The following is a 108086-nucleotide window of genomic DNA, read 5'->3' as shown; positions in this document are numbered from 1 at the left end:
AGGGCGTCTTCGGAAGATTGCGCTATCGCTTGCGGTCTTGGGGGCCTTGGCGGCTCCGTTCGCGTTCGGCACGTACAAGGCGCGCCCGACATATTCGGTGTGGGTACCGTTGACCGCGCAGCAGAAAGAAAACCTCGCGGATCGTTTTGAAGGAAGCGACCCCTGTCGTAGGGAAATTGACGCTCTCAACAAAATTGTTTGCAACCGTTTGAGGGAGCAATATCAGCAGGGCGGAGACTATGAATATTATCCGGACTTGCCCAAATACTTGGCGCTCAATGGAGGAATGGCAGCCGCAGCCTTCGCGGGAGTATTCGTGCTTAGCCTCCTATTTCCGATGGTGATCCGCGGCTTCGCCTTCTCGTTCCGACGCTATTGGAAATGGCTCAACGCTTAGTGTCCCGTATTCTGGAATTTCCTATGTCGTGGCGGAGGTACCTATGCCCAAGCCGCGCGAGCGAATTTTGGGGCCTTAACCCCTCATAGGCGCGCTACTCCACGATTGCATCGATCTTGGCCTTGGCTCAACCCGCAGCCGCCTCGATCGCTCGTAGGCTAAAATAGTTCTCTGCCGTGTAGGCTCGGCCATCCTTGAGGCAGCGTGCGATCCAGTCGAACATGTCGGAGAACTCTCCGCTTTGCGTCTTTAAATCCTTTATGTGTTCCCAATCGAGTTGGGGCCTTAATCTGCTGGATGTGATTGTCGCTTCGCGTTGTTCAGCAGCCAGCCGTTCGAACTCATCGTCAGGCATTGAAGCAATCTTCGATGCTGCAGGAAGGTCGTCCAAACGCTCTGGCGTAAAATCAAAGGCAGAGATGCCTACGCCGTAAGATGAGCTAAGTCGCCGAAGCTCTTTCGCCAACAGCGCATCAAGAATGGGGCATGCAATCACGAGGGCCGAAGAATGTGCCCACATTGAATTGCTTACACACTGGAAGAAGTACTCCCTGAAGGTGGAGAGAGAAAGCTCGACCTTGAGCTCTACACTGGTAAGTCGAAACGGTTGCTCGCCTAGGCCTCGTCGAACCTCCAGAGCTGCCTGATCGAGAGCAAAGCCCGTATCTGCACTTTCGCCCACGTCCCAAGTCAGCACGACAGCATCTGGAAACTTCCACCTGTTTACGCCAGCCTGTTGGCGCAGTGCAGTTACATGATCTATGCGGACTGGAAAGAGATTGTCCAGCCTCACGCGCCGAAGATAGAATGCCCGAAATTTTTCCTCGCGCTGATTCTCTCTTCCTATGGTGCGGTCTGATTCGGGGGGACTGCCGTCCGGCTCCCCTTGAGCTTCGGCTACCTCAACGCGCTGATTAGTAGGTCTTCGATAATATCCATACCCACGTTCAGCCCGCGCGACTGGTGAGGTTGGATCGGCAGCCAAAACAGACAGCGTCTGCCGAATTGAATTGTCGCTGTATTTCTCGGTTAGCTTTGGACGAACAACGTCTAAAAGTTCCGTAGCCGTCTTCGCCACATCCGCGTCGTCGGGCAATATCCCCTCGCTCTTCAATATTTCACGAAGCTGATCAGTGAGGTTCATCGTGTCCCCGGTGTCGTGTAGAGATTAGTTGACGATGGCGGTCAGCAACTCCATAGCGACAGATTGCGACGGCCGTGAATTTCGCAAAATTCGCACGTCGTACCACAAGGGGCAATGGTGAAAGTCGCGCGCGAAGATTTTGGGGCTACCCCGGGGCGGCACCATAGGCGGAGCGGCGATTGGCGCGTGAACCGTAGCGCGTCGGCATTCGTGCGCGTGGCACCAAGGCGCTGTCTTTCTTTCGCTTGCACGAAAGTTAGGACTTACGCACGATCTCGTTGAGGTTGATTCGTCAATGCGTTACACTGTGCGAAAGTCTTGCACGAAAGTGGAGCGCCGCGATGACGGTCTACGGGTATGCGAGGGTGAGCACTGAGGGGCAGACGCTGGCGGGGCAAGAGGCCCAGTTGGCCGAGGCCGGGGCGGTGAAGGTGTTCGCTGAGAAGATCAGCGGGGCCAGCGCGAGCAACCGGAAGGCCCTAGCGCAGGCGCTTAAGGCTCTGGGTCCGGGTGATGTGCTGGTGGTGACCCGGCTGGACCGGCTGGCCCGATCGACACGGGACCTGCTCAATGTGCTCGATGCGATCGCCAAGGCTGGCGCTGGGTTCAAGAGCCTTGCCGATACCTGGGCCGATACTACCACCCCTCACGGGCGATTGATGCTGACGGTGCTCGGTGGGTTGGCTGAGTTCGAACGCGAGTTGATCAAGGCGCGGACTGGCGAAGGGCGCGAACGAGCGAAGGCTCGCGGTGTGCATATGGGGAGGCCGGCGGCGCTCAATCGGGATCAACAGCGGGAGGCGCTGGCGCGGCGGCAGGCTGGGGAGCCGCTGACAGATATCGCTAGGACGTTCGGGGTCAGTCACACGACGATTAGTCGCTTGAGATCGTAGCCGTTAGCGCACTCTTGACCCGAAAAGTCTCAAATTATGCCATTTACAGATGAAGAACTTTACTTCCTGGCACATCATCTTATTGCGAAGGATGAAGTACACGACGGCCGCTGGCAGACAAAGAGCCGCCGAGAGTGGGAAGCAAAAGAGGCTGGCAAAGCATTCATCTTAACGAGCGCACCATGCCGAGCGCAGGGACATCGCCTCCGGACTAGGGCGGGACACTGCATCCAATGTGATCCAAAGAAGATTGCATATATACGAAGGGAAACTCAGGCTGGGTATGTTTACATCGCCGGTTCGCTTGAAGGGCGTGTAATCAAGATCGGTACGACGGAGGATATCGATCGGCGCGCGAACCGACTGATCGTTGAATCCTACGGCGGGTTCTCAGATTGGCGGGTTCTGCTCTGCGCGTGGGTGTCCAACGCGGGACGTACAGAGCGCGAGATTTTGTCACGTATCCCCGGAGAAAGAACCGCTGGCGTCTATTTCAAGGACGGTCAAGCACAAACCGCGGTCGAGATGATTCGCTGCTCTTTCAGTTCAGCGCTGGACGTATTTGCGGCGGAAACGCTTGCGATAGCTGACCTTAAAGCGATCAAAAAACAATTCGAGGAATACGAGTTCACTCAACGTTAGCGGCCTTACTTTCTTTCTCTTCTTTTCGAAATTCGAGCAACCTAGCAGACCGCTCTCGCGCGGCTTCAAGCTTCGCGGCAAAGCCTTCACCGTTCACCACGGCAGTCACTGCGAGCTTCGGATGCTCAAAGGGTAGCGCGGCGACGGCCGCACGCATCCGGCGATGCATCGGTTGGTCAGCGCAACGGTACACGGCTTGGAGGAAGTCGAGTGAGGTGTTGCCGAGCACTTCGGGTGCGGTGTCGTCCAACACCTCAACCACCGGCCGATCTAACTGGGGCTTGAACCGATATCGGTGCCCCGGATCATCATCGCCAACCATAGCTTACTTCCTTCTCTCTATTTCTCTTGAACCAACTGAACCACATGAACCATCAAAACCATGTGGTTCACCATCTTGCATTCCATATGTCTCTCTATGGAATTGATGTTGGTGAACCACGTCCTTTTGCTGGTTTCTGCGGTTCTGGTGGTTCAGCAAGGTCATGCCCTCGGGGACCATCGCGGCGATCATCACAGGGTTTCCTTCCATTCCTTGTGCGGGCGCACGCGGACCCCGGCGATGGTGCGGGTCTTACCGTGCTCGCGCGGCGCCGGGCCGATGTGTTCGAACCCGGTCACGCCCCGTAGCCGATTGATGATATTGTTGGCGCGAACCCGCGCCGCTTCATCCGGCCGACCGATCACGCCAAGCCACATATGCGCCGTGCTTACCAATGCCTCGCGAGTGGCGCGGCCATCGAAGTCCGCCACAAAGCACGCTTGCGCCATCGCGGCGAAGGGGTCGCTAGCCGTGAGAATTTCCTTTTCAAGAGCGCCGGCACTGGCGGGCTGGACGAACTGGCCCCGTGCGCAAAGATCGCCATAGGCGCGAACGCACCGGACGGCGATGCCTGATAACTCGCCCCTGAGCTTATCCTTTAGGTTCACGTCCTCCTTACCGTAGAAGCTCACCGGGAAATGCAGCTTGATAAACCGCGATGGAAGCACGCCGCTGGAATCGTTGAGGTTGGGGACTTCGTTGGAGATCAACATCAGCTTCAACCGCAATTGCCCGTGCCAAGGCGTCTTGTATTTCCGCCCAATAGTCACGGTGTCCTCACCGATCACGTTGAGCAGGAATTCCGCGCTGGTGTGGGTGATGCCGCCCGGGTCATAGTTCTGGCCGTATTGCTTCCCGGGCTTGAACCGAACATCGGCGAACACCCCCACACGTTTGCCGACTAGGCACTCTTTGGAGTTTTCGCTTTGAATCCAAGTATTGAAGCTAAGCCCCACATAGCTCGGGTCCCCAACTAGCTGCTGCAATACACGCGAGATGGTGCCTTTGCCCGACCGCTTCGGGCCGATCAGCATCGCGCCCTTCTGGAATTTGGTTTCCTCCGTCATGCAGTAACCCATGAACTCTTCGAGAAACTGCACGCTCTCTTCATCCACTCCGCCGCCAGCCTTCGGAAACACCTGGGCCAGGAACGTTTCCCACACTGGACACTCGGCATCCGCGTTCCAATCGAATCCCAGCGCCGAATGCACCCAAAGGTCCGGGGTTAGTTCTCGCGTCTCTTCGGTGATCACGTTGACCACCTGATTCTGAAACACGATCCAATCTGTCGCGCTCTTGCGTGCGTTGAGCCACATCGGAGGTTGGCACTCGATACCGAGCGCAAGCCGGCTCTTGAGCGCATCGATGACCTCGTTGACGTGGCGCGGGGTAGGTTGGAATGGGTGTAGAACCTCGCCGGCCTTTCGCATCGCTGCGTTTAGAAAGCCGTAGATTTGCCCCCGCATCAATTCGTCGGGGATTGCTTCGTACACTCGGCCGCCCCAGCGATAGAACTGCCCCTGCCAATGCCAGAGCACGCAAGCATCGCCGATCATGCAATGTCGGTGGATGTACTCGCCGGCAATCGCATATGGCGCGCTGGGATTGAGCACGGGTGCAGCATCGAGCGGGCGGGCCTTCGCCTCGGGTTTGGGCGGCGGTTCTGGCTCTGGCTTCGTCGGTTCGGGCGGTGGCGCTGGTGCGGCCTTCGGCACTAGCTTCTCAGCTGCCGCCACTCTGGCCTCAATTCCATATCGCTTCCCGAGCCGATCAAGGGCAAGCCGTTGCGCATCAGGACCCGCATCGCGCAGCGCAATCACCACGCGCTCCACATCGCCATGCCATGCCTTGGCCGCTGCGCCCTCACTCATCGTGCGGCCCCCAAATGCCAAGGTTGCACGGGTCAAGCTGGCGCCGACGTCCGCGTTCTGCGAGCCGATCCGCGCGGTTGACTTCCCATTGGCGTTGGGCAGCGCCGAGATCGATCCGGACTTCGCCCGGCCGCATCGGCGGAAGCGGAGGCTCTGCCATCGGCGCCGGCCGACGCACCACTACGCCAGTATCCCCACCCCGGCGCTCCGCATTCACATCACGGGGTGAAACCACAACATCAACGTCACGAATCACAGCGCCAGCATCAACCACCACCACCGGCTTTGGCGGCTGGGGCTTCGGCTCTGGCCCAAGGATGTCATCTAGCAGCGCCTCCACTTCGGCCTTGCGCTCCGGGGTCATCGCTTCGCCTCGCCGTTGAGCGGAAGCCGATTGATCCGGTTCTGCGATCGCTGGTACTCGGCTGAGCGCTGAGCTTTATCCTCGCGACGGGCATCGGCGGCCACATGCGGTACGTACTCCTCTCCCGGCCGTTCCTGTGCCCACCACTCGGCCAGCGTCAGCGAGGCATCGCGAAAAGCACCCCAGCCGAGGCCGTTGTTCGTTTCATGCTGCCGTCGCTCTCGCCGCTCGCGCTCTTCGGCATCGGCAGCAAGGCGGCGCTTGTCCGCGCCCGTCAGCGATTGCGTCGCCGCGCTGGCTCGCAGGTTGTCCCGCATCAGATCGCGCATACACGCGTCCGTGTCAGGGTCCGCCATTTGCTTCATCCATTCATACGGGTCATAGGTCTTGGCATTGAGGTTCATGATTCAGTTTCCTTTCTTCCAGGGCCAGCCGGCCGGGGTGGTCGTTGAGGATGCTTTGGGCGTTGCGCTCTGCGAGCCGGTCGGGTGAACTGTTCGACCGACGCCCGGGCCCCCCTTGCCGACGTTCGTTGTGAGTTCGTTTCCGAGCGGGACCGATATTGGCTGCCCGACCTTGGGCTCGCGGTATCCGCTAGTGGTCACCCGTTGCAGGCCGATGGTGCCGCACGGCGCGACGCCCTTTGCGGGCTTGCCACCGCGAACGCCGCCCGAGACATTCTTGTTCATGCTAGGGCCGCCGCCCCCGCCTCCGCTGCGCCTAGCCATTGCCGTTTCCTTTCGATTGATTGCCGTGTTGGCTCTGTGAACCACTGCGGTAGACGGTGGTAACCGTGCGTAGCGGCTGCGTGGTCACCACTGCGGCGGGCTCGCGGCCCAATGGCGCCGTGCGTAGTCGATCGTTGATCTTGGTTGCTTCGGTCTTCACTTGCTTTACGTCAGCCATTGACTGCTCCTTTCGGGTTGACGTTCGGGGAATAGTGGAAGAGGCGCAGCAGTTGATCGCTCTGGGGCTCGTACCAGCGCACCATCGCGTCAAAGGCCTCTTGGTCGAGGCACTTGGCGTTGAGCGGCATCGGCATAGGAAGGGGGACGCCGTTCCAGTTCGGGAAGATGGCTGTGGCTCCGGTGCCCGCGCCTGAGGTTTTGATCTGTGCAACCGGGCCGGCGGCGGCTGGGCGACCGATCATCTGGCCCGGGTCGCTGACCCTCCACTCGGAGACCGCGCCCTTGAAGATCGCGGCGACGATCAGCACCACCCCATTTGTAAGCGTCACCGAATCGTTGGCCGCATAATCAGCACCGCCACTGGCCACAGCGGGGGTCCCGTCAATCACAGCGTCTGCCGGGACCACGACGGCGCCGCCCTGCACGGGCCAATCACCGAGAAGTTGGAACATCATTGCAGCCGCTCCGTTTCAGCGAAGATCGGATGCATTAGTTGCACTGTGGCACGGTCGCGAAAGCGGCGATCCGGGCAGCGCTTGGCGACGCATGCCAACGTTGCGGCGAGAATTGGTGCGGCGCCTTCGTGTTCAAAGAGGTCGGCCGGTGCGTCTTGGTACAGGCGCCACTTGTCGCCGCAGATGCAGGCCGGCCACGTCGCGCACTGGTGGGGATTACGCTTCATCGCCATCGCTCGCCTCCCGTCCGCCAATGCCGCTGCAATCGGGTAGCTCGTTCACGTCCCAACCTAGCGGGGGCTCAGGCGGCAACAGCGCCGCATCCCGCGACCATGCCGGCGCAGCGAATGGCATCGGTTGGGTTGAGCCCGCTAGCGCTGCGGTGGCGTCGTCTCGCGCGGCCTCCATTTCGAAATAGCTGCTGGGGCTCTCGCTGCGATAGCGGCGAACCGCTTCGCGGCGTTCGTTGGCGAACCACGCATCGGAACACTCCCGACAACAAAAGCGCTGCTTCGCCTCGCGCGGAATGAACGGGTCGCTACATTGATCGCAATTCTTGCTCATAAACACACCTCCTTTGATTGTGCCTAGAGCAATCCGCAACTGCTGGCAGAAGTCAACGCGCTCGGCATTCCGCGCACGCGCCCGAACACGTGGCGCCAAACGAAAAGGGCGCCGGAGCGGATTGCCCCAGCGCCCTAAAATGCGTTGGAGAGAAAGTCCGCTCCAACGCCTTCACTTCGCTCTCAGATTTCAGGCCGGGGAAATTCCCAGCGCCGCAAGGATTTCCCCGCGCTTGCTGTCGGCGAATTCCTGCCGCTGCAAGGTGCTGAGCTTTGCCCAGCCTTCGCGAAACTCCTCAACTCGCTTCTTCATCTCATCGCGCACGCTCTTGACGGTCTTCTTGTCGCAACAACAGAGCTTGCCGATCTTGGTATCGCTGGCGTCCGGATGCCGATTGATCTTGCGTTCAATCAGCGCCCGCTTTGCTTTATTGTCGAGATTGCGTCGGTGGTCGTTTCGAGAAGAAACGTATTCCTCGGGATCGATGCTGCCCAGGAGGTGCTTGAAATCGCATGCGGTGAAGCGGTGCCCGGATTCTTTGGCAGCCCGGTAGCGATTGCGGCCATCAAGGATCTTGCCCGCATAGAGCATGATCGGTTCAAGGATGCCGTGCTTGCGGATGTCTTCGACAAGGCTATCGAACTCGTCGCCCTCAATCAGCGGATACTCGTTCGCAAGCTCATGAAAGTCATACTCGAAGCTTGGCATGGGCATAGGCCCAGGTTTGAGAATGCTCATTTCGCCTCCCTCCGCGCGATCATGGCAGCCAAAGCCGCCTCGCATTCACTGCGGAGCCACCGCGAGGCGTTGGGGCCGACCTTGATCGGCGCCGGGTAGCGCTTAGCGGCGATGCCGCGATAGATGGTGGAAGCATCGAGCCCACCGAAAAAGGCGCAGACGGTCTTAAGATCCAACAGGTCATCATTGCGCAAGGCAGCAACTGCCCCGCGCTGTTCAAGCGCGTGCATAAGGCACTCTCCGTTCTCGTGTGGTGAGCCCTACTTAATTCCGAAGCGTACTTCGGATGGTGGCTGCTTTTGCCTTAGGGCATCGTGGACGCAAGCTTGGCATGCGGTCGCAAGAAACGGAATGGCGAAGTCAATCCCCTCGCCAGAGCACCACTAGAGACCTCACCCGAACGTGATCGGCCAAAGGCGCGGCTAAGCGGTCGCTTCGGCCTCGCGAGTCACCCGCACCAGCCTCAGTGCCATGGGCCGCCCGCTCACGATGCGATCGACCAAGCCGGCCAGCGCCGCGAACGCCGCGCGCTTTTCATCGAGGTATTCATATCGGTCGTAGGTCTCGCGAACGCCCCCGATCACATGGCCCAAAGCCCGCTCGGCATGGTCGGCCGGGACCTTGGCGCGAGACATCAGCGAGCGGGCGGTGCGGCGCAGATCGTGTAGGGTCCATCGGGGCATTGGGTCCCTGCCCTCGCCCTTCCTGATCTTGGTAATCTCTGCATCCAGCGCTTTCTTCGCCTTCGCGAAGCCACTGAACGGCTTCTTTCCGGCGATGTTGCCCCCGGTCGCACTTGAGAAAACGAACCACGAGTTGCCTTCGAAGCCCTCGGGCTTGGCCCCGATGAGCGCCCTAGCCTGCCGGCTGAGCGGAATCACATGGTCCAGCTTGTTCTTGTACCGCTCGCCCGGGATCGTCCACAGGTCGCCATCTAGCTCGGCCGAGTTCATCCCGGCCGACTCGTTGCGGCGGGTCGCGCACAGCAAGAGCGAGCGGACGTAGGCCGGGTAGCAGGCCGGCAAGTCGGGCGCGGTGTCCAGAGCGGCCCATACGTCGCGGATTTCATCATCCGCAAGGATGCGCTTGCGCGATCGCTCTTTGGGCTTGGTACGGGCCATGCCCCGGACGATCGGGGACTTGAAGTCATCGTCCCGCGCGGCCTGCCAATTGAATGCCTTCCGAACGTGGGCCAGGACGCGATCGGCCATGACCGGGCCGGCTTCGTCCTCCACGGCGTCCAGCATCTCGACAACGTCGCGGCGCTTTAGGTCATAGATCGATTTGTCCCCCAGCCGGGGACGGACGTAGGCGTCAAAGGCTCGCGTGATTTGGTCGGCACTGCGGAGCTTGCTGACGTGACGCTTAACGAAGGCGTCCAGTACGGCATTGACGTTCCCGGCCTTGGCGGCACGGGGGTCACGGGGCGGATCGGCCTCCAGATCGGCCCGGGCCTCATCGGCGCGGGTGTGCGCACTAGCCAGCGATATGGCCGGATACGTCCCGAATGTCATCCGGACGCGCTTGCCGGACCATGTGAAAAGGTAGGTCCAAGACTTCGCGCCTGACTGGCTCACTCGCAGCGCAAGGCCGGGGTAGTCCTCATCGAAATAGTCGGTCTGCACGTCGCCTTCCGCCGCCTTGGCGTGGGCGCAAAAGCGGTCTGTCAGCGAACGTTTTGGCAAGTGCGGCCCCGTACCTTTAGCGTACCTTTTAGGTACATGTGCACGCGCTATGATGCGCTTCCCGGAGCCGAAAGGCAATTGCTCGCCACTATAATTTGTTCTTAATTCAATGACTTATAGCGATCCTCTGCGACCCGATGCGCTTGGGCGCGCTCCCCTGCAAATCGCCAGGACCATAACTTTTAATCACGGGGTCCTGGGTTCGAGCCCCAGCGCGCTCACCAAAAAGATCAGCAACCCGATCGCCGGCGCCTGCCCATTTTGCTTGCCAGCAATCGAGCTTGGGATGCGGCTGCAAGATGCGCACCGTCGAGGTCGAGAGTACCTGCACGCCTGACTTATCACCCTGGCTATTCGATAGAGAACTGACAGAGCGCTTTCATCGCCGGTCCGGTAACGAACATCGGCGTGCTTAAGCGTGTTGCCCCCGCCCCATCCTTCGCGCTCGCCGCGGCGCATAGGAATAGGAACATTTCCAAGCGCGGGGAATCTTACTGTCGCAATCGGTCCTATGCTGCTCGTGGATCGAACGATGGAAAAAGCTCTTGCCTATGCCATCTCGGCGCTCCTCGTGGGCTTCGGTGCCTGGATACTCATCGCTGGCCTTTCCTCCGGTTCACCCGTCCTCTGGACTGTCGTAGCGCTGGTCCCAATCACGATCGGACTCGTGAGCGCTTTTGGTCCGGTGTGAGTGATGGGGGAAAATCGGCGATGGGTCAGCGCGTCTGCATTTTCCGAATCGACGTTCCGTGGTCGCTCCGCTCATGCGTCGCGTTCAGGGGTGTAGGTGTGAGCCAGTTTCTATCGATGCTGCTGCTAGTGGCCGCCGTCGTTCTGACCGTCTGCTTCGGGGTGGCAGCCTGGCGCCTCTCTGACGAGAAGGATCTCGACGTCACCGGCCAAATCGCACGTCCGTCTTACGGATGGAAGGCATCTCCGACGCGGTAACCCCCGCCCTCGGCCATCCACCCGGCTGCCGAAGGTGCCTTACGTTCCGGCGCCTTTCTGTCGCTCCAGCATCGCCAGCTCGATGTGTTCCGCGAGCACAGTCAGATGATTGGCCAGCCGATCAAACAGCTCGCGCTTGGCTTTGTCGGTCGCAAGATCGCGGATCAGTGCGCACTCGGCCGCGTCCGTCCGCAACTTCTCTAGCTGAGCCTGGTAGTCTTTCATCGCCCATTGCCCAATTGCCACTTTTTCCCGAATAGTTGGATAGGGAAACTGCAGAGTCAATCCAGCTTGCGGACGAAGACCTGCTTGCGGGGGAAGACTTGGCGAAGGCCCCTCACCGCTGACGCAACTGAGCCGCAAGACGGCCCCGGCCGTGGGGGGCTAATGGGGGTAAGGCCGGGGCCGCCGGAGGCGCTCGACCTTAAGGCCGAGCAGATGCGAGCTTACTCATAGATCGAAGCGCTGCTCTGTTCGCTTCAGCACATTCGGCGATGTGTTCCGGACGGGAACATCGCGCGGCATAATGCCTGTTTTTCCCGATCAAAGGAAAAGCAGAACGAGCATACCGGATCCGGTTCAGCGGTCGAAAGTTGAAAGACAGAGGAAGCGCACCGGGCCTGAAACAGGCGAGCCCCGGGTCGTCCGGCGGCGCCGGTTTGGCGCGGGCACAGTGCCAGGCGATCCGCTTGACCCGCCTTCAGCTCTCCGGAGCCGGCGGCGCGGCCGGCACGCTCAGCGGGGCTCCTCCAACCGAAACAGGCCCTAAGGGCTTCGATTCCCGCGCCAGCCGTTTGCGCATCGCTGCAGACAGTCCATAGCGCGCATTCGCTCGACGAATGGAGGACGTCACGTCCGACATCATCACATTTTGCAGCGAGTCGACCTTCGCGATCAGCGTAGACAGCTGCGAAGATATCTTCCTCACATCGACCCGCTCGTCCGTGATGCTCTGTCTCAGGGACAGGAGCACCATTGAATCCTGCTGCAGCAAAGCTGCATTTTGCTGCAAGGCGTTGTTGCTCTCCTGCAGTGACGCCGTGTGTTGCTGCTGGGTCGACTGAATATCCTTCAACGCAGCGACGACCGGATCCGGCTTTGGCGCGGACGATTCCGGGCGTGGAAAAAGTTCGGCGAACTTGCGGACATTCAGCGACGGAAGATCGGACGGCCATGTGTAGACGGCCGCCGAACCGTTGATGGCGAGGGCACACACCGACAGGGCCAGGATCGATTTGCGGCTCGACCGCCTGGTCGGCACAGGAATTTCGGGGGCTTCGGGTTCGGGGGCTGCGGCGGCTGCAAGTGCTGCGGGGTCGAGTTGTTCGACAAGGCCCTGCGCTTCGGATGTCGTGGTCATCAGCATTGACCTCATGAGCGAGCAAAAGGAAGCCGTCGCCGGAACGTCGTCGCGACGCCTCCTTTACGCAGCACCCATACACAACTGCCTAAAATTGTGAGCTTTTCTGATTAATTCCACGTTAGCGGCCTGACCGGCCGACGGGCCCATCTACCCCGGCCGATTACGGGGTCAATGCGATGGAACCAGGAATGGGCACCTGCTTCGAGGCGCGACAAAAGCTGCAGACAACGCCCTCAGATGATGTAGGATTCAGGAAAATGGGAGGAACGGCATGTTCGAAATCAACGGTTTCGACACGGCAGGCGTCGTCAGCCTCAAGCGGCTGTCGCTCGCGGCCGCCCTGAAGAAAGCCAGGGAGCTCGTCGCGGACGGGTGCTGGGACGTCCAGATCGTTGATCCAAACGGCCGGGTCTACACCTCATTCGAGGAGCAGGCCGCCTAACCGCCCTGCCTCAGTTGCTCTGCACCAGCTATCCGCCACGGCCGACATTGGACGAGGCGTTATTCAGCCAGCGCTGCGTGGCTTCATCGCTCCAGCCCGGGACCGCGAAGCGCGCCCGGGGATGCATATCCGCGCCGGGACGGTCGGCCGCGGGATCGCGCGGAGGACGCATGCGTGAGTCACGCGCCGCTGCAGCGTCCGCAGCGGCGCACAGGACGATCAAAAGGCCCATGGCCAGTAAGGCGCGCATCGTATCGGTTCCGATCGGGCAACGGTCCGGCTTCATGTGATGCGCCAGCCATCCCGCCGCAATCTGATGCGGCGCCTATTTGAAACCGAAGGCCGGTGCCGTTTTCACGCGTCGTCCAGCGCCTCGAACAATTCCTCCACCCGTTCGAACGGCGCATCGCGCATCGCGCTGTGATAGACGACGCGATCGCCGTCGCGCTGGAGTGACTTTCCTCTCGATTTCCGCAACCGTCCGGGCAGGAACGTCGCGGCCACCGCGCCGGGGCCGACGTCGAGGCGGATGATGCCGCGTCGCTTGCATTCGATCCTGAGCTTGGCCGCGGAGAAGAAATCGCGCGCAACCTTCGGCAAGGGTCCGAAGCGGCGGGAGGTTTCCTCCTCGAGGTCGTCGAGATCGTCCTCGTTGCTGCATCGCGCGGCGCGCGCATAGAGCTCGAGCCGCACCGGCTCGGACTGCACATAGGTCTCGGGCAGCATGTCTCCGACCGGCAGGTTGAGGTCGGGCACCCACACCGCGGCACGCTCCTCGTCGACCTTCTCCGAGGCCATTTTCAGGAGGTGGCTGTAGAGCACGGGCCCGAACACCTGGACATGGCCTGATTGCTGCTCCGAAAACAGATCGCCCGCACCCCGCAGGTCCAGGTCGCGCTCGCTGATGGCAAAGCCCGCGCCCGGCCGGCTGAACTCCTCGAGCACGGCCAGCCGCTTCTCGGAATGCCCGGACGCCGTCTCGGTCAAGAGATGGGCGAAGGCGCGGATGCCGCCGCGCCCGACCCGCCCGCGCAGCTGGTGCAGCTGGGCGAGGCCGAACTTCTCGGGCCAGCACACCACGATGGTGTTGGCGCGGGGAATGTCGAGGCCGCTCTCGACGATGTTGGTCGCGAGCAGAACGTCGGCCCTGCCCTCGACGAAGCTCATCATGCGGTCGTCGATCTCGTCCGCCGCCAGTCTGCCGTGCAGGCACACGATGCGAAGGTCGCCCGCCACCGCCTGCACGCGCGCCAGCATCGGATCGAGATCCTGGATGCGCGGGCAGATCAGGAAGCTCTGGCCGTGGCGGCGCTGCTCGCGCAGCAGCGCCGAGGCAATGGCGGCATCCGACAGCGGCGCAATCCTGGTCGCGACCGGAAGCCGGTGCACCGGCGGCGAGGCGATCACGCTGAGATCGCGGAAGCCGGCAAGGCCAGCGGCAAGCGTCCGCGGGATCGGCGTCGCGCTCATCATCAGCACATGGACATTTTTGGCGAGGCCGGCGAGCTTTGCCTTCTCGGCCGCGCCAAAATGCTGCTCCTCGTCGATGATGACGAGGCCGAGATCATCGAACTTCACGTCCTTCGCCGTAAGCGCCTGCGTCCCTACCACGACCTTGATCCGGCCGCTGCGCAGGCCCTCCCTGGTCTCGCGCAGCTCCGCGCCGGAGGTAGCCCGCGACAAATTCCCGACCTCGATGCCGAACGGGGCGAAGCGCTTGCTGAACGTTGCGACATGCTGCCGGGCCAGCACCGTCGTCGGCACCGCGATCGCCACCTGCTTGCCGGACAGCACCACGGCGGCCGCCGCGCGCAGCGCCACCTCGGTCTTGCCAAATCCGACATCGCCGCAGACCACCCGGTCCATCGGGTGACCGGACGCGAGATCATCCAGCACATCGTGGATCGCCTTGGCCTGGTCTGTTGTCGTGAAATAGGGAAATCGCGCGACGAACTTCTCGTAGGCCGATCCCGGCGGCACCAGCTTTTCCGCGCGCCGCCGGCGGCGCTGGCTGATGTGCTTGGCGAGCACCTTGCCCGCGATCTGGATCTCGCGCTCGGCCTCGCTGCGCCGTGCCCACCATGTGCTGCCGTCCGCCTTGTCGAGCGCCAGCTTGCCGAGCTCGGCGGCGTAAGGCCACATCAGCGCCAGATCAGTCGGCGGCACCAGAACCGCATTGTCGCCCGCGAACTTCAGGCGGATCATCTCGCGCATTGCGCCGCCGCCGGTGTTGACCGTCTGCAAGCCGTCGAGCACGGCAAGGCCGCGCTGGAGATGAACGACCACCGTGCCCTGCTCCGGCACATCGGCATGGTCGAAGGCCGCGCTCCAGGCGCGCGCCATCGGCTGCGCATGATGCGCCCGGCTGCCGAGCACGTCGGACGCCGTCACGACGACGAGAGGCTTTCGCCCCGGCACGACGAAGCCCGCATCGAGATCGGCCAGAAGTGCCGCCTCGCCGCTTCCCCCGCGCGTCGCCTCGTCCCAATCCTCGCAGCGCTGCGCCTTGACGCCGCTCATCCGCTCCATCACGCGCAGATCGTCCTCTTGCGCGGCGACGAGGATCAATCGCGAACCGGCCCGCCGCGTCTCCTCGACGAAGGCACGCAGCGCCTTCCTTGCGGATGTCAGCTTCGAGAATTCGGGCACGGCCTGGAACGATGCGGTCCGCGGCAACACGTTCATGCCCCTGGAGAGCTGCTTCCAGTCGCGACGTCCGAGATATTCGCGCTCCCGCTCCGCCCGCGGCGCGGCCTCCTCGATCGTATCAAGCCAGCCGTCGGCATGCGCCGGTACGCCTGCATCAGCGATCCATTTGGCGCGTCCGCAATAGTCGAACAGGCGCGCGCGCTTGCCGCCCCTGCCGGCAAAGCCAAGCCGCTCCGACATCGGATCGACCACGAGCTCCTTCGTCTCGAAGATGATGTCGTGCTCCTTCGGGTCGAACGCCACGATCCGGTCGATCGCGCGATCGGAATGCTCGATGCGGAAAGGGCCGAGCGCGCCTGCGGGAAATATCTCGAAGGTCTGTCCATGAAACAGCGCCCCGCCCGGATAGTCCGGCTCGTCGTCGAGATCGTATCCGAGGGATTCGAGGCGGCTCTCGAGCTCCCGCTCGGAAAACGCGCCGCCCACTTTCAAGCTGAGGCTGAGACGCAACAGGCTCGCCGGTGGCGGCAGGCGCTCCATGACGGCTTCCGCGGTCGAGACGAGAAACAGCGGCCTCTTGGATCTTGCAAGGCGCCGCAGCACGGAGGCCCTGCGCCCTGCGAGTTCGTGCGAGGGCTCGAGCTGATCGAACGGCAAGGTGTTCAGCCGCGGAAACACCAGCACCTCGCAGGACGGATCGAGCGCATGAATGACGCTGCCCAGCCGCTCCGCCCTGCTCTCGTTCTCGGCGAGAAACACGATGCCGCTGGGTCCGGACTGCTTCCATTGCGCGAGCAGGTGAAGCGCCATCGAACCGAGGGGCGACGACGACGAGATCGCGGCGCGCTGCGCCCCCTCGCTCTTCCTTGGCGACGCCTTCGTCTTGAGCGATGCCTTGGTCTTAAGCGTCTTGGTCTTAAGCGTCCTGGCTTTGAGCGATGTCCTGGACTTGGGCGATATCGTGGTCTTTGGCGATGCCCTCTTTGGCGATGCCTTGGCCGCCCGCGCCTTCTTTGCAAGCCTCACGTGAATCCGTTTCTGGTCGTAAACCGCCGCCAACTGAACACGCGCCGCTCTCGTTTCGATTCGGCGACGCGCCGCCATCCATATGGGATTTGCCCGGCGAACGCACGCCTTGCGGCAACGTTCCGTGCATCCACGGACGGGAACCGGGCCCCGTTCCGAAGCATATAACGCGGCGCGGGATCGTGCTTCATTTGCGGGAAAGGCTGATGCGATCGAAGACCGCATCGCCAGCACGAAAAACCCCGGCGCTTGGACGCCGGGGCGTTTCGTCAAAAAATGATTTGGTCAAGCAATGTGCCTTCATAGCAGCGAACTGATCGAGCGCTTGTGAACTGGTTCACACGCACTGTCAGCGCAGCTGCGGCGGAACGGGGTACCGCGGGGGCTCCGATTTGAGCGTTGGCACGCCGCGCGCTAGGATGCTTTTTTTCGGAGGCTCATTTGAAACCATTCATTTTCATCGCTGCCATCGTGTTGCTTGCAACCACACCCGCCCGCTCACAGGCGCTGGTCGATCCCAGCAAGGTCGCGCCCGAATTTCGTGAAGCTGCCGAGAAGCGCCGTGCCGAGCAGATCCGGCAGCGCGAATGCGCGCTGAAAGCGGATCTCGAGAAGGTGCTGCCGAGAGATCGCACCGCATTTCTCAATCAGTGCCTGGAGACCATGGCGGCCAAGCAATAGCTTCGCCGCGCGCGTGACGCGAGCATCGCCGACATGCTCGCGTCCGCTGCATCGGCTTGCGGCAGGCTGGCGGTGAATCCGCAGAAGCCCTTCAGGCTTTCTTCAGACATTTGCGATCAGCATGACGATGCATTTCCATCAGTCATTGTCGATCGCGCATGGGCTCCGTCCAGATTCAGTGCACGCGCTGCAAGAACGTGTTCCGCGATCGCGCCGCGCGGTTGCAGGACGGCTATTCCAGACAATGTCCGAGCTGCGAGGTGGTGCTGTTCTTCGCCGAGGATTCCCAGCACCCCTTCGTCAAACGCGCGATGCGCAATGCGCGCAAGGTCCGCAAGGAGCAGCGCGAGGCCGAGGCCGTGAGGCGCGCCGCGCCGGAGCCGCGCCTGGCGCAGTCGAGGTCGTTCACCGGGCGGACGCAATCGGCGGAGCGAGAGGACTAGCTCAGCTCCGCCGCCGCTTCCTCGGAAACAGGCGGTCGCGGATGTAGCGCGAGGTCGGCGTCAGGCGAATGCCGCGCGGCTTTTGCCAGGCGGCACGGTCGATCTCCTTCTTGTCGCCGATCGCCAGCCTGCCCTTGGCGCCCTTGGCGATGAAGATCGCATCGCTCATCTTGCGACCGGAGCGCTTGTTCCTGGCCTTCACTTCCTTCCAGAGGCTGATCCTGCCGAGCTTCAGCTTGGGCAGCTCCTCCTTGATCTCCCGCCGCAGGCAATCCTTCTCGGACTCGCGCGCGCGCTTGCGGCCGCCCGGGAACATCCACAGGCCGTCCGACCGGCGTCTGACCAACAATACCTTGCCGCGCTTCGCGGCAACCAGCTTGGAAGACTTCGCCATTGCTGTCGCAATCGAGAATAGAATCGTCCCGATCGTAACTTGTCTAGTTGGATAGACAAGTTAGGGGCGCGTCTTGACCACAGGCTGCGGGCCGTCAGGCCGGGCCGACCGAAGAGCGCAGGATCGCGCCGCTCGGGTCGCGATATCAGCCTTCGCCAGCGCCCGCCCCTGCCTCCGCCTGATCCTCCGTCCTGATCCAGGCCATCATCATCTCCCAGGCCACCGACAGGATGATCGGCCCGATGAACAGGCCGACGATGCCGTGCGCGAGCGTGCCGCCGATCACGCCGACGAAGATCACGATGGTCGGCGTGGTCAGGCCGCGTCCCATCACCAGCGGCTTCAGCATGGTGTCGATGAAGCCGACCAGGACCAGAAACACCGTCAGCACCAGCGCCGTGGTGACGTCCTTGGCGGTCCAGATCCAGATGATGACGGGCAGCAGCACGAGGAAGGCGCCGATCTGCACGATCGAGAGCAGCAGCACGATGAAGGCGAGCAGACCCGCGCTCGGCACCGCCGCAAGCTTGAAGCCGATGCCGGCGAGCAGGGCCTGCACGATCGCGACGCCGATCACGCCTTGCGCCACGGCGCGGATGGTCGCACCCGCGAGCCCCAGGAAATGCTCGCTCTGCTCGGGCACGATGCGGAACAGGAAGCCGCGGCCGGCCGCGACCAGCCGCGGCCCATGCGGAAACAGGAAGCCGGCCACGAACACCGAGACTAGAAACTGGAGCGTACCGACGCCGGCATCGCCCGCGAGCGACAGCAGCGGCCCCGCCAACGGCTGAAGATACGGCGCCACCTCGCGCAGCACTGCGCGGATGTTGGTGTAGGCCTGGTCCCAGAGCTCATAGAGCCAGGGACCGACCAGCGGCCACGATTTGAGCTGCTCCGGCGCCGACTGCAGCGCGAGGTCGCCGGTGCCGAGCTGGTGCGCCAGCTCGCGCACACCGTCCACCGCGCTGATGCCGAGCCAGGTCGCGGGGCCGATGACGATGCCGAGCGTGATGAGGGTGAGGATTGCCGCCGCAGTCTTGGGACGTCCACCGAGGATTTTGGCGACCCAGCTGAAGGCCGGGTAGAACGCCACCGCGAGCACGCCGCTCCAGGCCAGGATCGGCACGAACGGACGGATGATCAGGAAAGTCCAGATGATCAGCAGGGCCAGCAGGCCGAGCCGGATCACGAGCTGGATGATGTCCTCACCCGTGAGGAGCTGGCGGAGGCTTTTCACGGGCACGACCTTCCTTGCGGCATCGACGCGGGTTCCGGCACTTGCACGGGCAGCCGTTATTGCCAGCCCCGGGGCGGGCGTCAAGACGACCGCCCGCGCGTTCGGGACCTGCCGGCCGTCCGTTTAGGAACGCATCGGGCCCAAAAGCATTCCGAGAAAATGCCGCGCCGCCCCCGAGAGCCCGATCAGCATGCGGGAATTCACCGCGGCATCCGCTTTTCAATCAAGCGAAACGGCGCTCCCGGTTATTGGCACTATGCCTACGCGATCGCTGACAAGGTCCGCACCGGCCGGGTGCAAGGCAGGCTACCGCAGCTCGCCATCCGGCGCGTGCAGATGCGCATCGACCGCGACATGCGGCCGGGCCGGACCGAGGGCTGATCCCGCCATGACGCCGGCGCGGTTTGGCTAACGGCGATTAACCGGATTTCCCTGGGCCGGTTTACGCCGATGCAAAGGCCCGCTCCTACCCTGCAGCGAGGTCCCAGGAAACGACGCGTGCAATGGCCAACAGCATCTGGACGATCGAAGAATTCACCTGCACCGGTTGCAGCATGAACTACACCGCGACAAGGGAAGAGCACGCTGAGGCGCATGCCGGCCATTTCAGGTGCAACATCTGCAGCAGCGTGGTGCACAGCTGGTCCGGCAAGCATCACTTCTTCGGCTGGCAGGCGGTGAAGACGAAGCCGCCGGTGTTCGGACGCCGCTGGGCGGGCGTGGAGTGGTAGGCTGAAGGCGGTCATTGCGGTCTGCACGAACGATGGCTTCTGCTCCCCTGCGGCGCGGGCTAAGCTCCCCTCCCCGCAACTGAAGCCGAAACGTGATGACCGCTCCTTTCCTTCCGCAGATCGCCGTCTACCGCAACTGGCTGGCCGAACAGCGCGGCCTCTCCTTCGCGACGTACGAGGACATGAGGCAATGGTCGGTACGCGATCTCGACGGCTTCTGGCGCAGCATCTGGGATTATTACGACCTGCAATCGCCGACGCCGTTTGCGGTCGTCATCAACGAGCGCAAGATGCCGGGCGCGGTCTGGTTTCCGGGTGCGCAGGTGAACTACGCCCGGCAGGTGTTTCGGCATGTCGAGGCAGCCGATGCCGCCGGCCTGCCCGCGATCGTCAGCAGCGGCGAGGACGGCAAGCTCAGGGAAACCAGCTGGCCGGAGCTGCGGCGCAAGGCCGCGGCGCTCGCGCTGCATCTGAAGGAGAAGGGCGTCAAGCCCGGCGACCGCGTTGCGGCCTATCTGCCCAACATCCCCGAGACCATCATCGGTTTTCTCGCCAGCGCCAGCATCGGCGCGGTCTGGAGCGTGTGCGCGCCCGACATGGCCGCGCCCGCCGTGATCGACCGTTTCAAGCAGATCGAGCCGAAAGTGCTGATCGCCTGCGACGCTGTCACCTATAGCGGCCGGCGCCATGACCGGCACGATGTGCTGGCCGAGCTCCGGCGATCGCTCCCCACCGTCGAGCACGTCATCCTGCACAGCGAGGCTGGTGCGCTGGCCGCGCCGGACGCCCTGCTGTCCGATATCCTTGCAAGGACGGATGCCGCGATCGGCGCGTTCGAGCCGATGTGGCTGCCGTTCGATCATCCGCTCTGGATCGTCTATTCCAGCGGCACCACCGGCCTGCCGAAACCGATCGTGCACGGCCATGGCGGCATCGTCATCGTGGTGCTGGCGCTGCTCGGCCTGCACAACGACATCGGCTGCTCCTATCACCCAAACTCGTTCGGCGAGCGCTATCACTGGTACTCTTCGACCGGCTGGATCATGTGGAACAGCCAGGTCGGCGGCCTGCTCAGCGGCACCACCTGCTGCATCTTCGACGGCAGCCCCGGCGGCACCAGGGACAAGCCGGACTGGACCACGCTGTGGCGCTTCGTGGCGCAGTCGAAGGCGAATTTCTTCGGCGCCGGCGCGGCGTTCTTTGCCAACTGCGCCAAGGCCGAGATCGATCTTGCCGCCGCCGGCGATCTGTCGCAGCTACGCTGCCTCGGCTCGACCGGCTCGCCGCTCAGCGCCGACACCCAAGCCTGGTTCAACGCGCGCTTCGCAGCGCTGTCGAAGACCAACGGCAGCAAGGCGCAGGCCGACATCTGGTGGGCGAACATCTCCGGCGGGACCGATTTCGCCGGCGCCTTCATCGGGGGAAATCGCGAGTTGCCGCAGACGCCGGGCGCGATGCAGTGTCGTCTGCTCGGCGCGGCCGTCGAGGCCTTCAGCGAACAGGGCCGCGCCGTGATCGACGAGGTCGGCGAGCTCGTCTGCACCGAGCCGATGCCGTCGATGCCGCTCTACTTCTGGAACGACAAGGACGGCGCGCGCTATCGCGCCAGCTATTTCGAGACCTATCCGGATAATTTCGACGGCAGCGGCCGCGGGCCGGTGTGGCGGCACGGCGACTGGCTCAAGGTCAATCCCGACGGCTCCTGCATCATCTATGGCCGCAGCGACGCCACCATCAACCGCCACGGCCTGCGCATGGGCACGAGCGAGCTCTATTCGGCGATCGAGGCGCTGCCGGAGGTGCTCGATAGCCTCGTCGTCGACCTCGAATATCTCGGCCGCGACAGCTACATGCCGCTGTTCGTGGTGCTGCGCGAGGGCGTCGCATTCGACGCCGCGATGCAGGCCAAGATCAACAAGGCGATCGAGGCCGGCCTGTCACGCCGCTTCCTGCCGAATGAAATCTTCGCAGTCGCCGATATCCCGCGCACGCTGTCCGGCAAGAAGCAGGAGCTGCCGATCAAGAAGCTGTTGCTCGGCCAGCCCGTCGAGAAGGTCATCAACAAGGAGGCGATGGCCAACCCCGCCTGCCTCGACTGGTACCTCGCCTTCGCGCGCGATTATCTGGCGCGAAGTGCCGCGTAGTTTCGATCAGCCTCCGCCGAAATTGGAGGGATCGAGATTCCTGTTCTCCGACGGCGGGATCGGCGGCCACCCGGGAAATTTGTACCAGCCGGGCGGCACCGGCGCGTCCTCGGACGGACGGGCGATAACGGGGTGGTGCGGGCGGGCGTGGTGCGCCGGCGCCGCGGCGGCAGCCGCGCATGCCGATATCAAGAGGATCACAATCGGGATAAACCGCATCGCATGGGCTCCAAACGCCCACCCGGGCTGACATGTGGTGCGGGAACCATGCTGTGCCCACGCATAGGCGACGTCACGATCGGTCACAACGGCGGCACCGCGACAGGCGGACGATCAGCCCAATTGCGCGGATGCCGTTTGGACTCCGTTCACCGATCGCCGCTAGATCGGAACGGATCCTCTGTGCCGAACAGCTGACATGGCCGACCTCAACGCCGTCCTTGCCCGTCTCAACGACCGCCTGCTCCGCCTCGAGGGCGAGCTGTTCGTGCTACGCTCGCTGGCGCGCGCGACACTGACCGCAGGCGACGACCATGCCGAGCGCATGCGCAAGCTGGTCGAGGCCGCCAAGGTCGCACTCGATGACGAGGCGCAACGCCCCCTCGACAAGCCCACGCGGAAATATGTCGAGGCCGCGAGTGCCATGGTCGAGGAACTGCTGGTCGAGCCGACCAAGGCCCGACCATTGTTCACGGTGATCGACGGCGGCAAATCCTCCTAGGGCGTCCTAGCGCCCGTACATGCCGGGCGCGCGTGCGCGATTCGGGTAGCACTGCCCGCTCGAATAATTGTAGTCGTAGCCGTCGGGACAGAGGCCGCCGCGGCGTCCGTAATAGTCAGGAGCGCCGTAGGCGCCGGGCGCCCGCGCACGGTTCGGATAGCAATTGCCGTTCGAGTAATTGTAGTCGTAACCGTCCGGACAGAGTCCGCCCCGACGGCCTTGGTAAGTCGGCTCGGGCCTGTTGTAGTAACCTGGCGCATGATAGTCGTTGGGATAGCAGCGGCCGTTCGAGTGATTGTAATCATAGCCGTGCGGACATTGCCCTCCCGGACCGCCTCGGAACTGAACTTGCTCGACCAGCGGCTCCGGCGATGCCGCCGGCACGCTCGCAAACGCAATCAGGCCGGCCAGCGCGAGTCCAATCATGACGTCTCCTCCAATGTCGGGGACAAGCCTAACAGAATTCGTGTCCCGCAAAACGACCTGCTGATTGGGGCATGGCGGGGCTGAACCTTGCATGAACCGGGATCGAACAGCGACGATGTGGAGCACCTCAGTCCGCGCAAGAGTTCACCTCGCCGAGCCGCGCTACGCTGCCGTGGAATTCGCCGCCTTCAGCCGGCTGAGACCCGCCTCGATGATCGCGATCTCCTCGTCGATCTGGCTGATCGGCAGGCTGAAATCATAGCCGGACCTGCTCTTCAGATCGACCGCGAGCCGCTGCCTGTGCATCATCAACTGGTCGAGCCCGCGACGGTTCTTCAGACGCACATAGGCGTCCACGATCTGCTCAATCGCGCTCGGCATGAAATCGGTCCCGGCGAAAAAGCCCGCGCGGCGCACCCACGCCGGCGGGACATTTTCGGTGTCGCGGTACGCAATACAAATCCGCGACGGATTCGTCGATACGACAAGCTGGTTGAGAACGTATTACCGTCAGATGATTTCGTGACGCACGGCATGAAAAAGCCGCTGGCGATTACGCCAGCGGCCATAGCCGGGTTCGAAAACGGATCCGGATTGAAATGTTACCAGCCCCGGTTGGTGCAGGTTCTAGCCGCACACAACGGATTCCTTCTGTTAAAAATGACACGGAGGATCGGGGGCCGCCATCCTTTGCTGCTGACCGTGGCTGCGCGGCAACGCTAGTCCGTGACGCAAAAATACTTGCGCGGCAGCCTGCGATAGGCGCTGTAGCGGTAATACTGCCTGTAGGCATAGCCGCGATAGATCGCCGGCGGCTCCTCGCCATAATAGGCGTCGTGGTAGAAATTGTAGGGCAGTCCTTCAGCGCAGCGATAGGCATCCCAGGTCGGGCCGATAAACGGCGCCACCCCGATCTCGGGCGGCACTGCCGGGTACGGCCCGCCTGCGTGGGCCGGCGCGGCCGCAATCAATGTCGCGAGCAGAAAAAACCACACGCTTCGCATGTCCTCGCTCCTGAGACGCCGCAAGGCGCACATGGAAGCACCGGGACGGCTGGCTGTGCAATCATGGAGTTCAGCTGCCCCGCGCCCGGCGCATTGTTGATAACCGGCGCAAACGGCCCGCGGATGGTGACACGGCGCCCGGACGTGTTATCGGGGGTATGACGCAGTTGCGAGACGGATCGGACCCCCATGCGCATTACCCTCGTCGGCTCCCGCCATTTCGGTGTGACCACCCTGAACATGCTCCGGGAGCACAGCGTCTCGATCGCAGGGGTCGTCGTGGCCGACGCCGAGGATCGCTTGGCCGCAGCGGCCAAGGCCGCCGGCATCGAGGTCGTGGTCCAGGCCAATCCGAAGCTGGTGGTGGCCTCCGAGATCGCCCCCGGCACAGATTTGATCATCACGGCCCACAGCCATGCCCGGATCGGCAAGGACGCGCTCGCCGCCGCCACGTACGGAGGGATCGGCTACCATCCCTCACTGCTGCCGCGTCACCGCGGCAAGGCCGCCGTGGAATGGACCATCAAGGAAGGCGATCCGATCGCCGGGGGCACCATCTATCAACTCGCCGACCGCATGGATGCCGGCGCCATCGCCGCGCAGGACTGGTGCTTCGTCAAGAAGGGCGAGACCGCCCGCGAGCTCTGGGAGCGCGCGCTCGCCCCGCTCGGGCTCAAATTGCTGGCCGACGTGATCGATTATATCAAGGTTCACAAGGCGCTGCCGTCCAAGGTCCAGGACGAGCAGTTCGCGACCTCGGCACCGAGTCTCTCTTGACGTTTACCCTTAACGTCAGGTCGCATTGATTCTGCTAGAAAAATCGGAGCCAAAAACGCAAATAAACCATTGTTTCCACAGGAACAATTTTCGATTTGGCAGCGCAACAAATTTCCGTCACATTTTGTCCGAATAAGCGACAGCATATCAGACATACTCAAGGACGGAATTCATGCGTTTTGCTCGCATCGCGGCGTTCTGTGCCGCTTCAGTTTTCACCGGCACCCTGGCCGCTCCCGCCTTCGCCCAGAGCCCCTATGACGGCAACTGGCAGGTCACCATCGTGACCAAGAGCGGCTCGTGCGAGCCGACCGCGAGCTCGATGCTGACCGTTGCCGACGGCAAGATCACCGCACCCGGCGCTAACGTTTCCGGCACCATCGGCAGTGGGGGACTTGTGAAAGTTTCGATCAATGGTGCATATGCCAACGGTCAACTCAACGGCAACGCCGGATCGGGGAAGTGGAATGGAGCATCTGCAGGCATACCGTGCAGCGGGCGGTGGGAAGCATCGCGCCAATAAACCAGTCGAGGCTCGCGTCCGGAACCGGCGGCTGCTGATTGCGGCCGCCGTTTTGTTTGCGGCGGGGCTCGTCAACTCTGAAGGCAAGGCCCAGTCCGGCCCGTTCGCCCCGCTGGCGGGCACCTGGAGCGGCGGCGGCACAGTTACGCTCGATGACGGCTCGACCGAGCGGATCCGCTGCCGGGCCAAATACGCCCCGATCGGACCGACCATGGAGATGTCGCTAACCTGTGCCAGCGATGCCTACAAGTTCAACCTCGGCGCCAACGTGAAGGCTGAGGGCAGCGCCATTGCGGGCAGCTGGTCCGAGGCGAGCCGCAACATCTCTGGATCGCTCCAGGGCCGTGGCGCCGGCGGCAATTACGAGCTGCTCGCCTCGACTGCCGGCTTCAACGCCAACATCTCGCTCAAGACATCGGGCAACAAGCAGAGCGTCTCGATGCGCGCGGACAGCCAGTTCCGCGGCGCGAACATCTCGCTGACGAAGTAAGACACCAGGTGACACGACCATCGACCCGGCGACCTCGCCGGGTCGATTTTTTTATGTGCCCGGGACGAACGCCGTGACCTCGATCTCGACCTTGGCCCGCTCGTCCACGAGGCCGCCGATATAGAGCAGCGTCGAAGGCGGGAAATTGCGCCCGAGCGTCTCCTTCCAGGCCGCGCCGATGCCGGCGCCCGCAGCCTCATATTCGCTCCGGCTGGTCAGGTACCAGGTCAGACGGACGATGTGCTCGGGACCCGCGCCGGCCTCGGCCAAAAGCTTGATGATCCGCTGCAGCGCGGCTCCGACCTGCGAGGCCATGTCAGGCGCGTAATTGCCCGCCTCATCGCCGCCGGTCTGGCCGGCGAGCACCACCCACCGGCCCGGCCCCTCGACCACGACGCCATGGGAAAAGCCGCGCGGTTTTTTCCATTCGGCCGGCTGCAAGATGCGCATGAGCAATATCTCCCGATTTTCTCGTTGTTCGCTGATGCCTTAACACGCCGCCCTGCATCGCTGCATCCGCAGATTTGGCCGTTGCAAACGGCGGCGATGTCGCCGATACCGGCCGTCCCTTCGAATTCCACCCTTCCCGCGTCCGCCGCAATGAGCACGACACCGTCCAAAACGATGGCTGCACTGTGGATGGCCGGCTGGCTCTCGCTCACGCTGGTCATGGCGGTGGCAGGGCGCGAGACCGCACGCGAGCTCAACGTCTTCGAGATCATGGAGATCCGGTCGCTGGCGGGCTTCGTCCTGCTGGCGCCGATCATCTATCGCGCCGGCGGCTTCAAGGTGCTCAGGACATCGCGCCTGCAACACCACGTCGCGCGCAACCTCGTGCACTATGCTGCCCAGCTCGGCTGGTTCTTTGCGCTGACACTGATCCCGATCGGCCAGGTCGTGGCGATCGAGTTCACCATGCCGATCTGGACCGCGATCCTCGCGGCGAGCTTCCTCTCCGAGCGCATGACGCCGTGGAAGATCGCCGCCATCGTGCTCGGCCTCGTCGGCGTGATCGTGATCGTGCGGCCGGCCACCGGCGAGATCAATCCGGGCCAGCTCATCGCGCTCGGGGCCGCCATGGGATTTGGCGTGTCGATGGCGCTGGTGAAATCGCTGACCCGCACCGAAAGCGCGCTGTCGATCCTGTTCTGGATGCTGGTGGTGCAGTCGGTGGCGGGCTTCGTGCCGACGCTGCTGGTCTGGACCTGGCCGTCGACCTATGCCTGGGCCTGGGTCGGCGTCATTGCCGTCTGCGGCACGTTCTCGCACTACTGCCTCGCCAGCGCGATGCGCTATGCCGATGCGACGATCGTGGTGCCCATGGATTTCCTCCGGGTTCCGCTGACCGCAACCGCAGGTTGGCTGCTGTATTCGGAGCGGCTGGACGCCTGGACCGTGCTCGGCGCGGCGCTGATCCTGTGCGGCAATCTCCTGAACTTGAAGCCGGCACCGGTTCCCGCCCGCGCGCAGTGAACCTCGCGCCGCCTCGCGCGACAAAACCAAGTGGCCGTGTGATTTGGATCACGTTGGAGAGCCTCTCCATCGTGCACATTCTGCCACACAGCAACGGGTTGAACGCGACGTACCGCCGTTTTGGTGGCGCGAAGTCGGGCACTTCGTGTAGGTTCGTTGCCAATTTGTTGCTGCCTGCAATTCGATTCTGGGGATTTCAGAATGCGCTATCTCACCCTGCTCGCCTCGCTGATGTGCGTTGCGTTGTCGGTCAGTGCCGCGAAAGCCGACCGCCGCGTCGCCTTCGTCGTCGGCAACGGCTCCTACAAGAACGTCGCGCAATTGCCGAACCCGCCGATCGACGCCAAGGCGATGGCATCCACGCTGCGCAACGTCGGCTTCGAGGTGATCGAGGGCTCCAATCTCTCCCGCGACCAGATGACGGAGAAGCTGCTCGATTTCGGCCGCAAGGCGCAGGGCTCCGATATCGCGCTGTTCTACTATGCCGGCCACGGCATTGCCGTCAGCGGCACCAACTATCTCCTGCCTGTCGATGCCGACATCAAGTCGGAGATGGACGTCAAGCTGGGCGCTGCCATCAATATCGACCTGACGCTCGAGCAGACCATGGGCGATGCCAAGGTCAAGCTCGTCTTCCTCGATGCCTGCCGTGACAATCCGTTCGCCGCCAAGATCAAGTCGAACTCGGCGACCCGCAGCGTCAACGTGCAGAGCGGCCTTGCCGAGATGAAGTCCGGCGAAGGCACGCTGATCGCGTTCGCGACCGGCCCGGGCCAGACCGCGCTCGACGGCCAGGAGGGCAACAACAGCCCGTTCACCCGCGCGCTGATCGACAACATCACCAAGCCCGGCATCGAGATCCAGCAGGCAATGACGGCGGTGCGCGCCCAGGTCAATGAAGAGACGCGCAAAGGCCAGCTGCCCTGGGGTCACACCAACCTGACGGGCTCCGTCTATCTCAATCAGGCCCCGACGACGCAGGTTGCCAACGCGGCGCCGACGGCGGCTGGCAGCGTGCCGGCCGCGACCGGGAGCTCGGACGGTGTCGAGCTCGAATACTGGCGCTCGGTGAAGGAGTCGAACAAGCCGGAAGAGCTCAACGCCTATCTCACCGCCTATCCCAACGGTCAGTTCAAGGCGCTGGCGCTGGCACGCCTCGCTGCGATCAAGAGCGGCCCCTCGACCGCTACCCGTACGCTCAACGCCGGCGTCGATCCTGCGACCTTTACCGACGAGGCCACTCAGCTCACCGAGGACCAGATCGGCCTCGACAAGAACGGACGTCGCGACGTGCAGCGCCGGCTCACCGGGCTCGGCTTCGATACCAAGCAGACCGGGGCGTTCAGCGACGAGACCCGAACGGTGATCAAACGCTGGCAGGCCGCGCGCGGCTATCCGTCGTCCGGCTATCTCAATAAGCACCAGCACAAGGCTCTGCTCTCCGAGGTCGTGGCCACTCCGCCGACCGCAAGCGATAGCAGCCAGAAGGCGGCCCGACGTGCCAGCGCCCCGGCTCCGAGCAGCGCGCCGGCACCGGCTCCCCAGCAGCGCAGCAGCCCCGGCGATGCGGCCGGTGCGGCCTTCGTTGGCGGCGTCGTCGGTGGCATGATGGGCGGCATGTTCCGCCGCTGAGACGGGACGGCAGCTGAAAAAACAAAAGCCCGGCTCACGCCGGGCTTTTTCGTTGCTAATATTCCTGGGTGAACCAGGGGACGAGCGTGCGGATGCGCGGCATCGCCTGCGTCGTAATGCTCGTTCGCGCCATCTCTGCGATGCGTGGCGCCAGCGACGAAAGATCTCCGCGGCGGGTCACCAGAAGCAGTTCACGGAAAAATCCGGGGCCCGGCAAAGGAACCGCGCTGACTTGAGCCGCGTGGGCAAGCCCCTGCAACAGACACAGCGGCGTGGTGATCGCCACGCCCATGCCGGTCGCGACCATGGCGACCAGGCTGTCCGAGGTATCAAACTCGAAGGCCCGTGGAGGACGAATGCCCAGACGGCTCAGATGGCGTTCGACCTGTGCACCGACATAAGAGCGTTCGCTATGCCGGACCAGACGATGCCGGACGAGAATCTCGCGCAAATCAAGATCGGCAAATTCAGCTTCCAATCCGCGCGGCACCACGAGCAGATATGGCTCGCGGTAGAACGGAAAACGCTCGACGTCATAGAGATCGTCCATGGCATCGCACGTGATCGCCGCGTCGATCATGCGACGAACCAGCGCCTCTGCATGAGAATGGGCAAGACCCGACCATGCCGACAGGCTCAGCGCGATCGACCCCGACATCAGCTCCTTGACGAGGTGCGCGCCGACGGTGCCTGCGTAGGAGTCGACGAGGCCGAGCCGAAGATCAATGCGCTCGGACTGTTCGGCCGCGGCCCGCAGCATGCCGAGAAGCACGTCAAGGTCGCGGTTCAGATCGAGGACGCGGTCCGCAAGGATGCGTCCCGCCCGGGTCGGCGTGAGCGGCCTGCGGGTCCGATTGAAGAATGCGACACCGACCGCGGCCTCGGCGCGCCGGACAGCCTGAGAGACGGCGGATTGCGTCATCCCGAATTGTCGCGACGCCTCCAGCATGCTGCCGGAGTCCGCGACAGCGGCGACGATCTGTAGGCTTCGCAGGTCTGGGACGGGCGGCTGCATCCCCACGACTTAAGCAAAAGTCATATGAGAATGCAAATTTGCTTCATTACATGAATTATCCTTGTAGGCGAGCTGCATCTGAAAGCAGAATTCAGACTGTCCTAATAATTGAGCAATTTTCATCGATGAGCGAACGAGCGGACATTTTGGTGATCGGCCTCGGTGCCATGGGCAGCGCGGCCCTCTATCAACTGGCCAAGCGAGGGGTGAAGGCGGTCGGCCTCGATCGCTTTGCCCCTCCCCACACGATGGGATCCAGCCACGGCGAAACCCGCATCACCCGGCAGGCGGTCGGCGAAGGCCGTGATTACGTCCCCCTGGTACTCGATACGCACCGGATCTGGCACGAGCTCGAAGCCGAGACGTCCGCCGAGCTGCTGAACCCATGCGGCCTCGTCGTCATGGCGCCCGGCGTTGGCGAGACCTCGCACCACGGCAAGCCGGATTTCGTCGCACGCTCGATTGCGGCTGCGCGTGATTTCGGCATCGTGCATGAAGTGATCGACGGGCGCGAGGTGGCTCACCGCTTCCCGCAATTCCTGAACCTCGAAGGCAACGAGAAGGCCTATTACGAGCCCGGCGGGGGCTACGTCTTTCCTGAGCGTTGCATCAAGGCGCAGCTGACGCGTGCCGAGCACCTCGGTGCCACAATACGCACGGGCGTCGAGGTCCTCTCGATCGTGCAGAGAGGCTCCGCCGTTCGGGTGGAAACGTCCTCTGGTACATTCCAAGCTGATCAGGTGGTGGTGTCGGCCGGCGGCTGGAATGCGCACCTGCTCGGCGCGCCGTTTGACCGCGTGCTCACCGTGAAGCGTCAGGTGCTGCATTGGTATGAGCTCGACGACACCAGCGCGTATCGCGCCAACGCCCCCGTGTTCATCTGGATGCACGGCGCGACCGACATCGATTACCTCTACGGCTTCCCGCCCCCGCCCGGTGACCATCGCCTCAAGGTCGCGACCGAGCAGTACGAGACCAGCACGACGGCCGACACCATCGACCGCACCGTTGATCCCAGGGAGTCGGCGGACATGTACCGGAGGCACGTCGAAGGGCGGCTCGCCGGCGCCACGCCGCGCGTCGCGCAGGCAGCCGCCTGCATCTACACGGTGACACCCGATCGGGGCTTCATCATCGACCGGCATCCCGACCAGGACAGAGTCTTCGTCGTCTCGGCGTGCTCGGGGCACGGCTTCAAGCACTCGGCAGGGATCGGCAACGCCGTGGCGGGGATGGTGACCGAGGGTCGAAGCGCAATCGACCTCAGCCCATTCTCGATGTCCCGATTTTCGTGAGATTTGGCACGAACTTTGTAGCGAAGAACGACGCGTGTCGTGATTGCAATTCTGGAGGTGTCATCCGATGAAAAATCTGCTCCATTCCACGATGACAGCTGCCACGCTGCTGCTGATGCTGGGCAGCGCCCAGGCAGCCGATGGTGTCGATGCCATCAAGCAGCGCGGCACGTTGAATGTCGGCGTCAAGGCCGACTACAAGCCCTTCGGTTTCCGCGATCCGACCGGCAATGTGGTCGGCATCGAGCCGGATCTTGCCGCTGATATCGCCAAGCGCCTTGGCGTCAAACTCGAGCTCGTTCCGGTCGCAGCCTCTAACAGGATCGAGTTTCTGCAGCAAGGCAAGGTTGACCTGCTGATCGCGACCATGTCGGACAGGCCGGAACGCCGCCGCGTCGTTCAAGCCATCGAGCCACTGTATTATTCGGACTATGTGAACATCCTTCTCAACAAGAAGGCCGGCATCAAGGACTGGGCCGACCTCAAGGGAAAGCCCGTCTGCGCCACGTCGGGAGCCTGGTACAACAAGGACGTCGCCAAATCCTATGGCCCCGAAATTGTTGCCTTTGACGGCTCGGAGAAGCCCCTGTTCGCCATGAAGCAGGGCAACTGCATCGGCTATGTCTACGATCAGACATTCCTGCAAGGCAAACTGCTCGAGGACGAGTGGAAGGCCGATTACGACCTTCCGCTCAAAGGCGTTCTGCCATCGCCATGGATGATCGCCGTCGCGCTCGAAAACAGCAGTCTTCAGAAGCTGCTCGAAGACACGACAAAGGACTGGATGAAGACCGGCTTCATCGTGGCCGCGGAAAAGAAGTGGGGCATTGCGCCGACCGAGTATTCGCTCTCCATGTACGAGCAATTCAAGGGCAAATGAGCCCGTGAGGCGGAGCGCCGGAACGGTCCTGCGCTCCGAACAGGTCGAACCAATGCACTGATACGAGGCATCGCCTCAACACTTCGGTGTCGCGCAACATGCAGGCCATCGGCGACTGGTTTCAGCACCTCTACGAGACGACGGGGCTGAATTTCTCCGTTTTCTACGACGCCTACGATTGGGGCCGCTATTTCGGCGGCCTCAAGATGTCGCTGCTGTTGAGTGTCACGACCATCCTGCTGAGCCTCGTCATCGGCGCGATCGGCGCCTTGCTGCAGGGCAGTCCGTCGATGCTGCTGCGACTGCCCGTCAACGCTTTCGTGGTGGTGTTTCGCAACACGCCGCCGCTGGTCCAGCTGTTCTTTTTCTATTTCGGCCTCGGCACCATGCTTCCGGCCGTCGAGGCGGCGGGCATGCGCGTGCCGCTGCTGAGCAACGTTCAGTGGGCGATCATTTCGCTGTCGCTGTTCGCAGGTGCCTTCAACGTGGAAATCTTCCGCTCCGGCATCGAGGCGGTGCCGAGGACGACGCTGGAAGCCGCTGAGGCGCTCGGATACACGCGCCTCAAGGCCTACATCCATATCGTGCTTCCGCTCGCCATTCGCGTCTGCCTTCCCGCGCTGAACAACAACCTCGTCAACCTGCTCAAGACCACCACCCTCGCCTACGCGATCGCCGTTCCCGAGACACTGTATGCGGTCAAGCAGATCTGGTCGGAATCGCAGAACGTGTTCGAAATGATGGTCGTATTGCTCGCAACCTACGGCATCCTTGTCGGGGTCCTCGTCTGGCTGATGCATCGCTGGGAGCGGGCGATGCACATCCCCGGATATGCGCGATGAAGACCGCCGAGCCCGGGCACAGGCTTGCCGTCCTTCTGCCGTATCGCCCCGCACCGGTCCGGATGTCCGTTCGGATTAGCCCGCTGCCTGCTGCGCTTCTCTGCTTCTGCGCCATCATGGCCGCATCCACGGCGTGGGCGCAGACCGGGCCGGCGATACTGTCGCCGCTGCAAGTCATCGTGAAATGGTCGCCGCTGCTGCTGCGCGGGTTCGCCTTCAACATCCTGATCTCCCTGCTGTCTATGCTGTTGGGGACCATCGCCGGGCTTGGCCTGGGCCTCGCTTTGCTGTCGGAGTCCCGGCTGCTCGCCGCCGTCAGCTGGCTCGTCACGCAATTCTTCCGCAACGCGCCCTGGCTGGTGCTGCTGTTCTTCGTGATGTTCCTGGTGCCCTTCCAGGTCACAATGTTCAAGACAACCATCCCGTTGCCGGACTGGATCAAGGCGACGGTCGGCTTCGCCCTGCCCGTCATGGCGAATGTCGCCGAGGTCGTGCGCGGGGCCGTCCGCTCCATTCCATCGACGCAATGGGAGGCGGCAGAGTCGCTCTCCTTCACGCGGCGCCAGACCATGTGGCTAATCATGCTGCCGCAATGCATCAAGCGCATGCTGCCACCCTGGATGAACATCTATGCGATCGTCGCGATGTCGACGGTGCTCGCATCGATCGTCGGCGTTTCGGAAATGCTCACCCTGACGGCGCAGGTGCATGCCGCCGAGGGCGGCAGGCCGGAGCTGTTCGCGCCGCTCTACGGCTTCGCGCTACTCTGCTTCTTTCTCTACTGTTATCCGATCAACATCTGGACCGCTCGTCTCGAGCGTCGTTTCCGCGTACGCTGAGGATGCTGAGCATGGCCACGAGCTGGACGCCGGATCAGCCCATCGTTCAATGCGTCGACGTCAGAAAGTCGTTCGGCGCTCTCGAGGTCCTCAAGGGCATCAGCCTGTCGGTTAGGAAGGGCGAGGTGATCTGCATCATCGGCCCGTCCGGATCGGGGAAATCCACGCTGATCCGCTGCATCAACGCGCTTCAGCCGATCACCTCCGGCAGCATTCAGATCGAGGGCATCGAGGTGTCCGATCCCAGGCTCGACAAGCTGGCACTACGCCGCAAGGTCGGGATGGTGTTTCAGCAGTACAACCTGTTCCCGCACAAGACCGCGCTCCAGAACGTGATGATGGCGCCGATCCATGTTCTCGGCCAGAAGCGGGCCGAGGTCGAAGCGCGCGCCCGGGCGCTGCTCGCCAAGGTACGGCTCGCGGGCAAGGAGGACACCTATCCCGGAGAACTCTCAGGCGGACAGCAGCAACGCGTGGCCATCGCCCGTTCACTGGCGATGCGACCGGACATCATGCTGTTCGACGAAGTCACGGCCGCCCTCGATCCGGAGACGGTCAAGGAAGTCCTCGTCACCATCCGCGAGCTCGCCGAGGATGGGATGACATGCATCCTTGTCACCCACGAAATGAACTTCGCGCGTGAGGTCGCCGATCATGTCTACTTCACCGACCGCGGTGTGATCGTCGAGCACGGGCCGCCGGAAACATTCTTTACGGCGGCCAAGGACGAACGAACGCAGCGGTTCCTGTCGCAGGTCCTCTGAATTCGCAGGTGGCGACTTGCGGCGCCCTCAACAGCTCTCTGCCTACTTCCCCGTCGCCTTTCGCAGCGCCTCGTTGATGCGGTCCTGCCAGCCGGGGCCGCCCGCCTGGAAGAACTCCAGCACGTCCTGGTCGATACGCAGCGTGACCTGCTCCTTGATGCCGGGAACGGCGTTCTGCTTCGGCGGCGCCGCGGCGACCTTGGCCGTCACCTTCTTGAACGCCGCCTCAGCTTCAGTCCTGGCATCGCCAAGCGTGCGCGGCCGCCTCGGTGGTTGATCCGCCATGTCCTAGATTCCTTCAAACAGAGCCGTCGAAAGATACCGCTCGGAGAAGGACGGCACTATCGCCAGAATGGTTTTTCCAGCGGCTTCCGGCCGCTTGCCGATCTCGATCGCCGCCGCGATCGCCGCGCCCGAGGAGATGCCGCCGGGAATGCCCTCGTGCCGCGCCAGCGCGCGCGAGGTCTCGATCGCGGTGGTCGAGTTGATCTTCACGATCTCGTCGATCACCGAGCGGTCGAGGATGTCAGGCACGAAACCGGCGCCGATGCCCTGGATCTTGTGCGGCGTGTGCTGGCCGCCTGACAGCACCGGGCTCTCCTCCGGCTCGACCGCGATCACCCGCAACGACGGCTTGCGCGGCTTGAGCACCTGGCCGACGCCGGTGATCGTGCCCCCGGTGCCGACGCCGGCGACGAAGAAGTCGATATTGCCGCCGGTGTCGTTCCAGATCTCCTCGGCGGTGGTGCGGCGGTGAACTTCCGGATTGGCGAGGTTCTTGAACTGCTGCGGCATCACGGAGTTCGGCGTCGTCTTCAAGAGCTCCTCGGCGGCAGCGATCGCGCCCTTCATGCCTTGCGCGGCCGGGGTCAGCACCAGCTCGGCGCCGAGAAAGGCCAGCATCTTGCGCCGCTCGATCGACATGGATTCCGGCATCACCAGCTTGAGCCGGTAACCGCGCGAAGCCGCCACGAAGGCGAGCGCGATGCCGGTATTGCCGGAGGTCGGCTCGATCAGCACGGTGTCAGGCTTGATGATGCCGGCCTTCTCCATCGCGATGATCATGGCCGCACCGATGCGGTCCTTCACGCTTGCGGCCGGATTGAAATATTCAAGTTTTGCCAAAATCGTCGCGTTCACCCCATGCTGGCCCGGCAGGCGTTGCAAGCGCACGATCGGCGTGTCGCCAAAAGCCTCGACGATCGAAGAGTAGATCCGGCCGCGGCCGGCTTGGTGCGCTGCACTCGTTTTGGACGATGCGTCCATCATGAACTCCCTTTGGCGACGATTTGTACCGCTGTCGCAGCCGTTCCGCAGTTACAGACAGCTTGCGGCGACACGCAAGCGGCAATCACGTGACCCGGCGGCCATTTGCAGGAGGCCCGAGTTTACCGCCCTGCCCGTTGCCGTTGTCAATCTGTTCACGATTGGCATGCTGAACTGCCGGACCAGCGTCCAGCCTTCCGACCATCGCTTGTGCCTTAGCCAAATACCCTCCCGGCAGGCGACGTCCGTTGCGGGCGGCGGGAGCGCAGAGAACGCCTGATGCATCGACGGCTCGCCTTCATCGATACCCTGCGCGGCATCGCCGTCCTGTCGGTGGTCGTTCAGCACGCGCTCGAGGTGATTGTGCGGGAACACCCGACCGGCGCATACCATTCGATCTTTCACGACGCGATCGGCTACTACATGAATTTCGGCCGGTTCGGCGTCGCGCTGTTCTTCTTCGTCAGCGGCTTCGTCATTCCCTTCAGCTTTCCCGCCAGCCCGTCTCCCGTGAATGACTTCGCGGTCAGTCGCTTCTTCCGCCTCTATCCGGCCTACTGGGCCTCGATCGCGATCGGGCTCGTCACGATGCAGGCGGTGGAATTGAGGACCTATCCCCTGTCGCAGATCGTCGCCAACGTCACGATGTTCCAGAGCGTCCTGGAGGTACGACACCTCTGGGACTTCTACTGGACGCTGACGATCGAGCTGATGTTCTACGTTGTCTGCATCATCCTCTTCACGGCAGGACTGCTGACCCGGCGGCTCACCGCCGTCGCGATCGTCGTTGCGACCGCGCTGGCCGGGACGGCCGTGGCCGTCCTGGTGGAGGAACGGGCAGCCTGGGTGATGATGGAGATCGGGCTGAACCTCTCGGCGATGTTCCTCGGCAAGATCATTCGCGACACCGTCGTCGGCGGAACACTGCGATGGCGGCATGTCGCCGTCTGCACGGCGCTTTACGCCGTCTTCGCGATCACGCTGGCCGGCAGGCGTTATGGCGGGGCGTACGAGGACAATTTCTTCTACAGCTATTCGATCGGGGCGGCCTATGTCAGCGCCGCCGTCGTTTTCATCGTGTTTGCCGCGTTCGGCGAGCGGATGGCCTGGCGTCCGCTCGCGTTCGTCGGCCTCATCAGTTACTCGGTCTACCTGATGTCGCCGTTCGCAATGGTCTGGATCCATCATTACGCCTGGCCTGGCGACGGTCCGCTGGCATGGCTCGTCTTCGTCGCCGAGGTCGTGACGTCGTCGATATTTGTCAGCTGGATGACATACTCCCTCGTCGAGAAGCCCTGGATTTCATTCGCACGCAGGCTCCGTTCGGATCGCAGCACGCCGCTCGCGCTCGAGCCAGCTCTCGGACGGCAGGGTGCGGCGCAGTAAATCGAACGTCATGACGCGCGAAGCCGCGCGGCGAATTATCGCAATGCACACGGATTGTTTGCGCTGCGACACCGAGTCCGCGAAATGGTCAGCGAACACGTCGTGGTGACGGCAATTTTATAAAAGCCAGCGCATTTGTGTTGCGACCTCGTCAAGTACTTCTGCTTATGTTAGACTTACGTCTTAAAGCAGGGAGGTCACCACGATGTCAGCAGTTGCTGAAGTGATGTCGACCGTCGCGCTGAACCGCGATCCGCGTTGCAGCGAGTTGCCCACCTGTCCCGTCTGCGCCGACTCCATGGTCGCCGCCGAAGCATCCGCCTACGTCTCTGACCACATGATCAGCTATCTCTGGACCTGCGACAATTGCGGCTATGGTTTCGTGACCAAGCACGCCGTCAAGCAGCGGATTGTCTGCAATTGACGCTGATCAGCGTGGGGCGATATCGCCCCTCGCCCAGTCCTCGCGCGTACGCTGATAGAAATCTTCGAACATTCCGTGTGCGACCGCGTCCCTGATGCCCTGCATCAGGGACTGATAGTAGGCGATATTGATCTCGGACAGCAGCATCGCCCCCAGCGTCTCGCCGGCCTTGACGAGATGATGGAGATAGGCGCGCGCGCAGTTGCGCGTCGACGGCCATGAGCTCTCTTCATCGAGCGGACGCGGATCGTCGGCGTGGCGCGCGTTACGCAGATTCACCTGACCGAAACGCGAGAAGGCCACGCCATGCCGGCCGTTGCGCGTCGGCATCACGCAGTCGAACATGTCGATGCCGCGCTTCACCGCTTCTAGGATGTCGTCGGGCGTGCCGACGCCCATGAGATAGCGCGGCCGCTCTTTCGGCAGCACCGGCGCGGTCTCGTCGATCATGGCCAGCATCACCTCCTGCGGCTCGCCGACCGCAAGACCGCCGATCGCATAGCCGTGGAATCCGATCTCGACGAGGCCTTCAGCGCTGGCATGACGAAGCTGTGGGATGTCGCCGCCCTGCACGATGCCGAACAGCATGTAGCCGTCGGGCGCGCTCTCGAAGGCGCGCTTTGAGCGCTCGGCCCAACGCAGCGACAGCCGCATCGCGCGGTCGATGTCGTCACGCTCGGCGGGCAGCCGCACGCATTCGTCCATCTGCATGGCGATGTCGGAGCCGAGGAAGCGCTGCACCTCGATCGAGCGCTCCGGTGACAGCTCGACCTTGGCGCCGTCGATATGAGAGCGGAAGGTGACGGCGTGCTCGCTGACCTTGCGCAAGTCAGCCAGCGACATCACCTGGAAGCCGCCGGAATCCGTCAGCATCGGCCCATTCCAGCCGGTGAACCGCTGCAAGCCGCCGAGCGCTGCGATCCGCTCGGCGCCCGGGCGCAGCATCAGATGATAGGTGTTGCCGAGCACGATGTCGGCGCCGGCCTCGCGCACCTCGCGCCAGTGCATGCCCTTCATGGCGCCGGCGGTGCCGACCGGCATGAAGGCCGGGGTGCGCACCACGCCATGCGGCGTAGTCAGGCGGCCGGTACGCGCGGCGCCATCGGTGGCAAGCAGCTCGAAATGATTGGGAAGATCGGTGTCGGGACGATTCATGGCCGTGCTTATTGCGTGCCGGGCGAGGCCGATCAACCCGCCCGACCCCCACGATGCCTCAGACTGGGACAGATTTGACGCGGACCTGAGGTTCCGCCCGGCTTGCCAAATAAAACGATACAGTGTAGTTTTACCGTGGGGCTGGACGGGATGCCGCGGTGAATGTGCCGGCGGCCGTATTTGCGTGATCGCCAGCCGCCGACAATGCCCTCCACTTCATCTTCGACTGAAATGTCCGGCCCTTCGCATGGCCGGATCCGGCAAACAGGCGCCCGCCTGACCGGACTCCTGGTGCTGGCCTTGGGGCTGGCGCTCGGCGCTTGCACCTCCCTGCCCCGCACGCCCTACACGGCCGCCGAAGCCCAGACCTCGCGCGTGCTCGATATCGACGGCCTCCGCCGCTACGCCGACGAGCCCGTCACGAAGTTCAGCTTCGAGAAGGACACCAGCACGGCGACGAAAACCTATTTGGCACTCTCCGGCGGCGGCGCCGACGGCGCCTACGGCGTCGGCGTGCTCAACGGCTGGACCGCCGCCAGAACCCGTCCCACCTTCTCGGTGGTCTCGGGCGTCAGCACCGGCGGCCTGATCGCGCCGTTTGCATTTCTCGGCTCCCAATATGACGACACGCTGAAGGAGGTCTACACCAGCGGCATCGCGGAGAGCCTCTTGAACGATCCCAGCATCATGCGCGTGCTGTTCGGCTCCGGCCTGTTCGGCAACACGCGCCTGCGCGAACTCGTTGCCCGCTATGTCGGGCCGGAGATCATGGCCCAGGTCGCGCATGAGAACGCCAGGGGCCGCAGGCTGCTGATCGTGACGACCGATCTCGACACCCAGCGCACCGCGATCTGGGACATGGGTAAGATCGCGGCGGTCGGCACGCCCGAGGCGCTCAAGCTGTTTCGCGACGTGATGGCGGCGTCCGCCAGCATTCCCCTGGTGTTTCCGCCCATCATGATCGACGCCGAAGGCCAGGGCCGCCGGTTTCAGGAGATGCATGTCGACGGCGGCGTGACGGCACCGGTGCTGACGCTGCCCGAAGCCTTGCTGTTCCAGGGCAGCCGCCTGCCGGGCGCAGCGAAGTTGGACATCTACATCCTCGTCAACAAGAAGATCGAGCGCAACTTCGAGCTGGTGTCCAACAGCACGATCGACGTCGCCTCGCGCAGCCTGTCGGCGATCACCCAGTCGCAGACCCGCTCGATCATCTTCTCGACCTACGATTTTGCCAAGCGCAACCGCCTTGGCTTCCATCTCTCCTATATCGCGCGCGACTATCCGGCCCCGCCCTCGGAAGGGTTCGACACCGGCTATATGAGGGAGCTCTATCAATACGGGTATGAGAAGGCCGCGGCGGGCCAGGCCTGGACTTCGACGCTGCCGTGACGCCGGTGGCGGAACGACGCGCGATCGAAACCGTTGACGATACGGCCAATTCGGCCAGATTCGCGATGACGCCCAGGCTCCTGCGCGATATAGAGCGAATGACAGGCAACGCGCAGGAATCATTGGGCATGGGATTGACTGCGACCAGGACAAGACCGGCAACGCCGCGGCGCGAGGTGCCGAAATCGCGTGGCGGCCGGCCGACCAAGACCGCCGCCATCGAGCGCGACCAGCGGCTGATCGAGGTCGCCACCCGCCTCTTCCTGGACCGCGGCTTTGACGCGACCTCGCTCGATGCGGTTGCGGAGGCGGCGCGGGTGAGCAAGCCCACCGTCTATTCCCGCTATGGCGACAAGCGCGGCCTGTTTGCGGCCGTGCTGAGACGCGAGATCGAACGCTGGCTTGCGCCGCTGTCGGCTGCCGCGGAAACGCAGCTCTCCAGCGCCGCGGACATTTCGGTGGAGCAGCGGCTGGTCGAGGTCGGGCGCGAGATGCTGAACTTTACTTGCGGGCCCGATGCCGTCGCCTTCAGCCGCATGATGACGTCGCAGGCCATCAACTTCCCCGACGTCGCCAAGCTCGGCAAGGAGGAAGGCTGGCTCAAGGCCGTCGCCACCACGGCGCGCTTTTTCGACCATCTGGTGGCGCAAGGCGCGCTGGACATCGAAGACACCACCATCGCGGCCGAGGTGTTTCTCGACGTCGTCGTCGGCCACACCCACCGCATGGCGACGTTCGGAACGGCGCTCGAGATGAAGTCAGCGGAAAAGCGGATGCGCACCGCGATCAAGCTGTTCCTGGCCGGTGCGCTGGGCCCCGCCGACCGTGTCAAGGACGCCGCCAGGGGCACGCCGCGGCGCCGCCCCGCCCGCTGACAATTCCGTGAGCCTGCGAGTTTTCCCTGCGGGGTGTCGTTGACCAAAATAAAACGATACGGTATGGTTTAGTTATAAGTTGGTACGGGCCGCTTTTTTCACCAGCCCCAAAAGAGGTCAGTACCGCTTCGATCGCCGCGGCGGGTACAGCCCGCCACGACGCTCCGCGGCCGGCCTTTGCCCAAGGTCGGCCGCGAATTCTTTACGATCATCCGGCACACTCGCTGGCCGAGGGTTTCGAGCATGAAGGCAGCACGGCAATACCCCTGGACGTTTTTCGCGGTCGCCCTGTCGGCGTTGCTCGTCGCAGCGCCGGCGCAGGCGATCGTCTCGGCCGGAAGCACACCCACCGCCCTTCACAGCGACACAGATGGTGACGCCGAGGCCGACCGCCAAGCAGTCAGCCGCGAGATCGAGCGCTTCCGCAGCTCGTCGATTTCGATCAGTCAGGCCATGGCGATTGCCGAGGCCCGCCACGCCGGCGCCACGACGGCAGATGTGAGTTTCGACGGGGCTGCCCGCGTGCCGGTCTACCGGGTGAAGACCCTGCACAACGACCGCATCTGGCGCCACACCATCAATGCGGCGACCGGCGAGCTCGTCGGCGGCGAAGCCGCCCTGCCCCTCGCCGAGCTCGACCATGAGGACCGCAGCAACCTCGCAGCGCTCGGCGCCATCAGGCACCGCCTTGCCGACGCCGTAAGCGTCGCCGAGCGCGCAGCCTCGGGCAAGGCCATCAGCGGTGGCCTCGTGCGCGAACGCGGCCGGCTCAGTTTCGCGATCGTCGTGATCAGCGGCGACGACCTCAAGGAGGTCATCCTGGAGCCGCCGGGCGCCCGGGCCAAATAGCAGCGGGTCCCTCGCGCGGCCACATTCCCGCCGAAAAGCCATTGACGGGCGCAAGACTCTCCCGCATAAGTCCCCGCCATGTTCACGACCACCAAACGCACGACCAAAACCACCACGGCCCCAGGGGCCCGGGGAGGCGTGCGCGCGTAGGTCGTCGACTTAAACGCATCAGCTCTACCGAAGCCCCGCCCTCGATGGTCCGGGGCTTTTTTGTTGTCTAAATCTCAAATGCAATGGAGGACAAAGTGAGTAACGATCCCGTCGTCGCGATTGTCGGCGTCACCGGTGCGGTGGGCGCCGAATTCATCGCCACCATGGACAAGCGCGGCTTTCGCGTCGGCAAGCTCAAGGCGCTGGCGAGCGCCCGCTCCGCCGGCAAGACGGTGTCGTTCCGCGGCCAGAACGTCGTCATCGAGGAACTGACCGAGCGCGCTTTCGAGGGCGTCGACATCGCCCTGTTCTCCGCCGGCGGCAGCATCTCCAAGAAGTTCGCGCCGATCGCGGTCAAGTCGGACGCCGTCGTGGTCGACAATTCCTCCGCTTTCCGCATGGATCCCAACGTGCCGCTGGTGATCCCCGAGATCAACGCGAACCGCATCCGCGACCACAAGGGCATCATTGCCAACCCGAACTGCGCCGCGATCACCGCGCTGGTGCCGCTCTGGCCGATCCACCAGAAGAACCGCATCAAGCGCGTCATCATCTCGACCTACCAGGCCGCCTCCGGTGCCGGTGCTGCCGCGATGGAGGAGCTCGTCGAGTCCACCCGCGCCAATCTCAACGGGCAGGTCTATACGCCGAAGGTGATGCCGCACCCCTACGCCTTCAATCTCTTCAACCACAACACTGCGGTCGATCCCGAGACCGGCTACAACGACGAAGAGACCAAGGTCATCAAGGAAACCCGCAAGATCTTCGAGGACGAGAGCATCGCGGTCGGCGTCACCTGCGTCCGCGTGCCGGTGCTGCGCGCCCATTGCGAGGCCATCACCTTCGAATGCGAGAAGCCGATCAGCGAGGACCAGGTCCGCGCCATCATGGCGCAGGCCCCCGGCGTGAAGGTCGTCGACGACCGCGTCAAGAACTACTTCCCGATGCCCATCGACGCCTCGGGCCAGGACGACGTCCTGGTCGGCCGCATCCGCAAGGACCTCAGCGACCCTAGCGGGCATTCGATCTCGATGTTCGTGGCGGCGGATCAGCTGCTCAAGGGCGCGGCGCTGAATGCGGTGCAGATCGCGGAGCTCCTGCCGCAGCGGGTAATGGCTTAACAGAGGGAGATGTAGGGTGGATTAGCCGAAGGCGTAATCCACCTCTTTACAGTCCACTCGGACAGTATCGTAGGGTGGGCAAAGGCGCGCTAGCGCCGTGCCCACCTTTCTTCTCCGTATTCGAGAAAGACGTGGGCACGCTTCGCTTTGCCCACCCTACGGCGCCGGTGCTAGTCGCCCGCTCGGAACAACAGGCACGCATCCCCATACGAATAAAACCGGTATCCGTTCGCAATCGCGTGCGCGTACGCCTGCTTCATCGTCTCGAGCCCGGAGAATGCCGACACCAGCATGAACAGCGTCGACTTCGGCAGGTGGAAATTTGTCATCAGGATATCGACGGCGCGGAAACGATAGCCGGGGGTGATGAAGATCGAGGTCTCGGCGGCGAATGGCTGGATCGTGCCGTCTTCGCTCGCCGCGCTTTCGATCAGACGCAATGACGTCGTGCCGACCGCGACGATGCGGCCACCGTTCTTCCGCGCGGAGTTGAGCCGCTCGGCCGTCTCGGCCGAGATCGTGCCCCACTCGGCATGCATCTTGTGGCCCTCGGTGTCGTCGACCTTGACCGGCAGGAAGGTCCCTGCCCCGACATGCAGCGTGACGCGGTTGATCCCGACGTCGCGTGCGCGCAGCGCCTGCTCCAGCGCGGGCGTGAAATGCAGGCCTGCGGTTGGAGCCGCAACCGCACCTTCATTCGCCGCGAACATGGTCTGGTAGTCGGCGAAATCCTGATCGTCAGGCGTGCGCTTGGAGGCGATGTAGGGTGGCAGCGGCGGGCTGCCGAGATCGGCGATGGCCTGATCCAGCGCCGGGCCGTGGAACGAGAACGACAGCGTCACCTCGCCTTCAGCGCCCTTGGCCTCGACCTCGGCGTCGAGATGGCCGAGCAGGCAGACCTTGCCCTCATTGCCGAAGCGGATGCGGTCGCCGGCTGTGAGCTTCTTGGCGGGCTTCACCAGCGCCTGCCAGCGCGAGCCGTCGAGACGCTTGATCAGCGTTGCCTCGATCTTCGGCTCGGTCTCGCGGCCAATGCGGCGGCCCTTCAATTGCGCCGCGATCACCTTGGTGTCGTTGACGACGAGCTGGTCGCCGGGCCTCAGCCATTGCGGCAGGTCGGCAATGACCTGGTCGCGCAGCGCGCCGTTCTCGACGACCAGCATCTTCGCGGAGTCGCGCGGGCTCGCCGGGCGCAAGGCGATGCGCTCGGCCGGCAGGTCGAAATCGAAGAGGTCGGTGCGCATGTCTCACTAGCACCGTCATTCCGGACGCCGCGCTTCAAGCGCGGCGATCCGGAATCCCGAGATTGTGGCGCGAGATTCCGGGTTCGCGCTGTCAGCGCAAAAACGACGCCAAGCGTCGATTTTGGCAGCGCGCCCCCGGAATGACGGGTGACTATTCCTTGTCCGCGGCCATCCGCGCCTTGACGATCTTGTCCGGGTTCTGCACCGGCTCGCCGCGCTTGATCTTGTCGACGTTCTCCATGCCCTCGGTGACCTTGCCCCACACCGTGTACTGGTTGTCGAGGAAACGGGCGTCGTCGAAGCAGATGAAGAACTGGCTGTCGCCGGAATCGGGATTGGCGGCGCGCGCCATCGAGGCGGTGCCGCGCACATGCGGCTCCTTGTTGAACTCGGCCTTCAGCTTCTTGCCCGAACCGCCGGTGCCGGTGCCGTGCGGGCAGCCGGTCTGGGCCATGAAGCCCTCGATCACGCGGTGGAACACGATGCCGTCGTAGAAGCCCTCGCGGACCAGCTCCTTGATGCGCGCGACATGGCCGGGCGCGAGGTCGGGCCGCATCTCGATGGTGACGGGGCCCTGCGTGGTCTCGAGGATCAAGGTGTTTTCGGTGACGCTCATACTCGTCTCTCTTGCGTTGGGGGTGAAGTCTTCCGGTTACGGAACTGGATCGCGAACGGACGCCCCGCAGCAGCGCCGGCCATCGCATCGGTAAATGGCATCGGCGTGCAGCGTTGCAACGCCTCCATCACCGCGATCCGGTATTGCAGCCGGTCATTGTCGGAGGCCTCCGCGGATTCATAGGTAATCCTCGGATGGCCCAGAATGTTTCCGGCCCGGTTAAAGCTCACGACGACGGTGATGTCGAGTGGGCGGGCCTTGGCGGGCGGCGGCGGCTTCCAGCAGGTGCGCAGATGCCGGAAGACATCCTGGATGGTGTTGACCTGTGCGTCCTCGGCCTTCGCGCCTGCGACACCGAGCAGCAGCACCGCGGCAGCGAGCAGAAGCCTGTTGCCGCAGCGCGCCATCGCGTTTCCCTACTTGATGTCGGAAGCGACCTGCACCTTCACCATCTTGTCGGGATCGGTGACGGTGCCGCTGGCCGAGCCAGGAGGCGCCTTCTTCAGCTTGTCGACGACGTCCATGCCCTGCACGACCTCGCCGATCACGGTGTACTGGCCATCGAGGCTGCCGCCGTCCGCGAACATGATGAAGAACTGCGAGTTGGCGGTGTCGACGCTGTCGCCGCGCCGGGCCATGCCGACGATGCCGCGGGCAAAATGCACCTTGGAGAATTCCTGCTTCAGGTTCGGATATTTCGAGCCGCCGGTGCCGTTGAATTTCTCGCCGTCGCCGGTCTGCGCCATGAAGCCGTCCATGACGCGGTGGAACGGCACGTTGTTGTAATAGCCCTCGCGCGCCAGCTGCTTGAGGCGCTCGGCGTGCTGCGGCGCCAGATCGGTCCTGAGCTTGATGACGATACGGCCCTTGGTGGTGTCGATGACCAGCGCGTTGGCCTTGTCGAGATTCGCCGGAAGCTGCTGCGCCACGGCCGGGACCGCGCTGATGAACGCGGCAAAGATCGTGGCAAGAATTGCGAGACGACGGATCATGAAAACTCCGGATCTGGTGAGATGAAGCAGCGCGCCGTTATCCGGCGAATTTGGCCTTGAGCAGGGTGGCAACGAGCGGCGGCACGAAGGTCGAGACATCTCCGCCCATCCCAGCGATCTGGCGCACCAAAGTGGCGGTGATCGGGCGGACCATGGGAGAGGCCGGCAGGAAGACCGTATGCACCTCGGGCGCCATGGCCTCGTTCATGCCGGCAAGCTGCATCTCGTAGTCGAGGTCGGTGCCGTCGCGCAGACCCCGAATCATGATGGTCGCGCCGTGCTTGCGCGCCGCGGTCACCGACAGATCGTCGAACGTCACAGCTTCGAGCACGCAGCCGGCCTGGGCCGCGATCGGACCGCAGACGTCCTGGAGCATCTGCAGGCGCTCCTCGGTCGAGAACAGCGGCTTCTTGCTGGGATGGACGCCGATCGCGACCACCAGCCTGTCGCACAGCGGAACGGCATGGCGGACCACGTCCAGATGGCCGTTGGTGATGGGGTCGAAGGAACCCGGATAGAAGGCGATGCGCGGCATGGCCCCCTCCTACCGCGCCCGGCCCGGCCCGGCAAGCCGGGCTGGTTCCTTGTCCGTTTCCTGCCCGTTTGCCGGAAAATGTCAGCTGGAGGTGTCGGCCATGGCCGGTTTGTTTCGTCCTGGGGGCGGCCACGAAACAAAACAGAGCGCGAACGAAACCATTTCCAGCCTCCGCGAAGACGTCCGGAAACTGGTCATGGTTACTACTCCGGCCAACGAATGACGGGCCGCATACTGGGCGTAGGCGGCCGCATCACAGGGGACAGTCAATGATCAAGGCTCTTTCAGCAATCGCACTCTCTGCGTGTGTTGCCGCAGCCCTCACCCTCCTGCCCGGCTTTGCGCCGACCGTCGAAGCCAGCGTGCCGCAGCCGCTCGCCAAGAGCGACCGTCTCGATATCCGCACCATCGGCCGCGACTGCTCGCAGCAGGCCTGGCCGAATTTCGAAGCATCGTGCCTGCGCCGCGCGGGCACCAAGGCCGATGTCCGCGAGGCCCGCCTCGTGACTGCCGACCGCACGCCGTAGTCGGATCTGTCAGTTTCGCGTCAGCTAAGCCCCACAAAATAAACCCCATGGATATTTGCGACGTCTCGTCGCAGACTGCGTGATGCTCGCGCCCGTCGGAATGGCCCGCCGGGCGCGATCCCATCGGGGGGTTGCCATTGTCCAGTACGCCCGCAGTCGCTTCCGGCCATCCCGATCCACTGCCGCTTGCCATGACCATGGGCGCCCTCGGGGTCGTCTATGGCGATATCGGCACCAGCCCGCTCTACGCCCTCAAGGAAGCCGCCAAGGCGGCTGCCCATGGCGGCACGTTAAGCCACGACGCTGTCCTGGGAGTTGCCTCGCTGATCCTCTGGGCGCTGCTGCTGATCATCTCGCTGAAATATGCGCTGCTGATCCTGCGCGCGGATAATCGCGGCGAGGGCGGCATTGTTGCCCTCCTGGCCCTGCTCCACGCGCGCAACGCGCAACCCGGCACCTGGCGGGCGCATCTGCTGGTGGTAGGCCTCGTCGGCGCCGCCCTGCTCTATGGCGACGGCGCGATCACGCCGGCGATCTCCGTGCTCAGCGCCATCGAGGGCCTCAAGGTCGATGCGCCCTCGCTCGCGCCGGTGGTCGTGCCCATCACCGTCACCATTCTGATCGGGTTGTTCATGATGCAGAAGCAGGGCACCGGCTTCATCGGTCGCATCTTCGGCCCGGTGATGCTGGCCTGGTTCGTCGTGCTCGCCGCGCTCGGCATCCACGGCATCGTCAAGGCGCCCGCGGTGCTGGCCGCGCTCAGCCCGTTCTATGCCTTCAACTTCCTGATCCACCAGGACTTCCACATTTCGTTCGGAATTCTCGGCGCGGCCTTCCTCGCGGTGACCGGCGGCGAAGCCATGTATGCCGACATGGGGCATTTCGGCCGCATGCCGATCCGGCTGGCTTGGTTCGCGATCTGCCTGCCCGCGCTGGTGCTGAACTATTTCGGGCAAGCCGCGCTGCTGATTACCGATCCCGCCATGATCGAGAATCCCTTCTTCCAGCTCTGCCCGGACGCCCTGCATTATCCGCTGGTCGCCTTCTCCGCGATCGCGACCGTGATCGCTTCGCAGGCGATCATCTCCGGCGTGTTCTCGCTGACCCAGCAGTCGATCCAGCTCGGCTTTTTGCCGCGCATGCAGATCCGCCACACCACCAGCGATGCGATCGGCCAGATCTACGTGCCGCTGGTGAACTGGCTGCTGGCGGCGGGAACGCTCGGCGCGGTCTTGAGCTTCGGCACCTCGGACGCGCTCGCCGGCGCCTACGGCATCGCGGTGTCGCTGCTGATGGCCATCACCACGCTGCTGGCCGCTCTCGTAGCGATCCAGTGGGGCTATTCGCCGTGGCTCGTGGCGGGCGTGAACGGCTTCTTCTTCGTGATCGACCTGATCTTCTTCTCGGCCAACTCGGTCAAGCTGTTCGAGGGCGGCTGGTTTCCGCTGCTGCTCGCGGCGCTCGTCGCCTTCATGATGCTGACCTGGCGTGCCGGCGTGAAGCTGGTCGAAGCGGCACGCGGCCGGCTGCGCCAGCCCGAGGAGGATCTGATCGAGACCGCGGTCAACAAGTGCAGCGCAAGGCTCCCCGGCACCGCCGTGTTCCTGGCCTCTGCGCCGCGTGGCGTGCCGCTCGCGCTGACCCAGTTCGTCAAGCACAACCGCGTGCTGCACGAACGCGTGCTGCTGGTCACCGTGCTGATCGAGGAATCCCCGCACATTCCCGACGAGGAACGCGCGGACGTGCATGAGATCATTCCGGGCATCACCCGCGTGATCCTGCATTACGGCTTCATGCAGAACCCGACCATCTACGAAGGGCTGACTCTCACGTGCCGGCAGGGCAAGTTGCCCGGCATCGACCTCGCCGACATCACCTATTACGTCGGCCGCGAGACCATCATCCCGCGCGAGGATGTCCCGGGCATGTGGGTCTGGCGCGAAGGCGTATTCGCCTTCCTCCAGCGCAACGCCGAACGCTCCGCCGCGTTCTTCGGCGTGCCGACCAAGCAGGTCGTGGAGTTCGGGACAGAGCTGGAGATTTAGGCAAAGTGCGTAGCCCGGATGGAGCGCAGCGCATTCCGGGTTTCTTGCCGCGCGCACAGAGTCCCGGATTACGCTTGCACTCCATCCGGGCTACGAGCCTGACCTTGAAGCCATGACAACCAGTGACGCTCCACCCTTGCAGCTAAAGCCCCGCCTGTCGGTTTCGGTCGATCAGGCGCAAGCGATCATCCGCCGGATATCGCCGCAGGCATCGCTGCTCGGCATCACCGAGCTACATGGCGGGGAGATCAGCACCGTGCTCGAGATCACGCTGGCGAATGCGCCCGCCTGCATCCTCAAGGTCTATCCGGAATCGCTGCAGTGGAAGATGGCGAAGGAGGTTTACGTCCTGGGGCTCCTGCGGGACCTCAGCACGTCCATTCCCAAAATCCTGCTTGCCGACGACACGCGAACGGCAATCGATCTGAACTATCTGCTCATGACCAGGCTCGACGGCACGGTGCTCGGCCGACGCGAGGCGACGCTGTCGGAGGCCGAGTTGTTTGCGATCTATGCCGAGATGGGCGCGGCGCTGCGCCGGATCAACGACGTCGTCCTCGACAGCTTTGGCTATATCGGCCCCAACGGCGTCTGGACGGTGCATCCGAGCAACCATGCCTACATGTCCGCGCAGTTCGAGAGGAAGCTGACGGAGTTCTGCACACGCGGCGGTGATCCCACGCTGGCCGCGCGCCTGCGGGACAGTGTTGCAGCTCGGCAGCATCTGTTCGAGGCAGCCGTCACCCCTCGCCTGTGCCACTACGATTTCCACGCCGGCAACGTGCTGGTGACGCGGGAGGGCGAACCGCATCTGACGGGCATCGTCGATTTCGAGAATGCGACATCTGGCGATCCGCTGATGGATATCGCGAAAGCGCTGTACTATTTCACGCCGAAGGATGCGCCCAAGCGCGACGGATTACTCGCCGGCTATGGCACGATCGCGCGCCCCGACTGGGAGCAGACGCTCGCGCTCTACCACATGTATTGCACGTTGGAGCTCTGGTGCTGGATGGCCCAGATCGGCAAGCGAGAGGTGCTTGCCGATCTTACCAAGGAGCTTGCAAATGCCGCATAGAACGGGGCGTCACGCTCCATTCCCGTTCTCGCCGTTCCCGCTCTCGGCCTCTTCGGTGATGTGCTCCACCGACACTACGTGCTCGTCCTCGGCGGTGTCGAACACGATCACGCCCTGGGTCGAGCGGCCGGCGATGCGGATGCCTTCGACCGGGCAGCGGATCAGCTGGCCCTTGTCGGTGACCAGCATGATCTGATCGGCCTCCTCCACGGGGAAGGACGCCACGAGGTTGCCGTTGCGGTTGTTGACGCTCATGGCCACGATGCCTTTGCCGCCGCGGCCCGTGGTGCGGTACTCGTAGGACGAGGTCCGCTTGCCATAGCCGTTGACGGAGACGGTCAGCACGACCTGCTCCTGCGCGGACATCTCGACATAGCGCTCCTGCGGGAGCTGGAAGCTGCCGGAGGTCTCCTCGGCCTCGGCATCGGCCGGAGCCTCGTCCGTAGCGGCCTCGCCCGCGACCGCGCGGCGCATCTTCAAATACGCCGAGCGCTCGTCCGAGGCGGTCTCGACATGGCGCAGGATCGCCAGCGAGATCACCTTGTCGCCCTCGCCGAGCGCAATGCCGCGCACGCCCATCGAGGTGCGCCCGGTGAACACGCGCACGTCGGTGACGGGGAAGCGGATGCACTGGCCGCCGGCAGCCGTCAGCAGCACGTCGTCGCGCTCGGTGCAGATCTGCACGTCGACGATCGCCTCGTTGTCGTCGAGCTTCATCGCGATGATGCCGGAGCGGCGGACGTCGACGAAGTCGGACAGCTTGTTGCGACGGACGTTGCCGCCCGTGGTGGCGAACATCACGTCGAGCTGGCCCCAGGTCGATTCATCCTCCGGCAGCGGCATGATGGTGGTGATGCGCTCGCCCTGCTCCAGCGGCAGGATGTTGATCATGGCCTTGCCGCGCGCGTTCGGCGCGGCCATCGGCAGCCGCCAGACCTTTTCCTTGTAGACCTGGCCGCGCGAGGAGAAGAACAGCACCGGCGTGTGCGTGGAGGCCACGAACAGGCGGCTGACGAAATCCTCGTCGCGGGTCTGCATGCCGGAGCGGCCCTTGCCGCCGCGGCGCTGAGCCCGGTAGGCCGACAGCGGCACGCGCTTGACGTAGCCGGCGTGCGAGACGGTGACGACCATGTCCTCGCGCTGGATCAGGTCCTCGTCCTCGACCTCGCCTTCCTGCTCCATGATCACGGTGCGGCGTGGCGTGGCGAATTCCGTCTTCACCTCGGTCAGCTCGGTCTTGATGATGTCGAGAATCCGGGCGCGCGAGCGCAGGATCTCGAGATAGTCGCCGATCTCGCCGGCGAGTTTTCCGAGTTCTTCGCCGATTTCGTCGCGGCCGAGCGCGGTGAGGCGCGCCAGACGCAGCTCCAGGATGGCTTTCGCCTGATCCAGCGACAGGCGGATCGTGCCGTCCTCGTTGATGCGATGGCGGGGATCGTCGATCAGCGTGATGATGTCCTCGACGTCCCGCGCCGGCCAGTCGCGCGTCATCAGGGTGTCGCGCGCAGCCGCCGGTGTCGGCGAGGTCCGGATCACGCGGATGATCTCGTCGATATTGGCGACCGCGATGGCGAGGCCGACCTGCTCATGCGCGCGCTCGCGCGCCTTGCGCAGCTTGTATTTGGTGCGGCGGGTGACGACCTGCTCGCGGAAGCCGACGAAGATCGTCAGCAGGTCCTTCAGGTTCATCGTCTGCGGACGGCCGCTATCGAGCGCGACGGCGTTGACGCCGAAAGAGGTCTGGAGCGGCGTGAACTTGTAGAGCTGGTTCAGCACGACGTCGGGCACGGCGTCGCGCTTGAGCTCGACGACGACGCGGTAGCCGTCGCGGTCGGACTCGTCGCGCAGATCCGAGATGCCCTCGATCTTCTTTTCCTTGTAGAGCTCGGCGATGCGCTCGACCATCGTCGCCTTGTTCACCTGATACGGGATCTCGGTGATGACGATCGCCTCGCGCTCTTTGCGGATCGTCTCGAACGTGACCTTGCCGCGCATCACGATGGAGCCACGGCCGAGATGATAGGCGCTGCGGATGCCCTGGCGCCCGAGGATGATGCCGCCGGTCGGGAAATCCGGGCCCGGGATGATGTTGTTGAGCTCGTCGATGGTCAGCGACGGATTGTCGATCAATGCCAGGCAGGCGTCGATGACTTCGCCGAGATTGTGCGGCGGGATATTGGTGGCCATGCCGACCGCGATGCCGCCGGCGCCGTTGACGAGCAGATTCGGGAAACGCGCCGGCAGGACCACCGGCTCCTTCTCGGAACCGTCGTAATTGTCCTGGAAGTCGACCGTCTCGTTGTCGATGTCGTCGAGCAGCTTGAGCGCGATCTTGGTGAGGCGCGACTCGGTGTAGCGCATGGCCGCTGGCGGATCGCCGTCAACCGAGCCGAAATTGCCCTGCCCGTCCACCAGCAGCTCACGCAGCGAGAAGTCCTGCGCCATGCGCACCAGCGCGTCGTAGATCGCCTGGTCGCCGTGCGGGTGATATTTACCCATGACGTCGCCGACGATACCGGCGGACTTCTTGTGCTTCTTGTCGGGCGTGAATCCCTGCTCGTTCATCGAGAACAGGATGCGGCGATGCACCGGCTTCAGACCGTCGCGCGCATCGGGCAGCGCACGCGATACGATCACGCTCATGGCGTAATCGAGATAGGACTTTTTCATCTCGTCGAGGATGGAGACGGGGCGAATGTCCGAGGGTTGCGCCGGCTGGTCGCCGGGCTTGTTGTCGTCGTCAGCCAAGGGGGAATCCGGTGAGTTTTTGTCTGGGAATCATATAGCGCATCACACCCCTGATAACCACCCTTGCCGGGCTTCGGGAAGCGCTTTTTCCGACTGTTTTTCCAGAGACTTACGCCCTTCCCGGCATCGCCCAGGACAGGGTCGGAACGGACCGGATGGAACCGGCTCTCACGCCCCGAAAATCACCCGGTGCATGATGCGCCCCGGCACCAGCGTGAACAGGCCCGCCACCACCAGCGCGCCGGCGAAGATGAGGATCATCATCCGCCGGTGGTCGGCGACGCGATGGGTGTGCGCCCGCCAGACTGCCAGCGGCAGAACCACCAGGGTGAAGATCGACAGGAGATGAATCGGGCTGAACGGCCCGAACAGGCGGATCTGGTGGATCCAGAACGACGACGCCGCCACGACCACCATCAGGACGACCCAGATCCAGCCGATTGTCCGGTGCGGCAGCGTGCCCTTGGGGGCGGAGAACTGAACGAGGCCGAGCACGAACGCTCCCATTGCGGCAAAGGCATGCAGCGGGACGGCGGGAGCGGCCTCAAGCAGCGGCGCAAAACTCATGCGGGACTTCCTCGGGTCGAGGCGGCGACCGATGTGAATACGATTAACATGAAGTTAATACCATTCACATCTCATCCCGTCAAAGACTTGAGACAGCACATGAGGCAAGGGCGAAAAACCCGAGCCCTACCCGATAATTGGTAAGAAATCCTGTCGCTTCACGTGAGTGGACAGTTCCGACCTCGCGTCAGATCGGAATGTCGTCGATTCCATCGACCAATGAACGGCATTTATGTAGCAGGAACTCTGGGAAGCCTGCCCGCAAGGCACCGAGCAATCTTCTCGCGGACACCTGATCAGTCACATCGAGAAGCGGTAAAGTGACCAATGTTCTTTTTGTCTGCAGCGCCAATCGCCTCCGCAGCCCGACCGCCGAGCAGGTGTTTTCGACTTGGCCGGGAATCGAGACCGACTCGGCCGGCATTTCGAACGACGCGGACGTCTTGCTGTCCACCGAACAGATCGAATGGGCCGACATCATCTTCGTCATGGAGAAGGCCCACCGGAACAAGCTGAACCGGAAATTCCGATCCAGCTTGAACAACAAGCGGGTCATCTGCCTCGACATTCCGGACGACTACGAATTCATGGACCCTGTCCTTGTCCGGATCCTTGAAAACCGGGCTGGCCGTTATCTGCGCCAGGCCGAGCCGCCCCTTTCCAAGCCCTAGAACGGGATGTCGTCGTCCATGTCGTTGTTGCGGCCGCCGCCGGCGGCAACGGGACGGCGCGGCGCACTGCTGACCGGACTGGAGGAGCCGAAATCGCCGCCCGGCTCGTCGCCGAAGCTGCCGCCTCCGCCGCCGCCACCGCGGCCATCGAGCATCGTCAGCGTCGAGTTGAAGCCCTGGAGCACGACCTCGGTCGAGTACTTCTCGACGCCGCTCTGGTCGGTCCATTTGCGGGTCTGGAGCGCGCCCTCGATGTAAACCTTCGCGCCCTTCTTCAGATACTGCTCGGCGACCTTGCAGAGCCCCTCATTGAAGATGACGACGCGGTGCCACTCGGTCTTTTCCTTGCGCTCACCGCTGTTCTTGTCGCGCCAGGTTTCCGAGGTCGCGATGCTCAGATTCGCGATCGGCCGCCCGTCCTGGGTGCGGCGGATTTCAGGATCCTTGCCGAGATTTCCAACCAGAATGACCTTGTTGACGCTTCCCGCCATCGCCGCTCTCCACTCCAAATGCCACTGAATTCGTAAGGCCGCATTCGCAAGGCCGCGCCGCGCGCCCGCGGTCCCCTGCAACCTGATTGAGGCGACCCTATACGCTTGCGCGGACCGATCAGCCCATCAGCCCGCGGGTTATCCCCACATATAGCATCACCCGCCACTCCGTTCCAGATTTGTTCTTTCCAGGCGGGTGCGGAATTTCCGGCTCGGACGGTGCCTCCATGCCGCTCAAATGGTCCGCGTTAAATGGAACTTTTTCAGGTTCCCGCAATCGGCAAAAAGCACTTAACATTCATAAAGTTACACGCCGCACACTTGTCCCGCGAGTGTTGCATTTCGGAGACGGACTCTGCCTCCTGCTTAGGCTACGGTTGCCTCGGAATTAAGTTCATATGGGCGTCGCGCCTGATTGGCCGCTTCGGGGATAACAAGAAGCGGACCTTACCTGGGGAGACTGCAATGAATAAGATTTTGATTGGTACAATCGGTGTAGTGGCGTTGGGCCTGTCGGCTCCCGCAAGCGCGGCGGATATGGCGGCGCGTCCCTATACCAAGGCTCCACCCCCGGTGGTCGCGACCATCTACGACTGGAGCGGTTTCTACATCGGCATCAACGGCGGCTGGGGCTCGAGCCGCAATTGCTGGGACTTCGTGACGCCGGTCACCGGTACGCTGATCGATGACGGCTGCCATAACGCAACGGGCGGCACAGTCGGTGGTCAGGTCGGCTATCGCTGGCAGTCGGCCAATTGGGTGTTTGGCGTGGAAGGCCAAGGCAACTGGGCTGACTTCAGTGGAAGAAACATCAGCCCGACCGCGCCAGGTCAGCAGAACCGTACGCGGGTCGACGCCTTCGGCTTGATTACCGGTCAGGTCGGTTATGCCTGGAATAACGTTTTGGTCTACGTCAAGGGCGGCGCCGCCGTAGTGGACGACAGATACGACCTCATCATCGCGCCGGGCTTTGTGGGTGCTGGCACGACCTTCGGTTCGGCCAACGGAACACGTTGGGGCGGAACGGTCGGCGCGGGAGTCGAATTTGGCTTCGCCCCGAACTGGTCGGTGGGCTTCGAGTACGATCACATCTTCCTCGGCAACCGAAACGTCGACTTCACTTTCGGCGGAGCCTTCGTTCAGACCGAACGCGTCAGTCAGGACGTCGATCTCGCCCTCATCCGCTTGAACTACCGTTGGGGCGGCCCGGGGATCGCCAGGTACTGATCGCAAGCCTAATCTCTTCTGACGAAAGGCCGGCCTCGCGCCGGCCTTTTTGCTGCCTGCTGCGCGCGAAGGGGCTAATCAGTCAGCGATTATGACGTTTTGTGACTGTTGTGGCTTTTCGGGTACACAACTTGCGGCTTCGTTGGTGTAAGCACGACGCCAGTTGGACCACGGCGTCCGATGCCCTTCCGTTCACGGAAGGCAACAACAGAAACTGGGACTGGGATTAGGTTAAAAATGAAGAAGGTTTTGTTGGCTTCGGCCTGTTTGTTCGCTCTGGCTGCCCCTGCGACGGCGGCTGATCTCGCGGCCCGCCCGTACACCAAGGCTCCGGTCGCTGTGGCTTCGGTCTACAACTGGACCGGCTTCTACCTCGGTATCGTCGGCGGCGGCGCTTGGCAGGCCGACTCCGATCCGAAGATGAAGGGTGGCTTCGTCGGCGGCACCGCCGGCTACAACTGGCAGACCGGCAACGTTGTGTTCGGCCTCGAGGCGGATGCCGCCTGGGCTGACGTCAGCGCCTCGGCGACCGCGCTCGGCATCACCGCAACCTCCAAGACCGATGCACTCGGCACCGTGCGTGGCCGCATCGGCTGGGCCGTCAACAACGTTCTGTTCTACGGCACGGGCGGCTACGCCTGGATCGACAACAAGCTCAGCGCCAGCGCGCTCGGCGTGACCATCTCCGACAGCAAGTTCCACTCGGGCTGGACCGTCGGTGCGGGCGTCGAGGCGTTCTTCGCTCCGCAGTGGTCGGTCAAGGGCGAGTACCTCTATCGCAGCCTCGGCAGCGAAACCTATTTCGGAAACATCGGCGTTCCGGTGGCTTCCGGCTCGCTCAACTTCCACACCGTGCAGGTCGGCGTGAACTATCACTTCGGCGGCCCGATCGTCGCGAAGTACTAAGCTTCGTCTCCGACGCTACCCGCGTTACGAAAGGCCGGCCTCGCGCCGGCCTTTTTGTTGTCTTCACGCGTAGCAATATACCTCAGCCGCCACTCATGTTTTCGAAGAGATGTGGCTCTCCGGTGACACAACCTTAGGCTTCCATAGTGTAAAGTTGTGACGTCAGTTGGGTCATAGGCTCCGCTGCTCTTCCTTGCGGAAGGCAACAAAGAGAAACGGAAACTGGGGAATCAGATGAAGAAGATTTTGCTGGCTTCGGCCAGTCTGTTCGTACTCAGCGCGTTGACACCGGCCTCGGCGGCCGATCTTGCGGCCCGCCCCTACACCAAGGCGCCGGTCGCGGTGGCCTCGATTTACAACTGGAGCGGATTCTACATCGGCGCCAACGCCGGTGGTGGCTCGAGCCACAATTGCTGGGATACGACCGCTGTGGTCGGCGTGGCTGTGCCCGTCACGGCGGAAGGTTGCCACAATGCGACCGGCGCAATTGTCGGCGGCCAGATCGGCTATCGCTGGCAGTCCGCCAGCTGGGTGTTCGGCCTCGAAGCCCAGGGCGATTGGGCTGACCTGAAGGGCTCGAACACCAGCTCGCCCGCCGCTTTCTTCCCGCTGGTGAACAACACCAAGATCGACGCCATCGGCCTCTTCACCGGTCAGGTGGGCTACGCTTGGAACAACGTGCTCTGGTACGTAAAGGGCGGCGCGGCCGTCACCCACAACAAGTTCAGCGGCACTTTCGCCGGCGTCACGCTCGACACTGCCAACGAGACCCGCTGGGGCGGCACCGTCGGCACCGGCATCGAGTTCGGCTTCGCTCCGAACTGGTCGGTCGGCGTCGAATACAACCACCTGTTCATGGGCAAGCACACCGATACCTTCACCTTCCTCGGCGTGAACACCCGCAGCGACAGCATCAAGCAGGACGTGGATATGGCCACGGTTCGCTTGAACTATACCTTCGGCGGTCCGGTGGTTGCGAGGTACTGAGCCCCGCTCCATCCGCGTTACGAAAGGCCGGCCTCGCGCCGGCCTTTTTGTTTGGCCGCACGCTTCAGAGCAGTTCCGCCCACCGTTCTACTGCCAGATGCCGCCAGTTCGCCAACATTCCGTTGACGATTCGCAACTCCCTCTGGAAATCCGTCTCCGTTCTTCCTACGTTCGCTGCCACACCCATCGGCGCCGATCCCGGTTCCGGGCGAAGCGCGCCTTTTTTGTTGGCGCGATCGCGCACCTTTGGGCTCCTTGAGGGCAACTCGGATGGATGAAGTGATCAAGGCGAAGCGCCAACAACAGAACGCGGGCTCCAGCCTGCGCGCAATTACGATCCGCGGCGCGCGCGAGCACAACCTCAAGAACATCGACGTCGAGATTCCCCGCGACAAGCTGGTGGTGTTCACCGGCCTCTCCGGCTCCGGCAAATCCTCGCTCGCCTTCGACACCATCTATGCCGAAGGCCAGCGCCGCTACGTCGAGTCGCTGTCGGCCTATGCCCGCCAGTTCCTGGAGATGATGCAGAAGCCCGATGTCGATCAGATCGACGGCCTCTCGCCGGCGATCTCGATCGAGCAGAAGACAACCTCGAAGAACCCGCGCTCCACCGTCGGCACCGTCACCGAGATCTACGACTACATGCGCCTGCTCTGGGCGCGCGTCGGCGTGCCCTATTCGCCGGCCACCGGCCTGCCGATCGAGAGCCAGACCGTCTCGCAGATGGTCGACCGCGTGCTGGCACTGCCCGAGGGCACGCGCCTCTATCTGCTCGCGCCCGTCGTGCGCGGCCGTAAAGGCGAGTACCGGAAAGAGCTCGCCGAATGGCTCAAGAAGGGCTTCCAGCGCGTCAAGATCGACGGCACCTTCTATGAACTGGCGGAAGCCCCGACGCTCGACAAGAAATTCCCGCACGACATCGACGTCGTCGTCGACCGCATCGTGGTGCGCGCCGACATCGGCCAGCGCCTCGCCGAGAGCTTCGAGACCGCGCTGAAGCTTGCCGAGGGCCTCGCCGTCGTCGAGTTCGCCGACGCGCCGGCAGCCGCGCCTGCGGAAGAGAAAAAGAAGACGGCAAAAATCCACGACAAGAGCGGGCCCGAGCGCATCCTGTTCTCGGAAAAGTTCGCCTGCCCGGTTTCCGGCTTCACCATTCCCGAGATCGAGCCGCGCCTGTTCTCGTTCAACAATCCCTATGGCGCCTGCCCGGCCTGCGGCGGCCTCGGCGTCGAGCAGCATGTCGACGAGGACCTCGTCATTCCCGACAAGGAGCTGTCCTTGCGCAAGGGCGCGATCGCGCCCTGGGCCAAGTCGTCCTCGCCCTATTACGAGCAGACGCTGACCGCGCTGGGCAAGCACTACAAGTTCACGCTCGACACCAAGTGGAAGGATCTCGCCAAGAAGACCAAGGACGCGATCCTCTACGGCTCCGGCGAGGACGAGATCAAGTTCTCCTACCAGGACGGCGTGCGCTCCTACGACACCAAGAAGCCGTTCGAGGGCGTCATCACCAACATCAACCGCCGCTACCGCGAGACCGAGAGCGAGTGGGCGCGTGAGGAGCTGGCAAAGTATTTCCACGACGTGCCCTGCGAGGGCTGCAAGGGCTTTCGCCTGAAGCCCGAGGCGCTCTGCGTCAAGGTCGGCGACAAGCATATCGGCGAGATCTCGGAGCTGTCGGTCAAGAAGGCCGGCGAGTGGTTCGAGACCGTGCCGGAGGCGCTGAACAAGCAGCAGAACGAGATCGCCGGCCGCATCCTCAAGGAGATCCGCGAGCGCCTCACCTTCCTGCTCGACGTCGGCCTCAACTACCTCACCCTTTCCCGCTCCTCCGGCACGCTGTCCGGCGGCGAGAGCCAGCGCATCCGCCTGGCCTCGCAGATCGGCTCAGGGCTGACAGGGGTGCTCTACGTGCTGGACGAGCCTTCGATCGGCCTGCACCAGCGCGACAACGCCCGCCTGCTCGACACGCTGAAGAGGCTGCGGGACCTTGGCAACACCGTGGTCGTGGTCGAGCATGACGAGGATGCCATTCGGCTTGCCGACTACGTGCTCGACATCGGGCCCGGCGCCGGCATGCATGGCGGCAACATCGTCGCCGAAGGCACGCCCGCCGAGATCATGCGCAACCCGAAATCGCTCACCGGCAAGTACCTCACCGGCGAGCTCGAGGTCGAGGTGCCGGAGCGGCGTCCGCCGAACCATCGCCGCACCATCAAGGTGGTGAACGCGCGCGGCAATAACCTCAAGAACGTCACGGCGGAGATTCCGCTCGGCCTGTTCACCTGCGTCACCGGCGTCTCCGGCGGCGGCAAGTCGACGCTGCTGATCGACACGCTCTACCGCGCCATCGCCCGCAAGCTGAACGGCGCCAGCGAGGGCGCCGCCCCGCACGACCGCATCGAGGGCCTCGAGCACATCGACAAGATCATCGACATCGACCAGTCGCCGATCGGCCGCACGCCCCGCTCCAATCCTGCGACCTATACCGGCGCCTTCACGCCGATCCGCGAATGGTTCGCAGGGCTCCCCGAGGCCAAGGCACGCGGCTACGAGCCCGGCCGCTTCTCGTTCAACGTCAAGGGCGGCCGCTGCGAGGCCTGCCAGGGCGACGGCGTCATCAAGATCGAGATGCACTTCCTGCCCGACGTCTACGTCACCTGCGACGTCTGCAAGGGCAAGCGCTACAACCGCGAGACGCTGGAGGTCCTGTTCAAGGGCAAGAGCATCGCCGACGTGCTCGACATGACCGTCGAGGAAGCCGCCGAGTTCTTCAAAGCGGTGCCGCGCGTGCGCGAGACTTTTCAGACCCTGCACCGCGTCGGGCTCGATTACATTCACGTCGGCCAGCAGGCGACCACGCTCTCAGGCGGCGAAGCCCAACGCGTCAAACTGGCGAAGGAATTGTCAAAACGCGCCACCGGCCGCACGCTCTACATCCTGGACGAGCCGACCACCGGCCTGCACTTCCACGACGTCAAGAAGCTGCTGGAGGTGCTGCACGAGCTGGTCGCGCAAGGCAACACGGTCGTCGTCATCGAGCACAATCTCGAAGTCATCAAGACCGCCGACTGGGTCATCGACCTCGGCCCCGAAGGCGGCGACGGCGGCGGCGAGATCGTCGCCTGGGGCCCGCCGGAAGACATCGCCAAAGCGCCGCGGAGCTATACGGGCAAGTTTTTGGAGCCGGTGCTGAAGAAGGCGCGGAAGCCGAAGCGGCGGAGCACGAGCGAGGCGGCGGAGTGACAAGGCGATGCCGGTCGGGTTCGCGTTTGGAGATGATGGCGCATCCCATGACGCGGCCGTACACGCCAACGTCCCTCAAAGCATTACAACCAAAAGGGCACTTCTAACCGCAATCGCGACACAGCTCAGCTTTCCGGACTATTTTGGAGGAAATTGGGATGCGCTCGAGGAGTGCATCCGTGATCTATCCTGGTTGCCATCCGGGCGCGTACTCGTGACGCACGTCGACGTGCCGCTTGTCGAGGATGTACGGAGCGCAATGGTCTACGTTGCTATACTGAAAGGCGCGGCCAGCAAGCTGTCGACGTCGGAGCACCATCCGCTTTCGATCGTTTTTCCCGCCCAATACCGCGACCAGGTCTTGTGGCTACTTCGATCCGGCGAAAGGTCGTAGGATCAAAACGCGATGGCGGATTGGCGTTGATCCCAAGGGAGAACCGAAATGCCTGCCGGTCTCGTCCAAACCTACCGCGCCTTCGCCTACAACAATGCCTGGGCCAATCACCGGCTTCTCGCCGCCTGCGTCGCGCTGTCCCAGGCTGAGTTCGAAGCCCACCGGACCGGCTTTTTCCCGAGCCTGCAGCGTACGCTGAACCACATCTACATCATCGACCTCTTTTACATCGATGCGCTGGAGGGCGGGTGGCTCGGGCCGGCGGCGTGGAAGAACGAGGTGCCGTACCCTTCCCTTGTCGCGCTAAAGCCTGCGCAAGCCGCAATGGACAAGCGCCTGATCGCCGTCTGCGATGCGCTGACGCCTGAGCTGCTCGATGAGGCCGTGAACATCAACCGCGATACGCGCGCGCAGACCGAGCGGCGGGACCGACTGCTCATGCATCTGTTCCAGCACCAGATCCATCATCGTGGACAGGCGCATGCCATGCTGTCCGAGACGGCCGTTGCGCCGCCACAGCTCGACGAGTTCTTTGCGGAAGGCGAAGCGCCGCTTCGATCTGCCGAGTTCGCCGAGCTTGGTTGGACGGAAGACATGGTCTGGAAATCCTAGCTCCCAAGGCGGACCGTCAACCCTTCCGCAACGGTCGATGGCGGGTTACGCTCCGCCAACCCGCCCGACGTTCGGAATCCATGCCCTACTCCCTCGCCATCTTCGATCTCGACGGCACCCTCGCCGACAGCTTTCCCTGGTTCCTGCGCACCATCAACGATGTCGCCGATCGCTTCGGCTTTCGCCGGGTCGCCGACGAGGACATCGAGGGGCTGCGGCATGCCTCGAGCCGTGAGATCCTCGCCCGGCTCGAGGTGCCGCTGTGGAAGCTGCCGGCGATCGCGCGGCATGCGCGGCGGCTGAAGGCGGAGGCAGCCAGCGAGATTGCGCTGTTTGCGGGCGTCGAGACGATGCTGCGGACGCTGGTCGAGAACGGCGTGCAGCTCGCGCTGGTGACCTCCGACAGCGAAGCCAATGCGCGCGAGAAGCTCGGCGAGGCCGCGGCGTTGTTCGCGCATTACGACTGCTCGGCATCGCTGTTTGGCAAGGCCGCGAAATTCCGCCTGGTCGTCCGCCGCGCCGGCGTGGACCCCGGCCGCGTCATCGCGATCGGCGACGAGGTCCGCGATATCGAGGCGGCGCGGGCCGCAGGCGTTGCCTGCGGCGCGGTCAGCTGGGGCTATGCGGCGCCGGCGGCGTTGCGGGCGCTGGGGCCGGACCACATGTTCGAACAGATGCGCGACATCGCGGATACTTTACGCGGAACCGTAGGGTGGATTAGCGAAGCGTAATCCACCACTGTTGGCATCCGCAGAAACAGAAGCGGTGGGTTACGCCGAGCAGATGCGCTTTGCGCATCTGCAGGGCTACCCCACCCTACGAACTTTTCGAGGAAGGTCGATGACACTCACGGACGCAAGCCGCCTCAAGCTCCTGGAGCCGCCGGCCGGCCGGTTGCGGGTCGTGCTCGACACCGACACCTATAACGAGATCGACGACCAGTTCGCGCTGGTGCAGATGCTGCTGTCGAAGGACCGCCTCTCAGTCGAGGCGATCTACGCCGCGCCGTTCTTCAATGCGCGCGCGGACAGTCCCGGCCACGGCATGGAGCTGAGCTATCAGGAAATCCTGCGCCTGCTGGACCGCCTGAACGTCGCGCCGGAAGGCCTGGTTCATCGCGGCGTCACCGACTATGTCGGCCCCGGCAAGACGGCGCGGACGGCACCCGCCGTCGACGACCTCATCGCCCGGGCGCGCGCGGGCACGCCGGACAACCCGCTCTACGTCGTTGCCATCGGCGCCATCAGCAATGTCGCCTCGGCGCTGCTGAGGGCGCCCGACATCATCGACCGGATCGTCGTGGTCTGGCTCGGCGGCCATGCGCTGGAATGGCCCCACACGGTCGAGTTCAATCTGAAGCAGGACGTCGGCGGCGCGCAGGTGCTGCTCGACAGCGGCGTTCCGCTCGTCCTCGTCCCGTGCATGGGCGTCACCTCGCGTCTTCACGCGACGGTGCCGGAGATCGAACGCTACGTCGAACCGCACGGCAGCATCGGCGCGTTTCTCGCCATGCGCTTCAAGGAATATTCGTCCGACCACATGGGCTGGGCCAAGGAGATCTGGGACATGGCGCCGGTCGGCTGGCTGCTCAATCCTGCGTGGGCACCGAGCGTGACCATCCCGGCCCCGGTTCTTACCGATCAGATGACCTGGAGCATCGACCGACGACGGCATGCGATCCGCTACGTGACCTATGTGGACCGCAACGCAATCCTGAAGGACTTTTTCGTGAAGCTGCAGGCGTTTGCCGGATCGAAATGAGTCCGTAGCCCGGATGAGCGGAGCGACATCCGGGACCGTCCGCGCCTGAAGCGAGTCCCGCATGTCGCTCCGCTCATGCGGGCTACGGCAAAACATCCCCTACTCCGTCCTGCGCAAGAACGCCCCGAACGCGCGCGGGCCGTCGCCGGTCTTGATCTCGCCGATCACCTTCAATTCGACCGCATCGATAATGCTCAGCGTATTGCTCTCCCAGCAGGCGACGATGATGCGCTTGCCGTCGGCGGTTGCATTGATGCCTTCGGGGTAGTCGCCGACATTGATGCGCTTGACCGGCTTCAGGCTTGCGAGGTCGAACACGCTGACCGTGCCGCCATACTGGTCGGTGACGAAACCGCGGCCCAGCGTCAGCGCCACCGCATAGGGGCGCATTCCGACCGGCACGCGGCCGATCTCGCGCGCTTCCGCGATATCGATGACCGAGACATCGTCGGAGCCGACATTGGCGCTGTAGGCGCGCCTTCCCTCGGCATCGATGGTGACGCCGAACGGGCGGGTGCCGACCTTGATGGTTGCCTTGCGCTGGCGCGTCGCGGTGTCGACGACGGAGACGCTGTCGTCGTCGCGGTCGGCCGAGAGCAGCAGCTTGCCGTCAGGCGTCACCGCCAGGCCCGACGGCGAGGCACCGACCACGATGCTGGCGGTGACGCTGAGGCTCGCGGCATCGATCACCCGCACCGCCGCCGCATACCAGTCCGCGACATAGATCGTCTTGCCGTCGGGGGCGACCGCGATGCCGAGCGGCCCGCCGCCGACCTCGATCCGGCCAGCGACCTGCCGCGTGGCGGCATCCACCACCGTCACCGCCTTGGCGTCCGGGCTCGTGACATAGGCGAAGCGCCCGTCGGCGCTGACGGCTACGCCCGCCGGCTTGCCGCCGATCGGGATGGTCGCAACGCTACGCGAGATCGCGAGGTCGACGACCATCAGATCGTCGCTGAGCTGGTTGGTGACGAACGCCTCCTCGGCGGAGGCGCAGCCCGGGCAAGCAAGGCTGGCGGCGAGCACCGCCAGGACCAGGACCCGCACGGTCAGCTTCCGCTCTCGATCTTCTTCTTCAGCGCCTCGAGGCCGGCCTTGTAAAGCCCGCTCACCGCGGTCTTGGCGGCCTCGTCACTCAGCTCCGGCGGCGGGTCGTTGTTGGGAAAGCCGCGGTAGAACGCGCCGGCCCATTCCAGCGTCGCGCCCTTGCCGTCGGCGCTCGGCGTCACCGTCAGCGTCGAGGAATAGTTGGTGACCGGCAGCACCTTCACGTCGACGTTGGTGATCCGGTAGGAATAAGTCATCGCGGCGGCGTCGAACTTGTAGAGCTCCTCGTCCACGGTGGCGCCGCCGGTCAGCGTCAGCTTCCGTGTCGCGCCGATCTCGTTGCCCTTCTCGCCCTCGGTCTTGGTCACGGGCGGCAGCCAGCTCATGTCCTGGAAATTGCCAATCACGGCCCACACCTTGGCCGGGGGTGCGTTGATCTCGATGGATTCCCGGACCTTCTGCCGGGTCGGCCCGTGGGCCCAGGCCGGCTCGAACGCCGTCGTCAGGGCCATCCCCACCACCGCCAGCGCCGCCACCCCGGCGATCGCCGTTCCGCTTCTCATCCTCATACCGTTTCCTCACTCTTGGATCTGCGCGACTTGAGGCGCGCTGAGACCATGGTAGCGCATTTTTGGACCGTGGCGAGACCGGTTCGCGGCACGGCTGTGGCGGAGGCGCTCGCCCGTCCGCACCATCCCTTGCGCTGCAAGACGGGCAAAACACACCAGACCCGGGTCAATGCGCCATGATGAAAATAATTCGCTTTACGCGAATTCGGAATTATCGCATGTTGCGGCCATCCCAGCCTGGTCCGAGGGGCGTATCGCGATCGTCACGACACGCGGGCGGGGACGTGGTGGACGCGGGCGGCGTCGGCGCGAAGGTGGTTTGCAGGGCGGCTCACGCCGTGAGCAACGGCTTTCGCGCACACGACCGGTGCCGCCCGCGTACGGCAAAATCGTGTGGTCCTGGCGCCCGGGGTCTGTGCGCCAAGTCCTGCTGTGATGCTGCGGCCCAACCGGGCGCGCGTATCAGCCATCCGCAGGGCAACGGGGGCAATAGTGCATCGCTCCCCGGGGAGAGCACGACATAAGCCGTCAAACCACTGCGCAGGGAAGGCCGGATGTTTGGCTTCACCTGTATGCCGCTGTGCAGCTTCTCGTAGCGCAATTTTCGCACAGTGGACCGTGGGTGCCAGCCGGCACCCGGCCTTCCCTGCGCCCTCGGCACTCCTGGGGCGATGATTGCCATGAACCTCGGGCACGATCTGCCGCGAGAATGCGAAGCCGCGTGCCTGTTCGGCTCATGCCCGCCTCCCAACCCATCTTTTGATTGGAACACATCAGGAACACCACCTTCGCGCAAGCTGCATTTGAGAAACATATGGAAACAAACAGCAACAAAACCCGACATGCGTTACTTGACCAAAATTAAGACCTGAGATTGCGGTCTCAGAATGCCCCCGAGAGAACGCAGCCGTGAGACAGCCGACGGCATGAGGCCAGCCCCCACCTCCCTCGCGACCCCGCAATGATTGACGGAAGTCCGGGACCGTACGAAGCCGCGAGGAATGCGCGATGGTATCAACGTATTTCAGCTACAACTACATTTCGCGCCATCTCAAGCAGTCCCTGACGCGGGTTGAACAGCAAGCCGACGTCGCGCGAGAGGCCGCCTATTACAAGGCCAACATCGGCAAGGTGAAGACCGTTGACGATTTCATGAAGGACTATCGCCTCTATCACTATGCGATGAAGGCATATGGCCTGGAAGACATGGCGTATGCCAAGGCTTTCATGAAAAAGGTGCTGGAGAGCGACCTCTCCGACGCAACGAGCTTCGTCAACAAGCTGGTCGACAAGCGTTACCAGGAGTTTGCCGCGGCATTCTCCTTCACGGGCACTACAACGCCGGTTGCGCAATCGGAGGACCAGATCGACGAGATGATCGGTCTGTACACGGCGACCAAGAAGAGCCAGGTCGATGCACTTGCGGACGATACGAAATACTACAGCGCACAGATCGGCAGCATCAGCAGTGCAGACCAGCTGCTGAACAACGATCGTCTCCGCAACTATGTCTATTCGGCATTCGGGATCGATCAAAGCAAGTGGCCGAGCGACACGATAAGTCAGGTCCTGCGCAGCGATCCATCCGATCCAAACAGCTACGTCAACACCACCTTCGCGTCTCAGTTGAGCGGCCTCAACGCCCAGCTCGCGCAAGCGAAATCGGACGTCAGCGCCACCAATACGAAAATCGCCGACTACACGGCCCAGCTCTCGCAACCGGGCGCTGACGTGGCCCAGTTGAACGTCCAGATCCTGGTCGAAAGATATCACCTGGAGTCGTACACGAAGAGCGTATCCGACCTCAGCGACCAGATAGCGACGATAGGTAACTTTGTAGACCTGGCCGGCGCATTCGAGTTTTCGCCTGACGGGTCGCTGCCCTCGGGCGTGTCTGCGCAGACTGCCGCAAACGTCACGCTCACGACAAAGCGGTTCGATGACAGCAAGTCCGCCGTCTATGCGGCGGCAAGCCCGCTGAACGAAGCTCTGGCAATCAGGCAGTTCAGAAACGCCATCCTCAACATCAAGTCAGTGCAGGCCTTGGTCTCGACTCCAGCCGTATATGATTTTGCGCTGGGCGCCGTCGGCCTCGATCCCGAAGAAGTCTCGCAGGACACCGTCAAGGCCGTCCTCGAAAGCGATCTCAGCGATCCCAAGAGCTACGTCTATACGCTCAAGGACGATCGCTACGTCGAGCTCGCGCGTGCCTTCAACTTCGACGCAAGGGGCAATCTGACGACGCCCCTGGTGGCTCAGGACCCGGCCAAAGTCCTCGATATTGCGAAGAACTACGTCATTGTAGCGGTGAGACAGGCAAGTACCGACCAGCAGAAAGCAGTTCGGGAACAGGCCCAGAAAGACGCGACGGCTTATCAGGAAGCCATCGCAGGCATAGACAGCGTTTCCGATCTGCTTGCGAACCGGAAGATGGTCGATTTCATTCTCGTCGCCAAGGGCCTGGACCCCAAGAAGGTCAGCACCGACTATCTCAAGAAGATCTTCGCGTCCGATCTGAACAATCCAAAGAGCTTCGCGAACACCGAGAGCGATCCTCGCTTTGCCGAAATCGCGGCGTCGTTCAATTTCGACAGCAAGGGCGACGTCGCGCGCCTTGCGATGATTGGTCCTCAGAAGCAAGTCCAGTTGCGGGAAACACAGGCGAACTACCTCCAGCAAAGCCTCGAGCAGCAGCAGGGGGATACGAATCCCGGCGTGCGCCTGGCGCTCTATTTCCAGCGAAAGGCGGGAGAAATCACGTCCGCATACGACATCCTTGCCGACAAGGCTCTCTCGGAGGTGTTCAGGACCACCTTCAATCTGCCTGACTCGATGGCGGCGATGCCGATCGATCAGCAGGCCAAGTTCGTGGACAAATTCATGAAGATCAAGGATCTCTCCGATCCCGCGAAGGTCGAAAAGCTGCTGGGCCGTTTCTCCGCCATGTATGACGTCAAAAACAGCCAGAGCATCGGCCAGGGACAATCCCCCTTGCTCAACCTCTTCCAGGGATCGAGCTCTGGGATAAGTGACTCGACGTACTTGGCCATCGCCAAGCTACGTACTCATTGATGATCGCTCGCCGATCCTAGCCCAACACCTCGAGCACCAGCTCCATGGTCATCAGCACGGGATTGTCGCCACGGATCAGACGCCCCTCTGCAATGCCGCCGGTGTAGTCGATCAGGGCAACATCGAGCGTGGCTTCGAGCGTACCCGAAGAGCCCGGCCCGATCGCCCCGGCCGTTATCGCCAGCTCCGTCGCAAACGGCTCGGTCACGCCGCCATGGGTGAAGCGCGCGCCGATGGTCGAGCCAACGCCGCCATGAATCTTCGCGCGCGCGATGCCGTGCGTGCGACAAAAGTCTTCGAGGCAGGCGGCAAAGTCCTGGTTGGGGCGCAGCCGGAGCGCAAAGGCGCGGCTGGTCGTGCGCGCGCCGGTGCTCGCAGCGGCAACGGGCCCGAACAGCTTGAAATTGGTCTCGGGGTCGGGCTCGGCCGTGAACGTCGCGCCGTCGATGCCGAACGCCTCGACCTCGAACGGCTCGGCCACGATGGTCTCGTCGGGGAGCACGTGGCCACCGCTTGCCTTGCCGTCGGCCTCGGTCCAGAGCCCATGGCAATGAAAGAACGGCGCGCCGTCGCGCATGCCGAGCGTCATGCTGCCGAGCTTCGAGCGCGTGATGCCTTGGGGCCGATAGGTGTCGCTGTAGAACGCGGCATTCTCGCCGGTCTTCGACAGTGCCGGCATGACATAGCCGAACGGCCCGAGCGCGCCACCGCAAAAATTCAGCACGCCACCGGCAAATCCCTCCGCGGCAAAGCCCCGGCGCGCGGCCTCCAGCAGCGGCACGCCTGCCTGAAGCGTGAAGGAGAAGGCCAGTCCCCTCGCCTCCACCCATTGAATGCGTTCGGCGACGGGCGCGCCGGGCTGCTTGATATTTCGCATCACCGACGCTCAGCCTGCCTTGATCTTGTCGAGGTCGAGCAGCCCGCGCGCCTCGAGCTCGTCGCGCACCATGCGCTTCGGCACCTTGCCATAGCCGGATTTCGGCAGCGCCTCCCAGAAGAAGAAGCGCTTCGGCATCTTGTAGCGCGGCACCTTCGGCGTGAGGAACGCCGCCATCTCGGCCTCGCTCACGGCCTTCGCGCCTTCCCGCGCGACGCAGACGGCAACACCGACCTCGCCCCAGGTCGCGTCGGGCACGCCGAGCACCGCCACTTCGCCGACCGCGGGATGCGTCAGAATCTTCTCCTCGATCTCGCGCGGATAGATGTTGGAGCCGCCGGAGATGTACATGTCGGACGCGCGGCCGGTGATGTAGACAAACCCCTCCTCGTCCATATGGCCGAGATCGCCGGTGCGGAACCAGCCGTTGCGGAATGCCTTGGCGTTGGCTTCAGGGTTGTCGTAGTAGCCGGCGAATACCGCAGGTCCGATCACGCAGATCTCGCCGCTCTGGTTCGCCTTGAGTTCGCGGCCCTCGTCATCCTGGATCGAGACCTGCATGCCGGTGCGCTCGAAGCCGCAGGTGCCGATCTTCGCATGCGGGCCGTCCTCGGGATCGTGCAGCGCCGCCGGCAGCACGGTAATGTTGCCGGTGACCTCGCCGAGGCCAAAATACTGCACGATGACCTTGCCGAGCTTCGTCAGCGCCGCCTTCTGGTCCTCGCGATACATCGGCGCGCCCGCATAGATCACCTGTCGCAGCGAGGAATGATCGTATTTGCCCGCGGCGGGATGCTCGATCATCATCTTCAGGATGGTCGGCACCGTGAAGAGATTGCTGACGCGGTGCGCCTCGATCAGGCGGAACGCTTCGTTGATGTCGAATTTTTCCGTCGGCAGCAGCACGGTGCGCACGCCGCGCGCGGTCTGCACCAGCTGGTGCACGCCGGCGCCATGCGACAGCGGTGCCACCACCAGCGAGGCGTCCGCTTCGGTCACGCCGGGGGTGAGGTCGGCGAGATGGTTGGTGATGACAAATCCCATCTGGCCGTGGGTCAGCACCGCCGCCTTGGATCGCCCGGTCGTGCCGGAGGTGAAGAAGAACCAGCAGGGATCGTCATATTCGACCTCGGCATTCGCGACATCGGCGCCGGCCTGCGCGGCGATGGCATCGGCCACCGAGCGCTCACCGAACGGGGCCTTGCCGTCGAGGCTCCAGGTGAATTCCAGCGCGCCGCCCTTCACCGCCGCCGCATGCTCGGGAAAATCGACATGGCACAGGAACGCCTTCGCTCCCGAGGCCTCTGCGAGGTAGGTGACCTCATCGGGCATCAGGCGGAAGTTGGTGGGAACCCAGACCGCACCGAGCCGGAACGCGGCGAACATCGAGAAGAACATCTCGTCGCCGTTCTTGGAATGGACGAGGATGCGGTCGCCTTTCGTGATACCGCGCGCGGCGAGCGCAGCGGCCAGCGCCGAGACCTGCGCGTCGATCTCGCGCCAGGTCCAGGATCTGTCGCCCCAAACGAAACCGGGACGCGATCCATGCCGCCGCGCATTCTGGGTCAGCATATAGGCGAGATTCATGACGCGGCGGGACATGCGCAAAGGCTGCATCGGGCTTCCTCTTCGAGCGCGGACGACGCGCAAGCCGCCCGCTCATTGCAGCCCATTTATCGCCATCACCAGCGCCCCCGCAAGGCCGCCCGCCGCACATCTGCCCTACGGCTGCCTGAACGCAAACGGGGTTGCGGTGATCGCCTTCTCCTTGGAGCAGGCCTGCGCGCCAAAACCGCCGCAATAGCTCCCGTGCAGATCGAACCGGACAACGCGCGCGGCGCCGCGCTTCATCGGCGGCGCCACGATCTTGTAGCTGCGGACATAGCCGTCGAACACCGGACGGACGCTGCCATCAGGCAGCGTGACCAGGATGTTCATGACGCAGCCGCCGGTTCCGCAATAGGTGGTCTCGCGCTCCCCGCACTTGGTGTCACGGAAATCGATGATGTAATCGTCGCGGCCATCGCCGGTCAGGTCGACCTTGCGCACCGTGTCCGGAGCGAAGGTCACCGCCCCTCCGTCCTGGCTCTCGCATTCCTCGTTGGCGTAACGCAGCGCCTTCTGCACGCCGGGCGGATAGTCGGCCGGATTGAACGGCTTTGCGTCGTCGGCGCGCGCAGCCGTGGCAAGGAAAGTCAGCAGGAGCATCAGATATCGCATTCGCGTTGGTCGCGCGCTGGCCCGCGATCGTTCAGGGAATTTTAAACATGATCGGCGCAACCTCGCTCAGTTCTCGCGTACAGAGTTCCGCATCATGGTCAAAGCGCCCGCCGTCCTCCTGTTGTCGCTGGCGCTCGCCGGATGTGCCATGGCCCCGCAAGTGCATCTGGCCTCTGATCCCGCCGTCAAGCCTGCACGCTTTGCCTGGGATGGCGCCGGCGAGGATCCCAATCAGCCGCGCGCTGCCTCCGGACCATCGCGAACGACGCGTGCCGCGTCCGAGCGCACCAGGTCGCAGGCCGGACTTCAGCCCGATTCGAAGGAATGGTGGCAGGCGCAGGACGGCATCGAGGCCGAGCAGGACGCCAGGGTCAATCGCTCCCTCGTCATCTGCCAGGGCTGCCTCCGCCCGCAGCCGCAGGCCGAAGATTCCAGGCTCGCCAAAGCGAGTGATTGAACCGAACTGCCTTCACCACGGTCTACAGAGATGCGCTGCGGCCCCGGCCCGCCGCCGTCCGCCATCATCTCAGGGACATCTCATGCTCACCCGTCGCTCCTTCGTCGCCGCTTCTCTGCTAGCCGGCATCTCGCCAGCATTCGCCCAGACCCCAGCCGCGAGCGATCCCCTCGCCATCCTGACTGCGATCTATACCCGCGCCGCCAAGGGCAAGGGCGATGGCGGCGGCGCCTTCATCATCGAGAACAAGGCGGCCAAGGCCAAATATCTCTCCAAGGCACTGGTCGCGCTGTGGGCCAAGGCGGATGCGCATACGCCGAAGGGCGATGTCGGGCCGGTCGATTTCGATCCGGTCACCAATTCGCAGGAACCGGACGTGAAGTCGTTCAAGGTTGACGCCGAGAAGATGGAGGCGGACAAGGCGACCGTCGCGGTGACCATCACCGGCCACCGCAACGACCGGAAACCCACTGATCTGGTCGTGCGTTACGACTTCGTGCGCGAGGCGGGTAGCTGGCGGATCGACGACATGAGGGGCTCCTCCGACGGCGAACCCTGGTCGATCCGCAAGATGCTGACTCGCTCAAGAGCTGACCGGAGACGACATGAGCGACGTCATCGACAACAGGGCCCACCACCGCTTCGAGCTCGAGGTCGAGGGCCACCTTGCGACCGAGCATTACAAGCTCGACGGCAATGTCATCACCTTCGAGCACACCGAGGTGCCGAAAGAGCTCGGCGGCAAGGGTGTCGGCTCCAAGCTGGTGCAAGGCGCGCTCGACCAGGTCCGCGCCGCCGGATTGAAGCTGATCCCGCAATGCCCGTTCGTGAAGGCGTGGATCGAGAAGCACCCGGACTATCAGGATCTGGTGAAATGATGACCGTGCAGGCCCGCCCGTAGCCTGGCGGGCCTCGCGACATCTACGGGCTATTGCCCGTGCTTGAGCATGTCCTGGTCACTCAGGTCCCAGTCCTGCCACAGCAGCAGCACGCCGAGGAGAACCACAGCCGCGCCGAGGCTCGTGTGGTAGATGCGCAGGAACCCTTCGCCGGAATAGCCGAGGAAATAGGGCGAGGCGATGAGCCACAACCCGACCAGGATCGTCGCCACCTCCTGCCAGCGCTGCAGCGCGACATATTCGAGCTGACTGATGCCAAACACGATCAGGCCGACTGCGACTGCATTCAGAATGACAGTTGGGTCTCCAACGATCGCGGGCTGATCCTGAATGGGAAACCATGGCGAGACGACAATCAGCGCGCCGAGCAGCATCCCGGACCAGTCTTCCCATGTGCGATGAGTATTCAAGAAACCAAAGTCCGACATCGTACCCTCCTCTGACAGAGGCACACGTCGGCGGCTGGCGATCACGACTTCCGAATGTCTGGCGACCCTGCCTGCCGCATTCGGACGTATGTCCTAGGGAACACGTGGGAACCGCCGGCGACCGCACAAGGGCGCGAGCGAGGATTATTTCGATGCCCGCGATATATTCGCCGGCCATCAACTCAATATCGCACCGCAGCTAGAGCGCCCCGAGCTTCCTCAACGACTCCTGTGCCGTCTGCAGGCCCGGCTCCAATTCCAGCGCCTTCCTGAGATCGGCGATCGCGCCCTGCTTGTCGCCGAGCCGCATGCGGGCTTGTCCGCGATTGTTCCAGGAGAACACGTCCGAGGGATCGTATTGCAGCGCCTTGTCGTAGTCGGCAACGCCCCCCTTGTTGTCGCCCTGGTAGAGCCGGATCATGCCGCGATTGCGCCAGCCGCGTGCATCCGTGGGCGCGAGCCGGATCGCCTCGCCATAATCGGCGGCCGCACGATCGAGCTGCTCGGTGTCACGATAGACGTTGCCGCGGTCGATGTAGGCGATCAGGTCCGGGGCGAGCTTGATCCGCGTGCTGAAGTCGGCGAGCGCATGCGCCGTATCGTGCTTGCGTGCGTAGACGTAGCCGCGATTGGCGTAAGCGCGGGCATAGTTCGGATTGCGCTTGATCGCCGCGTCGAAATCGGCGATGGCGCCGTCGAGGTCGCCCTTGTTGTAACGGGAGTCGCCGCGATTGTTGTAGGCGAGCGCCAGCGAGGGATCGAGCTTAATGGCTTGGTCGTAATCGGCGATGGCGCGATCATAATCGCGCTTGAAGTTATAGACGCGACCGCGATTGTTGTAGGCGCAGGCATAATCAGGATCGAGCCTGACCGCTTCGTCGAGATCGGACAGCGCTGCATCGAGCTCGCGCTTCTCGGTGAGGCCATGCCCGCGGCTGCAATAGGCACCGGCGAGCCTGCGGCCAGTCTCGCTCTTGGTGTCAATCACCGTCGAGCAGGCCGTTACCCGCTCATCCGGCGTGCTGGTCAGCGCAAAGCAGGCGTCCCAGGCGGGACCGCCTTCGGCTGCGGCTGGGACCGGAGCTGCCGAAGCGAGCACGGCAAGCAAGGCCGCTAGACTGAGCTGGACGCGCATTTTGCAGATATCTCCCCTGCGGCAACCTCCCTTGGTCGCGCCTTGGCAATGGCGGGTTCAGGCGCCTAGATCAGGGAGTAAGCATTCGCTGCAGAAGGATCAGCCATGACGGCATCGGTACGCGACAACAAGGACAGGAGCCGCTTCGAGCTCGATGTCGGCAGCGACATCGCCTTCGCCAATTACCGGCTGACGCCGTCGGCGGTGATCATCACCCACACCGAGACGCCGCGCGCGCTGCGCGGCCGCGGCATCGCCTCCGAGCTGGTCAAGGGTGCGCTGGAGCTCATCCGCCGCGACGGCAGGAAGGTGATCGCCGGCTGCGGCTTCGTCGTCGACTATCTCGACAAGCATCCGGAGGATGCGGACCTCGTCGCCTGAACGCAAAAGGGCCCGCGCGATCGCGGGCCCTTCGACGACCGAGGGATCGGTCAGTGCTTGATCTCAGGCGGCAGCTTACCGCCATTGGCGGCGAGCTTGGACATCACCTGCTTGTGCAGCCAGACGTTCATGCTGGCCGAGTCGTTCATGTCGCCGGTATAGCCGAGCTCCTTGGCGAGGTCCTTGCGTGCGGCCAGGCTGGAATCGATGTCGAGCGCCTTCATGAGGTCGACGATCGAGGTGCGCCATTCCAGCTTCTCGCCCTTGTGCGCGGCCACCGCCTTGTCGACGATGGCGGCGACATCGACGGCCGCCATCGGCGCTGATGCCGGTGCCGATGCGCCCGGCGCGGCCCCCGCGGGGGCACTGTCCGGCGCTGCGCCACCGGCGGGCGCGGCGGAAGCCGGATGGCTGCCGAAGATCGCGCCCATGATTTTCCCGAAAATGCTCATGTCTGTTCCCCGAAAAAGATCCGTTGGAAGGGCCTTGAGTGGCCCCTTATAGACGAAGTCACTGCGTTGCGCCCGCGGAGTTCTGCGAACCAACAAACAGCATGAGCTTATCTGCGGCGAAATGACGACCGAATGACATCATTGAGGTTGCACTGCGGCATCAAATTTCACCCAGGCGTGAGGGACAGGACTCGGAATTGGGAGTAGCCTCACGGTTCAACTCGCGATCCCCGTCCGGAATTCGCGTCTGGTTGGAATCGCGAAATTCAGAGAAGAGCGGCCGCTTGCGCCGTTTGCCGGCGACGAGTGCGGCTGCCCGGCAAGGGAGCTAGCGACCATGGCCACACTCTACCAGGGCAATGTACCCACGACGGCCCAGCCTGCGGATGCGGCTGGACCTGTGATCCGAACCATCCAACTGTCCGACCTGCACGAGGCGCTCCGGCGCGGCTGGGAGGACTTCAAGGCAGTTCCGAGCCACGCCATTATCCTGTGCGTGATCTATCCCGTGCTGGGCCTCGTGCTCGCCCGCGTGGTGATGGGCTATTCCGTACTGCCGCTGCTGTTTCCGCTGGCCGCGGGCTTCGCCCTGATCGGCCCGTTCGCAGCCCTTGGCCTCTACGAGCTGTCGAGCCGACGCGAACGCTATGAGGAGGCCAGCGCCTGGGATGCCATTGAGGTGCTGCGCTCGCCATCGTTCGGCGCGATGCTCGGCCTCGGCACGCTGCTGCTCGCGCTGTTCGTGACCTGGGTTGCGACCGCGCAGGCGATCTATGTTGCGGCGTTCGGCTATGAGGGCGTCACCGGGATCTCGGATTTCCTGACGCGCGTGCTGACGACCCAGCAAGGCTGGTGGCTGATCGTGGTTGGCTGCGGCACGGGTTTCCTGTTCGCGCTCGCCGCGCTCTGCATCAGCGCCGTCTCGTTCCCGCTGATGCTCGACCGCCATGCCGGCGCGTTCGAGGCCATGGTCACCTCGCTCCGCGTCGTGGCAAAGAACCCGGTGCCGATGGCGGCCTGGGGCCTGATCGTGGCGGTGCTGCTGGCGCTCGGCACGATCCCGGCCTTCCTCGGCCTGGCCGTCGTGATCCCCCTGCTCGGCCACGCCACCTGGCATCTCTACCGCAAGGTGATCGCATCCGAGCCCGGCGCGCGGCCCGTACCGCCTCCCCCGCATCGTCCGCGCAAACCGGCCGCCGACTTCCCGGCCAATCTCTTCCCGTGGCGGAATCGAACGGACGCTTAACGATCTCGTGACATCCGATCCTGCCCGGCTGCGGGCAGGATCGGGCCCCGTCATGCGCCTTGCTTTGGCCGCGGTTCCGACCGAGATTGCGCGGGCCGGTCAGATCACTTCACGGAATCCATTTCATCTGATGACCCCGACGATTTCTCGTCTCGCTCTCGCAGCCCTCGCCCTCTCCGCATCCATCCTGTCCGCCCAGCCAGCGCTTTCCGCTGTTGCCTGCGGCTCGGGCAATTTCGACGCCTGGCTTGCCGACTTCAAGACCGATGCCGCAGCCAAGGGCATCTCGCAGCAGGCCATCGCCGCCGGGCTCGCAGGTGTGACGCTCGATGAGAGCGTGCTCAAGCGCGACCGCTCGCAAAAGGTCTTCACCCAGACTTTCGAGGAGTTTTCCGGCCGCATGGTCCCGCCGCGCATGACGCGCGGCTCCAACATGATGAAGCAATACGGCTCGGTGCTGTCGCGCATCGAGCAGACCTACGGCGTGCCCGGCGAGGTGCTGGTCGCGATCTGGGGTCTGGAGACCGATTTCGGCGTCAACACCGGCAAGTTCGCCACCATCCGCTCGCTGGCGACGCTGGCCTATGACTGCCGTCGTTCCGACCAGTTTCGCGGCGAGCTGATGGATGCGCTGCGCATCGTCCAGCGCGGCGACCTCGCACCGGGCGACATGAAGGGCGCATGGGCCGGAGAGCTCGGCCAGACCCAGTTCATGCCCTCGTCCTGGATGAAATATGCCGTCGATTTCGACGGCAACGGGAAGCGCGACCTGCTGCACAATGCGCCCGACGTGCTCGCCTCCACTGCCAACTATCTCGCCGGCTACGGCTGGCAAAGGGGTAAGGATTGGCAGCCGGGCGGCCCGAACTTCTCAGTGCTGCAGCAATGGAACAAGAGCGAGGTCTATTCGAAGACCGTCGCCTATTTTGCGGCCCAGCTCGCACGCGCTCCCTAGATCTCGCGTGACAAAACGCATGGGCCGATCGCAAGGCGACCGGCCCTCTCTTGGGTAGCGTTCACTTGCCCAAGGTGGCCTGCATCGCCTTGTTCAGATGCGCGCCGCACGCACCCATTTTGCCGTTGAGCAGGGAGTCCTGAGCCGCAGCGATCTCCTTCTGCGCGACGAACTTGCTGTCGCCGTCGGCCATGTTCTCGATCGCGGTCTCCGTCTTCTCCAGATTGGCCCCGCTGCAGCCGCCCATGGCGTGCTTGGCGGCCTGGGCCGGCGCGACGGCGAACGCGGCGGCAGCGATTGCGATAACCCCGAGTAACTTCGTCATGATGTTACTTTCCTTCTCTTGTTCTTGGGACAGAACCAGCGAGATTGCCGGAATCTGCGGCATGACTTTCCTCCGGTTGCGGCAACTTGCCGCAATAAATTCCCCGCGAGAATTGCGTGATGTTGCGCGCTGCGCAGAGCCGCATGCGAAAATTCTGATTTTCATTACAACTTGGTAATCAGGGCGCGCACCCTTGGCGTGTGTGCACCGCATCAATGGACGGTGGCCAGCCCCAGACCCCATTGGCACTGGATGCGACCGAGCTCGCCGAAGGTCGTGAGCGCAATCCTGCCGGGCAGCACCGACGAATCGCAGTTTGCAAGCGCCACGTCACACCTCAACATTCGAATATATATTCATTTTTATATCGATCGATTCATGCGATTCGCGCATGCGAGACGTGGGCTTACAAGCTACCCCATGGTGTTGCGGATCACGGACATGCAACATATTTCAGTCCTCGTCGGAACCGCATCGCTTACTATAAGTCCGTGATTTCACGGTCTTTTATTGCAGAAAGCGATCTCTCCCGCCCAGCGCTTGGGCGGGACTGCCAAGAGGTTAATCGCCCCTTACCGATGCTATGCGCTCTCCGCTTAGCTGCATCGCAACATCGGAACTTTCGCACTGCACCACTCTCACCTATATTCATTTCAACGATGACGCCTAGGCAAAGGCTGAATCGAACTACAGGAGACTACCAATGCTGCTCTCGCTCATCCGCATGATCCAGGCCTTCCGGGATTATCAGCGCAATGTTGCCGAGCTGTCCCAGCTCAGCGATCGCGAACTGGCCGACATCGGCCTCGATCGCTCGGACATCCCGCGCGTTGCCGCCGGCCAGTATCAGGGCTGATATCGTTCAGCCCTTCACCGGAACGGACCGATAGCGCCCGCCTCGTGCGGGCGTTGTCGTTTCCGGAGGCAGAAAACTCGATCTCGGCGATTCCACTTCTCGCCGAAAAGCGCTACCTGTCCGCCCCATGACAGGACCCCATTCCAATAGTGTGCACGTGATCGGCGCAGGCCTTGCCGGCTCCGAGGCCGCCTGGCAGGTCGCCAAAGCCGGCGTGCCCGTGGTGCTGCACGAGATGCGGCCGGACCGCATGACCGAGGCGCACCGCACTGACGGGCTCGCCGAGCTCGTCTGCTCCAATTCGTTCCGCTCGGATGACGCTGCCAACAACGCCGTCGGCCTGTTGCACGCCGAGATGCGTCGTCTCGACTCGCTGATCATGCGCGCGGCCGACGCCAACCAGGTGCCCGCCGGCGGCGCGCTTGCGGTCGACCGCGAGGGCTTCTCCGCGGCCGTCACCAAGGCGCTGAACGACCATCCCCTGATCGAGATCGCCCGCGGCGAGGTTGCAGGCCTGCCGCCGGCCGAGTGGAGCAACGTCATCGTTGCGACCGGCCCCCTCACCTCCGCTCCGCTGGCCGATGCCATCCGCGAACTGACCGACGAGAACGCCCTCGCCTTCTTCGACGCGATCGCACCGATCGTGCATCGCGAATCCATCGACATGTCGGTGGCCTGGTTCCAGTCGCGCTACGACAAGGTCGGCCCCGGCGGCAACGGCGCCGACTACATCAACTGCCCGATGACCAAGGAGCAGTATGACGGCTTCGTCGCCGCGCTGATCGCCGGCGAGAAGACCGAGTTCAAGGAATGGGAGACCAACACGCCCTATTTCGACGGCTGCCTGCCGATCGAGGTCATGGCGGAGCGCGGCCCCGAGACGCTGCGCCACGGTCCGATGAAGCCGGTCGGCCTCACCAATCCGCACGATCCCGCGACGAAAGCCTACGCGATCGTGCAGCTGCGCCAGGACAACAAGCTCGGCACGCTCTACAACATCGTCGGCTTCCAGACGAAGCTGAAGTACGGCGAGCAGCAGCGCATCTTCCGCACCATTCCCGGGCTGGAGAAGGCCGAATTCGCCCGCCTCGGCGGCCTGCATCGCAACACCTTCCTCAACTCACCAAAGCTGCTCGACGGCCAGTTGCGCCTGCGCGCGCAGCCGCGGCTGCGCTTTGCCGGCCAGATGACGGGCTGCGAGGGCTATGTGGAATCCGCCAGCGTCGGCCTGATCGCCGGCCTCTATGCGGCCGCGGATGCACGCGGCGAGACGCTAGAGAGCCCGCCGGGCACGACCGCCCTGGGATCGCTGCTCGGCCACATCACCGGCGGCCATATCGAGACCATCGAGCCGGGCACGCGCTCGTTCCAGCCGATGAACATCAATTTCGGTCTATTCCCGCCGCTCGCGAGCGCACCGACCAAGAAGCCCGACGGTACGCGGCTGCGCGGCAACGAGAAGACGGTGGCCAAGAAGCAGGCGATGAGTGCGCGGGCGCTCGCCGATCTCGATCGCTGGATCGCCGATCACCTGCGCATCGCCGCCGCTGCGTGAGTTTCCGATGAGCCTCCCCAAAGACGACGCCGCAGAGCTCTCGGCGCGCTGGACCGAGGGCGTGCTGCTCAAGCGCGACGTGTTCTCGACCGTCGAACGCGGCCGCTTCCGGTCCGGGACCGGCGAGGTCGACGCGGTGCTGCGCCGGCTGGACGAAGTGCCGTGGTGGTCGTTCCTGCTGGCGCGCCATCTGTTCGCGCGCGAGAAGCATGCGCTCGCGCTCGCGAAGGGTCTGAACGTCGGTCCCGAGCTGCTCTGGGCCGGTCGCCGCGCGCTGGTACGCGGCTTCGTCGACGGCGTCGCGCTGCATCTGGCAAAGCCCCATGGCGACCTCGCCTATTTCCGTTCGGCCAAGGCGGCGCTGCGCCGGCTGCGCCGCGCCGGCATCTGCCACAACGATCTTGCCAAGGAGCAGAACTGGCTGGTCGGCCGCGACGGCCGCGCCTATGTGACGGACTTCCAGCTCGCCGCGTGCTTTGCGCGCCGCGGCCGGCTCTACCGCATCCTTGCCTACGAAGATCTCCGCCACCTGCTCAAGCACAAGCGCTCCTATGCGCCGGAGGCGTTGACGCCGCGCGAGCGAAAAATCCTGGCGAAGAAGTCGTTTGCTGCAAGCCTGTGGCTTGTCACGGGCAAGAAGGTCTACCGCGCCATCACCCGCGGCCTGTTCAATTTCACCGACCGCGAAGGCGGCGGCCGCCGGCTCGTCAACGACGCGCCGGTGCTGGCCGAGCTGATCCGCAAGAATCCGGCCGTGCGCGACACCGCCATCGTGGCCTTTGCCGATCGGCGCTCCGGCGTCGGCCTCTATGCCTTCGTCGAGGCGGATCAGGCTACGCTCGAAGGCCAGCTCCGGAGCGAGCTTTCGGCGGCCAGGGGTCCCAAGCCGCCGGAGCACATCCAGGTGGTCCACGCGCTGCCGCGCGACACCAGCGGCAAGCCGCGCACCGAGATCCTGCAGCTGGTCGCCATGAATCAGCTCGACCTGATCGAGCCGATGATGAGGAACGACCAGGACCGCGCCTTCCTCAAGGACATTCTGGAGCAGCGCAAGAACCTGCGCGACCGCTTCAATTTCGAGGCAGACCTGCCGGCCGGCTAGTCCGGCGGACCGTGCCTTGAAGCGTCCACATTGGCGATAGAGAAGCGGTCGGATAATTCAGGCTTGGCGGGGTCATGGGCACTCGGGGGATGACGATGCAGCGTACGGTTGGCGGTCTGATCGCCGGCGTTCTGCTGCTTGCGGCTGCCCCCGCAATGGCCGAATCCCCGGCCGAGCTGATCTCGGGCTTCCGCCTCAAGCACGGTGAAGTCCGCGTCGTCCGCGATGCCACGCTCGACCGCATCGCCATGGACCAGGCCCGCGCGATGGCGGCGAAGGACGATCTCAGCCACGACGCGCTCGGCCCGTTCAACCGCCGCGTCGCCCCGGCCGGTGCGGGACGCGCCGCCGAGAACATCGCCTATGGCTACGACAATTTCGAGAAGACGCTGGGCCAATGGATCGACTCCTCCGGGCACCGCAAGAACCTGTTGCTGCACAACGCCTCCCGCGTCGGCATCGCGAGTGCCAGGAACGCCAGCGGCAAACGCACCTATTGGGCGATGGTCATTGCCGGCGATTACGAGCCGAAGGGCAAAGGCAAGGGCAAGAAGAAGGACGGTGAGCCGCTGGTTGCCGTGAAGCGCGAGGCGGCGCCTGCCAGCAAGCCGAAATCCAGTAGCTGCCACATCAAGCTGCTCAGCCTCTGCATCTGAGACCAAGCCGGGCCGTCTTGCTCGCGCTCTTCGACGCGTCTAATTGATGCTCGAAGATGCGAGAAGCGGAGGCGCAAGTGATCGACATCGACCGGATACGCGCCGAGACGCCGGCCGCCTCGCGGCTCGCGTACCTGCATAACGCCGGCGCAGCTCTGATGCCAGCGCCCGTCGCCACGGCGATGAAGCAGCATATCGATCTCGAAACCGAAATCGGCGGCTATGCCGCTGCCGACCGCGAGTCCGATCGGCTCGAAGCGGTCTACGGCTCGGTGGCCCGCCTGTTGAACGCCGCGCCCGACGAGATCGCCCTCGTGGAGAACGCGACGGTTGCCTGGCAGATGGCGTTCTACGCGCTGCCGTTCCGCAAGGGCGACCGCATCCTGACCGCCGAGGCGGAGTACGCGGCCAACTATGTCGCGTTCCTGCAAGTCGCCAAACGTACGGGTGCGATCATCGACGTGGTGCCGAGCGACGCAACGGGCGAACTCGACATCCAGGCGCTCGAACGCATGATCGACGCGCGCGTGAAGCTGATCGCCATCACCTGGGTCCCGACCAATGGCGGGCTGGTCAATCCTGCGGCGGCTGTTGGCAGGATCGCGCGGGCGCACAGCATTCCCTATCTGCTCGACGCCTGCCAGGCGGTCGGCCAGATGGTCGTCGACGTCGAAGCCATCGGCTGTGACATGCTGTCGGCGACGGGGCGCAAGTTCCTGCGCGGCCCGCGCGGCACCGGTTTTCTCTATGTCCGCCGCGCGCTGCTGCAGCAGCTCGAGCCGCCGATGGTCGACCATTTTGCGGCGCCCTGGGTCTCGCGCGATCAATATCGGCTGCGCGACGATGCGCGCCGCTTCGAGACCTGGGAGAACAACTACGCGGCCCGGCTCGGGCTCGGCACTGCCATCGATTATGCACTCGATATCGGCATGGGACCTATCGCGCAGCGCTGCCAGATGCTGGCGGGCCGTCTTCGCAGCGGCCTCGCCACCGTTCGCGGCATCACCATTCGCGACCTCGGCCGCACGCCGGGCGCCATCGTCAGCTTCACGGTCGAAGGGCATGAGGCTGACGCCATTGTTCGCAGCGCCGCTGCGGCGGGCATCACCATCGGCGCTTCGGATCCGGCGAGCACCCGCATCGACGCCGAACTCCGCGCGCTGCCGCCGCTCGTGCGCGCATCCCCGCATTACTACAATACGGAAGCGGAGATCGACCGGCTGATCGACCACCTCGCAGATTTAGCGCCACGATAGTGGCGCGTGCTCAGGTGCAGCGCGCGCTCAGTCCGGACGCGCTGAGCCTCGCCATGACCTCGTCGAGATGCGCGCTGTCGCGGGTCTCGATGACCAGTTGCAGCAGCGTCGCCTTGGCCGGCAGGTCGGAGAAGGTCCGCTGGTGCGAGACCTCGATGATGTTGGCGCCGGCTTCGGCCAGCAGCGCCGCCACGGCGGCCAATTGGCCGGGCCTGTCGGGAATGTCGAGCGAGAGCTGGGTCAGGCGCCCCTCGCGCGCGAGCTCGCGCGTGAGGACGGAGGCGATCAGCCTTGTGTCGATGTTGCCGCCGCTCAGGACGAGGCCGACCTTCTGGCCGGCGAAACGGGACGGATCGGACATCAGCGCGGCAAGGCCGGCGGCGCCGGCGCCTTCGACAACGGTCTTCTCGATCGAGATCAGGGTCGCCAGCGCGCGCTCGAGCTCGGCTTCGTTGACGAGCGCAATGTCGTCGACGAGGCGGCGGACGATTTCGGTCGTGATCTTGCCCGGCGATTTCACCGCGATGCCTTCGGCCAGCGTGTCGCCGCGCGCCGGGAGATTGCCGTCATGGATCGCATTGTACATCGACGGATAGAGCCAGGCCTCGACGCCGAGGATCCGCAGCGACGGCTTGATCGACTTCGCGGCGATGGCGATGCCGCTGATCAGCCCGCCGCCGCCGATCGGGACGACCAGCGTGTCGAGCTCCGGCACGGCCTTCAGCATTTCGAGGCCAACGGTGCCCTGCCCGGCGATGACGAGCGGATCGTCGTAGGGATGGACGAAGATCATGCCGCGGGCCTCGCCGTGGCTGCGCGCAAAGGCGGCCGCCTCCTCCAGCGTCGTGCCAGTGACGACGACTTCCGCGCCGTGGTGCCTGGTGTTCTCGACCTTCACCATGGGTGTGCCGATCGGCATCACGATGGTGGCGGGAATACCGAGCCGCCTGGCGTGATAGGCGACGCCCTGCGCGTGATTGCCCGCGGACATCGCGATCACGCCCCGCGCGCGCTCCTCCGGCGTCAGCGCCGTGAGCCGGTTCAACGCGCCGCGTTCCTTGAACGAGGAAGTGAACTGGAGGTTCTCGAATTTGAGCCAGATGTCGCAGCCGCAGATGCTGCTCAGCGTGCGGCTGTAGCTGCAGGGCGTCTCGACGACGGCGCCCCGGATGGTCTCGGCGGCGGCGTGAATGTCATCAGGCGCGACCGCAAGGCCGCTGAGATCGGGGGACGTGGTTTGGGACAACTCAGCCATGGGACAGCATAGAGCATTTGGCAGGCCCGGGCGATAAGCCAACCGCTATTTGGTAAATTCCCGGGAACGCGAAGCCCGCCATAGCGTCCACAATGTCCGTAGCCGCGACGAAGGCTGCGGAGCAAACGGATTGCGCCCGGGCTGCGACTGGCGCCTGAGGTCGGCGCGCGCTTGGCTCAGCGGCAGAAACGCCAGCCGCACCGACGGCGGCAGCTGCGCCAGCAGCGACAAGGCCGTGGTCAAATGCTGCTGCGCCTCGCCGGTGAGCTGGTCCAGCACGGCGCGCAGGCCCGGCATCTCCTTGCCGGCGAAGACATCCTCCATGCTGCAGCCATGGCTCGCCAGCACCTGCTGAGGCAGGAACAATTGCCGGTGCGCTGCGTCGCGCGGCAGATTGGCGATGATTTGCACGATGCCCTGCGCCAGCCCGGCGTGCCTCGCGAGATGCTCGGCCGCCTCCGACGGCGGCCCCATAACCCGGGCTGCCAGACCGAACAACGCCGATGAGGTCGCGGCCAGATAGCCTTCCAGCGCCGCCATGGTCGGCATCGGATCGTTGTAGAGATCGAACTGATGCTCGTCGGCGAGCAGCGACAGCGGCTCGACCGGCAGCTCGAAATCGCGGATCGCGCGCAGCAGCTCGCCCGCGACTGGATTGCCCTCGGCGCTGCCATGGACATGGCCCGAGAGCATGTCGGTCCACCATTGCAGGCGGATTTCGCCGGGCAAAGGCTGGCTCACCTGGTCGCGGACGCGGACGATCTCGACGTTGAAGGCATAGAGCGCCAGCAGCGCGCGGCGCTCGGCAGCCGGCGCGAACAGGGTGGCGACATAGCGCGGAAAGTCGTGGCTGCGCACGAGATCGGCGCAGAAGGCAGCCGAATCGGACGGCGGCGAAGCGCTGCTCATGGCACGGCGATCAGCGCGGCGGCGACGCGCCGCCGTTCGCCGATCATGATGTTGTAGGTGCGCACGGCCGGGCCGGTCTGCATCGTGTCCAGCACCACCCTCACCGCCTTGAGCGCCTGGCGCAGCTCCGGTGGGGGCAGCCAGAACCCGGTTCCGGTGCCGACCAGGAGCGTGTCGATGCTGTTGGCGGCCGCGAACACCCGATCCAGCGAATAGCGGTCGATCTTTGCGGGATCGGTCACGTCCCAGGCCCAGATCGCGTCGGGCAGGCACAGCAGCGATCCCCGATGCGACATGCCGGCAAAGGCGAAGCCGCCCTTGCCATAGGCATCGATCGGCGCCGAGCGCGGGAAATGCGGTGCGTTGGGATCGCCGGCCATCTGGTTCGTCCGAATGAGCCTATTGCCCTCGCAAACGCCTGCGAGGGCCTGCAGTTCGGATCATGCCTTGTTTTTCTTCGCCGGCGTAGCCGTATCGGGCGCATCCTCGCGATGCTCGCCGACGCCGAGATAGATCAGGATCGGCGCCGCAATGAAGATCGAGGTGTAGGTACCGACCAGCACAACGCCGAACATCATCACCGCCGTGAAGCTGTGGATGGCGTGGCCGCCGAACAGCAGCAGCGCGAGCAGCGCCAGCGTCACCGTGACGTGGGTGATGATCGAGCGGGACAGCGTCGAGTTGATGGACTCGTTGAGCAGCTGCGGCATCGGCATCTTCTTGTAGCGCCGCAGCATTTCGCGGATGCGGTCGTAGATGACGACGGTATCGTTGAGCGAATAGCCGAGAATGGTCAGCAGCGCCGCGATGCTGGTCAGGTCGAAATCGACCTGGCTGATCGACATGAAGCCGATCGTCAGCACGATGTCGTGCACGTTGGCGATCATGGCGCCGAGCGCAAACTGCCATTCGAACCGGAACCAGAGATAGATCAGGATCGCGACGATCGCGAGCATCAGGCCGAGCATGCCGTAGGCCAGGAGCTCGCCGGCAACGCGCGGACCGAGCACCTCGGTGCGCTGAATGTCGACGCTGTCACCGAGCGCGCCACGAAGCTTCTGCAGGGCTGCCTGCTGTGCGGCGTCGCCACCCGGCTGTTCCGCAACACGGATCAGGACGTTCTCGGGGCCGCCGAACTGCTGCAACTGGACTTCGCCGAGACCGAGGGCGTCGAGCCTGGTGCGCATCGCCGCGATGTCCACGGTGCCGGACTTCGCCTTCACCTCCAGCAGCGTGCCGCCCTTGAAGTCGATACCGAGGTTCAGTCCATGGGTGAAGAACAGCGTGATCGCGACGATCGACAGCGCCGCCGAGATCGGGAAGCTGATGCGGCGGAAGCGCGTGAAGTCGAAATGCGTGTTGTCGGGAACGATGCGCAGCGACGGCAACAGGCCGAGGGCCGCGACCACGGTGAGGATGGCAATGAGGACGCCGAGCCCGATGAGAACGGTGTGAGTCACGATCAGGCTCCTAGATCGGCACGCTCTGCGGCCGCTTCCACCGCACCCATCCGGCGACGATCAGCCGGGTCAGGGTGAAGGCGGTGAACACCGTGGTGATGATGCCAATGCCGAGCGTCACGGCGAAGCCGCGCACCGGGCCGGTGCCGATGTAGAACAGCACCGCGGCAGCAATGAAGGTGGTGATGTTGGAATCGAGGATGGTGGCGAGCGCCCGCTTGAACCCGGCGTCGATCGCCGAGATCGCGTTGCGGCCGCCGCGCAGCTCCTCGCGGATGCGCTCGTAGATCAGCACGTTGGAGTCCACCGCGATGCCGACGGTGAGCACGATGCCGGCGATGCCGGGCAGCGTCAGCGTGGCGTTGAGCAGCGACAGCAGGCCGAAGATCATGGCGACGTTGATGGCCACCGCGACGTTCGCGAATACCCCGAACAGCCGGTAGGTCACGAGCATGAAGATAATGACGAGGATCGAGCCGACATAGGCCGCAAGCTCGCCCTTCTCGATCGAATCCTGGCCGAGGCCCGGACCGACGGTGCGCTCCTCGACCACCGTGAGCGGCGCCGGCAGCGCGCCGGCGCGCAGCAGGATGGCGAGATCGTTGGCAGATTGCACGGTGAAATTGCCGGAGATCTGGCCCTGGCCGCCGGTGATGGGTTCGCGGATGACGGGCGCCGAGATCACCTTGTTGTCGAGCACGATCGCGAACGGCAGCCCCACATTCTCGGTGGTGGCCTGCGAGAATTTGCGCGCGCCCGAGGTGTTGAACTTGAAGCTCACGACCGGCTCACCCGTGCGCTGGTCGAAGCTCGCCTGGGCATCGGTCAGATCGCCACCGGCAACCAGCACCTGCTTCTTGACCACATAGGGCGTGGGCGGCGGCGAGGCGCTCATCAGCAGCTCGGATTCCGGCGGCAACCTGCCCTGCTGCGCCTGATCCGGCGGCACGGAGGTGTCGACCATGCGGAATTCCATCTTCGCGGTCCTGCCGAGCAGCTCCTTCAGGCGGGTCGGGTCCTGCAGGCCGGGGACCTGCACCAGGATGCGGTCGTTGCCCTGGCGCTGGATGACCGGCTCGACGGTGCCGAGCTCGTTGACGCGGCGCTCGACGATCTGGATCGATTGCTCGATGGTCTTGCGCATGCGGTCGAGCATCGCAGCCTGCGGGATGCTCAGGCGGATCACGCCGCCGCCGGCGTCCGTCACCTCGAGGTCGCGCTGGCCGCTGGATCCCATCAGACCGCCAAGCGGCTGGGACAATTCGCGCAGCTTGGCGAGCGCCGGCTGCACGTCGGTTTCCTTGGTGATGCGAACCTCGGCCGCGTCATTGCGCACGGTGACGCCGCCGGTGAAGCCGATCTTGGCATCGCGCAGCGTCCGGCGAACGTCGTCGCGGATCTGGTCCAGTCGTTCCTTCTTCACGTAGCTGGAATCGACCTCGAGCAGCAGATAGGAGCCGCCCTGAAGATCGAGGCCGAGCACGAGCCGGCGCTGTGCCCAGGCCGGCCAGGTCTTGACCGTCGCCTCCGGGAAGAAATTCGGGACCGCGCAGAGGCACACGATCAGCGCTGTCAGGATAATCCCGAGCGCCCTCCACCGCGTGAAATACAACATCGACTGGACCTGTCAGATCAGGAGACTTGCAGGAAACTTGAACGAGCCGCGGAAGCACTCACTTCGACGCGGCGTCGTCCTTGGCGGTTTCCTTCGCGCTATCCTTGGATTCCTTCGCCGGCTCGCCCTTGGCGCGCACGCCGGAGATCATCTGGCGCATCTGGCGAACGCGCACGCCGTCGGAAATCTCGAACTCGATCTGGTCGTCATCGACGATCTTGGTGACCTTGCCGACGAGGCCGCCCGAGGTCACGACGGTGTCGCCGCGGCGGATGTTCTTCACGAGGTCGGCGTGGTCGCGGACCTTCTTCTGCTGCGGACGCAGAATCAGGAAGTACATGATCACGAAGATGAGCGCGAACGGCAGCAGCGACATCAACATGCTGTTGGTGTCACCGGCGCCCGCAGCCTGGGCATACGCAGGGGTAATCAACATTCGGACGATCCTCGTGAGAACGGGGGAAAGCCGGTCAGGCCCTGAAGGCCGACCGGCTCGGTCAAATTCGCGCGGACTATAGCGGCCATTGCCCCAATTGCAACGCTGCCAGACCGTCGATTTGGCCACCTTGCGGCGCGGCGTCAGGCCCGATAAGGCTGCATTCTCAGGAACTTCGGACATGCCCAAAAAACCAAGCAAAAGCCCGGCCGGCAAAGGCCCCCGTACCCCTGCCAGCAAGCCCGCCCGCGTCGCGGCAAAACGCCCCACGGAGGCCGTCAAGGCGGCCCCGAACCTCTCCCAGGAGCGCCTCGTCCGCGCGCTGGAGACCATTGCGGCGCACCTCGCCGCCCAGGGCAGCCCGGCCGTCGAGCCCGAGTCGTTCGAACGGGCCGATGCCTATGTCTGGCACCCCGACGGCCGCCTCTCGGCGGTGCCGCGGGTCAGCCGCGTCGAGCTGTTCCTGCTCAAGGGCGTCGACCGGATGCGCGACATCCTGATGGAGAACACCGAGCGCTTCGCGGGCGGCCTGCCCGCCAACAACGCCCTGCTCTGGGGCGCGCGCGGCATGGGCAAGTCGTCGCTGGTGAAGGCGGCACATGCCAGCATCAACGCGGACCGCAAGGCCGCCGACCGGCTGAAGCTGATCGAGATCCACCGCGAAGACATCGAAACGCTGCCGATGCTGATGGAGAAGCTCCGCGACGCCAGCTTCCGCTTCATCGTGTTCATCGACGACCTATCCTTCGACGGCAATGACGCGTCCTACAAATCGCTCAAGGCCGTGCTCGAAGGCGGCATCGAGGGCCGGCCCGACAACGTCATCCTGTACGCCACCTCCAACCGCCGTCACCTGCTCGCGCGCGACATGATCGAGAACGAGCGCTCGACCGCGATCAATCCCGGCGAAGCGGTCGAGGAGAAGGTTTCGCTGTCGGACCGCTTCGGCCTCTGGCTCGGCTTCCACCGCTGCAGCCAGGACGAATATCTCGCCATGGTGCGCGGCTATTGCAGCCATTTCGGCATCAAGGTCGAGGACGAAGCCCTGGAGCGCGAGGCGCTGGAATGGTCGACCACGCGCGGCTCCCGCTCGGGGCGCGTCGCCTGGCAGTTCGTGCAGGAGCTGGCGGGACGGCTCGGCGTGAAGCTGGCGGCGACGTAGCGGTCGGGATTGCAAGCCCGTTACGGCTGTCTTTCCCCGAAGGCGGGGAATCTCTGGCTCGCAGCAGCGCCGGAGGGGGCACACTGGTGTGGTAGTAGATGGTCCCGAGGGGCCAGCCGGGCGGGTGCGGCTGCCAGACTGCCGAACAGCCCCGGGACCCAGAACGAGATGCCGCTCTCATCGGCGTTAGCGATTTGCGGGGAAGACGCGAGAGCTGCAACCACAATCGCGCCGGGGCTCGATACGTTGGAACGTGATCCGTATAATAGGCGCGATTTGCCGTAAGGGCATCGCTGATCCTACTTAGTAAAAATGCGCCTCGAGGGTGTCGGCGGCGTTGCCGCCGCGGGCGAAAGATTGAACGTCAGCCAGAGGTTCCAGCCCGCTGGCCGATTCTCATTGGCGAATTCGCCGTAGGCCTTCAGGTTCAGATATCCCTGCATGTCTCCGACCGGGAAAATGTAGCCGACCTGCGGTCCGACTCCGAGCACCCGCGACCGGAAACAGCCGACGCGATCGCCGGAGCCGCTGTCGCAGCCGAGCTGCTGATAGGCGTAACCCACGAGGCCGACCTGCCACTGCTTGGTGAGGAATTGCGACGCGCCCCAGTCGAAGTGCATGTCGACGCCACTCTGATACTGGGTGGCAGGGTTTACGAAGTTGTAGGTAAATCCCAGCACCGCCGATGCTTCTCGCCCGGTCTTTTGATCGAAATAGGTGTAGCCGCCGCCAGCGTCGATTGTCCAATGCCCAAGCCCCAAATTCGCAAGACGGTCCGACTGATAGGCGCCGACCGGGATGTCCCCGGTGACGTAGGTCATGTAGTTGTGGACACCGGCGTTCCATTTCAGCTGGAACATCGGGAGCAGATCGCCAAATGCAATGATCGAGCTGTCGATGCTGTCGAAGCGCGAGAATGGCAATACTCCGCCGCCTGGTCCCGTCACTGTCCCCACCAGCGATCCCGCCAGCGACGTCGAGTTGGACCCGTAGACTCCCAACAGGGAGGCTTGGGCCTGCGCGCCCAGCACCGGTGTCGCAAAGGTGTAGGTCCCGACTAGAAGGCCAAGATCCACATTCGCATTGACTCTGGCGTCCAGATTGACGTTCAGATTCGCGGGAATGCGACCGATCGTGATCTCTCGTGCCCGCGCCACGTCGCCGCCGGCGGAAACCGAGGTATGATAATAGATCGAGGTCACCGACCAGCCGGGCGCCTGCGCGGGGACGGCCGCGAGGCTGCCAAAGAAGCCGGGTATCCAGAAGCTGACACCGCCTTCATCGGCTCGCGCCGCATCATTAGGGAGCGCGAGTAAGGTGGCAATTGCCGCCGCGCCCAGCCGACAAACGAAACCAGTCCTTGGTGCCAATTTCCTGCTCTTCATCGCGGATCTCCCATCCTTTCACGGTCTGCAACGGAGCGGGGTTGCGTGACCAGAAGTTTCCAAATCTCGAAGCAGACACCTCTCACCTCTCACCTCTCGGGGAAGAGCAGTGACAATTCGGCCCGCAACTGCCAACTCGGCGTGCCGGTTGGACGAACGACGTTGTAATAGCCGGCTATATTTGCGCTCACTGGCTGGTCGCCGATCTTGAAGATTCGGCCGAAACCGCCACCGATCGGTACGGTCCACTGCTGGCCCGGCGCCGCCAGCCAGTTCGCGGTGATCACAGGTGAGCTTGTCAGGTACCACCCGTGCGCCATGTTGTAGTTGACGAACGGTTGCGCGAGAAATGCGTTTACGGGCGGCCGCAATGGATTGCCGCCAACTGACCACTGATTGTTGACCAGCACGCCGATCACCCAATGTCCGGGCGTCACGAGGGCAACGGCGGTCGGACCGAACAACACCTTACCGGTTCCGAGAATCGGATCGGTCGCGGACGGAACAGTGAAGACGGGACCGACGCCCCAGATCAGAGTGCCTGGATGGGTGGGGGTGAAAAAGAACTGCTGGGTAATGTCGCCAATTCCATTCGTGTTGTTGTTAAAAAACGGACTAGGTTGACTGATCACGGGCATGATGGTGCGCGAGATCACATTCCAGTCCGCGTTGATGCGCAGCGGTATGACTGGCTGAATGTTGAGGACTTCCTGGGTGCGATTGAACGGCCCGGCGTTGAAATTCGTATTGCTTTGGAACGGAACGCTGACGAGATCGGCGATAGGATTCTGCGATTTTTTGGCGAGGTCTTCGTCTTCGGAATGTTCAGCAGAATGTCTGGTTCTTATCGGCGCGATCGTTTCGGGAAGCCCGCTCTCGAATTTGTAGTTCGCACCAAACTTGACCATCTGAAGGTCGCGGTTCAGCGGGATCGACGGGACGGTGGGCGAAGTCCAATGTCCCAGCCCAATGTAATCGTATTCGAGCTTGAGCGTCCAATTCGCCTTGAAGCCGTACTCGATACCGACGCCAGCCAGCCAGCCAGAGCTGGTATTGGACCCCTGCCAAGTGACGCCGGAGAAGTTCAGCGAGGCATTGCTCTGCACCCAGCCACCGCCAAGCTTGGCGTAAAAAAGCCAGCGGTCTTCCACGAGGCCGACGCGGCCTGCCACCGTTCCGATCCAGTTCTGGCTCACCGAGCCGAGCGTAGGAGTCGGAAGCACGGGATGACCAAATGTCGCCCCATCGAAATCACCTTCCACGCCAAACAAAAGATGGCCGGCCTGGAAATTGTAGCCGGCCTGAACGCCACCGATGAATTCCGTCAGCCCGCCATATAAATTGTTGCCTGGAATGTTCAGGCTGCCGCTGGCCCAGGCCCCACCGACATTTGCGCCAACATAGAACCCTGACCAATTGTATGGCGGCGGAAGAGCGGTCGGAGCCTTCACCGGCATATCCGCAGCGCGCGCAGTGACGCTCACCAAGATAGCAAGCAGAGTCGCAAAGAACGACTTCATGGCACGCTCCCTTATGGGGTAACGATGTTGCCAAATTCTCCCGTCGCATGCTCATACAACTACAATTGGTTATTTTTGACTGTCTCTTACGGGACACATCCGGCGAGAATATCGATCAGCTGGGTGCTTACCGCATAGGCCGCTTTTGGCCCGTTTGAGACAGACCAACCGGCTCAGAATTGTCCGCTTATGGAGGTAGACCGGGAGCGACGGGTGCGTAGGCCATGTTCGAGGCCCGATGTCCGTTGTGAAATGGCCACAACTGAACTTAGTTGACGGGCTCTGCTCAATAGCGTGCGTTTAGCGTGACGGTTGCTTCGCACCGCATTCGCGCGGCCAGAAGCCTTACGATCTCGCCTCTAATCAAACGAAAAGATCCGCTTCCAGTCCCTCTTCATGTCCACAACGGTCCACCTGTTCAGCGCTGCGGCATCGAGAGCGACATCGAGCTTGCCGAAATGTGATTGGCGATCGTAGGCATATTCACGTTCCGCGTCGGTATGGTGGACGATCAGGCCGAACCGCGCGCCGCTGGCACCGAGCGTCGCCCATTGCAGCATTTCGAGGTCGCCATCGGAGTTCCCGAATGCGGCGATCGGACGCCGGCCGATGTGGCTATTGATCCCGATCGGCTTGCCGGCCTTGTCGTCGATGAAATCGACCTCGGGCAGGCGAAATAGAACCGGCGTGCTGTCGCGCATTTCATAGCGGGTCTTGATTGACGATCCGACGACCTGCTCGGGAGGCACTCCATAAATCGTTTCGGTCCATGGCCGCATGAATTCGATGCCGCCCCCCGACACGATGAAGGTCTTGAAGCCGTTGGCGCGGAGGTAAGCGAGCAATTCGAGCATAGGCTGATACACGAGTTCGGTGTAGGGGCGCTTGAAGCGAGCATCACGCGCGGTCGCAAGCCAGTCTGCGACGATCTTCTCAAACTCCGCTGTCGTCATGCCGGCGTGAGTCACCGCAATCAGCTCGGCCACGCCCTTTTCTCCGGAAGCCGCGAGCGCCTTCAGGTCCCCGTTCAGCACTGCCGCGAAGGGCTGCTTGTCCTTCCATTCCGGATGCATGGGCGCAAGAACCTTCACGCGATCCAGCGCAAAAGCGAGCTGCACATACATCGGCTGCTCGATCCAAAGCGTCCCATCGTTGTCGAAGGTCGCGATGCGTTGATCGGGCGCTACGAAATAGGGCCCGCCGCTCTCCGTGACCCGTGCGACGAAGTCGACGATCGAAGCTTTCGTCGGGCCCTCATTCCAAGATGGCAGAGGTCCGGCTTGCGTCTGGGCCATGGCCGACGTGGAACGCAGGGCGGCAGATAGAAACGGAAGCATCGCCAGAGACGATAGCAGTGCGCGCCGGTCAAGGCGTGGAAATCGCATGATCTGTTTCATTGTCGACCCGCTTCGATTGTGCGGTCCCTATCGGTCAACATTGAAGGTACGTGCGAGGCTGGTGTATCGCTGCCGTTCGTCGCACGCTTGCCTATATGCTGCTTCGCGAGCGGTTGGATTCTGACCGCAGTGGATTGGCGAGCGCCGAAAGTGACGCCCGCCAATGCAGTATCCAGCGATTAGTCGCTGCGGCCGGCCGTCTTGGCCTGCTTGATCTGCTGTATCACCTGTTCGAGGTTGTAGCTCGCCGGGTCCTGCAGCGGCGGGTACGCAATATAGCTCTCCAGTTCCTTCAGCCAGAGCGCCTGCCCGATCGGCAGCATGTTCCAGTCATAGACGTAGGCTGTAGAAGGAGATCCGATTACGCCACCCAAGCCCATGAGTGTCTTGTATTGTGAACCGATCGAGGTCTCGAACGGGTCTCGCTTGATATTGACGACCTGGGCCCAGTGATAGGGAAGCGCTCCGGCAATAAAGCCCTGTGGGGCGTCGGAGACCATCGTGAAGTAGATCTTCCAGTTCTTGTAGCGGACCGCCGACGGATCCTTGCCCGAGTAGTAGAAGAAGGTATCGCGTGCCGACTTTTCCGAACGCCCGGAAAGGTACTCGGTCTGATCGACGCCATCGAGCGTGGTTTTCACGATGCCGGGATACTGGCCGGCCTCGATGCGCCTCTTCAGTTGGTCGCCCTTGGCGCCGCCGCCGATGTTGACAAACGTCGGCAGCCAGTCGAGCGCTGCGAACATTTCGTTCTTGACGGTACCGGGCTTGATGACGCCCGGCCAGCGAACGAGGGCCGGCGCGCGCATGCCGCCTTCCCAGGTGCTCAGCTTGCCGCCCTTGAACGGAGTGGTGCCGCCGTCCGGAAAGGTGATGGTTTCGGCACCGTTGTCGGTGGTGAACACGACGATCGTATTGTCGAGTTGGCCCATGTCTTCGAGCTTCTTGAGCACCACGCCGATGTTGTCATCCATCTGCTTCATGCCGGCTTCGTTGAGGCCCCAGTCCTTGCCGCCCGCCTCGCCGACCATGCTCAGGTACTTGTCATTCAGCACAGTCGTGATGTGCATGCGCGCAGGGTTGTACCAGACGAAGAAAGGCTTGCCCGTCGTCTTCGGATCGTTGCGATCGATGAAGTCGATAACCTTGGCCGAGATTTCCTCGTCGACCCCCTTCGATCGCTCGAGTGTCAGCGGGCCCTGGTCGATGCACTGCTGAGTCCTGGATGTGCCATCCGACTTGCACGACAGGACGTTGCGCGGTGGCGTCAGGCAAACCGTCGTTTTCGGATCGACCGCGCCCGGTACCTCCGCGATGCCGGGGATCGGCGTATTCTTGCACGGCGGGGCAACCGTCTGCTGGGTGGGGGACTTGTTGATGTCCGGGAAGCTCACGCCCTGCATCGCATCGAGATGATACAGATAGCCCCAATATTCCTGGAAGCCGTGAGCGGTCGGCAGCGCGTCGGTGTGATCGCCGAGATGGTTCTTGCCGAACTCGCCGGTGTTGTAGCCGAGATCGAGCAGGAACTTGGCGAGCGCCGGGGTGCCGGGCCGCAAATAGGACGGGCTGCCGGGCAGTTGCGGAGGAATCATTCCCGTTCGCAGCGGATGCATGCCGGTGAAGAAGGCATTGCGGCCGGCGGTGCAGCTCTGCTCGGCATAGTAATGCGTGAAGATCGCTCCTTCGTTGCCGATGCGATCGATGTTGGGCGTCTCGCCGACCATCAGGCCGCGATGGTAGATGCTCGGCTGATACAGGCCGATGTCATCACCCATGATGAAGAGGATGTTGGGCTTTTGCGCCGGCTGCTGGGCGGCTGCCGGAGTGCTGATCAACCCTGAGGATGGAATTATCATCGTCGCACTGAGCAGCGCTAGACGGGACCGCTTGATCCAACTTTGCGTCTTGCGCGGCGTTGCAACCGAAAGCTTGTCCTTGAATACGCAATTCAACATGGCATTGCTCTCCCGTTATGATGCGTTAGAGACACCTCGTCTGATGCACCGAAATCCAAGATGACTTGTGGATGTGTCGACCGGCTCCGCATGCCGCGCAGCCGGCCGGTAGCGCCGGCAGTAATTCGGCGCGCACAAATGCGAGCCGCCTTTGATGACCTTGCGTGGAATCTTGACGTTGGTCGTTCTGGGGTCGTAGCTATCGGCCTCGCGGCCGCCGCGCGGGTTCTCTGGAATGCAGCAGGCTTTTGCAGCGTCGGCCTCATGCCGAGGCGAGTACCAGTCGCACGTCCACTCCCAGACGTTGCCGATCATATCGTGCAGCCCGTATCCGTTCGGCGGAAACGCGGTGACCGGCGATGTCCGTTCGTAGCCGTCGTCCCCAGTGTTCTGGCGTGGAAATTCGCCCTGCCAGGTGTTGGCCATGTGACGGCCCTCGGGCGTAAATTCATCTCCCCATGCGAACTCGGCGCCGTCCAGCCCGCCGCGCGCCGCGAATTCCCATTCCGCCTCGGTCGGCAAATCCTTGCCGGCCCATCTTGCGTAGGCGATCACGTCGCTGAACGCCACATGCACGACGGGATGATCGTCCAGCCCACGGATGTCGCTGCCCGGCCCGTAGGGATGCCGCCAGTCCGCGCCTTTGGCGAAGGTCCACCACTGGCTGAAGTCCCGGAGACTGACGGGATACGCGGGCGGAGAGAACATCAGCGAACCCGCATAGATCATATGCGGGAGAATTCCGGGGTAATCCTTTGGATCGGGCGTGATCTCGGCAACGGTGACGTGGCCGGTAGCTCTGGCGAATGCCTTGAATTGCCGGTTCGTCACCGGATGGCGATCCATCCAGAACGCATCCACGATGACGCGGTGGACCGGCGCTTCCTCCGGATAGTGCCGATCCGAACCCATGCGAAACGTGCCGCCCGGCACGTACAGCATCCCCTCACCTGCTGGATGCTGGAACGATTGTCCGGAATCAGGCGACGATGCCGTATCACCCAGCTTCATGCCCGATCTCCGGCCCCGTGCATCATTGGCTTGCGCCGCAACGGAAACCGAACGCCACTCTTCCAGGTTGATCTAGATCAAGGGTTCGGGGTTGGGTCGTTCACGCCGGCGCTGGGTCGCTGGCAAGCCCAGCCAGATCCGCTGCGCCGTCAAAACCGAAGCAGACCCAAAACGAGGCAACTTCTCGGCCTGGCGACCGCCGCCCCTGGAAATAGTGGATCGCCCGCTCTGGTGCGCAATGCGCACAAGGCGGGCGATGACAGCATATTCGTGGTGGTTGCGCGCCCAACTCTGTGGGCCCGCGCCTCACGCCCCGTTCAGGAATTGAAGCGGGTCAACCGGGCTCGATCCCTTGCGGATCTCGAAGTGGAGCTGCGGCGACGCCACCTCACCGGATTGACCCGACTTGGCAATGACCTGACCGCGCTTGATGGTATCGCCGCGCTTCACCAGCAGCTCACTCGCATGGGCATATGCGGTGACGTAGCCGTTGGAGTGCCGAACCAGGACCAGATTGCCGTAACCCTTCAGCTCGTTGCCGGAATAGGCGACGACGCCGTCTTCAGCCGCCTTGACCGGCGTCCCCTCCGGTACCGCGAGATTGATGCCGTCGTTGGACTTGCCGTTGGTCTTGGCGCCGTAGCTCGTGACCACCTTGCCGCGCACCGGCCAGCGGAAGGTCGGCAGCGCGCCGGTGGCTTCCGCAGCTTTCGCCGGCGTCTCGGCGGGCTTCTCTTCGACGTTCGCCGTGGCCTGCGCCAGGCGCGCGCTCTGCACGGGCACGACAGCAGCCATCTTGGTGGCAGGAGCCGGTGCCGGGGCAGCCGCAATGGGTTGCAGCGTTCCGGCGACCGGGGCCGCTGCGACGGGCGCGGCGGCAACCGGCGCTGCAACCGCAGCGGTCTTTGCGCCGGGCACGGTCAGCTTGGTGCCGAGCTTGAGCTTGGCCGACGAATCGAGACCGTTGGCCCGCGCGAGCTCGGCCGCCGAGATATGGTTCTTGCGGGCGATGCTGGCGAGCGTGTCGCCGCGATTGACGAAATGAGTGCTCGGAGGCGCAGCGACGGCAGCAACCGGCTTGCCAGCAGGCGGCATCGCCGGAGCCGCGGCGACAGGAGCCATCGCAGGTGCGGGCGCAGCGGCCGTGGCCGGATGCGGGATGATCAGCTGCTGACCGGGCGAGAGCGCGCGCGGGCCCTTGTAGCCATTGGCGGCGAGGATCGCCTGCGGCGTGACGCGATAGCGCTTGGCCAGCACATCGAGCGTATCGCTGGTACCGACGATGATCTTGGTTCCACCGGCCGGCTGGGCAGCTGCGACCGAGCGCGGCGGCACGGTGGCCGTGGTGTCCAGGTGCGGCTGCGCCGGGGGCGCATAGGAGCTGACGCCGCGCCCGCCACCAGACACGCCACCGCCCCCCGTGACCGGATAGGATTGCGGCGCGGATACCGCCGGCGGCGGCAAGGGCTGCGACTGGTAATAACCGGGCTGCGTCTGCGGCCGCGCATATTGCGGCAGCTCACGCTGCTGCTGCTGCGGCGGCGGCGGCGCCTGCTGCACCGAACCGGTCTGGTCGGAAGCGAAGGGATTGGAGAAATTCGACTGGGACAACCGCGACGACATGTCGGCGCTGCACCCTGCGAAGCTGAAGGAGATCAGCGCCAGCACCGCGACCTGCGGCACGCGGCGCGAGTAAAGCAACTCGGCGACGACAGACATGGTTACTCACTCGTACGCAACAGAACTGGTGTTTTAAGTAAACACGCGCCGAGTAAATAACGGCTTAACCCTCCCAATAAGATGTTGGCGGAACAGCCAATCCGGAAATCTACAGCTCCCGCGCCACGCCCGGCAGTGCCGGTACGAAGCGGACCTCGACGAGTTCCTTGCGCTCGATCCCGGCTTCGGTCCGGGTCAGGCGGATCAGCGTCTGCACGCCCTGATGCGGCCCGACCGGGGCGATCAGGATGCCGCCGACCTCGAGCCGCTCGATCAGGTTCTCCGGAATCTGCTCCATCGCGGCGGTGACGATGATGCGGTCGAACGGCCCGATATTGGACGGCAGGTTGAGGCCATCACCGAGCATCACCTCGACATTGTGACAGTCGAGCTTTTCGAGCCTGGCGCGTGCGGCGTCGGCCAGCTTGCGATAGCGCTCGACGGTCAGCACCTGGCCTGCGAGCCGCGACAGCACCGCCGCCTGATAGCCGGAGCCCGCTCCGATCTCGAGCACGCGGTGCCGCTTGTGGAGCTGGAGCTGCTCGGTCATGTAGGCGACGACGAAGGGCTGGCTGATGGTCTGCCCGCACGCGATCGGCAGCGCGCTATCGCGATAGGCGCCCTCGCGATCGGCCTCGTCGACGAAAAGCTCGCGCGGCACCTCCTCCATGGTCCTCAGCACCGCCTGATCGCTGATGCCCCGACGCCTCAGCGTGAGCTGAAACATCATCTTTTCCGGCGGATGCTGATTGGGGGTCATCGCTGTTTGTATCGTGTCTCGTCAGGTCGGATCGTCGCTTGCAGAGCTCAAGGCCCGGGCGAGAATCTTGTTCCTGCCCCGGAACCCATGATAACCTTTCGCCGCAGTATTTGACCACAAATTGGCCTGCAGCGGTCTGGCCGCGAAGGCCATTTTCGGGCGCTCGTTCGCCGAAACGCGCATTGCGTCGATTCGCGTTATCTGCGAACGTTTTCGCAAATGGGCAAGGACTCACCGACAATGACTGCGACAGGGCTTTCGGGCCGCTCTGTATTCCTCGTCGAGGACGAGGTGATGATCAGGATGATGGTCGCGGACATGCTCGAAGAGCTCGGCTACAAGGTCGCAGCCGAAGCCGGCGATATCACCGAGGCGATGCGGCTCGCCCAGGCCACCGAGTTCGACATCGCCATCCTCGACGTCAACGTCAACGGCAAGGTCATCTCGCCGGTCGCCGATGTGATCAGGGCGAAGGGCTGCCCGTTCATCTTCGCCACCGGCTACGGCTCTTCGGGCCTGCCCGAGCAATATCGCGACCGGCCGGCCCTGCAGAAGCCGTTCCAGCTCGACGCGCTCGGCAAGACCATCGAAGCCGCCCTGCGCGGCAGCTAGCCGCTACTTCCAAATCTTCTTACTTCAGCGTCGCGCTCAGCTCTTCCGAGAACGCTTCGTTGGTGCGATCGAGCCTGAGCGGCGTGACCGAGACATAGCGATCGCGCAGCGCGGCGAGATCCGTGCCGTCGGCCGGCGTATCCATCATCGCCGCGCGCTCGAAGCCGATCCAGAAATAGGGATTGTTGCGTCCGTCCCTGCGCTCGTCGATCCTGAGGAAGCCGAGATTGCGCTTGCCCTGCCGCGTGACGCGAATGCCAAGCACATCTTCCGGCGCGCAGGACGGGAAGTTGACGTTGATGACGGTGTCCTTCGGGATGCCCGCGGCGATCACCTTGCGCAGGATGTCGGGACCGAACTTGCGCGCGGTGTCCCACGGCGGCCGTTCGCGGGTCTCGACGCTGAACTCCTGCGACAGCGCAAACGACGGCAGTCCGAGGATGGTGCCTTCGAGCGCGCCGGCGATGGTGCCGGAATAGACCACGTCCTCGGCGACGTTGCGGCCCTTGTTGACGCCCGACAGCACGACGTCGGGCGGCTTGGTGCCGAGAATGTGGCGCGCGCCCATGATGACGCAGTCGGTCGGGGTGCCGCGCACGGCAAAGTGCCGCGGACCGACCTCGCGCAGGCGCAGGGGATCGTTCAGCGACAGCGAATGCGACACGCCGGACTGGTCGAGCTCGGGCGCCACCACCCAGACGTCGTCGGACAATGCACGCGCGATCTCCTCCACGACCTTGAGGCCGGGAGCGTGGATGCCGTCGTCATTGGTGCAGAGAATGCGCATGCGAGAGATCGATTCCAGAAAGCAGGGTCCGAGCCGTCTTAACCGGCTCTGGCCCATCAGGCAAACCGGGCCAATTTCGGGGCCGGATCGGTTCCCTCTCCCGTCCCGTTACCGGCGAACGCGCCATTGCGGCAGGAAGCGCGCCAGCCGGCCTTCGACACGCAGCACCATCGCCGGCACGACCGGGCTTGCAGCGGGCGCCTCGACCACGCCGAGCGCCGCCAGCTGCGCCACGATAGGGTCCGGCGTCTGCGGAAAACGTTCGCGTGCCACCGTCAGTGCCTTGTCGAAATCAGCGGCATTCACGCCGGGCTTGGTCCGCCGGCTCTGCACGAGATCATCGTCCCAGAGCCGCGCGATCTCGATGTCGAGCACACCGCGCAAACGCTGGTCGACGGCCTGGATGCCTGCACCTGTCACCGCCCATTGTCTGCCGACCCAGAAGATATCGCGGTGCAAGGCCATGGACGGTCAGTTCACATTGACGGGTGGCCGGCAGGATAACCGGCCGCCCGATCTTCGCAACCAAACGTTTCTGCGTTTCAAGCGGGCAACACGATCAGTCGCGCGCGACCACCTTCAGTCCGCCCATATAGGGCTGGAGCACGCTGGGGACCGCGATCGAGCCGTCCTCCTGCTGATAGGTTTCCATCACGGCGATCAGCGCGCGGCCGACTGCGGTGCCGGAGCCGTTCAGCGTGTGCACGAAGCGCGGCTTGCCGTCGGGCCCGCGCGAGCGCGCATCCATGCGGCGTGCCTGGAAGTCGCCGCAGACCGAGCAGCTCGAGATCTCGCGGAACATGCCGCCGTCGCCCTGCCCGGGCATCCAGACCTCGATGTCATAGGTTTTTTGCGACGAAAAGCCCATGTCTCCTGCGCAGAGCGTCATGACGCGATAATGCAGGTCGAGCTTCTGCAACACCTGCTCGGCGCAGGACAGCATCCGCTCCAGCTCGTCCTTGCTGGTCTCGGGCGTCGTGATCGAGACCAGCTCGACCTTGGTGAACTGGTGCTGGCGGATCATGCCGCGGGTGTCGCGGCCGGCAGCGCCAGCCTCGGCGCGGAAGCATGGCGTCAGCGCGGTGAGGCGCATCGGCAATTGCTTCTCGTCGAGAATGGATTCGCGCGCGAGGTTGGTGAGCGAGACTTCTGCGGTCGGAATGAGGCCGAGGCGCTCGGTCTTCAGCCGCTCATGATCTGGCGAGGCAAGCAGCTCGCCCTTGATCGCCCAGAACTGATCGTCCTCGAATTTCGGCATTTGTCCCGTGCCGAACATCACCTCGTTGCGCACCAGCAGCGGTGGATTGATCTCGGTGTAGCCATGCTCGGTCGTGTGCAGGTCGAGCATGAACTGGCCGATCGCACGCTCGAGCCGCGCCAGCCCCTTCTTCAGCACGACAAAGCGCGCGCCGGAGAGTTTTGCCGCCGCCTCGAAATCCATGTAGCCCAGCGCGGTGCCGAGATCGTCATGCAGCTTCGGCGCGAAGCCGTAATTGCGCTTGTTGCCGAACACGTGGTGCAGCACGTTGCCGTGCTCGTCGACACCATCGGGCACCTCGTCGAACGGAATGTTCGGGATCGCGGACAGCTCTTTGGTCAGCTCCTCGTCGGCAGCCTTCGCGGCAGCCTCGAGCTCCGGCATCGTGGTCTTGAGCTCGGCGACCTCGGCCATCAGCTTGGCCGCGCGCGCCTCGTCCTTGGCCTTCTTGGCATCGCCGATTTCCTTCGAGGCAGCATTGCGCCGCGCCTGAGCCTGCTCCGAGGCCAGGATCGCCGCGCGCCGCCTCTCGTCGATCGCGAGCAGCGAGGCCGACAGCGGCTTCAGGCCACGCCGGGCGAGACCGGCGTCGAAGGCTTGCGGATTGTCGCGGATCGATTTGATGTCGTGCATGGCTATGGTCCTGGATCGGCGCGTAAACATACAACGGCAAACGTTGTACGTCAGCGCGTCTCCCCTAGCACTCTGTCATCGCCCGCGAAAGCGGGCGATCCAGTATTCCAGAGACGGGAGTGAATCTCCGAGGGGCCGCGGCGTACTGGATTCCCCGCCCCAGTGCGCAATTGAGCACAAGGCGGGGAATGACACCGGAGGCTGTAGCGCCCTACTCGGCCGGATTGGCCGGTGTCGTCACATCAGTGCCGGTGGCAGCCTGCGAGGCCGCCGCCTTCTTCTCCACCATCGCCACCGCGATGATCGAGCCCTCATAGAGCGCCATCAGCGGAATCGCCAGCGAGCACTGGCTGATCACGTCGGGTGGCGTCAGCACGGCCGCGATGACGAAGGCGATGACGATGAAGTAGCGCCGCTTCTCGCGCAGCATCTTCGAGGTGATGATGCCGATCCGCCCGAGCAGCGTCAGGATGACCGGAAGCTGGAAGGCAATGCCGAAAGCGAAGATCAACGACATCATCAGCGACAGATATTCGCCGACCTTCGGCAACAGCTCGATCTTTGCGGTCTCGTCGCTGCCGAGCTGCTGCATGCCCAGCGAGAAGCGCGCCAGCATCGGGAACACAACGAAATAGACCAGTGTCGCACCCAGCACGAAAAAGAACGGCGTCGCGACCAGATACGGCAGGAAGGCCTGCTTCTCGTGCTTGTAGAGCCCGGGCGCCACGAACATGTAGACCTGCCCCGCCACGATTGGGAACGAGATGAAGGCCGCGCCAAACATCGCCAGCTTCAGCTGGGTCAGGAAATATTCCAGGAACGCGGTGTAAATGAGCTTGGCGTTTCCGGGATCGCCGACGGCCAAGACATATGGCCAGACCAACACGTTGAAAATCTGCTTGGCGAAGAAGAAGCAGAAGATGAAGGCCACGCCAAAGCCGAGAAGCGCCTTGATCAGCCGCGAGCGCAGCTCGATCAGGTGGTCCATCAGAGGGGCTTTGCTGGCTTCGATATCGGCGTCGGTCATGACGCTTTGGCGTCCTTGATCGCTTCGGATGGCGCGGTGTCCTGCGCGACCTTTGCCTGCTCGACCTCACGGGTGATGGCGAGCGGCTCGTTCACAGCCGCATGCGCCTCGGCTTCCACGAAAGTCTCCGGCGTCGGGGCTTCTGGGGTGGTCGGAGTCGCCGGCGCTTCAATTGAAGTCGCCGGTTCGGCAGCCGTCGCAGGCGTCTCGGCCGGCTTGTCCAGCGCATCGACGCGAAGCGCGTCGCTGACGTCCTTCTGGAGCGAGGTCAGCGGATTGAATCCGGTGGCGGCTTCCTTGACCTCATCAAAGCTCTTCTTGAGGTCGGCCATCTCGGCCTCGCGCATCGCCTCCTGGAACTGACCCTGGAATTCGGCGGCCATCTTGCGGGCCTTGCCCATCCACTGCCCGACCATGCGCAGCACGCCCGGCAGCTCTTTCGGGCCGATGGCGATCAGGGCCACGACCCCGATCAGGACCAGTTCACTCCACCCGATGTCGAACATGAGGTCTTCCGTTCACGCGAAGCCGCACCCGGCCCAATCCCTTGCGCGCAGGATCGGGGCCGCTACCCGCGTCTCGCGTGCTCTCTGGCTCAGACGGCCTTGCTGCCGACGTCGGACCGAGCCGCGGTCGGCGCGGCGTTGTGCTCGATGGACTTGGCCGGCTCGGGCTTCTCGGCAGGCTTGTCGTCGTCCTGCATGCCCTTCTTGAACGCCTTGATGCCCTGCGCCACGTCGCCCATCAGATCCGAAATCTTGCCGCGGCCGAACAGCAGCAGGACCACTGCGATCACCAAGATCCAGTGCCAAATGCTGAGTGAACCCATCCTGCAACCCTCCAAACGCGCATGGCCGGGGACCCGGCCGATCTTCCCCGAAACCTAGGCTCGGCGGGTGTTAAAAACAAGGACCAAGGCAGCGCCAATTCGCTGTTGGCGCTACGTAATCTTGCTAAGTGTTAACTGGTCGCAGGGACCCGTAGAAGGCGGGAGGATCACTCCTCGCTGCCGCCCTCGCCACCCTCGTTGCCGCCTTCCGGGGGCGTCTCCGGCTCGACCGCCGGCGCGAGCGCGAGATCGAGGTCCTCGCCCGGTTCCAACGGATCCTCGTCCTCACGCAGCGCCGGATCGTCCGATGGCGTCGGAACGCTGAAGCCCGTCGGCAGGCGCGAATCCAGCAGGCCCGTGCCCTTCAGCTCCTCCAGACCCGGCAGATCGCCGAGCTGTTCCAGCGTGAACTGCGACAGGAAGTCCTCGGTGGTTCCAAAGGTCAGCGGACGGCCGGGCGTCTTGCGACGGCCGCGCGGCTTGATCCAGCCAGTTTCGAGCAGCACGTCGAGAGTGCCCTTCGAGGTGACGACGCCGCGGATCTCCTCGATCTCGGCGCGCGTCACCGGCTGGTGATAGGCGATGATCGCCAGCACCTCGATCGCCGCGCGCGACAGGCGGCGGGTCTCGGTGCTCTCGCGCGTCATCAGCCAGGCGAGATCGCCGGCGGTGCGGAAGGTCCATTTGTTGGCGACCCGCACGAGATTGACGCCGCGCGAGGCATAGTCGGCCTGGAGCTGCTCGAGCGCGGCCTTGACGTCAACGCCATCAGGCATGCGCTTAGCCAGCGTCGCGGTATCCAGCGGCTCACTCGAAGCGAACAGCAGCGCTTCCAGCAGCCGTAGCTCTTCGGGACGTGCCTGGGTCTCGTTCTCCATCGGCTCGGCCTCTTCTACCCGCACTTCAGCCAGGCTTGCCATGGCAGCTTCTCCTTCTTGCACTTAAGCGACCGGCGCGTCGGGCGCAGGAGCTGCGTCCGGAACCGGTTTGGGGCGCCCTTTCCGGAAATAGATGGGCGCAAACGCTTCTTTCTGGTTCAGCTCGAGCTGACCTTCGCGCACCAGCTCGAGCGCGGCGGCGAAGCTCGAGGCGAACACCGTCGCGCGCTGCGTGGGATCGGCGACGTGCCGGATCAGGAAGTCGTCGAGAACGCCCCAGTCGTCCTGCTCGGTGATGCTGCCGACCAGCCGCTCCAGCGTGGCGCGCGCTTCCGCAAGCGACCACACCGTGCGCTTGGCCAGATGCACGCTCGCCAGCACGCGCGACTGCCGCTGCGAGGCATAGGCGGTCAGCAGGTCGTAGAGCGTTGCGGTGTATTTCGGATGCTTGATCTCGGCGATCTGCTCGGGCTCGCCGCGCGGGAAGATGTCGCGCTGCAATTGCGGCCGGTTCATCAGCCGGTTGGCGGCTTCGCGAATGGCTTCCAGACGGCGCAGCCGGTTGGCGAGCGCGGTCGCCATCTGTTCGGCGCTCGGCCCTTCCGCACTCGGCGGCTCCGGCAGCAGCAGGCGCGATTTCAGGAAGGCGAGCCAGGCCGCCATGACCAGATAGTCGGCAGCGAGCTCAAGCCGGATCTTTCGCGCGGCTTCGATGAAGTGGAGATACTGGTCGGCCAGCGCCAGGATCGAGATCTTGGCGAGGTCGACCTTCTGCTGCCGCGCCAGCGCGAGCAGCAAATCGAGCGGGCCTTCATAGCCCTCGACGTCGACCACCAACGCCGGCTCACCCTCGGCGAGCTCTGCGGGCCGCCCGGTTTCAAACGATAGGATTTCTGCGGTCATGCGGATGCCGTGTTTGCCCGTGCGATCAATGCGTCCAGCTCAGTGCGCGCGGCCGCCCGATCGAACGGCTGCGGCGCCTTGCGCGCGGCGAGCGCGGCTGTCGCCCGTTCCAGCGCCCTGCCCGACAATTCGGGTGTCTGGCCGGCGACCTCGCGCATCTCCTCGATGTTGCCGTTGCAATGCAGGGCCACGTCGCAACCGGCCGCGAAGATGGCGCGGGTCCGATCGGCGATGCTTCCCGCCAGCGCGTTCATCGACACGTCATCACTCATTAACAAACCCTGGAACCCGATTGCGCCGCGAATCACCTGAGCAATCATTGTCGCAGATGTCGTCGCCGGATGGGCGGGGTCGACCGCGCTAAACACAACATGTGCAGTCATGGCCATCGGCAGATCCGCCAGCGGCTTAAATGCGGCGAAGTCGGTCCGATCGAGCTCGTCCATCGACGTATCAACTGTCGGCAGCTTGAAATGGGTGTCGGCGGTGGCGCGCCCATGCCCGGGAATGTGCTTGAGCACCGGCAGCACCCCGCCCTGCTCCAGGCCCTCGGTGACCGCGCGGGCGATCGCTGCGACCTTGTTTGGTGAGGTGCCGTAGGCCCGGTTCCCGATCACGGCGTCGGCGCCCGGCACCGGCACGTCAGCCAGCGGCAAGCAATCCACGGTAATGCCGAGATCGGCGAGATCGGCCGCGATCAGCCGGGCGCTGAGCCGCGCCGCGGTGAGCCCGAGCGCCGAATCAGTGTCGTACAAGGTCGCGAATACGGCGCCCGGCGGGTAGACCGGCCAGTGCGGCGGGCCCAGCCGCTGCACCCGTCCGCCCTCCTGGTCGATCAGGACCGGTGCGTCGGAGGCGCCTGCAACCGCACGCAATTCTGCAACCAGTGCAGCAACTTGCGCCGGGGTCGCGACATTGCGCTTGAACAGGATGAAGCCCCATGGGCGCTCGGCACGGATGAACTCCCGCTCGGCGGCGGTCAGTTCGGTTCCGGATACGCCGGTAATGAAGGCCCGCGTGCTCATAACGGCCGATTAACCCTGCCCCGCGAGGGGGTCAAGGAAACGGCCGTTAATTCCTCTGGATGAAGCAGGTCGGCA

119 protein-coding genes and 1 pseudogene (2 of these 120 cut by a window edge) are annotated in these 108086 nt (G+C 63.8%); 52 read left to right on the top strand and 68 right to left on the bottom strand.

All coding sequences use genetic code 11. From position 1 onward, the window contains the following. Positions 1–397, top strand: the 3' portion of a protein-coding gene (locus JQ603_RS02770; protein WP_212336290.1) for a hypothetical protein. Its footprint begins 455 nt before the window's first position; the window shows 397 of its 852 coding nt (coding positions 456–852); its start codon lies off the left edge, out of view; the stop codon is at positions 395–397. A 127-nt stretch (positions 398–524) separates the two neighbouring features. On the opposite strand, the gene JQ603_RS02765 is transcribed toward JQ603_RS02770, so the two are convergent. Further along, complete coding sequence (locus JQ603_RS02765) at positions 525–1541, bottom strand: hypothetical protein (RefSeq protein WP_212336288.1); 1017 nt, start codon at positions 1539–1541, stop codon at positions 525–527. 341 nt (positions 1542–1882) lie between these two features. On the opposite strand from JQ603_RS02765, the gene JQ603_RS02760 reads away from it, so the two are divergent. Together JQ603_RS02760 and JQ603_RS02755 are read left to right on the top strand one after the other, a co-directional pair. Then, entirely contained in the window at positions 1883–2434 is a 552-nt protein-coding gene (locus JQ603_RS02760) for a recombinase family protein (RefSeq protein WP_212336286.1), read from the top strand. Between the two features lie 36 nt (positions 2435–2470). Further along, positions 2471–3076, top strand: a complete 606-nt coding sequence (locus tag JQ603_RS02755; RefSeq protein WP_212336284.1) for a GIY-YIG nuclease family protein — start codon at positions 2471–2473, stop codon at positions 3074–3076. Here JQ603_RS02755 and JQ603_RS02750 read toward each other — a convergent pair. The 14 genes from JQ603_RS02750 to JQ603_RS02685 form a co-directional block, all read right to left on the bottom strand. Further along, positions 3063–3398: a hypothetical protein gene (locus JQ603_RS02750; RefSeq protein ID WP_212336282.1), complete on the bottom strand. Its 336-nt coding sequence runs from the start codon at positions 3396–3398 to the stop codon at positions 3063–3065. The genes JQ603_RS02755 and JQ603_RS02750 overlap by 14 nt on opposite strands. A gap of 3 nt (positions 3399–3401) precedes the next feature. Then, on the bottom strand, positions 3402–3590 hold the full coding sequence (locus tag JQ603_RS02745; protein WP_212336280.1) for a hypothetical protein: 189 nt from the start codon (positions 3588–3590) through the stop codon (positions 3402–3404). Next, a complete protein-coding gene (locus JQ603_RS02740) occupies positions 3590–5269 on the bottom strand; it encodes a DNA primase family protein (protein WP_212336278.1) in 1680 nt (559 codons plus the stop codon). The genes JQ603_RS02745 and JQ603_RS02740 overlap by 1 nt, the downstream gene beginning before the upstream one ends. A gap of 360 nt (positions 5270–5629) precedes the next feature. Next, positions 5630–6037 carry a hypothetical protein gene (locus JQ603_RS02735; RefSeq protein ID WP_212336276.1) on the bottom strand — a complete coding sequence of 136 codons (408 nt, stop codon included), beginning with the start codon at positions 6035–6037 and terminating at the stop codon, positions 5630–5632. 3 nt (positions 6038–6040) lie between these two features. Beyond that, positions 6041–6322, bottom strand: a complete 282-nt coding sequence (locus JQ603_RS02730; protein ID WP_212336274.1) for a hypothetical protein — start codon at positions 6320–6322, stop codon at positions 6041–6043. A 31-nt stretch (positions 6323–6353) separates the two neighbouring features. Continuing rightward, complete coding sequence (locus tag JQ603_RS02725) at positions 6354–6539, bottom strand: hypothetical protein (RefSeq protein ID WP_212336272.1); 186 nt, start codon at positions 6537–6539, stop codon at positions 6354–6356. After that, entirely contained in the window at positions 6532–6996 is a 465-nt protein-coding gene (locus JQ603_RS02720) for a hypothetical protein (protein WP_212336270.1), read from the bottom strand. Before JQ603_RS02720 ends, JQ603_RS02725 begins: the two co-directional genes overlap by 8 nt. After that, on the bottom strand, positions 6993–7229 hold the full coding sequence (locus JQ603_RS02715) for a hypothetical protein (protein WP_212336268.1): 237 nt from the start codon (positions 7227–7229) through the stop codon (positions 6993–6995). Before JQ603_RS02715 ends, JQ603_RS02720 begins: the two co-directional genes overlap by 4 nt. Beyond that, complete coding sequence (locus tag JQ603_RS02710) at positions 7213–7560, bottom strand: hypothetical protein (protein ID WP_212336266.1); 348 nt, start codon at positions 7558–7560, stop codon at positions 7213–7215. Before JQ603_RS02710 ends, JQ603_RS02715 begins: the two co-directional genes overlap by 17 nt. Before the next feature lie 189 nt (positions 7561–7749). Beyond that, complete coding sequence (locus JQ603_RS02705) at positions 7750–8298, bottom strand: ParB N-terminal domain-containing protein (protein WP_212336264.1); 549 nt, start codon at positions 8296–8298, stop codon at positions 7750–7752. Then, the gene (locus JQ603_RS02700) at positions 8295–8528 is read right to left on the bottom strand and encodes a helix-turn-helix transcriptional regulator (protein ID WP_212336262.1); all 234 of its coding nucleotides are present in this window, start codon (positions 8526–8528) and stop codon (positions 8295–8297) included. The genes JQ603_RS02705 and JQ603_RS02700 overlap by 4 nt, the downstream gene beginning before the upstream one ends. 192 nt (positions 8529–8720) lie before the next feature. Next, the gene (locus JQ603_RS02695) at positions 8721–9983 is read right to left on the bottom strand and encodes a tyrosine-type recombinase/integrase (RefSeq protein ID WP_245003357.1); all 1263 of its coding nucleotides are present in this window, start codon (positions 9981–9983) and stop codon (positions 8721–8723) included. Positions 9984–10970: 987 nt separating this feature from the next. Then, on the bottom strand, positions 10971–11156 hold the full coding sequence (locus tag JQ603_RS02690; RefSeq protein WP_212336260.1) for a hypothetical protein: 186 nt from the start codon (positions 11154–11156) through the stop codon (positions 10971–10973). Between the two features lie 475 nt (positions 11157–11631). After that, complete coding sequence (locus tag JQ603_RS02685) at positions 11632–12297, bottom strand: hypothetical protein (protein WP_212336258.1); 666 nt, start codon at positions 12295–12297, stop codon at positions 11632–11634. Between the two features lie 268 nt (positions 12298–12565). Between JQ603_RS02685 and JQ603_RS02680 the strand changes: the two genes are divergently transcribed. Then, positions 12566–12736 carry a hypothetical protein gene (locus JQ603_RS02680; protein WP_212336255.1) on the top strand — a complete coding sequence of 57 codons (171 nt, stop codon included), beginning with the start codon at positions 12566–12568 and terminating at the stop codon, positions 12734–12736. A 28-nt stretch (positions 12737–12764) separates the two neighbouring features. Here the strand turns inward: JQ603_RS02680 and JQ603_RS02675 are convergent, their stop codons facing one another. Then, positions 12765–13022 (bottom strand): hypothetical protein, encoded by a 258-nt coding sequence (locus JQ603_RS02675; protein WP_245003356.1) that lies wholly within the window; start codon positions 13020–13022, stop codon positions 12765–12767. A 68-nt stretch (positions 13023–13090) separates the two neighbouring features. Next, positions 13091–16489, bottom strand: coding sequence for a DEAD/DEAH box helicase (locus tag JQ603_RS02670; RefSeq protein WP_433996627.1), 3399 nt, complete (start codon positions 16487–16489; stop codon positions 13091–13093). Positions 16490–16852: 363 nt separating this feature from the next. Here JQ603_RS02670 and JQ603_RS02665 point away from each other — a divergent pair, with 363 nt between their 5' ends. Further along, on the top strand, positions 16853–17092 hold the full coding sequence (locus JQ603_RS02665) for a hypothetical protein (protein ID WP_212336253.1): 240 nt from the start codon (positions 16853–16855) through the stop codon (positions 17090–17092). A 158-nt stretch (positions 17093–17250) separates the two neighbouring features. Beyond that, a complete protein-coding gene (locus tag JQ603_RS02660) occupies positions 17251–17535 on the top strand; it encodes a hypothetical protein (RefSeq protein WP_212336251.1) in 285 nt (94 codons plus the stop codon). A 1-nt stretch (position 17536) separates the two neighbouring features. Here the strand turns inward: JQ603_RS02660 and JQ603_RS02655 are convergent, their stop codons facing one another. Both JQ603_RS02655 and JQ603_RS02650 read right to left on the bottom strand, forming a co-directional pair. Continuing rightward, a complete protein-coding gene (locus tag JQ603_RS02655) occupies positions 17537–17929 on the bottom strand; it encodes an NUDIX hydrolase (protein ID WP_183239114.1) in 393 nt (130 codons plus the stop codon). 145 nt (positions 17930–18074) lie between these two features. Next, positions 18075–19172, bottom strand: coding sequence for an AI-2E family transporter (locus tag JQ603_RS02650; RefSeq protein WP_212336249.1), 1098 nt, complete (start codon positions 19170–19172; stop codon positions 18075–18077). Between the two features lie 153 nt (positions 19173–19325). On the opposite strand from JQ603_RS02650, the gene JQ603_RS02645 reads away from it, so the two are divergent. From JQ603_RS02645 to JQ603_RS02635, 3 genes are all read left to right on the top strand, one after another. Next, entirely contained in the window at positions 19326–19547 is a 222-nt protein-coding gene (locus JQ603_RS02645) for a hypothetical protein (RefSeq protein ID WP_212336247.1), read from the top strand. Positions 19548–19669: 122 nt separating this feature from the next. After that, positions 19670–19897 carry a hypothetical protein gene (locus tag JQ603_RS02640; RefSeq protein WP_212336245.1) on the top strand — a complete coding sequence of 76 codons (228 nt, stop codon included), beginning with the start codon at positions 19670–19672 and terminating at the stop codon, positions 19895–19897. A 95-nt stretch (positions 19898–19992) separates the two neighbouring features. After that, positions 19993–22041: an acetoacetate--CoA ligase gene (locus tag JQ603_RS02635; RefSeq protein WP_212336243.1), complete on the top strand. Its 2049-nt coding sequence runs from the start codon at positions 19993–19995 to the stop codon at positions 22039–22041. A gap of 6 nt (positions 22042–22047) precedes the next feature. Here JQ603_RS02635 and JQ603_RS02630 read toward each other — a convergent pair whose 3' ends face one another. Next, positions 22048–22260, bottom strand: coding sequence for a hypothetical protein (locus JQ603_RS02630; protein WP_212336241.1), 213 nt, complete (start codon positions 22258–22260; stop codon positions 22048–22050). A gap of 199 nt (positions 22261–22459) precedes the next feature. On the opposite strand from JQ603_RS02630, the gene JQ603_RS02625 reads away from it, so the two are divergent. After that, entirely contained in the window at positions 22460–22762 is a 303-nt protein-coding gene (locus tag JQ603_RS02625) for a hypothetical protein (RefSeq protein ID WP_212336239.1), read from the top strand. Between the two features lie 6 nt (positions 22763–22768). Here JQ603_RS02625 and JQ603_RS02620 read toward each other — a convergent pair whose 3' ends face one another. From JQ603_RS02620 to JQ603_RS02610, 3 genes are all read right to left on the bottom strand, one after another. Continuing rightward, positions 22769–23188 carry a hypothetical protein gene (locus tag JQ603_RS02620; protein ID WP_212336237.1) on the bottom strand — a complete coding sequence of 140 codons (420 nt, stop codon included), beginning with the start codon at positions 23186–23188 and terminating at the stop codon, positions 22769–22771. A gap of 162 nt (positions 23189–23350) precedes the next feature. Further along, positions 23351–23569: a hypothetical protein gene (locus tag JQ603_RS02615; RefSeq protein ID WP_212336235.1), complete on the bottom strand. Its 219-nt coding sequence runs from the start codon at positions 23567–23569 to the stop codon at positions 23351–23353. 338 nt (positions 23570–23907) lie between these two features. After that, positions 23908–24192 (bottom strand): hypothetical protein, encoded by a 285-nt coding sequence (locus JQ603_RS02610; protein ID WP_212336233.1) that lies wholly within the window; start codon positions 24190–24192, stop codon positions 23908–23910. A 189-nt stretch (positions 24193–24381) separates the two neighbouring features. On the opposite strand from JQ603_RS02610, the gene JQ603_RS02605 reads away from it, so the two are divergent. The 3 genes from JQ603_RS02605 to JQ603_RS02595 all read left to right on the top strand — a co-directional run bounded on the left by JQ603_RS02605 (position 24382) and on the right by JQ603_RS02595 (position 25982). After that, the gene (locus JQ603_RS02605) at positions 24382–24969 is read left to right on the top strand and encodes a formyltransferase family protein (RefSeq protein ID WP_212336231.1); all 588 of its coding nucleotides are present in this window, start codon (positions 24382–24384) and stop codon (positions 24967–24969) included. 172 nt (positions 24970–25141) lie between these two features. Then, the gene (locus JQ603_RS02600; RefSeq protein ID WP_080648034.1) at positions 25142–25492 is read left to right on the top strand and encodes a hypothetical protein; all 351 of its coding nucleotides are present in this window, start codon (positions 25142–25144) and stop codon (positions 25490–25492) included. Then, on the top strand, positions 25437–25982 hold the full coding sequence (locus tag JQ603_RS02595; protein WP_212336229.1) for a hypothetical protein: 546 nt from the start codon (positions 25437–25439) through the stop codon (positions 25980–25982). The genes JQ603_RS02600 and JQ603_RS02595 overlap by 56 nt, the downstream gene beginning before the upstream one ends. 51 nt (positions 25983–26033) lie before the next feature. On the opposite strand, the gene JQ603_RS02590 is transcribed toward JQ603_RS02595, so the two are convergent. Next, the gene (locus JQ603_RS02590) at positions 26034–26432 is read right to left on the bottom strand and encodes a RidA family protein (protein WP_212336227.1); all 399 of its coding nucleotides are present in this window, start codon (positions 26430–26432) and stop codon (positions 26034–26036) included. Positions 26433–26582: 150 nt separating this feature from the next. Between JQ603_RS02590 and JQ603_RS02585 the strand changes: the two genes are divergently transcribed. After that, on the top strand, positions 26583–27455 hold the full coding sequence (locus JQ603_RS02585; RefSeq protein ID WP_212336225.1) for a DMT family transporter: 873 nt from the start codon (positions 26583–26585) through the stop codon (positions 27453–27455). A gap of 201 nt (positions 27456–27656) precedes the next feature. Continuing rightward, complete coding sequence (locus JQ603_RS02580) at positions 27657–29087, top strand: caspase family protein (protein ID WP_212336223.1); 1431 nt, start codon at positions 27657–27659, stop codon at positions 29085–29087. Positions 29088–29142: 55 nt separating this feature from the next. Here the strand turns inward: JQ603_RS02580 and JQ603_RS02575 are convergent, their stop codons facing one another. Next, positions 29143–30102 carry a LysR family transcriptional regulator gene (locus JQ603_RS02575; RefSeq protein WP_212336221.1) on the bottom strand — a complete coding sequence of 320 codons (960 nt, stop codon included), beginning with the start codon at positions 30100–30102 and terminating at the stop codon, positions 29143–29145. Positions 30103–30227: 125 nt separating this feature from the next. Between JQ603_RS02575 and solA the strand changes: the two genes are divergently transcribed. From solA to JQ603_RS02550, 5 genes are all read left to right on the top strand, one after another. Then, the gene (solA, locus tag JQ603_RS02570) at positions 30228–31397 is read left to right on the top strand and encodes an N-methyl-L-tryptophan oxidase (protein ID WP_212336219.1); all 1170 of its coding nucleotides are present in this window, start codon (positions 30228–30230) and stop codon (positions 31395–31397) included. 67 nt (positions 31398–31464) lie between these two features. Next, a complete protein-coding gene (locus JQ603_RS02565; protein ID WP_212336217.1) occupies positions 31465–32277 on the top strand; it encodes a transporter substrate-binding domain-containing protein in 813 nt (270 codons plus the stop codon). Positions 32278–32375: 98 nt separating this feature from the next. After that, complete coding sequence (locus JQ603_RS02560) at positions 32376–33119, top strand: amino acid ABC transporter permease (RefSeq protein WP_212336215.1); 744 nt, start codon at positions 32376–32378, stop codon at positions 33117–33119. Next, positions 33116–33958, top strand: coding sequence for an amino acid ABC transporter permease (locus JQ603_RS02555; protein WP_212336213.1), 843 nt, complete (start codon positions 33116–33118; stop codon positions 33956–33958). Before JQ603_RS02560 ends, JQ603_RS02555 begins: the two co-directional genes overlap by 4 nt. Before the next feature lie 11 nt (positions 33959–33969). Beyond that, positions 33970–34722, top strand: a complete 753-nt coding sequence (locus JQ603_RS02550; protein WP_245003354.1) for an amino acid ABC transporter ATP-binding protein — start codon at positions 33970–33972, stop codon at positions 34720–34722. Positions 34723–34764: 42 nt separating this feature from the next. Here JQ603_RS02550 and JQ603_RS02545 read toward each other — a convergent pair whose 3' ends face one another. Beyond that, positions 34765–35007: a BrnA antitoxin family protein gene (locus tag JQ603_RS02545; protein WP_212336211.1), complete on the bottom strand. Its 243-nt coding sequence runs from the start codon at positions 35005–35007 to the stop codon at positions 34765–34767. A 3-nt stretch (positions 35008–35010) separates the two neighbouring features. Next, positions 35011–35988 (bottom strand): cysteine synthase A, encoded by a 978-nt coding sequence (cysK, locus tag JQ603_RS02540; RefSeq protein ID WP_212336209.1) that lies wholly within the window; start codon positions 35986–35988, stop codon positions 35011–35013. Between the two features lie 279 nt (positions 35989–36267). On the opposite strand from cysK, the gene JQ603_RS02535 reads away from it, so the two are divergent. Next, positions 36268–37374 carry an acyltransferase family protein gene (locus JQ603_RS02535; RefSeq protein ID WP_212336207.1) on the top strand — a complete coding sequence of 369 codons (1107 nt, stop codon included), beginning with the start codon at positions 36268–36270 and terminating at the stop codon, positions 37372–37374. A gap of 205 nt (positions 37375–37579) precedes the next feature. Continuing rightward, positions 37580–37798 carry a hypothetical protein gene (locus JQ603_RS02530; protein WP_018642135.1) on the top strand — a complete coding sequence of 73 codons (219 nt, stop codon included), beginning with the start codon at positions 37580–37582 and terminating at the stop codon, positions 37796–37798. A gap of 6 nt (positions 37799–37804) precedes the next feature. Here the strand turns inward: JQ603_RS02530 and tgt are convergent, their stop codons facing one another. Further along, entirely contained in the window at positions 37805–38953 is a 1149-nt protein-coding gene (gene tgt / locus JQ603_RS02525; protein WP_212336205.1) for a tRNA guanosine(34) transglycosylase Tgt, read from the bottom strand. Between the two features lie 231 nt (positions 38954–39184). Here tgt and JQ603_RS02520 point away from each other — a divergent pair, with 231 nt between their 5' ends. From JQ603_RS02520 to JQ603_RS02505, 4 genes are all read left to right on the top strand, one after another. Further along, positions 39185–40342 (top strand): patatin-like phospholipase family protein, encoded by a 1158-nt coding sequence (locus tag JQ603_RS02520; RefSeq protein ID WP_212336203.1) that lies wholly within the window; start codon positions 39185–39187, stop codon positions 40340–40342. A 128-nt stretch (positions 40343–40470) separates the two neighbouring features. Further along, positions 40471–41217 carry a TetR/AcrR family transcriptional regulator gene (locus tag JQ603_RS02515; protein ID WP_212336201.1) on the top strand — a complete coding sequence of 249 codons (747 nt, stop codon included), beginning with the start codon at positions 40471–40473 and terminating at the stop codon, positions 41215–41217. Between the two features lie 243 nt (positions 41218–41460). Continuing rightward, entirely contained in the window at positions 41461–42066 is a 606-nt protein-coding gene (locus tag JQ603_RS02510) for a PepSY domain-containing protein (RefSeq protein ID WP_212336199.1), read from the top strand. A gap of 233 nt (positions 42067–42299) precedes the next feature. Then, entirely contained in the window at positions 42300–43337 is a 1038-nt protein-coding gene (locus tag JQ603_RS02505) for an aspartate-semialdehyde dehydrogenase (RefSeq protein WP_212336197.1), read from the top strand. A 170-nt stretch (positions 43338–43507) separates the two neighbouring features. Here JQ603_RS02505 and queA read toward each other — a convergent pair whose 3' ends face one another. From queA to coaD, 5 genes are all read right to left on the bottom strand, one after another. Next, positions 43508–44581, bottom strand: a complete 1074-nt coding sequence (gene queA / locus JQ603_RS02500) for a tRNA preQ1(34) S-adenosylmethionine ribosyltransferase-isomerase QueA (protein WP_212336195.1) — start codon at positions 44579–44581, stop codon at positions 43508–43510. A gap of 151 nt (positions 44582–44732) precedes the next feature. Beyond that, positions 44733–45197, bottom strand: coding sequence for a peptidylprolyl isomerase (locus JQ603_RS02495; RefSeq protein WP_018642141.1), 465 nt, complete (start codon positions 45195–45197; stop codon positions 44733–44735). Next, positions 45194–45604 carry a hypothetical protein gene (locus JQ603_RS02490; RefSeq protein ID WP_212336193.1) on the bottom strand — a complete coding sequence of 137 codons (411 nt, stop codon included), beginning with the start codon at positions 45602–45604 and terminating at the stop codon, positions 45194–45196. Before JQ603_RS02490 ends, JQ603_RS02495 begins: the two co-directional genes overlap by 4 nt. 9 nt (positions 45605–45613) lie before the next feature. Next, positions 45614–46189 carry a peptidylprolyl isomerase gene (locus JQ603_RS02485; RefSeq protein WP_212336192.1) on the bottom strand — a complete coding sequence of 192 codons (576 nt, stop codon included), beginning with the start codon at positions 46187–46189 and terminating at the stop codon, positions 45614–45616. 37 nt (positions 46190–46226) lie between these two features. Further along, positions 46227–46724: a pantetheine-phosphate adenylyltransferase gene (gene coaD / locus JQ603_RS02480; RefSeq protein WP_212336191.1), complete on the bottom strand. Its 498-nt coding sequence runs from the start codon at positions 46722–46724 to the stop codon at positions 46227–46229. 269 nt (positions 46725–46993) lie between these two features. Here coaD and JQ603_RS02475 point away from each other — a divergent pair, with 269 nt between their 5' ends. The 3 genes from JQ603_RS02475 to JQ603_RS02465 all read left to right on the top strand — a co-directional run bounded on the left by JQ603_RS02475 (position 46994) and on the right by JQ603_RS02465 (position 50374). Beyond that, on the top strand, positions 46994–47251 hold the full coding sequence (locus JQ603_RS02475; RefSeq protein WP_211411166.1) for a hypothetical protein: 258 nt from the start codon (positions 46994–46996) through the stop codon (positions 47249–47251). Positions 47252–47442: 191 nt separating this feature from the next. Then, complete coding sequence (locus JQ603_RS02470) at positions 47443–49296, top strand: potassium transporter Kup (protein ID WP_212338125.1); 1854 nt, start codon at positions 47443–47445, stop codon at positions 49294–49296. Between the two features lie 112 nt (positions 49297–49408). Then, positions 49409–50374 carry a phosphotransferase family protein gene (locus tag JQ603_RS02465; RefSeq protein ID WP_212336189.1) on the top strand — a complete coding sequence of 322 codons (966 nt, stop codon included), beginning with the start codon at positions 49409–49411 and terminating at the stop codon, positions 50372–50374. A 9-nt stretch (positions 50375–50383) separates the two neighbouring features. On the opposite strand, the gene gyrA is transcribed toward JQ603_RS02465, so the two are convergent. Then, positions 50384–53122: a DNA gyrase subunit A gene (gene gyrA, locus JQ603_RS02460; protein ID WP_212336187.1), complete on the bottom strand. Its 2739-nt coding sequence runs from the start codon at positions 53120–53122 to the stop codon at positions 50384–50386. 168 nt (positions 53123–53290) lie between these two features. After that, positions 53291–53689, bottom strand: coding sequence for a DUF2306 domain-containing protein (locus JQ603_RS02455; protein ID WP_212336185.1), 399 nt, complete (start codon positions 53687–53689; stop codon positions 53291–53293). Positions 53690–54009: 320 nt separating this feature from the next. On the opposite strand from JQ603_RS02455, the gene JQ603_RS02450 reads away from it, so the two are divergent. Beyond that, a complete protein-coding gene (locus JQ603_RS02450) occupies positions 54010–54360 on the top strand; it encodes a low molecular weight protein tyrosine phosphatase family protein (protein ID WP_212336183.1) in 351 nt (116 codons plus the stop codon). Here JQ603_RS02450 and JQ603_RS02445 read toward each other — a convergent pair. Next, complete coding sequence (locus JQ603_RS02445) at positions 54357–54851, bottom strand: single-stranded DNA-binding protein (RefSeq protein ID WP_212336181.1); 495 nt, start codon at positions 54849–54851, stop codon at positions 54357–54359. The genes JQ603_RS02450 and JQ603_RS02445 overlap by 4 nt on opposite strands. Before the next feature lie 465 nt (positions 54852–55316). On the opposite strand from JQ603_RS02445, the gene JQ603_RS02440 reads away from it, so the two are divergent. The 8 genes from JQ603_RS02440 (at position 55317) to JQ603_RS02405 (ending at position 63984) form a co-directional block, all read left to right on the top strand. Beyond that, positions 55317–56078: an outer membrane protein gene (locus JQ603_RS02440; RefSeq protein ID WP_212336180.1), complete on the top strand. Its 762-nt coding sequence runs from the start codon at positions 55317–55319 to the stop codon at positions 56076–56078. A gap of 237 nt (positions 56079–56315) precedes the next feature. Continuing rightward, positions 56316–56984, top strand: coding sequence for an outer membrane protein (locus JQ603_RS02435; RefSeq protein ID WP_212336178.1), 669 nt, complete (start codon positions 56316–56318; stop codon positions 56982–56984). Positions 56985–57218: 234 nt separating this feature from the next. After that, positions 57219–57971, top strand: a complete 753-nt coding sequence (locus JQ603_RS02430; protein WP_212336176.1) for an outer membrane protein — start codon at positions 57219–57221, stop codon at positions 57969–57971. A 270-nt stretch (positions 57972–58241) separates the two neighbouring features. Continuing rightward, positions 58242–61217, top strand: coding sequence for an excinuclease ABC subunit UvrA (uvrA, locus tag JQ603_RS02425; RefSeq protein WP_212336175.1), 2976 nt, complete (start codon positions 58242–58244; stop codon positions 61215–61217). 7 nt (positions 61218–61224) lie between these two features. After that, positions 61225–61611 carry a barstar family protein gene (locus JQ603_RS02420; RefSeq protein ID WP_212336173.1) on the top strand — a complete coding sequence of 129 codons (387 nt, stop codon included), beginning with the start codon at positions 61225–61227 and terminating at the stop codon, positions 61609–61611. Between the two features lie 48 nt (positions 61612–61659). Then, positions 61660–62223: a DinB family protein gene (locus tag JQ603_RS02415; RefSeq protein ID WP_212336171.1), complete on the top strand. Its 564-nt coding sequence runs from the start codon at positions 61660–61662 to the stop codon at positions 62221–62223. Between the two features lie 80 nt (positions 62224–62303). After that, complete coding sequence (locus JQ603_RS02410) at positions 62304–62954, top strand: HAD family hydrolase (protein ID WP_212336170.1); 651 nt, start codon at positions 62304–62306, stop codon at positions 62952–62954. A 109-nt stretch (positions 62955–63063) separates the two neighbouring features. Continuing rightward, a complete protein-coding gene (locus JQ603_RS02405; protein ID WP_212336168.1) occupies positions 63064–63984 on the top strand; it encodes a nucleoside hydrolase in 921 nt (306 codons plus the stop codon). Between the two features lie 99 nt (positions 63985–64083). Here the strand turns inward: JQ603_RS02405 and JQ603_RS02400 are convergent, their stop codons facing one another. Continuing rightward, complete coding sequence (locus JQ603_RS02400) at positions 64084–65031, bottom strand: cytochrome D1 domain-containing protein (protein ID WP_212336166.1); 948 nt, start codon at positions 65029–65031, stop codon at positions 64084–64086. A 2-nt stretch (positions 65032–65033) separates the two neighbouring features. Then, on the bottom strand, positions 65034–65600 hold the full coding sequence (locus tag JQ603_RS02395) for an SRPBCC family protein (protein ID WP_212336164.1): 567 nt from the start codon (positions 65598–65600) through the stop codon (positions 65034–65036). A 1008-nt stretch (positions 65601–66608) separates the two neighbouring features. Here JQ603_RS02395 and JQ603_RS02390 point away from each other — a divergent pair. Further along, positions 66609–68672, top strand: a complete 2064-nt coding sequence (locus JQ603_RS02390; RefSeq protein WP_212336162.1) for a DUF1217 domain-containing protein — start codon at positions 66609–66611, stop codon at positions 68670–68672. A 16-nt stretch (positions 68673–68688) separates the two neighbouring features. On the opposite strand, the gene JQ603_RS02385 is transcribed toward JQ603_RS02390, so the two are convergent. The 3 genes from JQ603_RS02385 to JQ603_RS02375 all read right to left on the bottom strand — a co-directional run bounded on the left by JQ603_RS02385 (position 68689) and on the right by JQ603_RS02375 (position 71757). After that, complete coding sequence (locus JQ603_RS02385) at positions 68689–69549, bottom strand: PCC domain-containing protein (protein WP_212336160.1); 861 nt, start codon at positions 69547–69549, stop codon at positions 68689–68691. Positions 69550–69558: 9 nt separating this feature from the next. After that, a complete protein-coding gene (locus JQ603_RS02380) occupies positions 69559–71166 on the bottom strand; it encodes an acyl-CoA synthetase (protein ID WP_212336158.1) in 1608 nt (535 codons plus the stop codon). Between the two features lie 105 nt (positions 71167–71271). After that, complete coding sequence (locus JQ603_RS02375) at positions 71272–71757, bottom strand: hypothetical protein (protein WP_245003353.1); 486 nt, start codon at positions 71755–71757, stop codon at positions 71272–71274. A 106-nt stretch (positions 71758–71863) separates the two neighbouring features. Between JQ603_RS02375 and JQ603_RS02370 the strand changes: the two genes are divergently transcribed. The 3 genes and pseudogenes from JQ603_RS02370 to JQ603_RS02360 all read left to right on the top strand — a co-directional run bounded on the left by JQ603_RS02370 (position 71864) and on the right by JQ603_RS02360 (position 73104). Then, a complete protein-coding gene (locus JQ603_RS02370; protein ID WP_212336154.1) occupies positions 71864–72226 on the top strand; it encodes a hypothetical protein in 363 nt (120 codons plus the stop codon). Between the two features lie 82 nt (positions 72227–72308). Then, a pseudogene (locus tag JQ603_RS02365) lies at positions 72309–72812 on the top strand (DUF3828 domain-containing protein); the annotation flags it as partial. Positions 72813–72831: 19 nt separating this feature from the next. Next, positions 72832–73104 carry a GNAT family N-acetyltransferase gene (locus JQ603_RS02360; RefSeq protein WP_212336153.1) on the top strand — a complete coding sequence of 91 codons (273 nt, stop codon included), beginning with the start codon at positions 72832–72834 and terminating at the stop codon, positions 73102–73104. A 50-nt stretch (positions 73105–73154) separates the two neighbouring features. On the opposite strand, the gene JQ603_RS02355 is transcribed toward JQ603_RS02360, so the two are convergent. Further along, entirely contained in the window at positions 73155–73553 is a 399-nt protein-coding gene (locus tag JQ603_RS02355; protein WP_212336151.1) for an SPW repeat domain-containing protein, read from the bottom strand. A 199-nt stretch (positions 73554–73752) separates the two neighbouring features. After that, positions 73753–74688: a tetratricopeptide repeat protein gene (locus JQ603_RS02350; protein ID WP_212336149.1), complete on the bottom strand. Its 936-nt coding sequence runs from the start codon at positions 74686–74688 to the stop codon at positions 73753–73755. Between the two features lie 105 nt (positions 74689–74793). Between JQ603_RS02350 and JQ603_RS02345 the strand changes: the two genes are divergently transcribed. Next, positions 74794–75069 (top strand): GNAT family N-acetyltransferase, encoded by a 276-nt coding sequence (locus JQ603_RS02345; RefSeq protein ID WP_212336147.1) that lies wholly within the window; start codon positions 74794–74796, stop codon positions 75067–75069. Between the two features lie 50 nt (positions 75070–75119). On the opposite strand, the gene JQ603_RS02340 is transcribed toward JQ603_RS02345, so the two are convergent. After that, positions 75120–75521, bottom strand: coding sequence for a DUF3597 domain-containing protein (locus tag JQ603_RS02340; protein ID WP_212336146.1), 402 nt, complete (start codon positions 75519–75521; stop codon positions 75120–75122). Positions 75522–75858: 337 nt separating this feature from the next. Here JQ603_RS02340 and JQ603_RS02335 point away from each other — a divergent pair, with 337 nt between their 5' ends. Together JQ603_RS02335 and JQ603_RS02330 are read left to right on the top strand one after the other, a co-directional pair. Continuing rightward, positions 75859–76767, top strand: coding sequence for a DUF2189 domain-containing protein (locus JQ603_RS02335; RefSeq protein ID WP_212336144.1), 909 nt, complete (start codon positions 75859–75861; stop codon positions 76765–76767). A gap of 130 nt (positions 76768–76897) precedes the next feature. Continuing rightward, positions 76898–77722, top strand: a complete 825-nt coding sequence (locus JQ603_RS02330; RefSeq protein ID WP_212336142.1) for a lytic murein transglycosylase — start codon at positions 76898–76900, stop codon at positions 77720–77722. Between the two features lie 61 nt (positions 77723–77783). Here the strand turns inward: JQ603_RS02330 and JQ603_RS02325 are convergent, their stop codons facing one another. Then, the gene (locus tag JQ603_RS02325) at positions 77784–78110 is read right to left on the bottom strand and encodes a hypothetical protein (protein WP_212336140.1); all 327 of its coding nucleotides are present in this window, start codon (positions 78108–78110) and stop codon (positions 77784–77786) included. Between the two features lie 640 nt (positions 78111–78750). On the opposite strand from JQ603_RS02325, the gene JQ603_RS02320 reads away from it, so the two are divergent. From JQ603_RS02320 to JQ603_RS02300, 5 genes are all read left to right on the top strand, one after another. After that, the gene (locus JQ603_RS02320; RefSeq protein WP_007590701.1) at positions 78751–78903 is read left to right on the top strand and encodes a DUF1127 domain-containing protein; all 153 of its coding nucleotides are present in this window, start codon (positions 78751–78753) and stop codon (positions 78901–78903) included. Positions 78904–79030: 127 nt separating this feature from the next. Beyond that, positions 79031–80458, top strand: a complete 1428-nt coding sequence (trmFO, locus tag JQ603_RS02315) for a methylenetetrahydrofolate--tRNA-(uracil(54)-C(5))-methyltransferase (FADH(2)-oxidizing) TrmFO (protein ID WP_212336138.1) — start codon at positions 79031–79033, stop codon at positions 80456–80458. Between the two features lie 7 nt (positions 80459–80465). Next, on the top strand, positions 80466–81560 hold the full coding sequence (locus JQ603_RS02310) for a serine/threonine protein kinase (protein WP_212336136.1): 1095 nt from the start codon (positions 80466–80468) through the stop codon (positions 81558–81560). A 95-nt stretch (positions 81561–81655) separates the two neighbouring features. Further along, on the top strand, positions 81656–82216 hold the full coding sequence (locus tag JQ603_RS02305; RefSeq protein WP_212336134.1) for a CAP domain-containing protein: 561 nt from the start codon (positions 81656–81658) through the stop codon (positions 82214–82216). Between the two features lie 77 nt (positions 82217–82293). Next, a complete protein-coding gene (locus tag JQ603_RS02300; protein ID WP_212336132.1) occupies positions 82294–83472 on the top strand; it encodes an aminotransferase class V-fold PLP-dependent enzyme in 1179 nt (392 codons plus the stop codon). A 10-nt stretch (positions 83473–83482) separates the two neighbouring features. Here JQ603_RS02300 and JQ603_RS02295 read toward each other — a convergent pair whose 3' ends face one another. Genes JQ603_RS02295 through yajC form a run of 6 tightly spaced genes read right to left on the bottom strand, consistent with a single transcriptional unit; the run spans position 83483 to position 89147 of the window. Beyond that, positions 83483–84727 (bottom strand): threonine ammonia-lyase, encoded by a 1245-nt coding sequence (locus JQ603_RS02295; protein ID WP_212336130.1) that lies wholly within the window; start codon positions 84725–84727, stop codon positions 83483–83485. Positions 84728–84772: 45 nt separating this feature from the next. Beyond that, a complete protein-coding gene (locus JQ603_RS02290) occupies positions 84773–85636 on the bottom strand; it encodes a phytoene/squalene synthase family protein (protein ID WP_212336128.1) in 864 nt (287 codons plus the stop codon). Beyond that, positions 85633–86016 (bottom strand): Mth938-like domain-containing protein, encoded by a 384-nt coding sequence (locus tag JQ603_RS02285; RefSeq protein ID WP_212336126.1) that lies wholly within the window; start codon positions 86014–86016, stop codon positions 85633–85635. Before JQ603_RS02285 ends, JQ603_RS02290 begins: the two co-directional genes overlap by 4 nt. Positions 86017–86076: 60 nt before the next feature. After that, positions 86077–87096, bottom strand: a complete 1020-nt coding sequence (gene secF / locus JQ603_RS02280; RefSeq protein WP_212336125.1) for a protein translocase subunit SecF — start codon at positions 87094–87096, stop codon at positions 86077–86079. Positions 87097–87106: 10 nt separating this feature from the next. Beyond that, positions 87107–88711 (bottom strand): protein translocase subunit SecD, encoded by a 1605-nt coding sequence (gene secD / locus JQ603_RS02275; protein WP_212336124.1) that lies wholly within the window; start codon positions 88709–88711, stop codon positions 87107–87109. Between the two features lie 58 nt (positions 88712–88769). After that, positions 88770–89147 carry a preprotein translocase subunit YajC gene (yajC, locus tag JQ603_RS02270; protein WP_212336123.1) on the bottom strand — a complete coding sequence of 126 codons (378 nt, stop codon included), beginning with the start codon at positions 89145–89147 and terminating at the stop codon, positions 88770–88772. 181 nt (positions 89148–89328) lie between these two features. Here yajC and JQ603_RS02265 point away from each other — a divergent pair, with 181 nt between their 5' ends. Then, on the top strand, positions 89329–90309 hold the full coding sequence (locus JQ603_RS02265) for an ATP-binding protein (RefSeq protein WP_212336122.1): 981 nt from the start codon (positions 89329–89331) through the stop codon (positions 90307–90309). A 299-nt stretch (positions 90310–90608) separates the two neighbouring features. Here JQ603_RS02265 and JQ603_RS02260 read toward each other — a convergent pair whose 3' ends face one another. From JQ603_RS02260 to JQ603_RS02230, 7 genes are all read right to left on the bottom strand, one after another. Then, complete coding sequence (locus JQ603_RS02260; protein WP_212336121.1) at positions 90609–91694, bottom strand: SphA family protein; 1086 nt, start codon at positions 91692–91694, stop codon at positions 90609–90611. An 89-nt stretch (positions 91695–91783) separates the two neighbouring features. After that, positions 91784–93214, bottom strand: coding sequence for an outer membrane protein (locus tag JQ603_RS02255; RefSeq protein ID WP_212336120.1), 1431 nt, complete (start codon positions 93212–93214; stop codon positions 91784–91786). Between the two features lie 359 nt (positions 93215–93573). Beyond that, positions 93574–94551 (bottom strand): HAD family hydrolase, encoded by a 978-nt coding sequence (locus JQ603_RS02250; protein ID WP_212338124.1) that lies wholly within the window; start codon positions 94549–94551, stop codon positions 93574–93576. Positions 94552–94790: 239 nt separating this feature from the next. Beyond that, the gene (locus JQ603_RS02245; protein ID WP_212336119.1) at positions 94791–96470 is read right to left on the bottom strand and encodes an arylsulfatase; all 1680 of its coding nucleotides are present in this window, start codon (positions 96468–96470) and stop codon (positions 94791–94793) included. 114 nt (positions 96471–96584) lie between these two features. Further along, positions 96585–97580, bottom strand: a complete 996-nt coding sequence (locus JQ603_RS02240) for a formylglycine-generating enzyme family protein (RefSeq protein WP_212336118.1) — start codon at positions 97578–97580, stop codon at positions 96585–96587. Positions 97581–97886: 306 nt separating this feature from the next. Then, positions 97887–99299 (bottom strand): peptidoglycan DD-metalloendopeptidase family protein, encoded by a 1413-nt coding sequence (locus tag JQ603_RS02235; protein WP_212336117.1) that lies wholly within the window; start codon positions 99297–99299, stop codon positions 97887–97889. Between the two features lie 109 nt (positions 99300–99408). Continuing rightward, a complete protein-coding gene (locus JQ603_RS02230) occupies positions 99409–100059 on the bottom strand; it encodes a protein-L-isoaspartate(D-aspartate) O-methyltransferase (protein WP_212336116.1) in 651 nt (216 codons plus the stop codon). Positions 100060–100299: 240 nt separating this feature from the next. Between JQ603_RS02230 and JQ603_RS02225 the strand changes: the two genes are divergently transcribed. Further along, positions 100300–100671 (top strand): response regulator, encoded by a 372-nt coding sequence (locus JQ603_RS02225; RefSeq protein WP_211401984.1) that lies wholly within the window; start codon positions 100300–100302, stop codon positions 100669–100671. Positions 100672–100690: 19 nt separating this feature from the next. Here JQ603_RS02225 and surE read toward each other — a convergent pair whose 3' ends face one another. The 10 genes from surE to JQ603_RS02175 form a co-directional block, all read right to left on the bottom strand. Continuing rightward, positions 100691–101458: a 5'/3'-nucleotidase SurE gene (surE, locus tag JQ603_RS02220; RefSeq protein ID WP_212336115.1), complete on the bottom strand. Its 768-nt coding sequence runs from the start codon at positions 101456–101458 to the stop codon at positions 100691–100693. A 108-nt stretch (positions 101459–101566) separates the two neighbouring features. Beyond that, positions 101567–101923 carry a hypothetical protein gene (locus tag JQ603_RS02215; RefSeq protein ID WP_212336114.1) on the bottom strand — a complete coding sequence of 119 codons (357 nt, stop codon included), beginning with the start codon at positions 101921–101923 and terminating at the stop codon, positions 101567–101569. Positions 101924–102017: 94 nt separating this feature from the next. After that, positions 102018–103349: a serine--tRNA ligase gene (gene serS, locus JQ603_RS02210; protein WP_212336113.1), complete on the bottom strand. Its 1332-nt coding sequence runs from the start codon at positions 103347–103349 to the stop codon at positions 102018–102020. 211 nt (positions 103350–103560) lie between these two features. Continuing rightward, positions 103561–104376, bottom strand: a complete 816-nt coding sequence (gene tatC, locus JQ603_RS02205) for a twin-arginine translocase subunit TatC (protein ID WP_212336112.1) — start codon at positions 104374–104376, stop codon at positions 103561–103563. Next, on the bottom strand, positions 104373–104882 hold the full coding sequence (gene tatB, locus JQ603_RS02200; RefSeq protein WP_212336111.1) for a Sec-independent protein translocase protein TatB: 510 nt from the start codon (positions 104880–104882) through the stop codon (positions 104373–104375). Before tatB ends, tatC begins: the two co-directional genes overlap by 4 nt. A gap of 89 nt (positions 104883–104971) precedes the next feature. After that, entirely contained in the window at positions 104972–105205 is a 234-nt protein-coding gene (locus JQ603_RS02195) for a twin-arginine translocase TatA/TatE family subunit (protein ID WP_018642198.1), read from the bottom strand. 167 nt (positions 105206–105372) lie between these two features. Further along, positions 105373–106125 carry an SMC-Scp complex subunit ScpB gene (gene scpB, locus JQ603_RS02190; RefSeq protein WP_212336110.1) on the bottom strand — a complete coding sequence of 251 codons (753 nt, stop codon included), beginning with the start codon at positions 106123–106125 and terminating at the stop codon, positions 105373–105375. 21 nt (positions 106126–106146) lie between these two features. Then, positions 106147–106986, bottom strand: coding sequence for a segregation and condensation protein A (locus JQ603_RS02185; protein WP_018642200.1), 840 nt, complete (start codon positions 106984–106986; stop codon positions 106147–106149). Then, positions 106983–108011 (bottom strand): beta-N-acetylhexosaminidase, encoded by a 1029-nt coding sequence (nagZ, locus tag JQ603_RS02180; protein WP_212336109.1) that lies wholly within the window; start codon positions 108009–108011, stop codon positions 106983–106985. Before nagZ ends, JQ603_RS02185 begins: the two co-directional genes overlap by 4 nt. A 46-nt stretch (positions 108012–108057) precedes the next feature. Continuing rightward, positions 108058–108086 carry the 3' end of an SPOR domain-containing protein gene (locus tag JQ603_RS02175; protein ID WP_212338122.1) on the bottom strand. The gene runs 1528 nt beyond the window's last position, so only the last 29 of its 1557 coding nucleotides appear in the window; its start codon lies beyond the right edge, outside the window; the stop codon is at positions 108058–108060.

The organism is Bradyrhizobium liaoningense, assembly GCF_018130825.1.
Taxonomy (GTDB): domain Bacteria; phylum Pseudomonadota; class Alphaproteobacteria; order Rhizobiales; family Xanthobacteraceae; genus Bradyrhizobium; species Bradyrhizobium liaoningense_B.
This window is presented reverse-complemented; position numbering and strand designations above follow the sequence as displayed.

Bases quoted from the DNA above. Each gene is read 5' to 3' on its own strand.
- JQ603_RS02765 (WP_212336288.1), bottom strand. From the start codon at position 1,541: ATGAACCTCACTGATCAGCTTCGTGAAATATTGAAGAGCGAGGGGATA.
- JQ603_RS02760 (WP_212336286.1), top strand. From the start codon at position 1,883: ATGACGGTCTACGGGTATGCGAGGGTGAGCACTGAGGGGCAGACGCTG.
- JQ603_RS02755 (WP_212336284.1), top strand. From the start codon at position 2,471: ATGCCATTTACAGATGAAGAACTTTACTTCCTGGCACATCATCTTATT.
- JQ603_RS02750 (WP_212336282.1), bottom strand. From the start codon at position 3,398: ATGGTTGGCGATGATGATCCGGGGCACCGATATCGGTTCAAGCCCCAG.
- JQ603_RS02745 (WP_212336280.1), bottom strand. From the start codon at position 3,590: ATGATCGCCGCGATGGTCCCCGAGGGCATGACCTTGCTGAACCACCAG.
- JQ603_RS02740 (WP_212336278.1), bottom strand. From the start codon at position 5,269: ATGAGTGAGGGCGCAGCGGCCAAGGCATGGCATGGCGATGTGGAGCGC.
- JQ603_RS02735 (WP_212336276.1), bottom strand. From the start codon at position 6,037: ATGAACCTCAATGCCAAGACCTATGACCCGTATGAATGGATGAAGCAA.
- JQ603_RS02730 (WP_212336274.1), bottom strand. From the start codon at position 6,322: ATGAACAAGAATGTCTCGGGCGGCGTTCGCGGTGGCAAGCCCGCAAAG.
- JQ603_RS02725 (WP_212336272.1), bottom strand. From the start codon at position 6,539: ATGGCTGACGTAAAGCAAGTGAAGACCGAAGCAACCAAGATCAACGAT.
- JQ603_RS02720 (WP_212336270.1), bottom strand. From the start codon at position 6,996: ATGATGTTCCAACTTCTCGGTGATTGGCCCGTGCAGGGCGGCGCCGTC.
- JQ603_RS02715 (WP_212336268.1), bottom strand. From the start codon at position 7,229: ATGGCGATGAAGCGTAATCCCCACCAGTGCGCGACGTGGCCGGCCTGC.
- JQ603_RS02710 (WP_212336266.1), bottom strand. From the start codon at position 7,560: ATGAGCAAGAATTGCGATCAATGTAGCGACCCGTTCATTCCGCGCGAG.
- JQ603_RS02705 (WP_212336264.1), bottom strand. From the start codon at position 8,298: ATGAGCATTCTCAAACCTGGGCCTATGCCCATGCCAAGCTTCGAGTAT.
- JQ603_RS02700 (WP_212336262.1), bottom strand. From the start codon at position 8,528: ATGCACGCGCTTGAACAGCGCGGGGCAGTTGCTGCCTTGCGCAATGAT.
- JQ603_RS02690 (WP_212336260.1), bottom strand. From the start codon at position 11,156: ATGAAAGACTACCAGGCTCAGCTAGAGAAGTTGCGGACGGACGCGGCC.
- JQ603_RS02685 (WP_212336258.1), bottom strand. From the start codon at position 12,297: ATGCTGATGACCACGACATCCGAAGCGCAGGGCCTTGTCGAACAACTC.
- JQ603_RS02680 (WP_212336255.1), top strand. From the start codon at position 12,566: ATGTTCGAAATCAACGGTTTCGACACGGCAGGCGTCGTCAGCCTCAAG.
- JQ603_RS02675 (WP_245003356.1), bottom strand. From the start codon at position 13,022: ATGAAGCCGGACCGTTGCCCGATCGGAACCGATACGATGCGCGCCTTA.
- JQ603_RS02670 (WP_433996627.1), bottom strand. From the start codon at position 16,489: ATGGCGGCGCGTCGCCGAATCGAAACGAGAGCGGCGCGTGTTCAGTTG.
- JQ603_RS02660 (WP_212336251.1), top strand. From the start codon at position 17,251: ATGGGCTCCGTCCAGATTCAGTGCACGCGCTGCAAGAACGTGTTCCGC.
- JQ603_RS02655 (WP_183239114.1), bottom strand. From the start codon at position 17,929: ATGGCGAAGTCTTCCAAGCTGGTTGCCGCGAAGCGCGGCAAGGTATTG.
- JQ603_RS02645 (WP_212336247.1), top strand. From the start codon at position 19,326: ATGCCGCGCCGCCCCCGAGAGCCCGATCAGCATGCGGGAATTCACCGC.
- JQ603_RS02640 (WP_212336245.1), top strand. From the start codon at position 19,670: ATGGCCAACAGCATCTGGACGATCGAAGAATTCACCTGCACCGGTTGC.
- JQ603_RS02635 (WP_212336243.1), top strand. From the start codon at position 19,993: ATGACCGCTCCTTTCCTTCCGCAGATCGCCGTCTACCGCAACTGGCTG.
- JQ603_RS02630 (WP_212336241.1), bottom strand. From the start codon at position 22,260: ATGCGGTTTATCCCGATTGTGATCCTCTTGATATCGGCATGCGCGGCT.
- JQ603_RS02625 (WP_212336239.1), top strand. From the start codon at position 22,460: ATGGCCGACCTCAACGCCGTCCTTGCCCGTCTCAACGACCGCCTGCTC.
- JQ603_RS02620 (WP_212336237.1), bottom strand. From the start codon at position 23,188: ATGATTGGACTCGCGCTGGCCGGCCTGATTGCGTTTGCGAGCGTGCCG.
- JQ603_RS02615 (WP_212336235.1), bottom strand. From the start codon at position 23,569: ATGCCGAGCGCGATTGAGCAGATCGTGGACGCCTATGTGCGTCTGAAG.
- JQ603_RS02610 (WP_212336233.1), bottom strand. From the start codon at position 24,192: ATGCGAAGCGTGTGGTTTTTTCTGCTCGCGACATTGATTGCGGCCGCG.
- JQ603_RS02605 (WP_212336231.1), top strand. From the start codon at position 24,382: ATGCGCATTACCCTCGTCGGCTCCCGCCATTTCGGTGTGACCACCCTG.
- JQ603_RS02600 (WP_080648034.1), top strand. From the start codon at position 25,142: ATGCGTTTTGCTCGCATCGCGGCGTTCTGTGCCGCTTCAGTTTTCACC.
- JQ603_RS02595 (WP_212336229.1), top strand. From the start codon at position 25,437: ATGGAGCATCTGCAGGCATACCGTGCAGCGGGCGGTGGGAAGCATCGC.
- JQ603_RS02590 (WP_212336227.1), bottom strand. From the start codon at position 26,432: ATGCGCATCTTGCAGCCGGCCGAATGGAAAAAACCGCGCGGCTTTTCC.
- JQ603_RS02585 (WP_212336225.1), top strand. From the start codon at position 26,583: ATGAGCACGACACCGTCCAAAACGATGGCTGCACTGTGGATGGCCGGC.
- JQ603_RS02580 (WP_212336223.1), top strand. From the start codon at position 27,657: ATGCGCTATCTCACCCTGCTCGCCTCGCTGATGTGCGTTGCGTTGTCG.
- JQ603_RS02575 (WP_212336221.1), bottom strand. From the start codon at position 30,102: ATGCAGCCGCCCGTCCCAGACCTGCGAAGCCTACAGATCGTCGCCGCT.
- solA (WP_212336219.1), top strand. From the start codon at position 30,228: ATGAGCGAACGAGCGGACATTTTGGTGATCGGCCTCGGTGCCATGGGC.
- JQ603_RS02565 (WP_212336217.1), top strand. From the start codon at position 31,465: ATGAAAAATCTGCTCCATTCCACGATGACAGCTGCCACGCTGCTGCTG.
- JQ603_RS02560 (WP_212336215.1), top strand. From the start codon at position 32,376: ATGCAGGCCATCGGCGACTGGTTTCAGCACCTCTACGAGACGACGGGG.
- JQ603_RS02555 (WP_212336213.1), top strand. From the start codon at position 33,116: ATGAAGACCGCCGAGCCCGGGCACAGGCTTGCCGTCCTTCTGCCGTAT.
- JQ603_RS02550 (WP_245003354.1), top strand. From the start codon at position 33,970: ATGGCCACGAGCTGGACGCCGGATCAGCCCATCGTTCAATGCGTCGAC.
- JQ603_RS02545 (WP_212336211.1), bottom strand. From the start codon at position 35,007: ATGGCGGATCAACCACCGAGGCGGCCGCGCACGCTTGGCGATGCCAGG.
- cysK (WP_212336209.1), bottom strand. From the start codon at position 35,988: ATGGACGCATCGTCCAAAACGAGTGCAGCGCACCAAGCCGGCCGCGGC.
- JQ603_RS02535 (WP_212336207.1), top strand. From the start codon at position 36,268: ATGCATCGACGGCTCGCCTTCATCGATACCCTGCGCGGCATCGCCGTC.
- JQ603_RS02530 (WP_018642135.1), top strand. From the start codon at position 37,580: ATGTCAGCAGTTGCTGAAGTGATGTCGACCGTCGCGCTGAACCGCGAT.
- tgt (WP_212336205.1), bottom strand. From the start codon at position 38,953: ATGAATCGTCCCGACACCGATCTTCCCAATCATTTCGAGCTGCTTGCC.
- JQ603_RS02520 (WP_212336203.1), top strand. From the start codon at position 39,185: ATGTCCGGCCCTTCGCATGGCCGGATCCGGCAAACAGGCGCCCGCCTG.
- JQ603_RS02515 (WP_212336201.1), top strand. From the start codon at position 40,471: ATGGGATTGACTGCGACCAGGACAAGACCGGCAACGCCGCGGCGCGAG.
- JQ603_RS02510 (WP_212336199.1), top strand. From the start codon at position 41,461: ATGAAGGCAGCACGGCAATACCCCTGGACGTTTTTCGCGGTCGCCCTG.
- JQ603_RS02505 (WP_212336197.1), top strand. From the start codon at position 42,300: ATGGAGGACAAAGTGAGTAACGATCCCGTCGTCGCGATTGTCGGCGTC.
- queA (WP_212336195.1), bottom strand. From the start codon at position 44,581: ATGCGCACCGACCTCTTCGATTTCGACCTGCCGGCCGAGCGCATCGCC.
- JQ603_RS02495 (WP_018642141.1), bottom strand. From the start codon at position 45,197: ATGAGCGTCACCGAAAACACCTTGATCCTCGAGACCACGCAGGGCCCC.
- JQ603_RS02490 (WP_212336193.1), bottom strand. From the start codon at position 45,604: ATGGCGCGCTGCGGCAACAGGCTTCTGCTCGCTGCCGCGGTGCTGCTG.
- JQ603_RS02485 (WP_212336192.1), bottom strand. From the start codon at position 46,189: ATGATCCGTCGTCTCGCAATTCTTGCCACGATCTTTGCCGCGTTCATC.
- coaD (WP_212336191.1), bottom strand. From the start codon at position 46,724: ATGCCGCGCATCGCCTTCTATCCGGGTTCCTTCGACCCCATCACCAAC.
- JQ603_RS02475 (WP_211411166.1), top strand. From the start codon at position 46,994: ATGATCAAGGCTCTTTCAGCAATCGCACTCTCTGCGTGTGTTGCCGCA.
- JQ603_RS02470 (WP_212338125.1), top strand. From the start codon at position 47,443: ATGACCATGGGCGCCCTCGGGGTCGTCTATGGCGATATCGGCACCAGC.
- JQ603_RS02465 (WP_212336189.1), top strand. From the start codon at position 49,409: ATGACAACCAGTGACGCTCCACCCTTGCAGCTAAAGCCCCGCCTGTCG.
- JQ603_RS02455 (WP_212336185.1), bottom strand. From the start codon at position 53,689: ATGAGTTTTGCGCCGCTGCTTGAGGCCGCTCCCGCCGTCCCGCTGCAT.
- JQ603_RS02445 (WP_212336181.1), bottom strand. From the start codon at position 54,851: ATGGCGGGAAGCGTCAACAAGGTCATTCTGGTTGGAAATCTCGGCAAG.
- JQ603_RS02440 (WP_212336180.1), top strand. From the start codon at position 55,317: ATGAATAAGATTTTGATTGGTACAATCGGTGTAGTGGCGTTGGGCCTG.
- JQ603_RS02435 (WP_212336178.1), top strand. From the start codon at position 56,316: ATGAAGAAGGTTTTGTTGGCTTCGGCCTGTTTGTTCGCTCTGGCTGCC.
- JQ603_RS02430 (WP_212336176.1), top strand. From the start codon at position 57,219: ATGAAGAAGATTTTGCTGGCTTCGGCCAGTCTGTTCGTACTCAGCGCG.
- uvrA (WP_212336175.1), top strand. From the start codon at position 58,242: ATGGATGAAGTGATCAAGGCGAAGCGCCAACAACAGAACGCGGGCTCC.
- JQ603_RS02420 (WP_212336173.1), top strand. From the start codon at position 61,225: ATGCCGGTCGGGTTCGCGTTTGGAGATGATGGCGCATCCCATGACGCG.
- JQ603_RS02415 (WP_212336171.1), top strand. From the start codon at position 61,660: ATGCCTGCCGGTCTCGTCCAAACCTACCGCGCCTTCGCCTACAACAAT.
- JQ603_RS02410 (WP_212336170.1), top strand. From the start codon at position 62,304: ATGCCCTACTCCCTCGCCATCTTCGATCTCGACGGCACCCTCGCCGAC.
- JQ603_RS02405 (WP_212336168.1), top strand. From the start codon at position 63,064: ATGACACTCACGGACGCAAGCCGCCTCAAGCTCCTGGAGCCGCCGGCC.
- JQ603_RS02395 (WP_212336164.1), bottom strand. From the start codon at position 65,600: ATGAGGATGAGAAGCGGAACGGCGATCGCCGGGGTGGCGGCGCTGGCG.
- JQ603_RS02390 (WP_212336162.1), top strand. From the start codon at position 66,609: ATGGTATCAACGTATTTCAGCTACAACTACATTTCGCGCCATCTCAAG.
- JQ603_RS02385 (WP_212336160.1), bottom strand. From the start codon at position 69,549: ATGCGAAATATCAAGCAGCCCGGCGCGCCCGTCGCCGAACGCATTCAA.
- JQ603_RS02380 (WP_212336158.1), bottom strand. From the start codon at position 71,166: ATGCAGCCTTTGCGCATGTCCCGCCGCGTCATGAATCTCGCCTATATG.
- JQ603_RS02375 (WP_245003353.1), bottom strand. From the start codon at position 71,757: ATGCTCCTGCTGACTTTCCTTGCCACGGCTGCGCGCGCCGACGACGCA.
- JQ603_RS02370 (WP_212336154.1), top strand. From the start codon at position 71,864: ATGGTCAAAGCGCCCGCCGTCCTCCTGTTGTCGCTGGCGCTCGCCGGA.
- JQ603_RS02360 (WP_212336153.1), top strand. From the start codon at position 72,832: ATGAGCGACGTCATCGACAACAGGGCCCACCACCGCTTCGAGCTCGAG.
- JQ603_RS02355 (WP_212336151.1), bottom strand. From the start codon at position 73,553: ATGTCGGACTTTGGTTTCTTGAATACTCATCGCACATGGGAAGACTGG.
- JQ603_RS02350 (WP_212336149.1), bottom strand. From the start codon at position 74,688: ATGCGCGTCCAGCTCAGTCTAGCGGCCTTGCTTGCCGTGCTCGCTTCG.
- JQ603_RS02345 (WP_212336147.1), top strand. From the start codon at position 74,794: ATGACGGCATCGGTACGCGACAACAAGGACAGGAGCCGCTTCGAGCTC.
- JQ603_RS02340 (WP_212336146.1), bottom strand. From the start codon at position 75,521: ATGAGCATTTTCGGGAAAATCATGGGCGCGATCTTCGGCAGCCATCCG.
- JQ603_RS02335 (WP_212336144.1), top strand. From the start codon at position 75,859: ATGGCCACACTCTACCAGGGCAATGTACCCACGACGGCCCAGCCTGCG.
- JQ603_RS02330 (WP_212336142.1), top strand. From the start codon at position 76,898: ATGACCCCGACGATTTCTCGTCTCGCTCTCGCAGCCCTCGCCCTCTCC.
- JQ603_RS02325 (WP_212336140.1), bottom strand. From the start codon at position 78,110: ATGCCGCAGATTCCGGCAATCTCGCTGGTTCTGTCCCAAGAACAAGAG.
- JQ603_RS02320 (WP_007590701.1), top strand. From the start codon at position 78,751: ATGCTGCTCTCGCTCATCCGCATGATCCAGGCCTTCCGGGATTATCAG.
- trmFO (WP_212336138.1), top strand. From the start codon at position 79,031: ATGACAGGACCCCATTCCAATAGTGTGCACGTGATCGGCGCAGGCCTT.
- JQ603_RS02310 (WP_212336136.1), top strand. From the start codon at position 80,466: ATGAGCCTCCCCAAAGACGACGCCGCAGAGCTCTCGGCGCGCTGGACC.
- JQ603_RS02305 (WP_212336134.1), top strand. From the start codon at position 81,656: ATGCAGCGTACGGTTGGCGGTCTGATCGCCGGCGTTCTGCTGCTTGCG.
- JQ603_RS02295 (WP_212336130.1), bottom strand. From the start codon at position 84,727: ATGGCTGAGTTGTCCCAAACCACGTCCCCCGATCTCAGCGGCCTTGCG.
- JQ603_RS02290 (WP_212336128.1), bottom strand. From the start codon at position 85,636: ATGAGCAGCGCTTCGCCGCCGTCCGATTCGGCTGCCTTCTGCGCCGAT.
- JQ603_RS02285 (WP_212336126.1), bottom strand. From the start codon at position 86,016: ATGGCCGGCGATCCCAACGCACCGCATTTCCCGCGCTCGGCGCCGATC.
- secD (WP_212336124.1), bottom strand. From the start codon at position 88,711: ATGTTGTATTTCACGCGGTGGAGGGCGCTCGGGATTATCCTGACAGCG.
- yajC (WP_212336123.1), bottom strand. From the start codon at position 89,147: ATGTTGATTACCCCTGCGTATGCCCAGGCTGCGGGCGCCGGTGACACC.
- JQ603_RS02265 (WP_212336122.1), top strand. From the start codon at position 89,329: ATGCCCAAAAAACCAAGCAAAAGCCCGGCCGGCAAAGGCCCCCGTACC.
- JQ603_RS02260 (WP_212336121.1), bottom strand. From the start codon at position 91,694: ATGAAGAGCAGGAAATTGGCACCAAGGACTGGTTTCGTTTGTCGGCTG.
- JQ603_RS02255 (WP_212336120.1), bottom strand. From the start codon at position 93,214: ATGAAGTCGTTCTTTGCGACTCTGCTTGCTATCTTGGTGAGCGTCACT.
- JQ603_RS02250 (WP_212338124.1), bottom strand. From the start codon at position 94,551: ATGCTTCCGTTTCTATCTGCCGCCCTGCGTTCCACGTCGGCCATGGCC.
- JQ603_RS02245 (WP_212336119.1), bottom strand. From the start codon at position 96,470: ATGATAATTCCATCCTCAGGGTTGATCAGCACTCCGGCAGCCGCCCAG.
- JQ603_RS02240 (WP_212336118.1), bottom strand. From the start codon at position 97,580: ATGAAGCTGGGTGATACGGCATCGTCGCCTGATTCCGGACAATCGTTC.
- JQ603_RS02235 (WP_212336117.1), bottom strand. From the start codon at position 99,299: ATGTCTGTCGTCGCCGAGTTGCTTTACTCGCGCCGCGTGCCGCAGGTC.
- JQ603_RS02230 (WP_212336116.1), bottom strand. From the start codon at position 100,059: ATGACCCCCAATCAGCATCCGCCGGAAAAGATGATGTTTCAGCTCACG.
- JQ603_RS02225 (WP_211401984.1), top strand. From the start codon at position 100,300: ATGACTGCGACAGGGCTTTCGGGCCGCTCTGTATTCCTCGTCGAGGAC.
- surE (WP_212336115.1), bottom strand. From the start codon at position 101,458: ATGCGCATTCTCTGCACCAATGACGACGGCATCCACGCTCCCGGCCTC.
- JQ603_RS02215 (WP_212336114.1), bottom strand. From the start codon at position 101,923: ATGGCCTTGCACCGCGATATCTTCTGGGTCGGCAGACAATGGGCGGTG.
- serS (WP_212336113.1), bottom strand. From the start codon at position 103,349: ATGCACGACATCAAATCGATCCGCGACAATCCGCAAGCCTTCGACGCC.
- tatC (WP_212336112.1), bottom strand. From the start codon at position 104,376: ATGACCGACGCCGATATCGAAGCCAGCAAAGCCCCTCTGATGGACCAC.
- tatB (WP_212336111.1), bottom strand. From the start codon at position 104,882: ATGTTCGACATCGGGTGGAGTGAACTGGTCCTGATCGGGGTCGTGGCC.
- JQ603_RS02195 (WP_018642198.1), bottom strand. From the start codon at position 105,205: ATGGGTTCACTCAGCATTTGGCACTGGATCTTGGTGATCGCAGTGGTC.
- scpB (WP_212336110.1), bottom strand. From the start codon at position 106,125: ATGGCAAGCCTGGCTGAAGTGCGGGTAGAAGAGGCCGAGCCGATGGAG.
- JQ603_RS02185 (WP_018642200.1), bottom strand. From the start codon at position 106,986: ATGACCGCAGAAATCCTATCGTTTGAAACCGGGCGGCCCGCAGAGCTC.
- nagZ (WP_212336109.1), bottom strand. From the start codon at position 108,011: ATGAGCACGCGGGCCTTCATTACCGGCGTATCCGGAACCGAACTGACC.